This is a genomic window from Pseudoalteromonas sp. TAP-3C, from assembly GCF_059888565.1.
On record NZ_JCBFEM010000002.1, the window covers coordinates 230,685 to 346,027 of the forward strand.

Sequence of the window (115,343 nt, forward strand, 5' to 3'; positions counted from 1 at the left end):
AAAATATGGCGTTTGTGGGGAGCAAATAGATTCAATTTCCCTTACGCCTTATTTCATTATATGGATGCTTTTAAACGTGTTATTTGGGCAAATGCTTAATAAACCCAATATACATGTGGGATTTAAATATTTACTTTTTCTTTGTGCGTTCCCACTGAGTCCGTTAGTACTATTAATGAATTTAGTTGGAATAATGGTATCTCGCATTTATAAAAATCATTCAAATACGACAGCAAATAAACCCCAACCTAACTATGATTGCACAGAACCAGTTAATGAAAAGTCGAGCGTTAATTCGATAATAATTGGTGAGTACACTTTTGACAGCATGCAGCAAACTTTAATTAAAGAAGATAGTCACTTCACATTAGAGCCTAAATGCATGCAGGTACTAAGCTATTTAGTTGAACAACAACCAAGAATAGTTAGTCTTGAAGAGTTACATAATAATGTATGGGAGAATCAAATAGTAACCGACACCGCAGTTAGGCGAGTTATTAGCAAACTACGTGTAGCCCTTAATGATGACGATACAAAAAACCCAAAATATATAAAATCTGTAATGAAGCGAGGATATCAGCTAATAGCCGAAGTTAAATCACAACCTATTGAATAATATTGATTTATAAAAGTTATAACCAAGGCAATACCGTGGTTATAACTTTGTAATAACTAGTTAACGGCTTTGTTATCGTTATTTTTTGCGAAACGTTTTAATTTGTTTAAGCGCTATAGAGCGACCCATAAAATTAAATAATTAAGGAAAAAATATGAAACACTTACTGCCACTAACACTATTATTAATTACCACATTAATTACCCTTAGCCTCATAGGTAAAGCGCAATGTATAGAAATAGGTAACGCATCTGTTGCTAGTATTTCATTCGGCACGTGTGATTTATCAAGCGCTAAAACAACGCTTTCACCACTCTTTACTATTTTTTGGTTAGCAGTGAATATGCTTTTTGCAATTATACTACCTAAACCCTCTATTGCTAAAAAATACAAAATTGCTTTGTTTATTTGCAGTTTACCGCTTAGCGTATTTGTGTACTTAATTGCTTATGCCTCTATTAACCTAACAAACACGACTAAACCGATTAAATAAAACCTAAGCAGGTGAGTAAGCACTACTTGCTCACCCTTTCAATACTAAAATTTGCAGCTAACTAATCCCTACCCGCTTTTGCTTCGTAGAAATACTGACTTTAAAAACCAAGGCATAAAATGAAAAAACGTATTTTATATTGTCTGCAAAATGACTTGCGTATTGATGACAATTCCATACTCAATGATTTATCACAACAACAATGTGAACTCGATCTTGTTTTTGTTATTAATCCTGCTTGGTTTAAAAGCAATAACTACCAGCAAAAACCCTATGGCATACACAAGCAGCGCTTTTTAATGCAAAGTCTTTATCAACTGCAACAATCTGTTTTAGGGCTTGGCCAAACCTTGCATATTTTAGAAGGCGATCCGGTAAAGGTATTAACACAGCGTATTAATGAGCTTGGCATTGATGAAGTGGTTTATAGCGAGCAAATAGGCGTATATGAACTGCGTCAAATTACCGCACTTAAAACAAAATGCGCCACTGTGGTATTTAAATCAGTGATGCAAGATACCTTATATCAACAGCAGCAATTACCATTTGAGCTTACACATTTACCTACCGGCTTTACCCCGTTTAGAAAAAAAATTGAAGGTGCAGACATAAGCATATCATCAGGCTCATTTACAGCGCCTAGGTTACCACACCCTATTGTGCTATGTGCAAAACAGCCCATAGAAGAGCCTCTTGTAGGTAGTTCATTATTTCCCGGCGGCCATAAAGCCGCGCTTAAGCATTGCCAACAATATTTTTCATCTTCTTTACCAAGCAGCTACAAAATCACCCGTAATGAGCTGGATGGTTTTGATAACTCAACAAAATTCAGTAGCTGGCTGGCTTTTGGCTGTATTAGCGCCAAGCAAATTTTTTGTGCAGTAGATACTTATGAAGCACAGCATGGGGAAAATGAATCAACCTACTGGATAAAGTTTGAATTATTATGGCGTGAATATTTTAAATGGCATGCAATTAATGTGAAGCACCAGCTTTTTACTTTTAAAGGTAAAAAACAAAGCTCACCACTTACAACCTTTAGTCCAAATCGATTTGCAAAATGGTGCCAAGGCAGTACCCCATTTCCGCTAGTTAACGCGATTATGAAAGAGCTTAACGCAACGGGCTTTATCACTAACCGTTCACGACAAATTGTAGCCAGTTGTTTGGTAAACGAACTGCAACTAGACTGGCGCTATGGCGCAGCTTACTTTGAACAACAGCTTATCGATTACGATGTAGCCTCAAACTGGGGCAATTGGCAGTACATAGCAGGTGTTGGGGTCGACCCCAGAGGTGGCCGCCATTTTAATTTGGCAAAACAGACCCAACAATACGACCCACATGGTGAATATATTGCCAAATGGCAAGGAAATGATCAGTGCGATGCGCAACTAGACAACTTAGACGCCGCCGATTGGCCCATTTAAGCTGCAATGGGCCTATTGAACTATGCGAATAATCTACAGTTTATTTGTACTTGCTCATAAAATTATCCACTTGCGATAACTGGGCTAAATACTCACGCTTAGCCTCTTTGTTTTGTTCTAGTTTGTCTAAGTCGCCGATTAACGTGATTAATTGATTGTGTGAATAGCTCTATGTTGTTCGAAACTCATTTTGCGCGCCTACACCACTGAGGCGCTTTTTTTCTTCCATACGCTGGCTATCTTCGTTTTTTTCAAGCCAAATATCGTTAATAAGACGGATATTACTCTCACTGGTGGTTGTTTCCTTTAATGCCTTTTTTAACTCGTATTGAGATGTTTCGGGATTAAATTGATAAACCTTTTTATCTATATCTATGTCATGAGCCTGATCAAGCGCAACTAATTCGTTATCTTTTACAGCAGTACCAATAGTATAACCTTCTTGTTTGTCATAATAATCGGGGGGGATGTCTGAGCGATTGCCTTCTTCATAATTAAAACGCGTACTCGCGACTTTATTTTGTGTCACCCCCGTTAAACCTGCTGACTTTTGCTGCTCTGTATTTTGGCTCAGCTTTGTGGTGCTTGTCGCTATGTAATCACCTTGGTCCATTGCAAAAGAAAATTTTGCATCAAAGTCTGCTAACTTAGAAATACCGTCACCTAAGGTATTTTTCTCGTGGCTAGCTAGCCCTTGGTAACGAGGGTCTTTGGTGATCATATTATCGACTAAATCAGCCACCAGCTCACGTCCGTTAGTAAATTGTTGTGTAGCAATTGACTCAATTTGGCTATAGCGCTCAGCAGCTGATGACATACTACTAAACGCATTTTTAAATACAGCCAGCCCTTGTTTCATCACTTCATCGCTTTTGTGACCAAACGCCGAACGCGTACTTTTTTCAGAACTATTGAGGCGACTATCTTCTAAACTTTTATCTAAGGCGTTTATGTATTGCTGCATTTGAGTTTTATCTTGTCCGCCAATAGTTGACATATCAAGTGAAAAATCAATGTTGTTTTGACCGCTCAACGATTCAAATTCAAGCATTTGCTGCTGAGATTCAGCGTCGAGGTTATAACTAATACTCAGTTCATTTTCTGTTGATAACGTTGTTTCTTGGCCGCCGCTACCGTTGCCATCAGACGTCGAAAAATACAGATCAAAACCCGAAAGCTGTTTGTGATCAAAGTCGCTTAAAAAGTCTAAGTTTAAATCCATTTGATTTGCTGGCACATAGCGACTGTAAGCGCTTTGCTTGGCTTTAAAAAATTCATCCGCCATTTCGCCTACACCCGAGAGCACTTGCGATAATGCTTGATGTTCAAGCTCAGATAAGTCGCCATCCACTTCGTAACTTACACTAAAGTCATCTGTGGTTTCACCCGTTTTCTCATCGTAGCCTTGCGCAGAATGAAAGGCGATATTAATAACATCACCTTCTTTGGTTTTTATCGAAAGCTCAAATGCATAGTTATCATCATCTTCATACTTTTCGCGATTAAAACTTTCCATAAAAGGATTTAGCGAGCGCTCAACACGCTGCTGACTGGATGCTAAAAACGTTTTTTGATTAAACCCAAGCTGGCCCAAGCTTGATAAAATATCACTGGTATTGGCATAAGCGCCTCGGATATTTTTTACCGAGCTATTTAAGCGAGCAATTAACTGATCGCTTCGTTCATTTTTTAATAACCCCTCTTGTTGAGAGCTTATCACTGTTCGCAGGGCTAGTTCTTCACTAGAGAGCTTATAATTTGAAGCGCTGGGCGCATTAGAAATCGTAAATAAAGAAGAAAGTTGCTGATTAAGTATGTCATCGACTTGTTGGTCACTAAACTGACTGAGCATGTCATCACTAATTTTTGCGTTGTTTGGTGCTAAATTAGCATTTGCTTGTAAGCCGGTAGACAAACTTGTTTGACTTGAATTATTGACTGAATGGGCAAGCAAAGCACTTAAATGGGTATAGTTGCCAAGTATTTTATTAACCATGATTATCCTTAATCTTCAACCTCGTTAAATAGCATGTCGGCTATCTGGGTAAAAACTTTAATTATTTTTTATTATTCAAGTATAAAATATTTGCTAATAAAAAACGTAGTTTAAAAATAATTAACATGTTTTGGCAAGTAATGACTTAAGTATATCAGGTACAAATTTTCGTTGAGCAGTAATGGCGTAAAAGTGTTCAAACGCATCAGGTAAGCGCTGGTACTCAACCAATATACCTTGCTCTATCTCATCTTTTACTACAACTGATGGCAGTACCGATAGTGCACCGCTGTCTCGTGCGAGTAGTCGCAGCATTGCCATATCGTCAGCCTCCGCTTTTATTTTTGGCTGATATTGCCAACGCGCGCACAGCGCGTTAAACGAATCTCTAATGGCGGAAGTTTTACTCGGTAATACCCACTGAGCATTAATGTAACCTTCTGGAAATTGCTCTGGTATTTTTTTATTCGCAGGGCCTACAATCGCTAATGGTTGACGCGATACTAACTGACTCTGCCAAAGCTGATCATAGTGCTCAAGTCCAATGGGTTTATTGGTTAAAACTAAGTCTAATTCATGCTCAGCTAAGCCATTTAACAGGCCATCCATACGCCCTGCAATAAGCGAAAATCGTACTTCGTCACTACTCATTAAAGGATTAATAAATTGCTCGATAAAATTTCGAGAGAGTGTATTTAGCACCCCAATTGATAAATGCTGGGTTTGGGAAATCACCCCTTTATGAATAAAAGAAGATAGCTCCTCGCCCTTAGTAAATATATCGTTGGCATAAACAAGTACGCGCTTACCCATATCGGTGAGTGCTAGGGTACGTCCTTTACGAGCAAATAACTCAATATTAATAGTGTGTTCTAATTGCTTTATTTGTGTAGACAATGCTGACTGCGATAAGTGGAGCTCTTTAGCGGCTTGGGTTAAATTACCAATGCGCGCCACAGACCAAAAATAATACAAATGATGATAATTTAAACGACTCACTACTATTCTCTTTTATAGAACGTTTACATACATTATATCTATTTTTATTTAGTTATCTAGTTTGTCATACTCAGTCAACTATAAAAGGAGCACTGGATGAACGAGTATATTATTTCGTTGTTAATATTAATAATGCCGTTAACCACATTATTAGCAGCGTGGCGAATAGGTTGTCAGTCTGTAGCCTCTAATGGCAGTGGCTTATTTTACCTTGTACTATTTAATACCTTTATATTTATCAGTGTTATTGCATTTAAATACGCTTTTGAACTACGCACGCTAGAACTTATATCTTTGTCTGTTACACGCAGTATTATGTTGGGATTAATTTTATTTTTAACCTGGGTACTACTGCGATTTTGCAAAAACTATATGCACGGTGAGCCACGAGTAAACTACTTTTGGCGCTGGCTATTATTTACCATCACCGCGGTTATGATTGTAGTAATAAGTAATCACTTGGTGCTTTTTTGGCTGGGCTGGGTGGCCATTAGTTTAGCACTGCATAAACTCTTAATGTTTTATCCTAGGCGTCCTCGTGCTGTGCTTGCCGCGCACAAAAAATTTATTGTTGCTCGAGTAGCTGAAAGTTTTTTACTTGTTGCGTTTATTATTCTTTCACTCACACACGAGAGCTTATTGATCAGTGATATAACCGCTTTTTACAGCTTAACAACTGCCCCCCTTAGTATTGCACAACAACTCGCCGCTTTTTTCATTGCTATTGCAGCGTTAATTAAATGCGCGCAACTGCCTGTGCATGGTTGGCTAATTAAGGTAGTTGAGGTGCCCACGCCTGTGAGTGCTTTACTGCATGCAGGAGTGATTAACTTAGGTGGTTTTTTATTAATATTATTTGCGCCTTTATTTATTCAGGCAGATTTTGCCAAATGGTTAATCTTGATTGTGGCCGGTTTAACTACTGTGATCAGTGCGTTAATTATGACCACACGGGTAAGCCTTAAAGTCAGACTCGCTTGGTCTACCAGTGCACAAATGGGGTTAATGCTTTTAGAGTGTGCGTTAGGTTTATTTGAATTGGCATTGCTTCATTTAGTCATGCATTCCACCTACAAAGCATTTGCATTTTTAAACTCTGGTAATGGTGTAAATGACGATTTAATTCGCCGCCACGTTCCAAAACAACCCATTACGTGCTTTGCTTGGTTAAGCAGTGGGTTAATTTCCATCATTTTAATAACCGCAGCTTGGTATATCAGTGGCTACCAAGGAGCGCTGAGCGTGTGGCTGCTTTTAGCCTTTGCGATAACTATTTTACTCGCCAATCAGCATGGTTTACAAAACCTACACACTTTCAGTAAAAAGCTCGCAGTTGCGTTGTTTGTTGTTGTAAGTTATGTGGTTGCTAAACATATATTTGCTTGGGCACTGCCTGCTAGTCAATGGCGAGCAGCCGCATTTAGTATTGCCGATATTTGGGTGATTGGTTTAATTTTAATTTTAATGACCACAAGCTACCTTCTACGTTATCAAAGTCAGCTGCCTTGGATTAAATCGCTCTCTACCTTATTATTTGCAGGTTTATATTTAGATGAATGGTTTACCCGCTTAACACTAAAAATATGGCCTGTTAATTTACCGAATAATGGTCACACATATTTTAAAAATCATGCTACGGAGATCACGGCTAAAGGGGAAAAATCATGAACCAAGCAAATACAACGACTAAATTAGGTGACGTTGAAAACGAGATTATCAATAAAGTATGCCATTATATAGCGCCTAGCTGGCCTTTAGATCAGATGATTGCAGTTAACCCCTTTTGGGAAATGCGCCATATGCCTATTGAAGATGTGAGCGCGCGCACTGATACTTTATGCAATGCCAATATGCTAATGTCTAAACGTTTTTATCAGCAAAAATACGACGACGGTATTATTACCGATAACCACCTAGCCGATGCCGCAAAGCTACTCAATAGTGACTTTAGCCAAGAACAACTCCTAAAAACGCTACAAATGGATGTCCCCTTAATTGATTGGCATAATATTGCTGACTTACTCGATCAGCAACGAGATAAACATAAAATGGCGTGGCATGATGAAATTATCCATCAACTCAGTCAGTTTTGTGCGGCGCATTATCAGCAGCAAGGCCCCATGTTGCATAGCAATGATACATCGACTCAATCTGACTTATACCGTCATTGGCTAACAATAATACAAGCAGATAAAGGCATCAGCATAGTGATGGATGAAAAGCATTTAAATAGCTTTTTTAAACAACTCCCTTCTTCGGCAGACGAACTTATTGCACTGACACTTTCAACTCTCGATATTGACGCTAGCAACCTAGAGTTATATGCGCATTCACTCCTACTAGATATAAATGGCTGGGCATCTTGGCTGGCTTATTTACGTTGGCAAGGACAACTTTATAATTCACCGCATGATGATATGAAACAACTATTGGCAATGCGTATGGCGTGGGATTTAGTTATTTGGCAATATTTACAGCAGCATGACCAAGGCGCATTTGAGCAATTACAAAGCCAATGGCAACAAGAAAAATCACTGGTGATTGAACGCCTGCAAGCCCACAAACTCGTTCAAAAGCCCTTATGGGTGTGGGCAAAAGCACTGGAGCTAAACTATCAATATGCCCTTAATCATAAGTTACAAACAGCGAAGAAAAAGCCAGCTGAAAATACTAAGCTACAAGCCGTTTTTTGTATTGATGTACGCTCAGAGGTAATACGCCGAGCACTCGAATCGCAAAGTGATACAATAGAGACTTTTGGTTTTGCTGGTTTTTTTGGCCTACCGCTAGAGTATCAAGAAAATGGCAGTGCAATTACTTACCCACAACTACCAGGGCTACTCAAACCCGTTATACATGCTACACAAACACACAAAGATGTCGCACTTGAAGCATCACGTCAAAATAGTGCTACATGGCAAAGCTGGTCAAAATCAGCCCCCTCATCGTTTTCTATGGTTGAGTCGGCAGGCTGGCTGTATGCATTTAAATTAATAAAAAATACCTTTTTAGCTAAAAGTGATGTAAAAAAATGCGCGCCAACCGACTGGCAGTTAACACAAAACCAACAACAGCTTAGTATAAAAGACAAAGCCGATTTAGCTCAAAAAGTGCTTAATATCTTAGGAATAAAAGAATTTGCAGCGCAAGTGATGTTGGTAGGCCACGCCAGCCACACAACGAATAACTTACATAACGCGGGTCTAAATTGCGGAGCCTGTGGCGGGCAAAGTGGCGAAGTCAATGTGCGAGTGCTGGCAAGCTTACTAAACGATGAACACGTTCGCCAAGCGCTTAAAACGCGCGGACTAACACTGGCAGAAAATACACAATTTATTGCCGCTATTCACAATACCACCACAGATGTTTTCACTACCTTTGATATTGACCTTGATGATAATGTAAAAAAATGGCTAAGTGCAGCTACACAACTCGCTCAGCAAGAGCGTTTAGTCAATATTGACCCACAATTAATCAATAAATCGGCTAATGAAATTAACCGCGCTTATCACCAACGTGCTCAAGATTGGTCGCAAGCGCGCCCAGAATGGGGACTTGCTAACAACGCCGCTTTTATTGTTGCGCCGCGCGCATGGACTCGTAATATTAACTTACAAGGTCGTTGTTTTTTACATGATTATGAATGGCAAAACGATAATGATTTTACAATACTAGAGCTGATCATGACCGCCCCCATGATAGTCACCCAGTGGATAAACAGCCAATATAATGCCTCAGTGACCGACAATCATAAGTACGGCAGTGGTAATAAAATACTTCACAATGCCGTTGGCGGTAATATTGGGGTATTTGAAGGTAATGGCGGCGACTTACGGATTGGCTTATCCATGCAGTCGCTGCACAATGGTGAAAAATGGATGCACGAGCCGCTTCGCCTAAACGTTTATATTAGTGCGCCGCAATCGGCAATAGTCGCAATTTATAACAAACACACTATGGTAAAAGAGCTAATTGATAACCATTGGCTTACATTAATACGCTGGGGTGATGATAATACCTTGGAGCGCTTTGAAAATGGGCACTTCTCAGCTATTTCTACCGCTAATGAGTGCGTATAAGCTATGCCGCAAATAGTTATTGCCACTAAACATAAAAAAGCGCCTTTAATAGCCAGTGCTTTAAAGCCACTGGGTTATGAGGTGCTAACTACCGATTTGTTTGATACCGACACCTTGGGGATGTTTAGTGACGAAGTGCAACGTCGTTGCTCAGCTAAAGAAGCAGCCCTTATCAAAGCAAAGCATGCCTGTCAGCTTACAGGCGGGCAATTTGGGCTGGGCAGTGAAGGCAGTTTTGGTGGTGGGCCGTATCCAGGGTTAATGAACTGGGACGAAGAAGTTATTTGTTTTTATAATAACCACAATAACAGTACTATTTATGGATACGCTGGCGGGCCATTTTCGCCCAGCAGCGTCAATATTAACAACCAAACCAGTGTTGAATCAATCACTGCTGCTTGCCAAAGTTACAAAAAACAGCATTGGATACTCAGTGATACTCACACACTTTATAAAGGGCTAAGTTTTAAAGCGCTTATTACTTTATATACAGAAAAAGCACCAAGCGCCGGTATAATTACGCCTGATTTAAGAGCCATGTATAGCCCACAGCGCCAGGTTATTATTCGCCGTGCTGCGGATGACCTTGCAAGGCGATTAGCTTCAACCTGCCCTCAATGCCAATACCCTAATTTTGTTGCTAAAAGAAGCACACAGGGCTTGCCCTGTGTGCTTTGTTATATGCCAACTCAACAAATGAAGTCAACCACTTCAGTGTGTGATAGTTGCGGCTATAGCCATATTGAAGAAAATCAAAAACACGTTGCGGATGCCACGTATTGCCAGTTTTGTAATCCTTAAGAGTTATTATGAAAACACCACAACCTACCCAATTATTAAACACTGAAGAGCGTATTAGCCAAGCTGTCACACTACTAAAAGCGGGTGAATGCGTCGCTTTACCGACAGAAACCGTGTATGGCCTTGCGGCTGATGCCAGTAATAGTGATGCGGTGGCAAAAATATTTGCCGCGAAAGGTCGGCCAACCAATCATCCGTTAATTGTGCATATTCCTGTTCAGTCGCATCTGCAACACTGGGCAAAAAATGTAAATGAGGCAGCCATTACACTTGCAAAAGCATTTTGGCCAGGCCCACTCACCCTTATTTTAAACGCAAAAGATAATTTAAATAGCCCTGTTACTGGCGGCTTACCCACCATTGGCCTGCGCGTCCCAGCGCATCCGCAGTTTTTAGCGGTATTAAAGCAATTAAATACGGGGCTTGCAGCGCCTTCGGCTAATCGCTACAAAAAATTAAGCCCCATAAATGCAGCCCATGTTATGCGCGATTTAAACGGCCGAATTAGTGCGGTACTAGAAGGTGGACAATGTGATGTGGGCATTGAATCAACCATTGTTGATGCCACAACCGATCAGTTACGTATTTTACGCCCAGGGCCAATTAGTGCTGCAAACATTTTGCAAAAAACCGGCTTACATGTCACAACACCACTTTCACACAATGAAGCGGTGCCAGATAATGTGAAAGCGCATTACCAGCCACATGCTCCTGCAACACTGATTAATAGCGCCGATTTACCGAGTGTTTTAGCTAAGGCTGATGCGTTACGAGTGCATTATTTAATTCATTCAAATGAAGCAGAGCAACTATTATTGGCTAACAAGGTTTTACCTCAACACGTTATTAGGTTAGCTTCATGCCCTGTTGAGTATGCTAAAAATATGTATAAAACCCTGCACCTTATTGATGAGGCCGCACCGGCAATAATTTACATCGAAAGGCCGCCGGTTGACCATGGGTGGGCTGGTGTAAACGATAGACTCAGTCGCGCAACCACAGCATTCTCAGGATAAGTTAATTAACCGTTAGGTATTTAATAACTGATTCAGCGGCCACTGGTTTGTAAAAATAATACCCCTGAAAACGCTCACAACCAATTTCAACTAACTTGTCAAATTGCGCCTGATCTTCCACGCCCTCAGCGATAACATTTAAGTTATGGCTTAGGGCAATAGCAATAATACTTTGCACCATACTTTGTGATTTATCGTCAATTAAAATATCATCAACAAAGCTTTTATCTATTTTAAGTTCATCAATTGGCAAATTCCGCAATAAGCTTAACGACGAGTAGCCTGTCCCAAAATCATCCATAGAAAAACGAATGCCCTGTGCTTTTAAGCGCATAATGGTGTTAACCACATTATCTAAGTTATCCATAAACAAAGATTCGGTAATTTCTAACATGATATGCTGTGGTGCAACACCATATCGTTGCAACTTATTGAGTAAAGTAGGGATAAAGGCATTGCTTTGAAACTGCATAACCGAAATATTTATTGCCAACTCTAATGGCTGGATGCTGTATTTTTGCATTTTTGCAAATTCACTAATGGCGCGCTCAAGCACAAAGTCGCCAATTTTAAAGATTAAATCGCTTTGCTCAGCAATGGTTATAAACTCATCAGGGGAGACCATTCCTAACTCGTCGTCTTTAAAGCGAATCAAAGCTTCCACTGCAAGAATGTTACCTTGTTGATCCACTTGGCACTGATACACCATAAATAATGTCTGCTCTGCTAACGCCCCCGTCAAACGCTCTTCTATTTTTACACGCCGTAAATAGGCAAGCTCAATATCCGATTGATAATAGCACAGCCAATTTCCAGTATCTTTAGCCCATTGATTTGCTAAATGCGCACTGCGCACTAAGTCGCTTTTTGTGCGCCCATGTTCAGGGAAGTGGGCAATACCCACAGTGATATTTAAGGGTCGATCAGGGTGATTTTTTTCGTAATGCTCAACGACAGACCTAAATGCCTTGTCAAAAAAATACTGTTCATGCTGATATTTTTTAGAGGGAGCTATAATACAAAATTCATTACCACTGTTTCTAAAAATCAAAAATGGGGCTGTAAAAGTAACCTGCAATGATTTTGCAAACGCTTTAATTGCTTTGTCGCCGTATTCCATACCAAAGCGGTTATTCATAGAGCGAAGATTAGTAATATTAACAATGGCTAAGCTAAAAAAGGGACGTTTATTTTCTTCAAAACTATCACGTAATGCTTTGCGATTTGGCAGCTTAGTTAAATCATCATGCCTTGAGAGATAATATAATTCTTGAACACGTTTTTGCTCCGCACGATTAATAAGTCTAAAGCCTAAAAATAACGCAATAGAGCTAAAAAAATATGTTAAAACATAAATACACAGCGTTAAATAAAAACGTTCTTTGATTAGTTGCTCAGCGACAAGCGATATCGTCCAAAGCTGATAACGATTATTAAATTTTGCTGAAATAATATAGGGTTTTTCTTGGACATTAATAAGGGTACTAAACACTTCCTCAGAAAGCTGTAGTTGTTGTTTTGTTTTACCTATTTTTTCTAATAACATTTCATCTGACAAACCAAATAATTGCTGGGCTTGAATGTTGGTATATCGTGCAATATCGGCCCCTGTTTTTGCGCTGTATTGGATGTAACCATCAGGTTCTCTGATAAGCATAATGTAATCATCAGCTGAACTTTGTAAAATATTTAAATACTTTTTTCCTTTGGAAACAGCCAAGCCCGAGGTCATCACGGCGATAACTTCCCCTTTTTCATCTCTTAGCGCTTTTCGAATAGGAATTATCCATTCTTGCAATGTTTGGTTGAAATAAGTTCTACCCAACGCCATTTTATTTTCAGCTAAAGTGCGAACAAAGTTTTCCTGTGTTCGAGTGTTTTGCTTAAGATTAACAAAACTCGATGGGTCTAAATTCGAACTTAAGTAAAGTACCCGCCCCTGTGTGTCGTAGAGCACAAACCCCGTTGAAACGAGATTATCTAGCAAAATATTATTAAGCGTTTTTATTGTCGATATAGTCTCAAGTGAGTTATTGTTGATAACAATATCTCGGCCAATTAAATCAAGCATCAGCTCTTTGTTTCTCAGCGAACTATTAAGCGCCTGTGCAGAAAGCGAGACATTATTTTCAGAGTAGGTAACGTATTCTTTTGTTATACTTTTCCATTCGTAAGCAAGTAACACGCTTAGCAGAATTAAGCCGCCAGCCAGTAAAAAACCAAATAGTGTCCATAAATTATTTTTTATTAATGCCATCTGATCCCCATAAAACCGTCATAACATGTTCAAATACATGTGTCTGATCTCCTTTAAGCACTTTATGGCGAGCTCACCTTTTAATCAATCTATTTTTGCATCAAATTCAAGAAAAAACAGCAGTATCACGTATTATTAACCTTTTCAATATTATTAAAATGCGCCAATTAAACCGTAATGTAAGCACTTAATTTTAGTAAACAAACAGCTTAGCTTTATAACCACTAAAAAATACAATAGATAGCATTTATTTAGTCATAATATTGCAATAATAATCAATGATAATAGTAGCATTATTAATCAAAAATAGTTTTATAAGGCACCCATGAGCGACCCCCTAGTGCAACTAAGCTTTGCACTTGTGCCATTTGAAGATCCTATGTCTGCGGCCATGAGCCATTGCATGGAATTTGAAACACTATCGCAACATGCTAATGCTCAGCATCAAATCACCTTGCAATGTGTTTTACCTGAAGCTGCTCATGAAGATGATGTTATTTCGTTAAGTGCAACTGAGCCTTATTCACGTACTGCTCAATACTTCACAGAAAAAAGCCTGAGTGTGTATGATTTAGAACAAGGGCGAGTTAACCTTACTTTAAGTAAAATAGTGCACAGCCATAACTTTGTTATGCAAATGATTTTACATGGAAAGCATGGTACGTTAAAAAATAGCTTGCAGTTTGATATGTATATTAATCAATTTGGCAGTGGGTATAGTAAACCAATGACTTATATTCCCCCCCTAAACCACAGCGAATGCGCCAGTATTTTTACAATATAGGCACCGCTTTGCTCTCACTTTTTTAGCTGCTGTTAATGCAAATAGCTTAATCAGCAAAGCTCACTTTACCCATGGTTATATTTAAAACACCCTTTTCGTTATTTAAACACTGGTGCTGCCCTGCTAAACATTCATTTGCCAAAATAGCAAACAGTACCGCCTCTTTTGCATCAGGGTTTACACCTAAATCATCGGTATTTTTGAACCGTTGAATATGCGGGCATAATCTCAATAACTGCTCCATTAACAATGGATTATGGATACCTCCCCCACTGGCATAAACCACACAGTCCTGAGCATGCTCAGCACAGTTATTTAGTGCATCAGCAATCGTGGTGGCAGAAAGCGCATTTAATGTGGCTAACACATCTCCATGGCATAAACTTTGGGTTGCTGAGCAACGTTGCGCGGCTTGTAAAAAAGCTAAGTTAAATACTTCAGGCCCCGTAGTTTTAGGCAGTGGTAATTTAAAAAATGCATTGTCACTGAGCGCTGTAAGCAGCTTTGCATTCACTTTACCCGCTTTAGCAAGTTGTGCGCCTTTATCATAATGCAGCCCTTTAAAATAATGCTGTACGTAAGCATCCATCATGGTATTGCCTGGGCCAATGTCAGAGCTAAATATGGCTGCAGTGTCGCCGTTTTTTGGTAAAAACGTTAAATTAGCAATGCCCCCCATGTTAAGCAAAATACGGTTTTCATTTGCGCTGGCAAAAAACAAATAGTCGCCATACACCGCCAGTGGTGCACCCTCACCGCCTGCTGCAATATGCTTTTGTCTAAAATCACCAATCGTGGTAATGCCTGTAGTAACCGCTATTTGGTCGCTGTCGCCAATTTGTAGCGTGCCATTTTTAAAATCGTGGTGGTTATGTTGTGATTGCGGACAGTGATAAATGGTTTGCCCGTGGCTGGCTATTACATCAATATCCGCTGGGTCTATTTGCCACTGTGCTAAGCATTGATTAACCATAGTACCATGGAGTTTACCTACCCACGGATGTAACAAGGTCAGCACTTCTAAATCACACTGGCGTGTAGCAAATACCTGCTTTATTTTTGTTTTATACTCGTCGTTATATTCAACGGTAGTAAAATTTAATACCTCGATTTGTGTATTTAAGCCCGCTCCGGTTATTTTACACAAAGCCACATCTAAACCATCTAAAGAGGTGCCACTCATTAAGCCAATAATTAAACGGCTGGGCTTTTGAGCGCTGTTATAAAGGGCGGCAATGTGTGGGTGCATAGTTTTCCGAAATAATTAGTCGAATAACTGAGTTTCTTTTTCCCAAGACTCAGGAAAGCCCATTGAAGCTTTAAACTTCAAAGCAATAGGGTATTTATCAAATAAAGCTTTAATTAACGGTCCCATTTTTTCAGAGTAACCTAAACCGCTGTAAATTATTTGCATAGAGACTATTGTTGTATATAGACGATTTAATTGGTCTTCTTCTCTTTTACCAGGAGCAGGTACTGTTCTAACTAATTCTACATCCTTATTTAATAAACGCTTTATACCTGTAGGTGCGTTTAAGTTACGATTAAATAGGCGATTATGATGACCGCAATGATTTCTTACTTCTCTGATAGAAGCAAGCCAAGATCTTAAGGATACAAATTTTTGGATATTAAAGTTTTTTTTAGTAAAGCGATCCAGTTTAAGAGTTTGTATATTTTTTTCAGAAATATTTTCTAGTAATTTTACAACATTTCCAAATGTCATTATTTCTATAGCTACCCATGCAGGAGGAAGATCTCGATAAAATGGGCAATATTCATTGTAATACTTCTCTCTATAATGCTTAGCAAACTCTTCTTTAGAATCTTTAAAACTATCTCTAACTCGTGAAACTGTTTTGACCTGATCACCATTTTGACTGAATAATGACGAATCGAGATACCAGAAAGGATTTTCGGTTTCTGAAGTAACCCACTGATCAAAAGATGAACGCACCCCGACCTCTATTTTTTCAATGATCTTAAATAACGTACTTCGTAATTCACAATCAAATTGATATAGATCATGACTTTTTTCAAAAGATGCACCTTTGTAATAAAGTTTTTTTTCATTATCTTTAAATGGAATTAGGTATGCTTTAAAGCGATAATAACTATAGCGCTGTATAGCTTTTTCAGCCTCGTTATGATTAGAAATTTGCAAGCCTTGCTCTTTGAGCATCTCACAAAGATCTTTACTTTTTTTATATGGTTTGAGATAGGGAGTAAGTTTAGCTGCCATAATCCATTCTTACAGGCAAAAAAAAGCTCCCACTCTTATGAACTTAAGTAAAAACTTAAATTCTGGAGGAAGCCGTTGTTAAGTTAATAATAACGCAATTGACGGCATTGTCAATACGGTTAAGCTATATGAAGTGAGTTACCTATGAAAAAATATCAGCTCTTAGTTTTTTAATCATTTAAGGCTGACGAATCCCCACAAAATAAAAATTAATGGTAGACTCTCATGATTATTTGTGATCAAATTTTTTCACTATAAAAAAACTCACTCATAATCATGAAAGCCACCGAAATATTACACAAAGATATTGCCATTGCCTACCCTGAAATTCATAAAACACGTTTAAATACAGTCTTTACGTTTGTTAACTCAGGCTTGCGTGATCAGCGCGTTACTGTCACTTACCTAGGCCGAGGATTAAAATCATTTTCTAATACCGATAAAAAACATGATATTAAACGCGCAGACCGTTTGATTGGTAATGCTAACCTGCATCAAGAACGTCTTTGTTTCTATGAGCATATGACCGAATGCTTAGTAGGCCAGCAACAACACCCACTTATTATCGTTGACTGGTCACCTATTAATGGCGGCGAAATATTTCAAGTGCTCAGGGCAAGCATACCAATGGGGGGAAGAGCGTTAACGCTCTATGAAAAAGTGTATCCTGAAAGCGAATTAAATACCGAAGCGGCTCATCAACACTTACTCGATAGCTTGGCACAGTGTTTACCTGCAGATTGTCAGCCTATTATTTTATCTGATGCTATTTTTAGAACGCCATGGTTTAAAGCCATAGAAGATAAAGGCTGGTATTGGCTTGGGCGCGTCAGAGGCAATGTGACCTTATCTAGCGACCTTGAGACATGGCGAAATTGTAAATCATGGTTTGAGCAAGCAACAGGTAAACCACACCTTCTGACACAGATTTACTACGGAAAAACAGTTCGTTTCGCGTGCCAAGGTGTTTTGTTTAGAGGGAAAAACAAGGGACGTAAAAAAATCAAAAAACGGGGTGGGCAATCTCAATGTACAACGGTTAAATACCAACAACAAAAGGCCAAAGAGCCTTGGCTACTTGTGTTTAATTTACCTACACAATTTACAGATAAGCCTCAACGGATTGTGACTTTATATAAACAACGTATGCAAATAGAAGAAAGTTTCAGAGACACTAAGAATGCAAAACTTGGCATTAGTTTAGCCTTTGCAAATTCAAGAAGCGCAGAAAGGTTTGATAATTTATTGCTCATAGCGGCGTTAATGTTGTTTGTCTTATGGTGCATAGGGTACACCGTGTCGGCACAACAAGGGGATGCGGCATTACAAGCGAATACAGAGAAAAAACGACGAGTATTGTCCTATATTTATCTTGGCAAAGAAGTGGTTGATGATCCTAGGTATGAGCCTGATGGGCAGTTCATTATTTATGTGTATAGCCAGTTGTCACTTCTGACTATACAAATTGATAATTTAGGCTAAATTCGTGGGGATCTCTCAGCATTTAAGGTTTATATCATTGCTAATGCGGGCTCAATGAAGGCGTTGCTTAAAAGTGGCTTTAATACCGAGGCTATTTTAAAACAAGCAATTTATAAAAATGGCCACTATTTTGATAACCATATATTTAGCACTGACGAATCCCCACAAAATAAAAATTAATGGTAGACTCTCATGATTATTTGTGATCAAATTTTTTCACTATAAAAAAACTCACTCATAATCATGAAAGCCACCGAAATATTACACAAAGATATTGCCATTGCCTACCCTGAAATTCATAAAACACGTTTAAATACAGTCTTTACGTTTGTTAACTCAGGCTTGCGTGATCAGCGCGTTACTGTCACTTACCTAGGCCGAGGATTAAAATCATTTTCTAATACCGATAAAAAACATGATATTAAACGCGCAGACCGTTTGATTGGTAATGCTAACCTGCATCAAGAACGTCTTTGTTTCTATGAGCATATGACCGAATGCTTAGTAGGCCAGCAACAACACCCACTTATTATCGTTGACTGGTCACCTATTAATGGCGGCGAAATATTTCAAGTGCTCAGGGCAAGCATACCAATGGGGGGAAGAGCGTTAACGCTCTATGAAAAAGTGTATCCTGAAAGCGAATTAAATACCGAAGCGGCTCATCAACACTTACTCGATAGCTTGGCACAGTGTTTACCTGCAGATTGTCAGCCTATTATTTTATCTGATGCTATTTTTAGAACGCCATGGTTTAAAGCCATAGAAGATAAAGGCTGGTATTGGCTTGGGCGCGTCAGAGGCAATGTGACCTTATCTAGCGACCTTGAGACATGGCGAAATTGTAAATCATGGTTTGAGCAAGCAACAGGTAAACCACACCTTCTGACACAGATTTACTACGGAAAAACAGTTCGTTTCGCGTGCCAAGGTGTTTTGTTTAGAGGGAAAAACAAGGGACGTAAAAAAATCAAAAAACGGGGTGGGCAATCTCAATGTACAACGGTTAAATACCAACAACAAAAGGCCAAAGAGCCTTGGCTACTTGTGTTTAATTTACCTACACAATTTACAGATAAGCCTCAACGGATTGTGACTTTATATAAACAACGTATGCAAATAGAAGAAAGTTTCAGAGACACTAAGAATGCAAAACTTGGCATTAGTTTAGCCTTTGCAAATTCAAGAAGCGCAGAAAGGTTTGATAATTTATTGCTCATAGCGGCGTTAATGTTGTTTGTCTTATGGTGCATAGGGTACACCGTGTCGGCACAACAAGGGGATGCGGCATTACAAGCGAATACAGAGAAAAAACGACGAGTATTGTCCTATATTTATCTTGGCAAAGAAGTGGTTGATGATCCTAGGTATGAGCCTGATGGGCAGTTCATTATTTATGTGTATAGCCAGTTGTCACTTCTGACTATACAAATTGATAATTTAGGCTAAATTCGTGGGGATCTCTCAGTATTTAGCATGCTAAAAACAGAGTAATTATTCTAATTAAATGTTGGCAAAGGTTGAATTAATCCCCTCTCGCCCAAAGCTCGTGTATCAAGGTACAAATTTTATCTGCCTATCCGCGCATTATTGTTGAGCCGTGTATTGTTTTAAAGCTTAAACATTCGGTAATAGGGAGATTTTTCACTTTATTTTGGAGATTTTTATGTCTACAACTAGCCGCCAATTTACGTTAGCCTCGCGCCCGCAGGGCGCCCCTACCAATGCAAACTTTGAACTTAAAAACGTAGAGCTGCCACCATTAAAAGAGGGCGAAGTACTGCTGCGTACAATTTACTTATCACTAGACCCTTACATGCGTGGCCGCATGAGCGATGCTAAATCGTATGCCGATCCTGTAGAAATTGGTGATGTTATGGTTGGTGCAACGGTGTGCCAAGTAGAAGATTCCAAAAACGATCAATTTAGCCAAGGTGAATGGGTGCTGGCTTACACAGGTTGGCAAGACTACGCTATTTCTAATGGTGAAGGATTAATGTCATGAGGAAAAGAGCCGAAAAATCCGTCGTATGCGCTAGGAATTATGGGAATGCCTGGCTTTACCGCTTACATGGGGCTATTAGACATAGGCGAACCCAAAGCGGGTGAAACCGTGGTCGTTGCAGCTGCAACGGGCCCTGTCGGTGCAACGGTTGGGCAAATAGCTAAAATTAAAGGTTGTAAAGTAGTCGGTGTTGCCGGTGGCAGCGAAAAATGTGCTCATGCCGTTGAAAAGCTCGGCTTTGATGCCTGTATTGATCACAAAGCCGATGATTTTGCCGAGCAATTCGAAAAAGCATGTGAGCAAGGCATTGATGTTTATTATGAAAATGTGGGCGGAAAAGTGTTTGACGCCGTATTACCTCTTCTAAATACTTCAGCCCGTGTGCCTGTGTGTGGCTTAGTATCGCAATATAATGCCACCAGCCTGCCTCAGGGCCCTGATCGTATGGGCATGCTCATGGGGCAGTTACTAACTAAGCGCATCAAAATGCAAGGTTTTATTATTTTTGATGATTACGGCCACCGCTATGACGAATTTGCCCAAGCCATGCAACAATGGCTACAACAAGGAAAAATTCAATACCGTGAGCACGTGGTAGAAGGCATAGAAAACACCATCAGTGCGTTCAACGATATGATCAGCGGTAAAAACTTTGGTAAAACCGTGGTTAAAGTTAATAACCCACTTTAAAAATAACAATGCTGCATTAACTAATAAGGCAGCCTAATAAGGAAGATGATGATTAAACTACACCATTTAAATAAATCTCGCTCTAAACGTATTATTTGGTTATTAGAGGAACTTGAAGTCGATTACGACATTGTTGCTTATCAGCGAAATACAGACACCTTTTTAGCCCCTGATGAACTCAAACATGTGCATCCATTAGGTAAATCACCCGTTATAGAAGATGGTAACTTAGTGATTGCTGAGTCAGGGGCAATTACTGATTACCTGATCACTAAATATGGTAAGGGTAAATTTGCACCTGCGGCCGGTACTGCCGAATTTGTAGACTACCAGCAATGGCTGCATTTTGCAGAGAGCTCAGCTATATTACCGCTTTTACTCAAAATGTTTGTGCAAAAAGATGGCGCTAAAACGCAGTTTTTAGAAGGCTACGCAGACGCAGAAACCGCTAAAGTAATGAGCTATTTTAACAATCGCCTTGAAGGTAAACGTTATTTAGTAGGCGATACCTTAACCGGTGCCGATTTTATGATGTCGTTCATTGTAGAAATTGTTAAAAATGCGGGCCAACTTGCACACTTTAAAAACCTAGTAAAATACGATGAGCAGTTACAAAGCCACGAGAAGTTTCATACTGCCAACGAACTTGAAGCTAAATACGACTAAGTGCATGGTCGCTTTGATTGTGGGTACACAATCAAAGCGACAACCCTAGCTACTCAGGTCTATCTAAATAAATTTGTTTAAAGGCATTAAAATTTGCCTCAAAAAGCGCCACTAAGGTTGGGTCAAAATGATTACCTGCACCTTTAATTATCTCCGCTTTTGCCTCATCCATACTCCAAGGCTCTTTATAACAGCGTCGGCAACACAAGGCGTCAAATACATCGGCAATCGCAGTGATGCGTCCCTCTAAACTAATGTCTTGTTGATTTTTAGCGTGAGGATACCCAGTGCCATCCCAACGCTCATGATGGTCAATGGCAATATTTGCAGCCATATCAATCACCGGATTGTCAGTCCCTTTAAGAATTTCCCACCCCTTGGTGGTATGTTGCTTCATAATTTCCCATTCCTCAGGATTTAATTTAGCTGGCTTATTTAAAATTAAGTCCGGCGTACCAACTTTCCCCACATCGTGTAATTGCGCAGCAAGACTAATTTTATCGCAATATGTTGGGGTTTGATTATGCAACTGTGCTAGCAATTTAGCATACAATCCAACCCTAATAACATGTGAGCCAGTTTCTTTAGAGCGCGACTCCATAGCCCCTCCCATCAAAGAAATAGCCAGTTGTTGAGTTTCTTCAATTGAGTCAGCCAATAATAAACTTTCAAATGTCAGAACAACATTACCTAAAAAAAGATCAACTAATTGTTTAGCTTCTTTTTTTATTGGTTGTAATGATTGAAACGCGAGTATTGAGTCAAGGCCTTTTTGTGAATGATGAAAGTAGACATAATGATCTTTTATAATAAAGTTTTGCTTAGTCTGTTTGGCATGCAAAAAAAACTCTCGATGTTTTTTAGGAATACTATCAATGCCGCTTCCGCTAAAAAGATGAACCCCAGAAACCGCCCCTTCAATCATTTGTAGCTTTTCATCTAATTGGCAAATGCCAAATACCTCAGGCGCATCAATATATAAATTAGCAGAACTCATATTTAGTACTAATTTGAGTTCTTCCATAACAACTGATGTAAACTCTATTAAGTCACCAATTTGATTGATAGCAGAAATTGCCTTTATCAGTCGCTTTAAATTATAACGATGGGTTTGTAGCATACAAATATCACGATATGCGCGTAAAGATGTATAAAAAATCAGCTCAAGATCATGGCGATGCAACTGGCTCTTTGCTTTGTAACCATCTATGTCATAATCGCGAATAACACTGCGCTCAGGTGCAACTCCTGGCTGGCCTGTACGTAAAATAATTCGACTATACACATTTTGTAAATCTTGACGTATATAGCGAGCAAGCTCTAGCCCTGCATGTTCCGTTTCCATAACTACGTCAAGTAAAATCAATGCGAAACGCTCAGAGCCTTGTAATATCTCTTTAGCCTCAGCCGCACTATAAACACTGATTAATTCAACTGGGCGTTGTTCAAATTCAAAACGATTCATCGCAAGCTGAGTCACTTGGTGTACAGAGTCGTCGTCGTCAACAATTAAAATTTTCCAAGGCTTAGCATGGCTGTTGCTAAGCGTATTATCTGAAACTACATCATCTTGTAACCACTCCATAAACACACCTGCTATAAATTATTTTGTAACGTTAGAGGAAATTGAATAAAAAAGTAAACACCTGCCGTTTCTTTTCGCTTCACTAAAATTTGCCCTTTTAAACGATGCACCACTAAATTATAAACGATATTCATTCCCAAGCCGCTGCCGCCACCCGATCTATTCGTGGTGTAAAATGGATCAAACACTTTTTTTTCAACCTCATCCATCATTCCTTCACCATTATCTTTGTAATGAATACTGACATAATCTGAGTACGCTATATCAACATTTATCTGCCCTTTTTCGCTGCCATTTTTAAAACCATGAATAATTGAATTCATTACTAAATTAGTAAAAATTTGTGCCAAAGCACCTGGATCAGAAAACACTTCAGGCTCTGCATCGATTGTTGTAATTTTAATATCAATATCAGTGGTTTTAACTGTATGGTACAAACTTTTAAGTACCTCATTAAAATAACGGCTAATGTATAAACTACGAAGCTCTTCTGTGGTTTGATCAACCGCGACGCGTTTAAAGCTACTAATTAAATCAGCAGCACGCTGCATATTTTTAAGCAAAATATCGCAACTTAAATCAACTTCACTAATAAACTCACTAAACTGGGTTTTACTCAACGTGCCTGCAGCAATTTTATTTTTAGTTTCAATTAATATTTCTCTTAAATGAGACGTCGCTGTAACACAGACACCCAAAGGCGTATTCACCTCATGCGCCACACCACTGACTAAACTTCCCAGTGATGACATTTTCTCTGCTTCAACAAGCTCTTGCTGCATACGCCGTAGCTCTGTTGTTTGCTCAAGTAAAGCGTGTTCAGCCTCATAACGTTTACTCGACATTAAATTAATAGAATCACTTAAACTGTCATAAGGGCCGCGTTTAGCAACTGTTTGAGAAAAATCGCCAGCGGCAATTGACGAGCAAACATAATCAATATTTTTACTTGCCTCAATCAAACGCTCAAAGCTTTTAAACATAATGCCTAGCTCATCTTTTTGATTCATGTATTTTTTAACATCAATAGATGAATCGCCATTTGCTAGCTGTTCTACAGAATTAATTGCTAGATAAATGCGTTTAGTTGCTTGGTTAATAAAGTACCAAAAAAGTAAAAAAACCAATAATGAACTTACAAAAGCTGCGGCTAATAATGGTCTAAATTGTGCTTGAATTGGTCCAATAACATCACTTTGGGCACGGCGGACAATAACAGTCCAATTACCGCTGGCCACTTTTGCTTTACCGTAATAGTAGATGCCCAAATCAAAAGGGTCGTTAGCCGATATTATTTCTCTTGCCTGTTTTTGTGACTTTAACTGCTTGGCTAAATTAGCATAATCAGTCTCTAAAATTGCTTTCGTTTTTAAGTTTACATTATTCAATGTCGTTGCTATCACATTGTCACCATGACTGAGTAACAGCACGTCGATTTTTAATTGTTGCTTTATTACTTGTAAAAATGCCGTTATATCAGCCAATGCTCTATCTACAGTGGCTACACCAACAAACTCACCATTAATAATAATTGGCGAGCTTTGTTCAACCATCATTCTTCCTTCGTAAATATAAGGCTCAGTGATCATGGTGCTGGTATTGCCATCGCGTAAAAACTGCTGACGCACTCCCTCATAATACGAGCTTGATTCCATATCGACTAATGGCTCAAGTAACAAACGGTCAGGATCATTAAAGTCACGATACCAATAAGGTAAAAAACGACCTGTTTGGTCAACATAAGCACCTGCTTTTAATGGAGCAATATGACTATAAACACTGTCTTGCTTATCAGCATTGGGCTCGTAACCAAAAGAAGCACCCACAAATGAAGGATTCATTTTAAGTACAGCACGAACAAAATTAATACTCGCTTCTCTGTTACCAAATAAGCCATTTTGTTGTGCTAAAGCCATGGTTTCGGTAGTACGCACAGCTAACTGTGTTTCTTCATTAACTTTTGCAGCGATGGTATCGGCCGTTTGGCTCAAATTGAGCTTTGCTTGCATAACAGCTTGGTTCAAGCTGGTGGTATACCAATAGCTCAAAATACCCACAATAATGAGCATAACGGGCAATGCCAAGTAAAGTAACATTTTGCCTTGCAAAGAGTGTATAAGTGATAGACGCATAATTAAGCTTTAACTGGCAAAGCCATGACCTTTAAAATTTTAAGAGGAATTTAAAAATTAGACCACAATAAGAAGATAAGCAAATGAATCAAGTAAAGAATTAACCGTTATTTTACATTTTATTATGGAGAATTTGAGCATAAAATCTGCCCGTGTAAAAAATGAAAGCAGCGCTATCGCAGGTTACAATAAACACAAATAAAAACTAAATTCCTGCCAATTCTCGCTCGGTAACACACTCGTCTGACGCCATTTCAAACTCACGACATACTAATGGGCGATTTTCGTAAATAGAGCACATTAGGGTATTACGATCGAGTGCCTCGCACCAGCCATCGGCTGCGCGCTTCATGACTTCACTGCCCCATTTATCGTATTCAATAAAATTAAATGGTACGCCCGTGTCGGTCACTATGCGCACTTCTAATTGGCAGCAACACGCTTGGCAATTAGCACAGGTTACAGGCTCGAGCGCTGAATTTACATTTTTAACGGGGATAACGGTATGAGGCATAGCGGCTTACTTTTTTAAATAAGCCACTAGGATACAGGAACTACGACCAATTGCACTGAATTAACGCTCAAGTAATGTCGCTTTTATTTCACTGTAGCGCTGCTGCTCACACAAACCAAAACCGCTTAATTGGCGCACTTTATTGCGGGCAAATAACGGCACACTCATTCCCGCTAAAAACCGGCATTGGGTTTCAATACCCACATTGTGAACACTTTTAGTTGCCATATGTGCTAAAAACTCATCGACTTTTTGATAGATAAGCGCCTCTTCAATTTTAGCCGGGATAATTGAATATTCGAGCTTAACCGCATGCCCACGGCACACACTACAATGCCCACATTGCTGGGGGGCATTGGCATCATCAAAGTAACGGGCTAAGTTATAGCTTAAGCAAGATTGCAGCTCAAAAAAGCGCACTAAAGCGGCAATACGTTTGATCTCTGCTTGCTCTTTATCGGTAAAATAATCGTGTAACTGCTGGGCAAGTGCGGGGTTATTAATCACCTCGCTATGCACTTTATACACTTGGGTAATACGTTTAGTTTCAAGGGTGATAAGTTTTTTTTCAGCCAAATAATCAAGCGCGGCTACCACACGCTTACGGTCAACCTGTACAGCTTGCGTTAGGGAGTCAAAATTAAGTGTACCCCATATTTTTTTAAAGTCGGTATGACTAAATATGTGCGTTAAAAAAGCTTGGCGCTGCTCATCAAAGTGGCTAAGCAATTGGTTTTTATCTACCAAGAACTTGTATTTAAAATCGGCATAGTAGGCATACTGCGGGGTTATTGCGCCTTGCATTTCAAGCTGTACCAGCAAGGTTTTAAGGGCAAGCTGGCGAATGTTACTTTCGCTCGATAAGCTATATTCTTGCATTTCCCATTGCTGCTGGGCTTGGCGAATATCGTTAATAACGTGCTCAATACCGCTGAGCTCTGGGGTATCGCCATAAACAAAGTTTTCAACCGTGTTTAAGCCATCTAAATTAGCCAAAGTATAGCAGTTTGATGGGTTGCCATCACGCCCAGCACGGCCAATTTCTTGGCTGTAGTTTTCAATCGATTTTGGTAAATCGTAATGAATCACAAAGCGTATGTCTGATTTATCAACCCCCATGCCAAAGGCAATGGTAGCGACCACTACATTTATTTTTCCCGCCATAAAATCATCTTGAATTTGCCCGCGTAGGCTATCTTCAAGTCCTGCATGATACGCCAGTGCGTGCAGGCCCTGCGCGCTGAGCATATTCGCCACTTGCTCAGCACTTTGCTGCAGCGTGACATACACAATACCGGGGCCGGTTTGCGCACGGACAATATTAGTAAGCTCAGCGTTTTTATCGGCAGTCTTAACACTCAGCACATTTAAATCTAAATTAGCGCGATAAAACCCCGTTTGTACTATGCAATGGGGCTCAATAGCAAAGCGCTCAGCCATATCGCGTTTTACTTTTTTAGTGGCGGTGGCGGTTAATAATAATACCAATGGAATATTGAGCTCTTCTCGATAACGAGGCAGTTTTAAGTAATCGGGTCTAAAATTATGGCCCCATTCAGAAATACAATGCGCTTCGTCAACGACCAACATAGACAGCGTTATTTGGCTAATAAACTCTCTAAAACGTTCGTTTTTAAAGCGCTCAACCGACACCATCAGTATTTTTATTTTGCCGCTTCGCACATCGTTCATTACGGTGCTGCTTTGCATTTGATCTTGGCTTGAGTCGAGACTTGCCGCATAAATACCTTTGCTGTTTAAAAAGCTAATTTGATCTTTCATCAAGGCAAGTAATGGCGACACCACTAAGGTTAAATGCGGTAAATGTAACGCAGTGAGTTGATAGCACAACGATTTACCTGAACCTGTAGGAAATATCGCCAGTGACGATTGACCATTTAACAGCTGCTCTATAGTTTGCTGCTGACCGGCTCTAAATTGATTAAAACCAAAATGTTGATCCAAAGACTGTATTAGCGAGGCGCTCATAATATTTCCCTTTACTCATGTTCCCCAATAAAGGAAATCATAGTTTAAAATGCAATGTTTGTCATAGTAACTTTTTTTTGCTTTATTTTCTTCTAGGGTCTGTTGACCTTTGCGGATTACAATTTGTTCAAACTAGGGGCGATTTAATCGCGGCGCGAGGTTTGTAACCTAGTGGGCTAAGTAAAAACCGAGCAACAAAGAGTTAATCGCCCCTAGGCCGAACCCGAAGGGCAGCGCCTGTTTGGCATTGATGCTGCGTTATCGCCTATTTATGGGGAATAACCACACTACATAGGCTCTGCCTTGCCTAAATACCAAACAGACTGCTGCAAATTTAACCTTGAAAGGTCAACAGACCCTAGTTTTTCCCTTAATTTTACTGACAAATTGTGGAAAAAGGCGCATTATAATTGCGTTGCTTGAAAAGGTATTTTGAACATTTTTGTTCTGCTTAATACCTAAGTGCCCCATACGTTTCATCACCATAAGAGCATTTAGGTATAATTCTTTTAAGGGCATAGTCATGGATATAACCATACCAAAAATTGTCATCATAGGCGGTGGCGCTGGCGGGCTGGAACTCGCAACTCAGCTAGGGCATAAACTAGGAAAGAAAAAACACGCAACTATATTACTCATTGATAAAAATCGCACTCACATATGGAAACCGTTACTGCACGAAGTGGCAACGGGTTCTATAGATGCCGATTTAGATGGGGTTGTGTATTCGGCTCATGCAGCTAAACATCACTATAACTTTCAACTTGGTACTTTTTGCAACCTCGATAACAACCATAAAACCATCACTTTAAGCCCCTTAAATGATGAGTTAGGACATCAAATTTTACCTGAGCGAATAGTTCGTTATGATCACCTCGTTATTGCCATTGGCAGTGTCAGTAACGACTTTAATACGCCAGGCATTAAAGAACACTGTTTTTACCTGGACTCAAACCAACAAGCTGAGCGTTTTCAACACGCCCTATTAGATAACTTCACCCGCCTTCATCAAGATGATAACCCACAGCACTCATTAAATATTGCCATTGTTGGTGGCGGTGCTACCGGTGTTGAGCTTTCAGCTGAACTTTATCATGTTTCTGATTTACTCAAAATATACGGGTTAACTAATATGTCGGCTAAACGCCTGCATATACACTTAATTGAAGCAGGTCCTAGAATTTTACCCGCGCTATCTGAGCGAATTGCCAGTTCAGCCAAGCGTGAATTATTAAAGTTAGGCGTCACTGTGCGTGAAAACACGCAGGTTAAACAAGCAACCGAACACGGCTTTATTACAAGCGGTGACGAGCATATAAACGCGGATATTATGGTGTGGGCGGCGGGTGTAAAAGCACCCGATTTTATTAAAGCGCTAGGTATTTTTGAGCTGACGCGTAACAACCAAATAAAAGTGAATGATTACTTACAAAGTAACCTTGACCCACAAATATATGTGCTTGGTGATTGCTGCGCCTTTACCCAAGATGACGGTACGCAAGTACCACCACGCGCACAATCGGCACACCAAATGGCACAATGCGTTGAAAAGAATTTAATTGCTACACTACGCCAGCAACCTCTTAAAAAGTTTGAATATAACGATCATGGCTCACTGGTAAATTTATCGCGTTACAGCACCGTAGGCAGCTTAATGGGTAACTTAACCAGTAATAGTTTTTTTATTGAAGGTAAAATTGCCCGCTTTATGTATATTTCATTGTATCGTATGCATCAGCGCGCCATTCATGGCAGTGCTAAAACATTTGCTTTGTGGATCAGCGAAAAAGTGCTGCGCGTTGTACGTCCTAAAATGAAACTGCACTAAATATATCAGTTGCGGTAATAAATTAGATTTAACAAATATTTATTACCGCCGTCTTTAATTTTTCATAATTCCCGTGTAAATTTATACAAACCACAGACGGAATTTAGCAATGACCTTTAAAACGCTTATTTTTAATTTTGATGGTACAGGCAGTGAACCCCGAGACGCAGACCAATTTAGTACAGAACATTATAAAGAAGACGCCAGTATTTCTAATATTTTAAAATTACACTTACTCGTTGGCGGTAAACTAGATGACTCCCCCATTACCCCCTTTTCACAGCAATTAAGTTTTTATTATCAAGGAATAGGTACCAAAGGCAGTCGTTTAAAGCGAATTTTAAATCAAGCACTTGCTCCACGCTCAGACGATGTAGCCAGCATTTTAAACCACGCTATTAACGATTTTAAACAGCATTATCAAACCGGTGATACTGTGTTACTCACTGGTTTTAGCCGAGGCGCTGCATTGGCTCGGCGCTTTGCTAAATGCTTAGAGCCATTGATTAACGAAAATCTGTATTTATGTGTATTTGACACCGTCGCCTCAATTGGCTTGTCAAAGGTGAATAAAGCCACCCGCGGCGCAGAGCATGTTATTTTTGAAAATCACACCATTGCCAGTAATGTCACTGAGGCGCTGCACTGTGTTGCCCTAGATGAAAAGCGTCGCGCCTTTGAACCGACCTTAATGAACCAGCAAGCTAACATTACCGAACTATGGTTTGCAGGAGCCCATTCTGATGTGGGAGGAGGGTATTATCGCGATGGACTTGCTGATATTTGCCTGCGTTATGCTACTGAATGGCTGATTGCCCAACCGTTGTCGATTTCATTGTTAACCAGTCACGACATAGACTACGAAAGCCTACTACCACAAAGTAATTTGGTTGCCCAAGACGATGTCACCATTATTCCCGATCCGCTGGCGCTGAGTCATCAGCAAAATTACTTTTGGTTAAATCCATTTTTTAAACTCGTTGATAGGCAGTGCTGCGTACTTGTTAACGATGAAATAAGCCACAACCCCCCGTTAATACATCACAGTGTTGCACAGCGAATTAATAAACTCACCAGTTACCGTCCCGAATCGTTAAAAAACGTACACTATAAAATGATTTACAGCGACGACAGTACGCTAAATTTTATGGGGATCAGCGCGCATATTATGCTCGCCAATCAAAATATGAGTTTACTGAGGGTTAATCAAAGCCAAGATGTCATGGTGTACGCCAGTGAAGTCTATAACGCCACAGGTTTAATGCTTGCTCAAGGTGCAACCTATCGCTTCACCCCTTATCCTAATCAATATTGGTATGACGATGGTGTAAAGTGCCCTCCTTCTGGCTGGCATCGCGATAATGTGCAACTCGGCGTCAAAGAAATCCCCATGGCATTGCTTGAGCCATTTAGGCGTTTAGCGACCGCCCAGTGGTTTAGTTTAATTGGCACAATTGGTCAAACCGATGAGCATGCGTTTGAAATTGCTGAGGGGGTTAAAATAACTATTAAAAAATCAGGAGAGTTTTGTTCATTTGCCAATGATTTAAATCGTTTTTATGGCGCCAATGCAGGAAGGATAAAATTAAAGGTAACGCGATTAAGCTGATAAGCAGCCCTTATAATCAGTGCACTTTATACTGCAAAGTGCACTGAGCTTGGGATAGCTGGTGGACGTTATTGTTTTTTCATTTTATGGCCTTTTACGGCATAAAATAAGATAAATAGATAACAAGGTAATAACACCGAGTAGCCTGTTTGTAACGAGGTAAAGCCACTCAATAGGCCCCATAGCACCGGGCCAAATGCACCACCCGCGATACCCATGACTAACAGTGCAGAGCCTGTGCTGGTTAGTTTACCCAGTCCTGATAATGCCAGTGGGAATACAGCAGGCCAAACAATGGCATTTGCTAAGCCTAAAAAGGCAATTAACAGTAAAGCATCGGGTAAATTAGCGCCCCCTAAAGGCACCAATAACGCATTGGCAATAACAAACGACTGCGCATCAAGCAGTAAAATACATAATGTAATAACAATCCCTAATACAGCCGAGGCGGTTAAAGCGGCCTGCTGAGAAATAAATTTAGGGATAAGTAAAATACCTAAAATATAACCAAATACCATAAACATCATAGTGTATGAGGTCATCACCCCGTAATTTTCAATACCCAGTGATAACGCAAAGGTACCAATAGTATCGCCGGCAATAACCTCAACCGCGACATACAAAAATATCGCAATAGCGCCTAACACTAAATTAGGATGTGACATGGTTTCGCGTATTTCACCTTTATCATTGACGGTTTCAACTTCATCGCTAATTAGCTCCGGCAGTGGCGACTTTTTAACCGCAAAAGCTAATAAACCAATAAATATAGCCATGCCTAAGTAAGGTAAAATAAGACCATTTGCCATATCGTCAACTTGCGCTTGGCTCAGCTCAGTGCCCACGGTGCCTGTAAAGTTACTTAAAATTAAGGCGGTAAATACCATAGGGGAGATAACCCCCGCCCCTTTATTTAAAATACCCATAATACTAATGCGCACAGCCGCCGACTCTTCTGGCCCTAAACGCACCACATACGGATTAACAGCCGTTTGCAATAAAGTTTGTCCTGTCCCCATCACTAACTGGGCTAACAAAAATAAAGGAAAAAACTGTGACATAGCGGCAGGAATAAACAGTAGACCCGCTAACATCATACAGCCCATACCCAATGCCATACCGTTTTTATAGCCGACTTTTTTAATTAACACAGCCGAGGGCAGTGCAGTAAAGGTAACGGCAATATAAAAGGAAAATAAAATTAACGATCCTTGAAATGGGGTTAACTGTAAAATTTGACTTAAGTACGGCATTAACGAGCCATTAAGCCAAGTAGCAAAGCCCAGTATAAAAAATAATACTGCAACAATGGCCATTGGCACCACGCTACTGTTTTTGGACGTATCCATAACATTGGTTGTCATGTTATTTTCCTTTAATTATATTTATTATGTTGTTAACAAACCAAAGCGCCGCCAATCCAGGTACTAATGACTTGTTGTTGTGTGTTTAATTGTACAAAATCTGCTGGACTACCCAGTATTAATCGCCCGTGTGTGGCGGGCAACTGTAAATACTGCGCAGGGTATAAACTTCCCATATTAAGCGCTTGCGCTAATGGCTGCTTTAAATGGGTTACTGTATTTCTGACTGCCGTTGCCATATCAAGCGCAGAGCCTGCCAGCTCACCGGTGGTAGAGGTGAGTTTGCCATTGTCTAAGCTGACAGTACGGTCAAAAAAAGCAAATTGAGTGTCATTGGTACCCACAGGTGGCATAGCATCAGTGACTAAAAACACCCGCCCCATTGGCTTTGCTTTTAAGGCAAGCTGGCATGCACCATAGTCAACATGGTGCCCATCAACAATTAAGCCGCAATAGGTGTCATCGTTTAATAAGGCACAGCCGACAACACCCGGCTCGCGGCCCTGCAAGGGTGACATGGCATTATATAAATGCGTAAATCCGGTTGCGCCGGCATCAACCGCGCGCTGAGCTTGAGCAAAGCTTGCATTGGTATGACCTAAACAAACGTGTATGCCTAAATCGCACATTTTTGTAATATCACTTGGTAAAACATTTTCGGGCGCAACCGTTACCACCACTTTACCTAAATCTTGACGAGACAATACCTGCCATTCTTGATCAGAAATAGGGCGAATAAAATCAGCGCTATGCGCCCCTTTTTTTGCCACTGATAAATGCGGGCCTTCAAAGTGAATGCCAATAATTCCGGGGGTTTTTTGGGCTATCGCTTGGGCTATTACGTTGGCCGCTTGGTGCATCACTTCAACGGTATCGGTAATTAAGGTTGGCAGCATCGCAGTTGTACCGTACTTGGCATGCGCCAGCAGTATTTGTTTAACCCCATCAACACTGCTAGTACGATTAAATAATACCCCCCCACCCCCATTCACTTGTAAGTCAATAAAGCCCGGCGCAACTAACCCCGTTAGGTGCTCATCTGCCTGTTGCACGTTATCATCTATTGCCGTAATAACGCCCGCATCAATGCTTAACACTTTATCTTTTACAAACTGCTCGCCATCGAATAGCTCTGCTACGTGAATACGTTTTACTGACATTTATAATGTCCTTGTTACTTTTTTAAGCCCCTTTGGCTCATCCGGATTAAAGCCACGGCTTATCGCCACTTTTGCCACATCAAGATAAAAACGCTGCAATACTAAAAATGGCGCTAATCGAGGGTGTACCTTAATACCGTTTTGATTGAGGCTGATGACGTGTGCACCGCGCTTTGTGACCTCATCAATCTGCTGCTGGTGTGACGCTTTAGTTTCATCATCAATTGAGCAATCTAAAATCACTAAGCCTTGCTCAACCAAGGTCACCGGCCCATGTAAAAATTCCGCACTACTGAATGACTCAGCATGTATAGCACAGACTTCTTTAAGCTTTAGCGCCATTTCTTTTGAAATAGAAAACCCTAAACCACGCGCCAGTACCACCATGTTGTTAATGTTTGCAAACTCAGCAGGTTGTAGCTGAGTTGGCGAATCTATCATTTCACCTAACGCGGCTGGCAGCTCTTTAAGCCCTTGTAATAATGACTCATTTTGCGTCCAATTAGCAACAATATGTACCAGTGCCGATAACGTGGCTAAGTAACTTTTTGTTGCCGCCACCGACATTTCATCACCGGCTTTAAGGGGAACAAAATCATCGACTATGTCTTGCAGTGGCGACGCTTCATCGTTAACCAACGCAATACAATAAGCGCCCGCCTCTTTCGCCATTTTTGCTTGGGCAAGTATATCTGGGCTACGTCCCGATTGAGAAATAACAATCACCACAGCACCTTTAAGTTTAAGTGTTTTACCATATACACTCGCCACTGAAGGTGCGGCTGAACTGACCGGCACACCGGCTTCAATTTCAATTAAATACTTACCAAAAACGCCAGCATGATCTGACGAGCCACGGCCAATCATCATCACTACTTTAGGGTTCATATCGCGAAGCGTTTGCCCAATTTTTTCCACTAAAGGTTGGTTGGCAATAATTTGCTTTTCGATAATATTAGGCGTTTGCGCCGCTTCTTTTTCCATTAGTGTGTTAAACATCATAACTCCTGGTTACTGTAATTAACGTGCTGTTGTTTAGCGTAAAGAACGGATCCCATTTCTGGTGATGATAATGGGGCTGATAAACTAGTTTGAATGTCGAAATCTAACCATGTTGTCATCACCGCTGATAAGCCACCAATAAACGAAAGCCGTGGTGGATTTTTATCTAATAATTGTCGTGCAATGTCGCTTAAATAAGCGCCTGCTTCTTTTAAAATAGCAATCGCTTTGGCATCGTTGACCTCTGCAGCTTGAAAAACACAGCCAGCGAGCTGCGCAAAGAATGCCGCTGGTTTATTCGCGATCACCTCAACCAGCTGCATTGCATCACGCACGTCTAAATACTTCATGACCAAATCAGTCAGTGCACCCCTTGGGATTAATTTATCTAGACTCAATAACACCTGCTGACAAGCAGTGAAGCCTATCCATGCACCGCTGCCTTTATCGCCATGAGGAAAACCATGTCCACCAATCATAAATGTGTGACCATTTACATATGAAAACCCGCATGAGCCAGTCCCTGCAATCATCACTGCACCATCGCTACCTTGATGAGCGCCCATACAAGCAATTAATAAATCGGTCGTTAAATGCATGGTTTTAAATGGGTGTTGCCACTGGGTCATTTTATTTAACAAACTAGGTAAGTTAACTCCAGCCAAACCAACACCTGCTATTAGTGCAGACAAAGGCGTATCTTTGAGCCCTGCATCTTTGAGTGCTAAACGTGCTGATTGCTCGATGGAGTGAGTTGCTTGGCTAAAGCCATGCAATGGGTTACCTGGGCCCGCCACACCGGCACCAACTATTTCATTACAGCCATTGACGATAATTGCTTTACATTTAGTGCCGCCGCCATCGATCCCCACAAAGAGTTGATTGTTATTAATATTGTTGGTGATCATTTTTTCCTCTTAATTTGTTCGACCGTTTTGCAAAACACTGAAAATAAAACCGGACTGCCATACTGTATGAAACTTATACTAGCATAAATGACAGCGTTGTCATTAATTTTATTTACAAATAAATAACTTCTTTCTTCTTAACAAAGCGCACCTTAATGGTGCGTTACTTTGAGCTTTCGGCTAACACGACTCCCTGATGGCGTTTTAGAACGAACCCACACATCGTGTGTTACTTTAACGGGTTGTTTATAGGTTTGCCAATCTGCGCTTGCTTGTTTGTATTCAATTACCAAACCAGGGTAGGCAATATTAGCGTACAACATGCTGTTCTCAATTTTAGCGCCCGCATTGGCAAGCCGATAATGCACATCCGCTATTTCTAACTTAGCAAACTCTTTTAGTCCCATAGTGGCTGCAAAAACTTGCCATTGTAAATCGCGCTGCTGCTTTAATGCAGGGCTAAAGCGATTTGTTTGTTGGCTGTAAACAAAGCCGTTGTGATCATAAGGCACCGCCCAGTCCGCTTTATGCCATGCGCGTTGTGCCAACGACAATAACCGTGGGAAGAGCTTATATTCAGCCATATTGTTGGTGCGGGTATTTTCGCTCCACAACTGCCCTTGAACACCTACAAAGCGTTTATCTTTTGCCAAAGGCGCTGACACTAGCTTGCCTTGTTCATCACGCTTTAACGTATCATCGGCCACATAAGGATTGTCTTCTCTATCGAGCCAAAATTCAGCATGAATCGGTAAGTTATCAGGCATAAACTGAAATATTTTTTCAGTATTTATATGCCTTGAAGCCCAGTAATAGCCATGCTCCTGTGGGTCTGCCTCATAAGGGAAATCAAAATACAGCACATCGGGGGGTGAGAGCACTACTTGCCAACCTCTATTAGCAAATTCATGGGCACGTTGATGGCCATTCCACATTAATAAATCCCAGCTATTACCTTGCACAACATCAGGCATATTCTCTGGGTTAGTGTGCGATAAGCCATCGCTCCAGGCGGCGGTTTCAATGTTCATATCAGCCAACATATTAGCAATACGCTCAATAAAATAGCTGCCCAGCTGGCTCGCGTCGGTAATTTTTAACTTGTTGTGTTTAATAAAATCGTCACAAGCCGGTGAATCAACCCAGGCTCCGGCGGTTTCATCAGCGCCTATGTGATAACGCGTTAACGGATGCTGCGCATCACTGTGTATCCCTTTTACCTGCTCCATTACTTCACGAATAAACGCATAGGAGGAGTCTAAACACACGTTAATGGTGTTATCGTTATAATGTTGCACCGACGAATACACAGTGGTATCAAGCGGATCATAAAGTAAAAACTGCTCGGCTTTTTGTTTATCACCTTGCTTTATGTATTTATTATAACGCGCTTGCATGGCTTTAATTGCAGCACGAGAATGCCCAGGCATATCAAGCGATGGGATCACTTGAATGTGACGCGCACTCGCCGCTTTAAGTATTTCTTGATAATCTGCCACCGAATAATAGCCGTTTGCTGCACTTGAAGTATCAAGCCCCGCACCGAGTTGAGGCATTAAACACTGTTGCTCTGCGGGATCAAAACAACGTTTTGCCCCTACATCTGTCAGTTCAGGCAATGATGGAATTTCTAAACGCCAGCCTTCATCATCACCTAAGTGTAAATGTAGCTTATTGAGTTTGTAGGCCGCCATTTGATCAAGCAGCTTTAAAATAAAGTCTTTATCGCGAAAATTTCGTGCTACATCAACTAACACTCCCCTAAACTGATAATGCGGGGCATCAATCACTTCTCCTACCGGTAAAGTATTGCTGTTTAGCTGATATAAACTCGCTAAACTTTGCAAAGCATAAAAAATGCCCGTTTCGTCAGCGGCATCAATTACAATCTCATCAGCTTTAATTGCTAATTTATAGCTGCCATCAAACTCATCTTTTTTATGTGTGGTATTGAGCGTGACTTTAATTGCCGTTGCATCATCGCTTAAATTAATACCGAGTAATGCCAACCTTTGTGTTGCGGCCGATAAACGTGTTTTATCTATGCCTGTATAATTAATACTAAGCCCTTGGCTTATATCTAGCGTTTGTGTTTGACTAAATTCGCTAAAACCTGGGGTCGGAATAATTTGTTGAGCAATCACATTGCTCATTTTATTTTGCGACGTTAAATACGCTGAAAAGTCATACTTTTCATTGCGTTCAAATAAACGTTCAGCTGTTAGCCACTGGGTTTTATCATTCGCGGTGCGTTTAAATTGGCGAGTGTAATCGGTATAAGGCTCTACATGAGGTAATACTTCTAAGCCCGTCTCTGAGTCAATGCTAGCTTTTGTGCTTTCAATCACTTTCGCAGTGTCATTATTGTTAACGACGATATAGTTGGGAATTGCATCGCTTTGCGATAGTGACCAAAAATGGGCATAAAAAGTGATGGTTTTTGTTTCACCCGCTTTAAAGCCAGTAAATCCGTCTTTAAGCTCAATGACATGAATATCGCCATTAACATGCTTAATAGTAAATTCATCACTCACTGCCATTTGAATGGGCGTAATTTGGCTAAAGTAAATTTTCCATTGATCAACATTAATTGCTGAGCTCGCGGTTAAATGTAAGTTCGCTTTAAAACAGTGACCGTTTTCAATATCTGGATCGCACTGCGATGATGGACGGTTATCAACTTGCTGGTATTTTATTTGTAGCGTTTTGGCAAGAAACTCAACCGCATTATCGCTCGCAGGACTTAGCTGAACCGATACTGCCTTTTGTTCATGTGTATTGCCCTGACATGCACTTAAACCCAGTGCTAAACAACACGCTGTCAGTAATGATTTAATCTCCATACGCTACTTTCCTCTATTTTTATTGACTTAGTAACTCAAGCACTTATTTCAAAAATATGACAACGCTGTCATTAATTTATTAATGTATCTTTTTTTAACTTTTATAGCTACATAAAACGGCAAAAACATACAAAAAATTTACATGCATGCGTATAATTCGCTCTTAAATAACGGTATTTAAATTAAAGCTGAAAAGTTTTCTCTACCATTTTTAAAAAAAGGCGTATAAATTAACTACCAATAATGATTGATGTCGTTACAATTTAGCCGGCAAATAATCAAACTCGAGTACAGTTGACTATTTTTGCAGTGAATGTTAGCCGATAAATTAGCCCCTAAAATGATATTTAAAGGTTTATTAAGCCTATGAGAACAACAATAAACGACGTAGCAAAAGATGCTGGGGTATCAATAAAAACGGTATCACGAGTAATAAATAATGAAACGTCGGTACGTGACAACACCCGTGAAAAAGTAATGGCGTCGGTAGAGAAATTAAATTTTCAACCTAACTTAGCTGCAAGAAGCCTAGCTGGAACAAAAGCTTACAGCATAGCTTACATTTACGACAACCCTAATGCCTACTACATCATAGACATGCAAAACGGTATTTTGAATGCGTGTAAAAAACAGGGCTTTGAGTTACTTATTCACCCATGTGATGCCAAAGAGGCAAATATCATTGATGAAATAACCAGCATGATACAACGTACCCGTATTGCTGGTATTTTACTCACCCCGCCATTTTCTGAGATGCCTGATTTTGTTGAAAAACTAACTCAGTTAAATATTAAAGTAGTGCGTATTTTATCAGGGCACAATGCACCCGATACATTAACGCCTTGCATTATGATTGATGATAATCTCGCCTCTAAATCGATTACCGAACATCTCATTAATAACGGCCATACCCGCATTGGCTTTTTAGCCGGTGGCAGCGAGCATAACTCGACCAAAGAACGTTTAGAAGGCTACAAAGCAGCGTTAACCCAACATGCCATAGCAATAGAGCCGAGTTTAATTATTGATGGCGAGTACTCGTTTGAATCTGGGGTTGAGGGCGCTAAAACACTGATCAATCAAAAAAATAGACCAACCGCTATTGTCTCATGTAATGATGAAATAGCGGCAGGCGCTTTATTTGCTGCAAGATTAATGAACATTGATATACCCAGTGAGCTTTCAATTACAGGCTTTGAGGATAGCCCATTCTCACGCCAAACATGGCCAAAACTCACCACCGCCCATCAACCTAATAATAAAATAGCTGACGATGCAGCCAGCTTGTTAATAGCGCAAATTCGCAACGGTAGCGATCGCGACATAATTAAACTTTACACCCCTGAACTGATTGTCAGAGACTCTACAGCAGCGCCTCTTCAAGCTGAATAATTAAATATTCAAAGCCGCGCGCTGCAAGAAAATCTTCCAGCGCTTGTTGGTATCAAAAACGGCCTGATTTTTGAATATATCTTCTGTATTACTGAGTTTATTAACAAACATTAACCCTCATTTATGGCTGTCTTTAAATCTGCTTCAGCATCAGCCAGCATAGCAAATTCTTCATCTGCACTTTTAGCCACTAAATGTTTAGCACTAAAGCCAAAGTAATACGCAGCACCCACTGCAAATAACACCATAGTGTATAAAAACGCGCGGGGATCAAATGCATACACACCGGTTAACGCCACAATCGATAAACACAATGCAATACCTGAGGTAACCACACCGCCCGGGGTTTTATAAGGACGAGGTAAATCTGGCTGCTTAAAGCGCAATAAAATATGACTTAACGCCATCAGTGCATACGATATTGTTGCGCCCACCACGGCCATCGCTAACATCAAATCCCCTTCTCCACTGAGTGACGCTAAAAAGCCAAATACAGCGGGTACAATCAACGCGCGTGCGGGCACTTTACGCACTGTAGTGATTGATAACGCTCGTGGTAAATATCCTGCACGTGACAGCGCAAATACCAAACGGCTATAACCATAAATAATAGAGAAAAACGATGCCACCAGCCCTGCTAATCCGAGTATATTTACCACCGTTGCTAAACTGCTATTACCTGTTGCATTTAGGGCATCGACTAAAGGTACGGCACTGGCGCCCATTGCCGTTGCACCGGCTGCGCCAGGGACTAATACCACAACTAATAACGCGGTAAACAATAAAAACACCATAGCGCCAATAATCCCTTTAGGTACATCTTTAGCGGGATCTTTTGCCTCTTCTGCGGCTAAAGGCACGCCTTCAACTGCCAAAAACAACCACATAGCAAAGGGTAATGCCGCCCATACCCCATACCAACCTAAAGGTAAAAATTCATTTGCACCAGCGGCATCGGTAACGGTAACATCAAATAAATTTGTAATTTCAAAATTAGTGATTAATACCACGGCTGTGGCAACAATAGCCAATACCGCCAAACCACTAATTATCATCATTACTTTTAGCGCTTCACCCACACCCGCTAAATGAATACCTACAAACACCAAATAAAACAGCGCATAAACCCATGGGCCGTTAAACCCCGTTAATGCCTCTACCGCAGAGCCAATAAAAATAACAATGGCAGCCGGTGCTAACGCATATTCGATTAATACCGCAAGCCCCGTTAAATAACCACCGCTTGGCCCCATTGCTTGGCGAGCAAAGCTATAGCCTCCCCCTGCAGCAGGAATAGCGGCTGACATTTCAGCCAGCGATAACACTAAGCTTAAATACATAATGGCCATTAATACTGCCGCTATCGCGAAGCCACCCCAGCCTGCTTCTGCAATACCAAAGTTCCACCCTGCAAAATCACCCGAAATAACATACGATACCCCTAACCCCGCCAGCAGTAACCAACCTGCAGTGCCACTTTTAAGCTGCCTTTTTGCTAAATACTCTGAATTATTAGTAGCCATAACGCCCTCTTTGTCGATATTTGTCTAATTACCGTTTATTCTGCATTTAAAAAATGACGGCTCGATTGTTGATGTTCAATCACATCATCCTGTGTCCGGTCTTTTAAGTTCACTCCTGTTAGTTTTAATTTTTTTGCTTCACGTAATAAATAAACCGCACGCCTTGCGGCCTCACTATAGGACAAGCCAGCAGGGCGAATATTTGAAATACAATTGCGACAGGCATCATTAAGGCCTGTTTTAGGTGCCCAGGTTAAATACAAACCAAGGCTATCAGGGGAGCTAAGCCCAGGGCGTTCACCTATTAACACCATAGCGACTTGCGCATTTAAAAGCTCACCAATATCATCCCCAATTGCCACCCGACCTTGTTCAACCACACTAAAAGGCGCAATATTTAACCCACTGTTTTCACCTAGCTGGGTTAGTAATTCATTGATAAAAGGATACGCATTTTTTTGTACCGCCAGCGACGATAAACCATCAACGATCACAATGGCTAAATCGTATTTTGCTGTGGTGTTTTGCTGCCCAGAAATAAAATTAATGAGGGTTTGTCGGCCATTTTCATCTAACTTACGGCCTAAATCGGGACGCTGTAAATACATCACTCGGTCAACAGCTTGACTATGTAAAAGCAAAGGTTCATCGATCTGCTTCAAAGCGCTCAGTTTGCTAAGCTGCTCGGTTAATGCATTTATATCGAGCGGAAAGTTCACCGCATCACGCGCTTGTGCATGAGATAGTTGAAATGCCAGCATTTCAGAGGTGGGTAAACTAATGCCGGCTCGGCCAAGGCCAATTCGCGCATCGGTAAAACGGCGTAAATCGCGCCATGGGTTATGTACTACGTTGCCATTATTTTTATGTTTATTATCGCTGTTATTTGTAACAGACGTTGCTTTAGATCTTGATTTCATACTCAACCTCCTTTTATCGCATTAACGGGTTTAGCAAAAGCGGCAGGGAGGCTTTTCGATAAAATAAAATCATCACTGGTTTTCATAATATTCATTTTATTTAGCCATATTGCAAACTCAGGCGCAGGACGAGAGCCCAGCACTCGGCGCACATATAAAGCATCATGAAATGAGGTGGTTTGGTAATTAAGCATAATGTCATCAGAGCCTGGAATGCCCATAATAAACGAGCAACCAGCTACACCAAGTAGCGTAAGTAAGTTATCCATATCGTTTTGGTCAGCCTCGGCATGATTGGTATAACACACGTCGCAGCCCATCGGAATGCCCAATAGCTTGGCACAAAAATGATCTTCAAGCCCTGCGCGAGTAATTTCTTTACCATCAAATAAATACTCCGGACCAATAAAGCCCACCACAGTATTAACCAATAAAGGATTAAATTTTCGTGCTACGGCGTACGCACGGGTTTCGCAGGTTTGTTGATCAAGCCCATGATGCGCATTAGCCGAAAGCGAGCTGCCCTGCCCCGTTTCAAAATACATCACATTACTGCCAACTGTTCCGCGCTTTAAGCTCAGTGCGGCATCTTGTGCCTCGGCTAAGGTATTTAAATTAAAACCAAAACTTGAGTTGGTGGCCTCAGTCCCTCCTATAGACTGAAACACTAAGTCAACCGGCGCACCTGCTTCTATGCATTCAATCGTGTTAGTCACATGGGTAAGGACGCAGCTTTGAGTAGGAATTTCATATTTTTGAATTACCTCATCCATTAATGTCATTAGCTTAATCGCCTGCGCTACGTTGTCGGTTGCAGGGTTTATGCCTATAACCGCATCACCATTACCGTAAAGCAGCCCATCTAAAATACTAGCAGCAATACCGTTAATATCATCCGTAGGGTGATTAGGTTGTAAACGCGTTGATAAGTGGCCGGGTAAGCCTAGGGTGTTTCTAAACGCGCTGGTTACATGGCATTTTTTAGCAATTAAAATAAGATCTTGATTACGCATTATTTTGCTTACAGCCGCAGCCATTTCAGGGGTTATGGCTTGCCTAACACTTGCCAACACAGCAGGGGTTGCATAATCACTTAATAACCAATTACGAAAATCCCCCACGGTTAAATGAGCAATCGCTGTAAATGCATTAGCATCGTGCTCATCCATAATTAAGCGGGTTATTTCATCTTCTTCATAAGCAATTAGCGCCTCATTTAAAAACGTTTTAAGCGGAATATCTGCCAATGTCATTTGCGCCACGGCTCGCTCTTGTGCCGAGCCTGCAATCACCCCTGCAAGGCGATCTCCCGAACGCGCAGGCGTTGCTTTTGCCATCACTTCAGCCAAGTTTTTAAAATTGTACACCTGCGTGCCTAATGTATATCGATACCTTTGCCCCATTATTTACTCCATATAGCTACTTGGTATAGGTTTTGCTGCATCACTATTTATAAATCAATTGTATATAGCTTCAAGACAGCTTAATTCGTACCAAGCACATATCGAATTTTGGCAAATTATTACTTTTTAAATGACTTCAATTAGTTAACTTTAAAAACTAGTGCTAAATTTAATTAAAAAACAACAATAATAAAAATGAGTGTTCCCGTTATGGCGCAGTTAAATAACTTTATCGCACCGCAAAAAAGCAAAGTGCAAACACAAGATATAGACCAGCAAGCCCACAATTTAACGCAGTGGCAGCAAAAGTATGATCAAACCAGTGAAGGCGATTTTTATGGTTGTATTGAAGGGATAGATTTTAAAAATATTCATGTATTTAAAGAATACACACAGCGTGCGCTACGCCAGCAATGCAACATTACCCCAGATTCACTTTGGCTTGGCATACCCGCGCAAAACCAGCCGAGTAAAATTAACGGACTAAATGTGGCGAATAATCAATTTATGTGCCGCACCAGCCAAACAGAGTTTGAACTTGTTACCCCTGAGCAATTTAATATTTATGGTTTAGTATTTAATTGGCAATCAATCGCACATATAGCGCAGCTACAAGGGGTGTGTTTAAACGATATTACGGCTAAAGGCGCTGAGCGCATAAGCGTAAATGAGCCACACTTACAAAGTGCTCGAAAAATCATAAACGCCATTGTTAGTGGTAGCGCATTTGGGCTAACAGCAGCGTTACAGCAAGATATGCTTAATATGCTCGCGTTACATTTATTGCAAAAGCAACAGACTAAGCAACGTGTTGCACCTAGTTATAAACATCGAAAAGCGGTGGTTGATAAAGTTAAAGAGTATGTAAATGCACACCCACAAAGCACAGTAACCATTACCCAGCTATGTGAGCTCACTTTTGTGAGCAGGCGCACGCTACAATACAGTTTTGAAAGTATTTTAGGGATTAATCCGCTGCGGTTTTTACGTTTAACGCGGTTAAATAATGTAAGAAGGGAGCTAAAGCTAGCAACGCAAAATAAGCCAATTTCTGTGATTGCAGCCAATTGGGGGTTTTGGCATGCAGGGCAATTTACTAAAGATTACACTCAACTATTTGGTGAAAACCCCTCGCAAACACTTACCAGCCACACATCTTACCTCGCAAATTCTAAATCGATAATACATGGATAACTAGGATACGGGTATCGGGTTACGGGCTTCGGGCTTCGGGTTACGGGCTTCGGGCTGCGAGGGGCAAGGTTCTAGGTTTTAGGGAAGTAGCTAGGCGCTAGGTTGTGTTCGCTGCTCGTAACTCGAAGCCCGCTGCCTTCTCATTTTCTTCTCATTCGCTGCACTTCAAAGCAATATTGACGCGCTAAAGCACGCCCTACAGATGTGCAGGTTTCAGGCGCTAGGTTGTGTTCGCTGCTCGTGACTCGAAACCCGTAGCTCGATGCTCAACGCCCGCCTTATTTCAGCAAACACTTAGCCAACTCGCAACAAAAGCCCTATTTGATCGGGGCTATTTAAGCCGCGATTAAATAGGACGCTTGTCCTGCGTGCTTGTTGCTGCGTTTAAACGAACCTTTGCCTTTTTTAGCTTTAACCACTTGCGGTTTAAATACTTTAGAGGTGACCAGTGCGGCCAATGCGTTGTGTTTTATCACCCCGCGCCCAGTGTCTACTGCGGATTTGTTAGCCGCTTTTGCTTTGCATTTTTTAGTCATTTATTTTTTCCTATTAATTAAATTCAAAAGGATACTATCCTGCTGTGCTATTGGTGGCGATTGTATGCTTTATTTTCAAGCATGCAATCATTTTTAATGTTCTTTTTAATATATTTTTGCCATATCGAGTAGGGTGAGGCTTTTGCCTCATCCCTCTCACAGAACCGTACGTACGGACCTCGTATACGGCTCCTGTATTCTTCTATCCCTTCGGCTTATTTACTAAACGCCGATTGAGCAAGCCATCCTGTACTTACTTTTTCCATTGAATATAAACCTAGCTCTTCAAACCATTGGTTTGGCATTGCTACACTCGATAATGGACTTAGGGAGTTTCGCCATGAGTTCATTTTTATAAACTTAAATGGCGGCTTTTTCCCTAATTGTTTTAGTCGTTTATGCAATCTCGCTGGATTTTTCCACAACCTTAACTGAATGGCCCTTAATCGGCGTCTTAACCACCCCGCCAGCTGAGTTAATGCTCGTTTACAATTGGCTATACTGAAATAATTTACAAAACCACGCACCACTGGGTTTAGTCTTTTTATTATTTCAACTAAGTTCATGCCGCTATTTCGTTTTGTTAATCGTTTAACTTTTTGTTTGAAGCCTTTGAGTTTTGACCCTTGGATCCGTGTCCAATTACATCCTATCTCCACTCCCAAAAATTTTACCCCTTCACTGCTATGCGCTATGTGGGTTTTCTTTTGGTTGACTGTTAACTTCAAGTCTTTCTCCAGTATCTGAGTTGCTACAGTGAGTGCATGTTTCGCTGCTTTTTCTGTGCAGCATAAGATCAAAATGTCGTCGGCGTACCTCACTATTCTGTGATTTCGCTTTTTCATTTCTTGATCGAACGCATCTAGGTAGATATTCGCCAACAATGGACTGATAACCCCTCCTTGTGGACTCCCTACCTCACTCGCTTCCCAGTGATTGCCTATCATTACCCCACTTTTTAAAAACTGATTGAGCAGCTTTAAAATGCTACCGTCTGTCACTTTGCGTTTGACGCTGCTAATAATTAAATCGTGATCTAACAGGTCAAAGCACTTCGACAGATCCATATCAACCACCCACTCACGCTGATATTTACGAATAAATACCGTGGCTTTGCTGATGGCATCATGGCAGCTTCGTTTCGGCCTGTACCCATAACTTGATGGGTGAAAGTCGATGTCGAAGATCGGTTGGAGAATGTTCAATAGCGCTTGTTGTACTATGCGATCGCGAACTGTTGGAATGCCCAGCAATCTCACGCCGCCATCGTCTTTCGGTATTTCTATCCGTTTGACCGGCTGCGCGCGATACTGCTTGCTTTGCAGTTCTCGTTGCAGTTGTTTCAAGTTTTCTTCTAAATTCAAGGCGAACGCGGCTATGGACTGCCCATCTATTCCGGCGGCTCCTTTTGCTGCTTTCACTTTTTTGAATCCCTTGTACAGGTTATTAATATCTAATAATTGCCCATACAAGCTGTAGTAAACTGTCATCAATTGCCTTTGCTTGCGGTATGTCTGTCGTTTCACATTGATGTATAGTGGTGTCCTTCATGATGACATTAGGTGTGCTAGCCCAGTGGCAATCTGCCTAAGTGGTCAATCATTACTCCCGTGCTCGGCCTTTAATTCTCAGCGTCCACATTCCTGCTTAGCCGTCATCTCTTGCCTATTTCCGTCGAAATACATGTGAGCCTATACGTCGATATTCCTGATTTTCATACTCTTAAAGCTGACGAATCCCCACAAAATAAAAATTAATGGTAGACTCTCATGATTATTTGTGATCAAATTTTTTCACTATAAAAAAACTCACTCATAATCATGAAAGCCACCGAAATATTACACAAAGATATTGCCATTGCCTACCCTGAAATTCATAAAACACGTTTAAATACAGTCTTTACGTTTGTTAACTCAGGCTTGCGTGACCAGCGCGTTACTGTCACTTACCTAGGCCGCGGATTAAAATCATTTTCTAATACCGATAAAAAACATGATATTAAACGCGCAGACCGTTTGATTGGTAATGCTAACCTGCATCAAGAACGTCTTTGTTTCTATGAACATATGACCGAATGCTTAGTAGGCCAGCAACAACACCCACTTATTATCGTTGACTGGTCACCTATTAATGGCGGCGAAATATTTCAAGTGCTCAGGGCAAGCATACCAATGGGGGGAAGAGCGTTAACGCTCTATGAAAAAGTGTATCCTGAAAGCGAATTAAATACCGAAGCGGCTCATCAACACTTACTCGATAGCTTGGCACAGTGTTTACCTGCAGATTGTCAGCCTATTATTTTATCTGATGCTATTTTTAGAACGCCATGGTTTAAAGCCATAGAAGATAAAGGCTGGTATTGGCTTGGGCGCGTCAGAGGCAATGTGACCTTATCTAGCGACCTTGAGACATGGCGAAATTGTAAATCATGGTTTGAGCAAGCAACAGGTAAACCACACCTTCTGACACAGATTTACTACGGAAAAACAGTTCGTTTCGCGTGCCAAGGTGTTTTGTTTAGAGGGAAAAACAAGGGACGTAAAAAAATCAAAAAACGGGGTGGGCAATCTCAATGTACAACGGTTAAATACCAACAACAAAAGGCCAAAGAGCCTTGGCTACTTGTGTTTAATTTACCTACACAATTTACAGATAAGCCTCAACGGATTGTGACTTTATATAAACAACGTATGCAAATAGAAGAAAGTTTCAGAGACACTAAGAATGCAAAACTTGGCATTAGTTTAGCCTTTGCAAATTCAAGAAGCGCAGAAAGGTTTGATAATTTATTGCTCATAGCGGCGTTAATGTTGTTTGTCTTATGGTGCATAGGGTACACCGTGTCGGCACAACAAGGGGATGCGGCATTACAAGCGAATACAGAGAAAAAACGACGAGTATTGTCCTATATTTATCTTGGCAAAGAAGTGGTTGATGATCCTAGGTATGAGCCTGATGGGCAGTTCATTATTTATGTGTATAGCCAGTTGTCACTTCTGACTATACAAATTGATAATTTAGGCTAAATTCGTGGGGATCTCTCAGCTCTTAAAGAATACTTCCCCCCTTCGCAATCAATTAAAACTTTTGATTTAAATTGACCCTATCAGACACGCTGCTGATAGTCGGCTTGGTTTTGCCCTCCACACCATTACTGGCTTTCATCGGCCTAGCCTTACTCACTACTACGGGTTCATCTGCCACCTCACACCGACGTTAAACCTTGGGTTTCCCCTTGAGTTTAGGCCACTTATTTACACTAAGTTTAGATGCCAGGCTTCCCCAGTTACTGTGCTGGCTCCCTGTTAACAATCCCACCCTCAAACACAGTATAGGTCTGACTGAGTATCGGGCTTTGCGCTATTTTGCACGCTTACCCACCTACACTGCCGAAACAGGTTCACTTGCGTTGTGTACTGTTAACTTCCTATCGCTTCCTTCAGACCCTGCCGTTGGCCAGCAACGCCCTTACGATTCGGATTATCTTCCCCTCAGTCGGGGTGATTCAGATTTCTTTCAACCTGACGGGTTTGCCAGCTTCGCTGGGCAAACAAAAAAGCGCCGTTATAACGACGCCTTTGCTGGTTTAGTCTAAAAAAATTAAAAACTAAAGCTGATTTTTGCATAGTAACTGCGGCCATCAAAACCGTAGGGTACAGCACGTAACGGGTATTTAAACGCCCCATTTGAAATAGCGTTTAATACTTCATCATCACCTAATTCATCCGGTGTTTCATCAAAGATATTGTCTGCACCCACTGATAAGGCAAACATATCGTTAATTTGATAACTTACATTTAAATCCACTAATACGGCTGACTCTACCGTACTGGTTGCTTTAAATGAGCCATCTGTTGCCAGTTCAATATGGTCATTACCAAAGTACTTCACATCGGTTTCGCCAAAATAATTAAAGCGGATCATTGAGCTATACGCGTCACGCTCATAATCAAACGTTAGCGTGGCACGCTCGCCCGGCTGACCATCCGTTAAAAAGCTGCTTTGAATATCATCAAGTGCCACACTTTCAGGAATACCCGGTGCTGCATTAACACTGTCAATTTTAGTCTCGTTTAAGTTACCCGCAAACGTTGCAGAGAAATTACCGTCATATAAATCGGTACGATATGAGGCAATAATGTCGACGCCTTGCGTGGTTGAGTTAACCGAGTTTGAAAAATAATTCGCTTGCACTGCGCCCGTTGCTTGTAAAGCGGCAACCGCCTCAGGGCTAAAGGCCACATCGTCGGCTGATAATAAACTGCCAAGCGTGATACGGTCTTCAATTTCTACACGGTAAAAATCCACCGTTAACGATAAATCACTGGTGACATCGTAAACAAAGCCCGCACTGTAGTTAGTTGATGTTTCTAGCTTTAAATTATTAACGCCTAATGCGGAAGGAAACGCAGAGCCCGTTGTCGCGGTAAACGACTGACTTAACGACCCATCAGAGCCTAAATTTGTTGTAAACGCTGTATAGCCACTTTGCTGGAGTGATGGCGCTCTAAAGCCCGTTGATAACGCACCGCGTACCGCAAAGTCATCATTGAATTCATAACGCGTAGCTACTTTACCGATTATGTCGTCACCCGCATTAGAGAAATCTTCATAGCGAAGTGCGCCGCTAATATTCCAGGCATCGGTCACCATAGTTTCTGCTTCTACGTAAACCGCATAACTGTCGCGGTCGCTTTTGTTTGATGCTTCTGGGCGAAGGCCGTTATAGGCCTGAAAGCCACATTGTGCAAATTGACTCGGATCGTTCACTGATGGGTATGACGTATCAGTATTGGCAGTTCCACACGCGTATGACGCCTCCTCACCGGGTACAATTTCATAATTTTCTTTACGGTATTCAGCACCAATTGACACGTACACAGGCTCACTACGGCCAATATCAACAATCCCGTTCACATCTACGTTGATTGTAGTTTGATCAAACCGAAAGCCACCCGAATACCCCTCTGTTGGCCCTGCATTAGCTGCAATATCGGCATCGCTCGCGCCCGGATTATTAAATAAATACTCCGCAGCATAAGAGGCGTTTAAAGTATTGCGTGAGGTAAAGTCGTATTGGTTTTCACCATATACCGCCGATACATCGTAATTCCAATCAGGGTTTAAATCGCCTTTAAAACCGATTGCAATAGAGATATCTTGTGCCTCATTGTCTATTTGCGGTAAAAAACCATCGCTATAAACTTGAATCACGTTTTTAGACGCTTCATTAAAGTTACGGTAAAAGCCGTTACCAAGTGCGGTACGCTCAGAGTAACCACCAAATGAGTAAAGCTCGCCCTCGCCCATTGGCAATGCCATGTTGTAAAATACAGAAGTAAATTCACTCTCAGCGTTACCTTGCCCCCAACGTACTTCATCCGATAAAGTCCCTGGTGGTACAGTTAGTGAACCGCCAGTATCTCGCTCTGCTCGGTTAGTTTTGTCTGCATCGCGATACTCAAGCGATAAATTAATAAAACCACCTTCATTACCTAGCTCAAAACCACGATTTAAACCCGCAGAAATTGTTTCCCCATCGCCCTCGCCCGTTTCACTGTATTGCACATAACCTGTGGTTAAATCTGTTGAGTTATTAAGTGATAAGTTGATAACCCCAGCAATCGCATCTGAGCCATATTGCGCCGCGGCACCATCGCGTAACACCTCAACCCCTTTTAAAGCAATAAGCGGTATTGCATTCATATCAGTACCCGCAGAGCCACCGCCCACGGTACTGGTTAAACCAAAAATAGATTGATTATGACGGCGCTTACCGTTTACTAAAACCAGCGTTTGGTCTGGTTGTAAGCCGCGTAATGTAGCAGGGCGAAATAAATCGGAACCGTCAGAAACCTGTGTACGCGAAAAGTTAAACGAAGGCGCTGTTGCTTGAAGGCTTTGACCAAGCTCAGTAAAACCACCTTTGTTTAAATCATCTGCGTCAATTAAGTCAATCGGTGATGACGATTCGGTTGCTGTGCGATTAGAAACTCGCGACCCTAACACAGATATTTGTTCGATATTTTTTTGCGCTTTAGCGGGTGCTTCTTGGGCACTGACCATACTTGGGGCACTAAAGGCAAAAGCAACTGCGACAGCCAATGTGTTTAAACGATATGTAGACATAATGAGGACCCTGTTTTTGTGTGTTCTTATAATTAATGAAGGCATTTACTTGCAAGCCTTTGAAAACATCCTAGCAACATATACAAACAAAAAGAAACAAAAAAATTGATAAAATAAGCATAAGAATGCAAAAAACGTTAAAAATAGAAAAATAACACCCCTAAGCGCTCAAAATACAACCAAACCAGCATTTTAATATCAAAACCCGCCAAGTTAACACAATGTTAATTATAACGTTTAATTTATAATAATTAAAAAAAAGTAACTTGTATGTTTTTTGCTCGCAACTGGTTGTATAACGTACTTCTAAAGACGTTTTATTAGACTAAAGTAGATAATATACAAAAATACCGAGAAGAATATAAAGAGGTGGTTATTGTAGTGCTGGCCATTTTTCAGCTCTATTTTATGCACTGCTCAATCACAATAGCTAAGCCACCTAAATAAATCAGTTGTTTACAGTCAAAGCTTAGACTAAGTTAAGTCGTATAACTAACTATCTTATTGGTAAAAAAATGACGGACATTGATAAATTAGAGCAATTAAATCAACAGCCGCCCAGCATATTATGCTTAGATGATGATGCCAATGTACTTAAATCTTTAACTCGCTTATTACGCCAACATAAATTTGATATTAGTGTTTCAATCACAGGGCAAGATGCGCTTGATAAAATGCATAAAAAACAATTTGATGTGGTAATAAGTGGCATGCGAATGCCACAAATGAATGGCGCTGAATTTTTAAAAAAAGCAAGAAAACTCGCCCCCGATAGCCAACGTATTTTATTAACAGGTTATTCTGATTTCGAATCAACTGTCAGCGCAGTTAATGAAGGAGGTATTCATGCCTATGTGCAAAAACCTTGGCAAAATGATCACTTAATTAGCGTTATAAAATCAGCGGTCGAAAAATTTAGATTAAAAAAACAAAATGAAATTTTACAAGCGCATGTCAGCCTGCAAAACCTACAATTAAAAGAACTCAATAGCAATTTAGAACAATTAGTCAATAAGCGCACAACACAAATAAGGACGGTCCTAAAAAAGCTTGAGGTAGCGAACGAAAATGAAAAGCGAGAGCATCAGTCCACCGTTGAACTGCTCTATAATTTTGTTAATGCTAACCCTTATCTCGATGGTAAACGAGCAGCAAATATAGCGGGTACGTGCACTCAAATAGCGCGTTATCTGAATATATCTCAAAAAAGTATTACCCAAGCCCCTATCGCAGGATATTTAGCTCAAATAGGATTACTGGCCATGGATCCTGAGCTTTACAATAAACCGATTAACAAGCTTAGCGTGGCTCAACGCAAAACGTTCTACACACACCCTAGTATTTCGCAATTAATGTTAATGCCCGCGACTCATTTAAGTGACGTATCTGATGCAATTTATCACCAATTTGAACATCATAATGGTAATGGTGTCCCTAAAGGACTGGCTGGTGACGATATACCTATTGGCGCTATGGTACTCAATGTTGCTCGTGACTATTGGGGAAATTATGAGCAGAGTGAGCCTTTACTTACTACAAAAAAGCGTCACGAATTTGCACTCAATAATATTAAACCCCACAGTGGTAGTTTATATCATCCAAAAATTGTCAAAGCACTAGAAGCAAGCCATGCTGAGCTGATTGCCTCTGATAATTCAATTGGCTCAATAAAAATTATTAGTGCTCAAGAACTTAAAGAAAATATGACATTGGCAAATTCTCTGCACAGCCATTCAGGTATTATACTTTTGCCCAAAGGACATATTTTTAACACCAAATCAATTTTTAAACTACAACAGCTCGAAGCCAAAAAACCGACGCCGTTTAGAATTATGGTTAAAACAGCTAAATGATTGATCTAAACTATTCTTTTTTCCGTTACAATACGCTTATACTAATTAATTACTTTGCTTGAAGGAGCACAATGTGTCGCGATTTTCTGCTGTTACCGACAATCCCCATGACGGGCGTTTTAATCAAAAAACGGGCATATTACTGACCAACTTAGGCAGCCCTGATGCCCCTACTGCAAGCGCCTTGCGCATTTACTTACGTGAATTTTTATCTGATCCGCGCATTGTAGAGATACCGCGCATTATATGGATGATTATTCTGCATGGCATTATTTTACGCATTCGCCCAAAACGCTCAGCTAAATTATATAAAAGCATTTGGACCGAAAATGGCTCACCACTTACTCATATTACCCGCCAGCAAAGCCTAAAATTAAACGCGTTGTTAAAGCAACATGGTTATACCAACACCGAAGTGGTTATGGCTATGCGTTATGGTAACCCTTCAATAGAAGCGGGCCTTGAAGAACTCAGAGATAAAGGCCTAACCCGAATTATTGTACTGCCGCTTTACCCTCAGTACTCAAGTCCAACAACGGGCTCAACGTTTGATGCAGTAGCAAATGTACTAAAAAAATGGCGTTGGGTGCCCGAACTTCATTTTGTAAACGGTTATCACAAAAACCCAGCCTATCTAGAATCACTGGCTAACAGTATTAGCGAAGATATAGAAAAACACGGGATGCCACAAAAAATGGTATTTTCGTATCATGGTATGCCAAAACAATTTTTAGATAACGGTGACCCATACCACTGTCTATGCCAGCAAACTACGCGTTTAGTAGTTGAAAAACTGGGTTTAGACAAAGATAAAGTAATTACTACATTTCAAAGCCGTTTTGGTAAAGCCGAGTGGCTTAAGCCATACACCGACGCCACGTTAGAGAGCTTACCAAGTGAAGGGATTAAGGACGTGGCTATTATTAGCCCTGCATTTAGCGCCGACTGTTTAGAAACGCTTGAAGAATTAGAAGGTGAAAACCGAGAAATTTTTGAAGAAGCCGGCGGTGAAAAATACCGTTATATTGCAGCATTAAACGACCGTGACGACCACATAAATGCCATGTTTGATTTATTAAAGCCAATGCTATAAAAACGCAAAGAGCAGCGGTCAGGTTTTAGCGATCAGCAAGAGATAAGCCAAGTGCGGTCGTTGCTTGTAGGCGAGAGTTTACCTCGCGCCTTAGCATCACTGCTCTGACAGCTGACGGCTTATAACTAAAAACTGCGCTTAGCGCTTACGCGTCACCATCCATGTTATCCCGCCTACAATTATTCCCCAGCATGCTGAGCCTAGCGACCCATAAGGTCAAACTAGAGGCGTTAAAAAAATTTAATTAATTTTACGCATCAAAACTGATGCAATTTTAAAAACAACAACGTACCTAAAAAAACGCCACAGGGTGCGTCATTACTACAAAAAAAACATTATATTAAATCAACAATGCATACCTAAAAAGGGTAAAACAAATACTTACAATGAGTTATAAAAACACCAATACCACTTTATAATTACAATTTAAATTTGATCTAATTCTTTTTTTAAGATAAAACTTAACAATTACTTCACTAATTATCCTAAAAGAGAAACGGATGAAACGCTATATTGTATTAATCATCGCTATTCCTTTATCTGTATTTGCGATTTACGCCTTACTAACTAGCCAATCAAAAACAAGCGAGCCTTCAGCACCCATCGCTATTGATATCGTCCCTATTGATTCTGAGTTTGTTAAAAAAACACGCGCTCCATCGCCAATTGATATGAGCCGCGATCCTATTTCATCAAAACCCATTAACGATGAAGCTGTTGAGCAATCACACTCATATGACGCAATTAATAAACCTTCAATAAAGGCCAAAGACATACTTAAAGCGGCAAAAGTTCTCCCGACCGATTTACAAAATGAAGCCTACATAGAATTTGACTTAGCTGCACTTAAAACCCTTAAAGCGGGTGACAATTTTGATCTTGCCATACCACAAACAGCAGAAACCTACAGCGCCGAAATAACCAAGGTTACCCATGCCAGTAATGGCGATAAAAGTATTATCGGTCAAGTTATTGGTGTTGATGGTGCCATGCATTCCACCATATTAACGGTTGGCAATGATGCGGTTTATGGTCAATTTACAGCCCCAAGTGGTAATTATGTATTTGAAAGTAAAGGCCAATATGGTTGGATAGCCGCTAAACGCGATTTATACAAAACACATATAGAGCATCAAATTGGCGAACCCGCGCCCAAAAACACTGATGACATAGACCCATTTGCACCAAAAATTGAAAATCCCCGCTCTTCTAAATGATCCCTGCAGCGCAGGTACCACTACCCAGCAGTAAAATCGTAATCGTAAAAAAGGAAGGAAATACAACAATGAAAAAAGTAATTTCAACAGCCGCTATGGCGGCCACACTCTGTGCCGCAAGCACAGTATCAGCAGAGACTATCGATATTGGTATTTTATATACCGATCAATCTGCAGCCGCTACCAGTAATATCAATACTAAGATTAATCAGCTTATTGCGTTTAGTAATCAGGTATATAGCCAAAATGGCGTAGATATAACCCTTCGATTAGTAGGCACTCAAAACTTAGGTAACTATGCTGTTACGCCTTCAGAAGAGTGGTTGAATGCCGTTACCAATAGTAGTTATGTAAATGGCCTACGTGACAATTGGAAAGCCGACATGGTTGCCGTACTAGGGACAGGCCAAAGTGCCGGCAGTGGTTTAATTTCATGTGGGCTAGCATGGGTTGGTCAAGGTTCCAATGGTAATTTATACAGCTCTATGAACAGCCGTATGTATTCAATTACGGCTGTTGATTGTGGAGCAACCACCTTTGTACACGAACTAGGGCATAATCAAGGTTTAGCTCACTCACGTAAGCAAGGCGATACATCTGGCGGCGTTTACGTTGATGGTATGGGGCACGGCGTACAAAATGAGTTTGCCAGTATTATGGCCTACCCATTTGTATTTGGTAGTGCGACGCAGTATGACTATTTTTCAAACCCAAATTGGCGTGTCAACGGCATCCCTTTTGGTGTGACCAACCAGTCATATGCTATTCGTACCGTTACCGACACAAAAACCAGTATCGCTAATTTTAAATAACAACACTAATCGCGACCTTTAGGTCGCTTTTTATTAGTTGTAACTGCCACCGCTGAAATTTATACTAATCGCAATTATTAGCGACTTTAAATATTGATTTATGCCACTAACCACTTTGCCTGACACCACAACTGACGAACAACAAAAACAACTTTGCGTGTTACTTGCACTGATAATCAGTAGTGCTTCACACGGCTATAATAATTCAACTAAGCAAATCAGCCAACGTCTTTATAGTCACATTAAAAATGGCTATTCATTTTCTCAAACACAAGTGAGCCAATACACTAAACAACTCGAAACCGAAGATCTTATCTGGAAATTGCCGTATGGAAATAACTTTCGTATCTCAATAAACGCCTTTGCGCTTGGTATTGTTAACGTCTCTAAGCAGCCTAATTTACTACAAGCATTTATTACAGAAGCAGCACAAAGCTGTTATTACTACGATAGTTATTGTGATTTTTTACAGGTGTTATTTAACTACATGCACCGAGAGCAAAATGGTAAACCTCAATTGCTCGGTGATTTATCACAGGCAATTGATTTTCAATTTATTAATTTACTCGCACAGTCGAAATATAGCAGCCAAGTGTGGCACTGTTTGCCCACACAATGGCAACAACTGTGTTTAGAAAACTTTATTCGCGGGCAGTTTTTTAACCTCAGTGAAGATCCAGCTTGGCCTACACTCGTCAGTCAGTCAAGCTTGGCACTTAACACACGCATTTATCTTAATGAAAATCTAGCCGTATTATTGCAAGATAATAACTTTGCGCAATTGCTTGATGACAAACGCGATCGTGTTTTAGCCACCTTTTTTGAGGCAAATACCAATGCCGTAGGGGGTGGGTTTATTGATGTTGCATTGCGACAGTATAAAAGTGCGTTAACTGCCTACAGAAAAAAATTTGGTAAAGGCATTTACCCGAGTGAACTTTCCGGGTTACTTTATACACTCTGCTTGTATATCAGCGGCAGTCCCGCTGATATAAAACAGCTCAACACCTGCAGTAAATGGTACAAAAGAAATCTCGGCCAGTTAAGTCATGCCAGCCAAGCCATTGATTACCTGCTTGAGGATGATTTAGCAAGCTATCAATATCATCGCTTAACCAGTAGCCTACATTATTTGCTTAATAATCCAAATGCATTAGCACCGTTATTTTGTTTATTGTTAGCTATTATTAAAAACGCCACTGATGAGCAAGTGAACAAGCTAAGAGGTGAAACAAAGCTATTAACGCAACTTAAAACCGCCGTTAGCCAGCAACAACACTGGTTAGCAGTGCAATGTATGCACCTTGCTAATTGGCTTAGTGATGATACCGCCTTACCTAACGCAGGGTTGCTACAGCACTTTCCCCGCGTGCCACAATGGCAACGTTGGCTGGATGAAATTAGCCAAATAGACACCCCCACTGCCCAGCAACGAGTTATTTGGCAATTGGATGTGACTCATCTAGATGTACCAATTATTCAAGCTAAACTGCAGCAGCTCAACGCCAAAGGCGAGTGGACTAAAGGCCGTAAAGTAAACGCCCATGAACTTGCTTATAGCCAATACGAAGACGTGTTAACAAGTGCTGATCGTCACTTAATACAGGTGCTCAATAGCCATGCTGGATTTGGCTACAATGAGATACACGCAACCGCAGCGGTATTGCAAGCGCTGATCGGATTTAAAGGGCTTGAAGATCAAAACGCCCAGCCACTGAGCCTCATTAAAGGCGAATTTATTATTGAAATTGCACAAGACAGAAATGATTGCTATCGCCTTGTGATGCAACCGAGTATTAGCGGTGTTAATAATGATTTTATACTGGTATACAATCACGCACACTGTTATCAAGTTTTCACCATTAATGATAAACAACTCAAGCTACAACAATTACTTGAACAGCAACCCAATAACCTCACTGAAGAAAGATTACCGCAACTCAATGCCGCTTTACAAGTACTGGCCAACGAACACCATATTAGTAGCCAACGTACCGAGTTTGCTCATATTAACAACGTACGCCAAGGTTTATGTGAATTTGCCGCTGTGCTCGCCCTTACCCAATTAGGTATCAACATTAATTTTTATGTCATGCCAAATGGCGTCGATGGCCCCTGGGTTGAACCCGGTATGGGTGCTTTAACACTCACACATACTGAGAATGAGCAAACCGACAGTATTGTTATTAAACGTGATTTAAAAGCAGAGCAAAAAGCGTTTAAAAAATTACTAAAAAATATGGCCGGATTATTTGCTGATCGACAATCACCGCAACATAATAAAATTCAACAGCAGTTTTATTTACCTGAAGATATCAGCCAAGCAATAGAGCTCCTTGAAACAGCACAGCAACAGCAGTCCTTAGTACTAAGCTGGGATGAGAGCAGCCAAGGCATGAAGGTCGCCAGTAGCAAACACCTGTCGCTTAACTTAAATGACGATAATGACTGGTTAAGTGTTAGTGGCAACATCTCACTGCCCAGCGGCCAAGTATACGAGTTACAAACGTTACTCAAAGCCCCTCGACGCGGCAGTATTTTAGAGTTTTCAGAAGGCAATTCACTGTTATTGGATCAGCGTTTAACTAACTTGCTAAATCGTTTAGAAGGTATGCAACACCTTGATAAACACAGCCCAACCGATGAGCTAAGAATTGCCAACGCCCGTGCCCTACCGTTACACAAAACGATTGCTGATTTAGAAGATGTCACCTTTGGTGAAAGTTGGCAAACTCGCTTAGCTAAGTTTGAGCAAACAATAGAGCCCACTTTACCGCTGCATTTAGTCAATGTACTGCGTGATTACCAAATGGTCGGCGTTAACTGGTTAATGCAACTGGCTAACTGGGGACTCAATGCCTGTTTAGCCGATGACATGGGACTGGGCAAAACACTGCAAACCTTAACCGTGCTGCAAATGCGCGCTAGTTTAGGCGCCAGCTTAGTCGTTGCACCAAAGTCAGTGTGCCATAACTGGCAAGTCGAATCTGAGCGGTTTGCACCAACTTTGAATGTGAAAATTATTGAAAACGCCACTGCGTGCAGTGATATTCTCGCCACGGCAGGCGCACACGATTTAGTCGTACTCAGCTACGGCTTATTACCATTAATAGGTGATCAACTGGCGCAATTTTCTTTTGCTAATATTGTCTTTGACGAAGCACAAGCCATTAAAAACCCCTTAAGTTTACGCGCAAAAGCCGCGTTTGCACTCAATGGTCAATTTAAAGTCGCGCTGTCTGGCACACCGATTGAAAACCACTTAGGTGAACTGTGGAGTTTATTTAATTTTTTAATGCCAGGTTTTTTACACACACTACCGGTATTTAAGAAACGCTTTGGTAATGCCGATAAAAACCAACAACAAGCCGATACCCTAAAAACCCTAATTGCACCGTTTATCCTGCGTCGTACTAAGCAAACGGTATTGACTGAATTACCTGAAAAAACCGAGATAAACTTAACCTTTGCGCTAAGCGATAAAGAACAAGCACTGTACGAGGCAACGCGTTTAAATGCCCTAGAACAAGCAAATCAAGAAGACAGCCAGTACATCACTATTTTAGCGTCACTCACTAAATTACGCCGCGCCTGTATTGCCCCACAGTTATTACTAGCGAACAGTAAATTGCCATCGAGTAAACTCGACACCGCACAAGCGATTATTGAAGAATTACTAGAAAACAACCACCAAGCGCTAATTTTCAGCCAATTTGTTGATGTACTAAAACTACTTGAAAAACGTTTGCAAAAACGCGGTATCGATTATTGTTATCTCGATGGCAGCATGAGCGCTAACAAACGCAAACAACAAGTTGATAAATTTCAAGCAGGCACTGCCCCTTTGTTTTTAATTAGCCTAAAAGCCGGCGGTACTGGGCTTAACTTAACCGCAGCCGATTATGTGCTGCATCTCGATCCGTGGTGGAACCCTGCGGTTGAGCAACAAGCATCAGATCGTGCTCACCGCTTAGGGCAAACTCGCCCCGTCACTGTGTACAGGTTAATTGCACAAAACACCATTGAAGAAAAAATCCTGCAACTGCATGAACATAAACAAGCACTCGCAGATAAAGTATTAGCAGGCAGTGGTGATGCAGGGCAAATGTCTAAAGATCAATTGCTGGCGCTATTGAGTAACAGTGAAATGTAATGTAACGCGACCTGTTTATTTTTTGAGGTTAGCTTTGAATTTAGCTTTACAGCAGCGTGTTTGTTTTTAGACAATTAAACTGCTGTAAATTCAACCTCGAAAGATAAACAAACCTAACTAATTAATTATTTTCTGTTTTATTGCAGGGAGTAAAGTTTTGCCATCGCTATCAACTTTACTCATAAGCTTGAGTCTCATTACCTTGGCAAGCACAGGGTAAATATCTAAACTATTAACATGCTCAATACTCATCCCTTGCTTAAACGCAGGCCCCGTTGCTATAAATGTAGCTGCCATATCATCGGTGTACGCATAGCCATGCGTGCCTAAATAATGCGCTTTTTCTGTATCGGTAAATACCGCAGGCGCCGTTGTTTGTACTACAATATCGCTCACTCGACTGCCTTTATTAAAGTGATAGCTGGCAAGCTGTGCGTCAGTCAGTACCGCAAAACGGCCTTTTGCTGATTGCTGTAAACGCGCTTTATAGGCAGCAACATCGGCATTTTCAACATCATTTTTAGCGTAAATAAGCAAACGAGAACCTACATTTTTAACTATAAAGTGTTCATCTTTTGGCAAGTCATTCACAATAATACTTTGCTCGGGATCAACCATCGCCATACCGTGATCAGAGACGATCACTAAATTTATATCTTGCTCTAACTTACTTAAACGGGTTTTCAACTGCCCCATCAAACTATCTAATTGCTTAACCGCATCACGCGTTTGCTCTGCATCAGGCCCATATTTATGCCCCATACTATCCACTAACGAAAAATAACCGGCAACAAAACGGGGCCGCTGCGCCTTAGGTAAACTTAGCCATTGTACAATTTGGTCTATACGGTCTTGGTAATCACCTTGTTTAGAATAATGATAATAGTAATCAGGTGTCATACCATTAAAGCGCGCATCCGACTCAGGCCAAAAATACACCGCCGATTTAAGCCCATGCATTTTGACTAAATTCCACAATGGCGTGCCACTTAACCAGGTACTGTCGTTAAGTCCCTTACCCATGCTATAGCACTGATTATTGCGCGCTTTATCACAAAATTTATTGTCAACAATGCCATGGTTGACGGGTAATAAACCGGTAATGATAGAAAGATGATTAGGAAACGTTTTTGTTGGGTACACAGGCTGCATTTTTTGCGCCCTTACACCTTGCTCACCCATGGCCTTTAAATTGGGGGCACCGTGTTTTTCAATATAATCCCAGCGCAAGCCATCAATAGAGATCATAACAACCGTTTGCTCTTTAGCGGCATTTGCACTATTTACCACTAATAACAAACACCAACATAGTGCCTTTGTAATCCACAACTTCATTTTGAATACCTACTTGATGACTATTGATTTTAAAAAATAATTTTAAAGTAAGTTGTTACTTTATGATACAAACTGATAAATTAAATAAAATATTTACTAGGGATTGCCATGATCGACTTCAGCAGCAAAATAACCCCCGCACGCATGCAGCGCACCACCGCTAATTTACAAATGGCGCTTGAAAGCGATCGTGGCCGAATTATTAACAGTGCAGCTATTCGTCGCCTACAACAAAAAACCCAAGTGTTTCCACTGGAGCGAAACGCGGCTGTGCGCTCACGCCTGACTCATTCATTAGAAGTACAGCAGGTTGGCCGCTTTATTGTGCAGCGCATTTTTGCCAGTTTAAATTATCAACAACAAAAAGAATATGGTTTATCCGGCCTTGAGCGCCCATTAGAAACCCTCGTTGAAATGGCCTGCCTAATGCACGACATTGGTAATCCGCCATTTGGTCACTTTGGCGAAGCGGCTATTAATAATTGGTTTAATGCTAATTTAGCCAGCATTACGCCGGAGCGCTGCCAAACAACAAACAGCAGTATAGGGGTTATTTTTAAACACTTAGCGCACGATATTTGCAGCTTTGAAGGTAATGCCCAAGGTATACGCATTATTCATTCATTACTAAACCTCAATTTAACTTATAGCCAAAGTGCAGCCATTTTAAAATACACTCGTCCAGCAAGCCTCGCTAAGCAAGATATTCCACAAAATAAAAACTACCTGATGAAAAAAGTAGGGTATTACTACAGCGAAAAGAGTTTCGTAGAAGCACTGCAAACAGAGCTGAAAATAGAGCCCTATTGCCGCCACCCTGCCAGTTATATTATGGAAGCGGCCGATGATATTTCTTACTGCCTTGCCGATATAGAAGATGCGGTAGAAAAAGACATACTCACTACGCAGCAATTATGTGAACAACTTAAAAAACACTATCAAAAAGCATTGATTAACCTCACTCTTGATGACACCCAACACCACAGTTTTGTTGATGACGCTATAAACTACGCCATTGAACGCGCCCAAGCACAACCGGTTAATTTTAATAGTGAGTTTTTTATATATTTGCGGGTTTCCTTGCTGCATCCATTAGTAAACCATGCAGCCAAACGCTTTATACAAAATATAGAACCCATTTATCATGGCGATTTTAACCACGCATTATTAGAAGATCGCAGCTACCTGCATGCAGCAACCCAAGCGCTAAAACACGTCGCGCTTGAGCATGTGTTTTCTCACAAAGAAGTAGAAAAACTCGAACTGCAAGGTTATCGTATTATTAATGGATTACTTGAGTGTTATAAACCCTTACTACAATTAAGCAGTGACGACTTTAAACGCGCCCTGCATGGCGATAATCGTTTACTCATAGAATCACGACTGGTTAAAAAGCTCTCTAAAAAACATTTAAGTAGCTATCAGCATGCCATTAGTGCCATGCAAGAAGAGCCCGACCACTTTGCCGCTTATGAGTTTTATTATCGCTGTAGACTTATTCAGGACTACATAAGTGGAATGACCGACCAATTTGCTTACGACGAATACCGTAGCCTAATGGTCATTGATTGATTTTTTCATACTAGGTTAAGCCCTAGATAATTTTTTAGTTTGCGCTTAATATTAGCCAATTGATGCTTTACCGCTGTTGAGTTTTATGAAACTGTTACTGAGTTGCTTGCTTTTTTGTTTTTCTTTGTTTTATAGCGCAAGCAGTGCTGCCTATAACGAAGCAATGTGTATTCTTATAAAACAAGAAATGCAGCAATACAATAATAACAAAGCCAGCCGACTATACCGAAATGCAGCCCGCGACTTTGAGAAAAACTGTCGCAAACCGTCACCTGTGCGTACTCAAACCAAAGTAGTGACGAAAGAAAAACCCATCATTAATGAAACACCGACTAAACAGGCAAAACCACTTGCTATTGAGACTCACGCAGCAGCAGAGCATAGTACCCCTTCACTTGACCCTATAAAAAACTCACGTAGTAAAAATGACAACGCGTTGGAAAAACCCCAATCCGATACCGTTTTATCATCGGATACGCCTTCTATACACAATCAAAATACCGCAGCTCAACAAGTAAAACCGATACAAAATAATACAAAACAAGCGATTGATACGCAAAAAACGGATGTACAAAAAACCATTGTTGCACCAACGCAAACGCCAGCCCCCATCAGCGTCAATACAGCAGAAAAAACACAGGCATTCGCTCTATCAGCGCCTAAATCAAGCGTTAGGTCACTCGTTTTACCTAGTATAGTGTTACTGTTGGTCGTGTTAATTACGCTTGTGGTACTACTGCGTTTACGCCATGTAAAAAATAACAAACAGCCATCGCAAACCGCCTTTTCAACGCTGAACACCGTTACAGAAACGTCAACAATACAACCGAGCATAGCAACAAATAATATTAAACAAAACACTACGTCAGCGGGCAAAAGTGAGCCGACCGCAACCGACCAAACCGTTACAGTTAAAGCAAAACCTGAACTCAACACCGCGGAATTTGAAGCCGCAGCTAAAGCGACCTTAGCACGTATTAAAAATGCAGCTGACTTTGCAGAGCCACAAGTAAGGGAGTTTGATCCACAAGCCAAACAAACTAAAAAACAGCGTAAACCTATTAATCAACCAACCGAACAAGCAATGTCGAGCAAAAAAGCAATACCCGTTGCAAATTCACAGGAGGAAACGCCCCCCATTGTATCGCAACCATCAAAAGCACCACCGCATTCATCTAAAGCGCCATATTCTTCATTAGATACAACAGCTGAACACGAATTTAAAGAGCCCGAAATACGCACCTTTGACCCTGATGCACCACTGCCAACAAATAAAAAAACGCGCCACACCCAGTCAGTAACAGTAACGCCGACAATGCCAAACAACGCCGATAATCAAAAGGGTATCAGCAATCCATTTGCCAACTTATCCCTTGATGAAAGCTGGGATCCCAATTCCCCCGAAAAACCCAAAGTAGAACAAAAGCAACGCGCACCAAAATCTCAAGCACTCATAGAGGCCGAAGAACGCGCAAAAAAAATGCAAACCAAGGAATAACTTACACACATGAATGTTATGTTATCAGCTAAATTAAGACACTTTATTTGTATCGCATCTTTATTGCTGATGGCTTTATTAACTCATCACATTTATGCCATTGAAGTAACTCAACCTACCAATAAAGACACAAACCTAACCACTACTTTAAATATTAGTACTGGCGAGTGGCCGCCTTTTTTAAGCCAATCACTGCCTCACCAAGGCGTAGTTGCACACTTGATCAGCGATATATTTGCACAACTTAATATTAGCGTTAATTTTACCTTTTTACCTTGGCCACGCGCTTACCATGACACGATTAATGGTAAGTATGGAGCCAGCGCAATATGGATGTTTGAACAACAACGCACCCATGACTATTTGTATAGCGAGCCGGTGCTAAACGAACGTTTTGTATTTTTTTATCAAAAGCAGCGCCCCTTTAACTGGCAAAAACTCAGTGATTTAAAAGGCTTATTACTCGGTGGTGGGCTTGCATACAGTTACGGCAAAGAGTTTGATAAAGCAGCAGATGAGGGCTTGTTTGATATGTCGCGGGTAAGTACAACCGAGCAAAATTTTCAGCGCCTCGCTATCGGCCGCATTGATGCTTTTGCCGAAGAGCAAAGCGTAGGCTATTACACCTTGGCCAGTAAATTACCCGAGCTGTTTGATTCTATTACTCATCATCCAAAGCCATTATTAATCAATCAAAGCTTTTTATTATTCCCAAAAAACAACGTAAACAGCGAAAAATTACAGACCCTTTTTAACCAAGAACTATTAAAGTTTAAACAGACAGGACGCTACCAGCAGTATTTTGAAAATTTAACACAAGGGCGTTACCAGCCACCTCAGCACACGCTTCAATTGCCAAAATAATTGCCTTATTGTGTGAGTTAGCGAATTTAAAAAGCGACTTCAAAAGACGGGTCGCGCGCATCGAGCTATGGGCTGCGGGCAAACATCCTATCCCTACTTTTACCACCTGTAGGTCGTCATTTATGGCGACAATAAGCTTCTTTAAAGCACAACGCCTCTTTGCTTTCTTTGTGCATAATTTACTAAAATTCATGTGAACATCAAACTGGTAGCAGCGGATTCATCCCGCGTTTTTGTGTTTAATAACCTAGAACTAACGCGATGTAAAATCGCTGCTACAAAAGACGTTTATTACTAAAACAATTTTTTCACCACAGAGGGCACCGAGGCGCTTTGCTACACCGAGAAGAAAAAGCTACGAGTATCGGGCTACGAGTATCGGGCTACGAGTATCGAGCGAAGAGCTTGCGCAATCCTAGCACCTAGTCACTTCCCTAAAACCTAGCGCCTTTTGTCACGTAGGTGTGCGGCTCGTTGGCATTTAAATTATAGGAGAGATATTTTGGCTATAATTACACATTAAGAGCGTATCACCTTAGTAACTTTGACCCGGTACACGTTAACTGATTAAATACTGGTAACACTAATTCGCAGTGAGTCACTTTTTATATGAATTTAGGCAGGAACGATCCGTGCCCATGTAACAGCGGAAAAAAATATAAGCGCTGCTGCATGGATAACATCTCAAAACAACATGCAGACGTATTTGATGACATAGCTCAAACATTGACGATGCACCCTCATTTAGGCCTTGAAGAGCTAGAGCTTATCACTCAACATAAAGTTACTGATATCAACAACAATCTACAAGATGATTTTTGCGGTTTATCAGCCAATCAAATGGATAATTGGCTTCGGGCTCCGTTCAATCAATTAACGAGGGTAACAATAAATACACCGACTAAACTAACAGCAAGTCCTGTTATGCGCTACTTAGCGTTAATACTTGATGAAGCAATGCAGCAAGGCGGATCATTTAAAGCCACAGCCAAAGGTAATTTACCCGCAAAACTAGCTAAGCAAGCCAGCGAATTACTACCTGAGTTTGCCGTATCTGAGTATGAAAAGCATGTCAGTATTAGTGAATTTTCAGGGAGTAACGAAGACAAAATTAACGCCTTGCATTACACCCGAATTTTGGCAGATATTACTGGCATTATTTATTTTAAAAGCGGCCGTTTTCATGTTAAAAAAACAGCCCAAAAACAGTATCAATCACAGGGAATTAAAGCCTTTTTTTTACCCATGCTTGAAGCGGCCACCACACACTATAACTGGGGCTATTTTGATAACTTTGAGAGCAATGTTGATCTGCGTATTTTTTGGGTATATATGCTATGGCGATTACAAAAGCATGGCTCAGTTGAGCAGTTAATTGAAGAAGTTATTACTGCATTTCCTGCACTACTAAATGAAATACCTGCAACTCAGTATACAGAGCCAAGCAAGATGTTGGGTACTCTGATCGAATCTCGTTTTATTAAACGTTTTTTAGAATTTTGGGGATTTATCAGCGTTAACCCTAAGCGATTTTCAGATGGCAAGCCCATTAAAATACAAACAAATATACAACCGTTATTAACACACACCTTTGCATTTGGGATGTAAACACCCATTCGCCTCACATAGTGAGGCGAATAATACGTTTAATTGCCTCATTTAAACGTTAGCGAATTTGAAAAGCCACCTCAAAAGACGGGTCGCGCGCACCGAGCTGCGGGTTTCGAGCGACCGGTTTCGAGCAACGGGCATCGAGCTATGGGTACATACTAGTTCCTACAACCTAGCGCCTTTAACCTTTAACCTAGCACCTTTTATCACCGTAGGCGTTAAGCTTGCTGACGCGAAAAGCGCAGCTTTTAATATCTAAGCCCGATCCCCGCAACTCGTTGCTCGATGCTTTTATTAATACATGTCGCGTTGGCGACGGCAACCAAGGGGCTATTTGTCTTCAAATAATCTCTGCTGCAAGTAATTCATCCCTGAAGCTGGGTTCCTGTCAGCCTCCACTTCCTCGTGTTGCGAGGAGCAATCTATTTCCTCTCCACTGAAATACACACGATAAGTTAAACTTGCTCAATCGCGACTAATTTATTTACTTCTACCGGTCTTACTAACGCCGTTTCATAAAATGCAAAAACCTCTTTAACGTACGGCTGTGAATAATGCGCATTCAGAGCTTCTTGCGACGTAAATTGTTCGACTAAAAACAAGCATGTATGCTCACTATTGGTGTATAGCTCAAATCGAATACAGCCAACCTCAGTCTGTGTAGGCTTTAAAATTTGCTGTAAACGCCCTTTACAGTCATCAAATAATGAAGCTTGAGGTGTTATTTTTGCCACTATATTGATCATCTTTAATCCTTATTAATTAATTTAATAACCACAGAACGAATCGGCGGCGCTACAGTAAAGGCCACTAAAAAAGCCGCAGGCCAAGCATTAATAAATGCAGTTAGCCAACTTTGCACAAATGTGTCACTTAAACCTAAATTAACGTAGGTCACCCATGCAGATAGTAAAAACGACATCATGAACGAAAATGCCAATGTAAAAATAAAATGAATTTTCATATTTCCTCCTTGGCGTTACTATATTCAAAAGCTTGGGGCTTCCATACTCACAAAAATGCAAACTAAGATTGAGAAACAGAAATGCTTGATGATATCCACTTATTTATTGAGGTAGCACGGCGGAAAAGTATGAGCCAAACTGCAAAAGATTTAGGCTTAAATTTATCGACTCTATCGCGACGTATTCAAGCACTTGAAACCAAATTAACAGAGCCATTATTGCAACGTACAGCAAGAGGGATAGTGCTAACAGCAAAGGGGGAGCAGCTTTATACATCACTCGCAGATTCAGTGTTAGCGCTTAATAATCAAATAACCGCCCTTAATTGTGCCAGCAGTAGTAACAATACCTTTTATTTATTATGCCCACAGAACATCATTGCAGATCTGCTCATGCCTGCGCTAAATACATTTATAAAAGATAATCCTTCGCTAAATTTTCACATATCACCGAGTAATGCCAATAGTCAGCTGAGCCAGCAACGCTTTGATCTCGCTATTCGCATTGGCCAACAACAAGACTCAAGTTATTATCAAAAACGCTTAGGAGCCATTGCAGTTAAGTTGGTCAGTAAAAAAAATGCACCACAAACTCGCCTGATTTTACCTTACACACAAACACAACTACCAACAGGCATGCAGAACAAACTAACAGAGCAGTATAGCGACATAAGTTATTGCTTTGATATAACAATAGCCAGAAAAATGGTTGAAGAAGGTAATGGGGTTGGTTTATTACCTATGAGTGAAATTAACTGCATTACTGACAAACAGGCTTTTGACTATATTGAATTGCAGCCTGCTTTTGCAAACCGGCCTATTTATGCCCTATGGCATAACACACGCCAGCCAAGCAGAAATGCAAGTCAGTTAATTGCTTTAATACAAAACATAATTGAGCAAACGCCATGCTTACAGGGAGATATTGTTAAATTAGGTTAAAGGGTTATTTATGCTGTAGACGGGAATTTACTGACGCGAAAAGCGCCGCTTTTAATACTCGACGCTCGACGCCTTTTAGCAAAACTGTTCAAAAATATTCCTGATATTCTTGTTGGTCATTCGTCACCTCTCGGCGCTCTGAGCATTAGTGTGTAGTGATTATGAAAATACAGTACTTTTCAAATTTGACGGTTAAAGCTTGATATCATTTAAAACATCTTTGCAAAATGATTTAAATACATCAAATGCTTCTTGCCACACCAATTTATGACTACCGTAAATCATTGGAACAACATATTCATTAAAGCGCGTTTCATAGAGTGAATTAGTTTGTAACACGTTTAAAGCAAACTTAAGTTCAATAATCGGTTCTGCCATAAATTCTAAATGCTGATTACCGTAACGGGTAATATCTTCCGCGATGACTTTTTGCACTAAAGGTACTACATCTTGAACATCCGCCAACCCAGCGTGTTGAATATAATACGTATCATAAATATGGCGAATTAGCGCAGGATCATCGTCTCTTTTATTATCACGTGCAAAGCTCGCTGTCCGCCTAAGCATAGACACTAACTTTTCAGCTTGTGTACCCTTAATCCGACATTCCGCAACGCTTTCAGGAATAAATTTCTTGATAGATACTGCCCATGCAATCAATGATTGTCCTGTTCCTCTGCTCTATATTCAATACTAATTCCTGTGTTTCACTTAGCGTTAACACATGAATACCCTGGAAACAGAAAAATACCCATCGCGCTGTTGGGTTTTGACAGGGCTTGTATTTTAAGTTGGGAAAATGAGCTTCCTGCGCTTTTAACTCAGCCCTCATTTTATGCTCCAGTGCGGCGTAAACCATTAAACAGCACGTCATTATCATTAACAGTGCCTCTATCCGCTCTGGTTTTTTCAAGTAAAGTGATGAGGTTAAAAAGTCAGGGCTCTTTAAAAATCGAAATCCTTTCTCAACACTTTGTTGGGATTTGTATAAACTGAGCATTTTTTCCATCGACAGCGAATCGCGTAAATCATTCGTCGCCAGTATAAACATGCCTTTGTCTTGTAACCTCGTTTTTCTCGCTGCTAGTGTCCAATAAACTGTGCCTGTAATTTGATATTCAATACTATCGGGTTGTTGCATTAGCTTTGGACGACCACTGCGTTTAAATACGCCCTGCTCAATGATTTCATGCGCATATACTTCACTGTCAGGATGCCCTTTTTGCCACGTTTTTAATGCTTGCTCTGCATCTAAACGACACGCAAATTTTTGTTTGTTTAATTTCTTAAAGGATTTTAGCGTTTCATTGCTTTCTTTTTCCATCCGCTTAGTGAGCGTATGTTGCTCTCTATTTTTGGCTTGCTCACTTTTGAGCAATAACCAACGCTGCTTGACTTCTCCATATTCTGATGTCAACCAAGCGCCGCTATAGCCATTGTCCATCTGCTCGAAATCGAGTGTATGTTGTGCCTTGATGGCTTCTTTAACCTGTTTTAATTTTTGTGGCGCACGGGAAATAAAAAGCTGCGCTTGTTCGTGAAGTGATTGGATCGTTTCTGCGGTATAAAGCGCTGCATCGCCAATAAAGTAACGGCTATTCTGTGCCGCTTTGAGACTGCTTATATGCTGTTTTACAATCTGTTTAAAGCCTTCGCTATCATTGCTATTACCGCTGGCTGCTTGCATATAAATAGGGATCCCCGCTCTGTTTTCTGTGATCAAATTCAATATAACTTGATTTAACTCAGGGCGGTGATCTCGACTATAGCCTTTGACAAGTTTGATCGCTTGGCTATCAATATCATCCTCATACTTACCATCAACATGAATACTGGTTGAGTCTAAATTGATACCTTCACAAGGAAGGTTTAAGTGCTTTACAACGTGGGCTGATAAGGTTTGATAAATACCGGAAACACCGGCGTCATACAGTTTATCAAGGCAACGACCTAATGCATCATCATTAATGTACTCAGCTTTTATCCCTTCTCCAATAAGGCGCTCAACGGGGCGCTCTTTAAAGTATTGCGGATACATATGCAGAGTGCGGCCAACAAAACCAAGCCCATTTAAAATCATGGCTTCAACAAGTTGACCATAAGAAATCAACTTATCAGGGCTTTGCTCAGGGAGTGATTGATCAATTAACTTAGCAATACCAAGTTCTTTGTTCATACCTGCAACTAAACCTAAATGATCAAGACTTTTTGTTGAATAAGACGCCATAAATTTTACACCACTTAAAGATAAGTAATAGATCAAAAATGGAGATCGTCGTCAAGCTTTTTTATTAATTTTTTTGGGTGCGGAAAGACGGCTTAATACTAGAAAAATCCATCAGCGGCACTTCTGGTGCCTGTTGAGTTACCTCGTTCACTAAAGAAGATATATTGCGGCTTTGTACATTATCAAAAAGTAACGTTTCAATAAGCTCTAATTTATCGTAAGCATGGGGCTTTTGAATGGGCTTGAGGATAGCGAATATCAATTTGTTGATATCGATATTCATCAAAAACAGTTGGAGTATTTTCTATAGAAAAATAATCATGTGAATTAATTGCAGCAATTAATTGTAAGTGGAGCGCTTTTCTAGCCTTTCTTCTTTTAGTTTTAGACGTGTTAGCAGTTAAATCTTTGGGAATGATTTTTATATCAACATCTTCAGACATCCTATAAGTTTTAATGCCTGACTTTGTTAATGCTGTACCACCTGAAAAAACTAAAAAATGCGTATCAAAAGATAACTCACAAAGTAGCTTAAGTAATGCAACTACATAGTAATCTTTTTCAACAATGGCAGGGTTACCCATACCAAGAGCATCCGCTACATCTAAAAATAAATCGCTATCAACTCGCATTGATAGCGCTATTATTTACAACAATTTTACGCTTAAATCGACTATTGGTCATTATTTTAAACGAAGCGGGAACTTGTAAACTTTCACCATTAAGACTGCGTTGTGTAAATTCATCAAACTGATACTCAACGCCCAGTTTTTCAATAGCTTCTAAAATGACTCCATCTGCACCCGCAGGTGATGCTGGCATTAACTTACCAGTAATGCGATTTTCTCGCGCTTTAGTATAAAGCCCATAGCCAATGCGTAACAACTGGCCACTATCAACTAGCTTTTTTAAAACACGGCCAACTTGGTCGTAACCTGCAATATCAGCAAAATCAGCGCGCTCAAAAACATAACGCTTAGAGCGATTTATTCTTGTGGTTACTTTACTTGCTATTGTCATATTAATTACTCTCGTTGCTTAGATAAAATATAGCAAACATACGACATCTAAACAATGCAAACATACGACACTTAATTGATGTAATCACATCATCTTGATGGTATTAAACACCAGTGACCCGCTTTGCCTGTGATTATTTTAAAACCCAATTTCGGCTTCGTGTAACGAGCTGCGTACAGCGAGCTGGTGCAAGCATCCTAGCACCGAGGTGCGACCTACATAGAAAAGACAAAAAAAGCCATAGGTTACGTATTAATCGCCCCTAATACCTTTTACGACCCTAGCGCCTTTACCATCGAAACTTAAATATACGCCTTCATCTTCGGTAACTGTATCACTTGTTTGTTTAACTCTTCTGCCGCAGTTTTAATAACATTAATACATAAATCAATATGCGCTAATTCAGTTGTAGACAAGTTATTTTCAATAGTAGTCGCTTTGGCCCTATTTATTGCCGCTAATACTGACTGAATTGTTTGGCTCATCAGTAGCTGCATACGCGCAACAGAAATATCAAACTCATCAGCAAAATCAGCTAACATATAGGCTGTTATTTCATTGCTAAAGTTACCCGCGCCTTGTGAATTATAGTCACCTAGCGACATTGCATAGTGCCTTGAAATAGCTGGCTTTGCCCCACCTTTTGCACAATCAATGCCCGTTTGTTCAATAATCGCTTCTATGTTTACCAAATCGTAAAACGGTGTGAGCTCTAAGCCATGTTTACCAACAAAAAAACTAATGTTTTTACCGTGAGCATCATAATTACGCACTAAAATATTAAATGTCATCCAACGAATAAGTTGCGCCTGATACGCTTGCAGATTCGCTGTTTCAATATTAAATAGCTTAGGAAAAGACACCCCATCTCGAATATAAATACCGTCACCTTCATCACCGTGCTGACGCTCGTATTTATAAGAAGGAGGTAAATTAGTCGCTTGGCAACCATCAATAACATGGCGACGTAGAACGCAGTTTTGCTCTTTAACAACACGCCTGTCAAAGCGATCGATAACAAAGGCCCGCATTTCACCATAGCTACGCAATTCAACATCAGGCACGTCAAGTCCTGCACCTTTTGCCAATAACATAGTAAATAGTTCGTTCACTGCGATGCAAGGCGCAGCGCCCGTTTCAAACTTAAAGATTTTATTAGAGCATAACTCGCCTTCACCAAACCCGAGTTTGCCATCTATTTCGAGTAGGTTAAGTTTATCTTGAACTCCAGCAACAGAAAGCCTCGTTCGCCCATCCCACAGTGTAATAGGCTCGCCAGCTTGCTTAAAACGGTTCAGCTTTTGACTTAACTCATCTTTAGTTACTTCACGAAAGGATGTTCGCTTTGTTGTACTTTTACTTGCTCTAAACGACAAAGCACCTGAGGTCTCCTCGCCAATCACTTTAATTAAACCGAACGTATTATTTTTAGAAATGGTCGTACTGCTAATAATTTCTTCAAGGCCTTTCCCTTCAGGTAATAAATTTTGCAAATAATTACGTACTGCACGAGAGTCAAAATCGCCATTGAGTGGCAAGTGTGGTGAAACTGCAAACCCCTCACTTATCCATTTAGGCTCATAAGTAAATGAAATCTCATTTTCAGAGCCTATTGCCAGCGTTATCTCGGCCACCTTTTGCGATTGACCGATAAACACATCTAAACTGCTTGTTTTAGTACCACTGTTCATCGCTCACCCCATCATCGCTATGAGCTAAATCATCACTAATAAGGCTAAACGACAACCCTAAGTATTCCATCACTTTCAGTACATTATGCAGCTGCACAGTAACATCGGCTTTTTCTATTTTTATCAAGGTAGGCTTTGAAATATTTAATGCTTGTGATACATCAACTAAAGTAAGCTTCATACCTGTACGTTTTGCAGTAATCGCTTTAGCCAGCTGCATAGGCGAAAACGGTTTAGAGAGATCAGGCATTTCAGTGCTTTTAACCACCCTACCTAAGGTTTTTTTTACTGGCGTATCATTCATGATTAGTCAACTATAGTTTACTTATATAATTGATTTTAGAATTTAAAGCCCGAAAGTCAACACTGATTTACTTTTAGTTTTAAAAAGCAAATCTGTTTTATATAAGTAAATTTTATTTTACTTATAGAGCATAACAACAAGTGTAATCTTCAAAAGTAAACTAAAAGCCACTTATGGATTTAAAGTTGAATAACTGCCTGTGTAGTTATCCGAGGTAAAGTTGGTGAGTGAGTTATTTATTTTTAGACTAAAACTTGAGTTATAAGACCAATTCACACAAAGAGAAGATAATGAGGGTAAATGAGAATAGCAAGAAAAAAGCTGCGGGTTTCGAGCAACATGCATCGAGCTATGGGTACATACTAGTCCCTACAACCTAGCGCCTTTTATCACCGTAGTCGTTAAGCTTGCTGACGCAAAAAGCGCTAAGCCCGATCCCCGCAACTCGACGCTCAATGCTCGATGCTTTTATTGATATATGTCGCGTTGGCGACGGCAACCAAGGGGCGTACGATTTTCACAGTTGACTCTGCTGCAAGTAATTCATCCCTGAAGCTGGGTTCCTGTCAGCATCCATGCTTCCACTTCCTCGCGCTGCGAAACTTCGGTTATAAAAATCGTCCTGTTTTTTACCCTCCGGGCCAGCAAAGCTGTTCAAAAATATTCCTGATATTTTTGTTGGTCATTCGTCACCTCGGCGCCCCGAGCATTTTGCACTTTCCTCAAAGCCACAATTGATATGAACGTAACCGCCGTGTATTCGCCCAACTTGCACATCCATGTACGCTCCCCAGTTCGGGTATCCATACCCTCTCGTTCAAAACTGCGTTTTTCACCCAAGTGCCTGTCACGGCTTTGATTGCATCCATGCAATCAATTACTCATCAATTGAGTCTTTTCGGGTGTGATCACGGGGGATTTAACTCAGCACTCGCCTGCAAATTTGTTGTTATTAAAAGCGTTATGTATATTAAGTTATCTTAACTGTTTGAGTAATTTTAATGGCTAATCAAGATAAAAAAGGTAAATGGCTTTCGAGTAAAAAAGCTATGAAGCATTTAAAAGTATCTGGTTGTGAGTTAATGCACCGCCGCGAACGTGGTAAGCTTAAGTTTGAAAAGCGCGGTCGCGCTTATTTTTATTATATTGTAGTTAGTAATAAGACTACGCTTAACTTTTAATATGTAACCTCATTCGAGATTTTTGCCAGATTGCTGGCGGCAACCAAGGAGCGGATACCGCCGTCCGCCCTTGGAACCCCACGGCGCCCCGAGGATCACATTGCTTCCTCAATTTAAATTAATGATATGTACGTAAATGCTGTGTATTCGCCGTCCATGGCGAAGTCACAGCTTAACGCGCATCCATGCGCTGTTATTACTCATCATTAATTTAATTTCGGGTGTGATCACGGGGAAATATTCTTAACAGTAGCCTTTAAGCAAAGTTTGTCGATGCACTATGAGTTATGTATATTAAAGTGTTTCTAAATAACAGCCACAGTATTTTAAGGATAAAGAATGAATTCATTTGCTAAAATAGAAGAAGTTTTTGATTTAAATTATTCGGATGACATAGATGAAATTAAGTCTATATTTAATCAATATATTGAAATTTTCTCACATCTTCATACACAACCTGATCTTCTCATCGATGATGATTTTAGAATCATTAATCAGTTTCTAAACAAAATTTCTAGCAATCCCCCTGTGTCAGGATAGTTGTCGCCTCTAATTTTTAGTAGAGGTAGAGAAAATGAGACGTCGATTTACACAAGAATTTAAAGTTCAAGCGGTTGAAAAAGCATTATCTCAATGTGATGATGTTCGTCTAGAAGATATTGCAGATGATTTAGGTGTCGGTTATTCAACGTTACAACGTTGGATAGCACTTGCAAAAAAACATCAACTTGAAACACATCAGACGGGTAGCCAAATGACAACAGAAAAACGGCCACAAGATTGGAGTTTAAAAGAAAGACTCAGCGCGATTATTGACTGTGGCCATTTAGATGACACAGCTATTAATGAATATTGTCGTAGTAAAGGGCTTTATCCGCATCATATCAAGCAGTGGAAGCAGGACTTTGCTCAAGAGCCTAAAACGACACTCGCTAAATCAGACAGTAAACAGTTAAAGCAAGAAATAAAGCAGTTGCAAAAAGAACTTAATCGTAAAGACAAGGCGTTAGCTGAAACAGCAGCACTACTCGTTCTTAAAAAAAAAGTGGATGCTATTTGGGGTTTCAACGAGGACGATTAACGACGACAACAGAGCGACATGAATTAATAAAGCTCATTACTGAAGCGCAAAAATCAGGGGCAAGACTGAAGCAAGCATGCGAGTTGCTGGGCTTAACAGCTAGAACAGTGCAGCGTTGGGTGGCAGAGGATGAAATGGTCGATAAACGAACATGTACAACAAAGCAGTCGCCAAATAAACTCACAGAGCTTGAGCGACAGCGAATTATCTCTATTGTTAATTCGGTTGAGTATGGGCATTTACCGCCGAGTAAAATAGTGCCCAAGTTGCTTGATAATGGCGTATGGATAGCATCTGAGAGTTCATTTTATCGGGTTATGAAACGTCACCATTTATTAACGCACAGGGAAAAAGTGAAGCCAAATAGGCAGGTAAAAAGGCCAAAGGCACTCACTGCAACCGGTGCGAACGAAGTTTATACATGGGATATTACGTATTTACCAACAACGGTTAAAGGCGAGTTTTTATACTTGTATTTAGTGATGGATATTTTTAGTCGAAAAATTGTGGGGTGGCAGGTTCACGATACACAGTTAAGTGAACTAGCAGCTGATTTGATGACAGACATTTGTGATAGAGAGCAAATAAAACCAGAGCAAGTCACGTTACATTCGGATAATGGCAGCCCAATGAAAGGCGCTACATTATTGGCTACGTTACAAGAGCTAGGCATAGTACCGTCGTTTAGTCGTCCCTCAGTGAGTAATGATAATCCTTACTCTGAGTCGTTATTTAAAACGTTGAAATATTGCACAGAGTACCCAGAAAAACCATTTATAGACCTAAGTGCAGCAAGACAATGGGTGGCAGAGTTTGTAGATTGGTACAATAATGAGCATTTGCACAGTGGTATAAAATTTGTCACACCAAACCAGCGTCACTTAGGGTTAGATAAAGAAATATTGGCTAAGCGTCAGCAGGTAAACGATGCTGCTAAATTGAATAACCCAGGTCGTTGGTCAGGAAAATCACGCGATTGGTCAATGATTAAGGAAGTAAATTTAAATCCTGAGAAAAAAGAAGAGATGCGGGCGGCATAAAATTTAACTCGAGGCGACAACTAACTTGAAAAACTCCGGGGGTAATACTTAACGCACGTAATTTTTCTGTGTCTATAACTTCGTTAGCTTCGAGCTCAAATGCTTCTTTTAGCACAGCTTGCATTGTTGGAAAGTGCTCTTCGAGCGTTTTTAATAATTGTTTAAAGCCACTGGCACTTAGAGAGTCAAACTCTTTTTCTGTTGCACCAGATAACGATGTTAATATTAGCCCAATGCGTTCATCTAACGTTGTGCCTAATTTCTCTGTATCAATTTCTAAGTCTTGAATTAGCTGCTTTAATCTTTCTTTACGTTGGTTTTGATTATCTTCGACGTTATGAATGTCATCTGATAATAATTTGGCTGCACCTATACCTGAATGAATAATTGTTTGAATTTTATCAGTGCGACTTATGCCTCTGATTTTTCGACCATGTGCTTTAAGTGCATTTGAAAGCTCTGCATCGGTGCAAGTTCTTAATATTCTAAGCACATATTTATCAGCAAGGTCTTTTCCTTGAATTTCATTCAGTAAGGTAACTATTTCATCAGGAATAAATACTTCTTGGCGCTTTTTACTGATAAATATCAATCCTATATCCCTTAGGCTATTCAAGGCATCTAGCACACCATTTTTAGGAATAACATCAACTAAATGCTCGACAGCGGCGCATTCATCAGTCGTAAGGTTTAGCTCATCTGCAAGCACATTAAGAATACTGCGTTCATCGTCGGTAACTTTGGCATCACGGTTGTTCTTTTCATCATTAAAATATGCTTCTTTCATACAAGCGTGATAAATCTTTAACGCACGATTTCTTTCAGAAAGCCCCTCAACTGCTCCCAGTGAAATACACTCATTTAGTTCTTTAGAAAGCTTGGATAATTCAGCCCACTCTTTTTCATAAAGCGACTCAATCCAGCTAATTCTTGCAACACCATTACCGTCGCGGCTTAATATATTCACCAGTAAGTTAAGCTGTGCTGTACTCATTAAAATCTGTTCTTTTACAGAAACTTTGAAGAACTCGCGGACAGTATTAAATAGTTGAGTTATTTCGCTACCAGATGCATTTTTGATTTGGCCGTCGATATTATCGATTGTTTTAGCTAGCGTTTTATTATTTTTAGCGGCATCAGAGCAAAGACGATCGAGGCATGAAATAAATTTTGATTTCTCTACTTGGTTTACAATTGATAGAACTTGATTGAGCTTCATTGCAGAATCCTTTCTTATTATGTGGTTATTAACCTATCAGTTAATTTTGATTTTTGCAACAATTGTTCAGCGCGCATTAATCTTTATGCTTAGCGCTTCTAAAATCTATGCAAGTATTGGGGATTGTAATTGTCGTTTTACCATCATAGATAGAGTGATAAAGCGTAGAGCTTTTGATGTTAAAAAAAGGCCCCGAGAAAGATTTTGAAACAGAATCACACTTTATTTTTATATTACTTTTTACTGAACTTTTATCATTTTTCATTAGCTCGATTTGTTTATCTGCGTAAGCAAGTAAATCTTCAGCATCAAATTTAGCTACTAAAGCTGCTGGAATAATAGAAACAATTAAAAAAACAAATAAAGAATAAGCTATAACAAGAATATTGATCCCACAACGTTGAATTTTATTAGGTTTGTTAATCTCTATGGGCTTTATCAGGTCTTTCTCTGTGTAAGGTTTAACGTGCTTATTTGTACTGTTAAAGCTACTAAATTTTAATTTAGACCAATTGATAAATTTATCATTAATGAAGATAGCTATTACACCAAGACATATGCATAAAAGTATGGAAACCAAAAAGGGTTGTTGTAGGTACATTGTCATTGTATTTAATAGTACTTGTTCGAAGTTGATAGGATAATAATCAGTATCAACATGTAGCTGCTCTAAATATTCAGAATAATAAACAGTTCCTTGAATATAAAAGAAAACTGTTAACAGCCAAATATATTTTTGTAAAACATCTAACGTAGTTTTTACTATCTCTGATATCTTCATTTCCATTTCCTAATTAGTCACAGTCAACCAACTGGTCTCAACTTTTCGAAAGCATGTCTAGAAGTTAAAATACCTACTTTTGCATGAGCAAGCTCAGTACTTACAATTAATAAAAATTGCATTTTTAACTTAACAAACGCGAGGTAAACTCCCGCCTACGCCACGACCTACAAATTTAAAAGCTGCGCTTTTCGCGCGAGCAAGCTCTGCGCCTACAATCACATTAAAATTACACAACCACTTGTTTAAACCGTGCGAACGTTCGCATGCTTTCATCGGCAATCATTACTTCGTAATCGGGGTTTTGAGCGATTAGCTCGTATTGCCCATTAGGTAATTTATTCACTTTGCGCAGTAAGTACTGCCCTTCCCCGCCTATATCATCTCGCTCTATCGCCACTATTTGGCCGCGTAGCGATCCTGCTTTATCAGGAGTTATAAGCTCAAGTAGCAGTAAATCACCATCAAGTATTGGGTGCTTACCGCCATTCATTGAGTTACCTGATGCATGCGCTAAAAAATGCACTTGCGGGTCGAGCTTGCCTGCGCCAAGTGTTGCGTCGATTAATTCCATGTCGCTTTCATCCCCTGTTTTAAAATGCCCACAGGCAATTTTTATATTGGGGAAGTACGGCAGCTTTAATGCGTTATCTTGCTCTTTTTTTACATCATCAAGCTGTTTGAATTCTAACTGAGCCACATTATCAGCTTGTTGCTCTATATTGTTTTGTTCACTTGTTGCTACGTTTACTTTTAGCCGTTGGCTGTATTTAGCTAAGCTGTATTCAATCAGCTCTAACACGGCGTTGTTTAATAATTCGAGTTTATCTGCGGGTACGTCAAACGTGGCTTTTACTGTGTCGTTTTCTAGCGTAAACCACTGCGTGCCATCTTTATTTTTATTGGTGTAAGCTTTGATTGGGTTTTTACGCCAGTAGCTTTGCCACGTTTGTGAATCAGCGGCAGCTTGCTGCTCTTTGGCTGATAAATCGTGTTGTTTTAAATTTGGATGACGCGCTAATACTTTAGCACTCATAGCTGCAAGTTCTGCAACTGTTGGGGGAATAGCAAAACCATTTAATGCCACATAAGCTTCAAGCAAGATAGCTTTAAAGCATTTGGTCATACTGGTTGTTTGTATGCCCTTATGTAAAAAGTCATAGAACGGCGCTAGTTGCTCAGCACCTTGTTGTGCTTCATCATCAATGTTGTGTGTTTTAGCAATTAGCTCAAACCAACTAGTGTAATTGCTGTTTACCTTTTTTATATCACCATAGTGGTAGTAAAACTCACTTAAGGTAGGTAAATGCCCGAGTTGCTCAGCAAGTTGTGTTATATCTTCAAAGGCGGTGGTGCGCTGCGCCTTAGCAAGTTGTTGCCAAAAGTCGGTGACTTTTAAATCAATATTTATAAAGCAACCGTCAGCAAGATTTGGCTTTTTAAGCTTTTTAACTACACCACTTGGCGTAGTTTCATGCAGTAGCGCATAAGGCTTATTTAAAAAGCTATGATGGTTACCGATAAAGTCGAGCACCACTAAATGGGTTTTACCTTCTAGCGTACGCAAGCCACGCCCTAATTGCTGTAAAAACAGAATTTTAGAATCACTTGGGCGCAGCATTAATATGGTATCGATGCTGGGCAAGTCAGTCCCTTCATTAAACAGATCAACGGTAAATAGTACTTCAACTTGGCGCTGCTCTAATTGTTTAAGCGCCTCATTTCTGCGTACTTTTGATTGACTGTGAACTGACAGCGCTTTTACACCCGCTTTATTAAACGCATCAGCCATGTAATCGGCATGTTTGGTGGAAATACAAAAGCCTAGCGTACGCTGTTGTTTATATTGCTGCCACTGTGCAAGCGCATGATCGGCACGTTTTTGTGTCACAAATTTGTTCTCTAGTGCTGCGGGATCAAATCGACCATTGCGCCATGGAATGGCCTGGTAGTTTACGTTTTCGTCCCAAATACCATAGTAATGAAACGGCACTAACGTCTTTTGATCTATCCCTTGCGTTAAGTTTCGCTCAAACACTAAGTTGTTGTCACACAATCCTAAAATATCGGCTTGGTCGGTGCGCTCTGGCGTGGCGGTTAAACCCAGTAAAAACGGTGGTTCAAAATAGTTTAATAGCTGGCGATAAACACGGGCGCTGGCATGATGAAACTCGTCAACAATGATGTAGTCGAACGCCGTTGGCGCAAATTGTTTTAAATGATTACTACGGCCAATGGTTTGAATAGAGGCAAATATACAGTCGGCGTTTTTGTCACGGTGTTTACCGTTATAAAATCCCGTTGAAAGCGGCAGTAGTTCAGCAAAAGTTCGCTGTGCTTGTACAAGTATTTCTTCACGATGCGCAACGAATAATACCCGTTTAGCTTTAAATTGTTTAACATCAAACGCGCTTAACCATGTTTTACCCATGCCTGTTGCTAACACTACTAAGCCACGTTTAAAGCCTTCAGTGCGAGTTTGCGCTAAAGCATTGAGCACTTCAATTTGAGCTGGCCTTGGTGTTTTAGCTTCGCTTTGCTCAATAATTTGTTCCGCTGTATCGGTATGGTTTACCGCTACAAACTGCTGTACTTTTCGCCTAGCAATGTAGTTATTAATCCATTCATGGCTTAAATGGGTGACAAACTCATGGTTGAAAATATGATTAAAAGCATTGCGAATACTCAAGAATTGCTGCGCTGCTTGGCTTGTTTTTGGCTGCATGTAATCATGTCTAAAATTCCACTCATGACCTTTAGTCAATGCGCTGGCGCTAATGTTACTGGAGCCGATGAATGCACAACCAGCCGTAATTTCGTTGGTGTCGTTTGTTTTGACAAAAATATACGACTTCATGTGAAAGCTTTGGTTGCTTTTTGTCTGGTAAATACGCACATCGGCACCACGATCAACTAATACCATTAGCTCTCTGAGCGCATTAGGATGAGTAATATCAAGGTAATCGGAGGTTAACAGCTTTAATGTTGCGCCACTTTGTAAAGCTTCATTGAGTGGGTCAAATAACAAAGCCAAGCCACTGGGTTGGATAAATGACACTGTGATTTCAATCTCTGTGGCATTATTTATTGCATGCACAAGATTGGGTAATAGCGGATCATCGGCACCCGTAATAAGCTGCTGCTTATTACTTTGCAATTGGTGCTGTTCGTTAAAACTATTCATTTATTAATTCGCTGCGCGTTAATTATCGCATTAAGCCACACTTCGCTTTCACGCTCTGGTCGTTGGTCGACCGTTTGCCATTGTTTTATTATTTTAAGCTCGGTGTGCTGAGTAATGAGCGCGGTTAATCCGTCTTCATTTAAATCGGTAAATTCGCGGCCATTGTGTATACGCTCTTGCGTGCCGTATTTAAACGACACATACAAAACCCCGTTGGGTTTTAGCGCATTTTGTAGCTTTAAAAATACCTGAGGGAGTTCGTTCTTAGGCACGTGAAGTAAACTGGCGCAGCACCAAATGCCGTCGTATTTATTTGTACAATTAAGCTGCTGAAAGGTTTTAACCTCTACAGCTTGTTGTAAGTAATTACTGGCTAACTTTGCAAGCTCGGAGCTTGCGTCAAACGCGCTAACAGTAAAACCTTGCTGTTTAAAGTACATGGCATCGCGGGCGCTACCGCAGCCAGCATCTAAAATATGACCGTGGTTAGGAATAAGCGGTAAAAACTCAGCGTAAAGCGCCGACATATCAACATTAAGCGTTGAGTCGCTAAAGCTTTGTGCGTTTTGATTGTAGTAACTGAGTGTTTTAGTCGGCACTTAATTTACCGCTCCGTGGTTTATGAATAATACTTAACTACTAACTTGTTAAGCTTTGATTAAGTTTAATCCTAATCTAACATGAAAATGTATTAAAAACATAGAATTTTCTGATTAGTACCAAGTACATAGCTGCTAGTTAGAAAAAATTAAGAATTTAGTCTTGGTTATATTTTATTTAACGAAGGTGCTAGGGTTTAGGGTTTAGGGTTTAGGGTTTAGGGTTTAGGGTTTAGGGTTTAGGGTTTAGGGTTTAGGGTTTAGGGTTTAGGGTTTAGGGTTTAGGGTTTAGGGTTTAGGGTTTAGGGTTTAGGTTCTAGGTATTAGGTTTTAGGTTTTAGGTTTTAGGTTTTAGGTTTTAGGTTTTAGGTATTAGGTTCTAGTCTTTAGGAAAGTGATTAGGTGCTAGGTTTATTTTGAAGCCCGTAGCTCGAAACCCGAAACCCGCTGCGTTTTAACGCAATATTGACGCGCTAAAGCACGACCTACTGGTGATCTAGGTTTTAGGTGTCGTCAGCAGCACGCGATTTTTAACTTTTGACAGGACGCGGGGTGAACCCGCTGCTACGCGATTTAATGTGCATTTTTAGCCCTTCACCTTTAACCTTACCCATTTTAATTACTTTAACTCGCTAATTCGGCTATCGCTTTTTGGCTAAACGCGTGCATGGTCACATAATGTTGTTTTTTAATAATCGTTTTCACAATTTCTTGGTCTATATTCAAATAATCATGCACAAGGGCATTACGTAAACCAATTATTTTACGCCATGAAAGCAATTCGTTGTCTGATAAAGCCCCAAGTTGCGTTAGTTCGCTAAATGTTTGATAAGCGTTACTGCTGGTACTGTTTTTATATTTTTTAAGCCAATGCTTTGCCAAACCAATACACACTTCTGTCATTAACTGTAACAAGCGCTCTGCTGCACGATAGTCTCTACTATTAAGTTGATCTATTTGGCTTAATTCGTCGAGTTCTTGCATATATTCGTCGATATGCCGTGTTACTTCACTAATATAAAGTGATATTCCTGTATCAGTCATGCTTACTCGCTATCATCTCAAATTCAAATTGGCTGTAAATTCGTTGCTGCTCTTTCATCGCTCTAAGGCTATTTTTTCCTAAAATGGCCTGCCCGTATTCTACTACATTGAATGCAAGGTAACTGGGGATTAAATTTATATCAACAATTGAAATAAGCTGCTCGTTTAGGCTAAGCGCATTACTGATTTCAAGCTCGAGTTCTTTGGGTCTGAGTCGTTTATCAAACGCGCTAAGGTTAAAATTTTTAAAAGCGATAGCAAGATCTATATCACTATGCGGTTGCGCTGTACCTTTGGCATGAGAGCCATATAACCAAACCACCTCAATGTCGCTATTTTGCTGCAAGTAATTAACTATCTGTTGAAAAATATCATTGCCCACAATACAAAACCATTAATAAAAAGCTAGCACAATCATAACTTATCTGTTTTATAGTGAACACTAAAACCTGACGAATCCCCACAAAATAAAAATTAATGGTAGACTCTCATGATTATTTGTGATCAAATTTTTTCACTATAAAAAAACTCACTCATAATCATGAAAGCCACCGAAATATTACACAAAGATATTGCCATTGCCTACCCTGAAATTCATAAAACACGTTTAAATACAGTCTTTACGTTTGTTAACTCAGGCTTGCGTGACCAGCGCGTTACTGTCACTTACCTAGGCCGCGGATTAAAATCATTTTCTAATACCGATAAAAAACATGATATTAAACGCGCAGACCGTTTGATTGGTAATGCTAACCTGCATCAAGAACGTCTTTGTTTCTATGAACATATGACCGAATGCTTAGTAGGCCAGCAACAACACCCACTTATTATCGTTGACTGGTCACCTATTAATGGCGGCGAAATATTTCAAGTGCTCAGGGCAAGCATACCAATGGGGGGAAGAGCGTTAACGCTCTATGAAAAAGTGTATCCTGAAAGCGAATTAAATACCGAAGCGGCTCATCAACACTTACTCGATAGCTTGGCACAGTGTTTACCTGCAGATTGTCAGCCTATTATTTTATCTGATGCTATTTTTAGAACGCCATGGTTTAAAGCCATAGAAGATAAAGGCTGGTATTGGCTTGGGCGCGTCAGAGGCAATGTGACCTTATCTAGCGACCTTGAGACATGGCGAAATTGTAAATCATGGTTTGAGCAAGCAACAGATAAACCACACCTTCTGACACAGATTTACTACGGAAAAACAGTTCGTTTCGCGTGCCAAGGTGTTTTGTTTAGAGGGAAAAACAAGGGACGTAAAAAAATCAAAAAACGGGGTGGGCAATCTCAATGTACAACGGTTAAATACCAACAACAAAAGGCCAAAGAGCCTTGGCTACTTGTGTTTAATTTACCTACACAATTTACAGATAAGCCTCAACGGATTGTGACTTTATATAAACAACGTATGCAAATAGAAGAAAGTTTCAGAGACACTAAGAATGCAAAACTTGGCATTAGTTTAGCCTTTGCAAATTCAAGAAGCGCAGAAAGGTTTGATAATTTATTGCTCATAGCGGCGTTAATGTTGTTTGTCTTATGGTGCATAGGGTACACCGTGTCGGCACAACAAGGGGATGCGGCATTACAAGCGAATACAGAGAAAAAACGACGAGTATTGTCCTATATTTATCTTGGCAAAGAAGTGGTTGATGATCCTAGGTATGAGCCTGATGGGCAGTTCATTATTTATGTGTATAGCCAGTTGTCACTTCTGACTATACAAATTGATAATTTAGGCTAAATTCGTGGGGATCTCTCAGCACTAAAACCGATAATTCACTTTTATTTATACAAAATGGTTTTAAGTGATTTATTCACAAAAAGACCATGAGGTGCTAGGTTCTAGGAAAGTGACTAGGTACTAGGTTTGTGTCTTAGCCCGTCGTCCGTTACTCGAAGCACGAGCATTTCGAGCTCTTCTCATTTACCCTCATTGTCTGCTCTTTGTGCAACTGGTTTTAAGTAATTTATTCACCACAGAGGTTAAGAGGCGCTGCGCTTTAGAGAAAAAACACCAAGGCTTTATGTAGGTCGTGCTTTAGCGCGTCAATTTTCAACATTAGACATTGTCGCCATAAATGACGACCTACAAAGAAATGTTCCGCAGCACACCGCTTTTGTCTGCTCATTTACCCTCATTGTCTGCTCTTTGTGCAAAAAAGGTTCTAGGTGCTAGGATGTGCCAGCGGTCCGCTATTTTTAACCTTTGACAGGACGCGGGGTGAACCCGCTGCTACGCGATTTAATGTGCATTCCTAACCCGCGTACTGGTTTTTTAACCCTTCACCTTTAACCCTTCCCCCTTAACCCTTCACCCTTAACCTTTTTTCATTTACTTTTTTCTTAGCCAAAACAAGCTGCCTTCGGTGGCTATCCAGGCTTGTTTGCCAAGTGAGTTTAAATAAATGCCTACCTCTTCTTTGCTACCTGGGCTGTAAAACTCAATTTGGTCACTTTTTAGTTTTTCTTGCCCGGTGAGTATTTTTATAAAATGCTTATTAAGCTGTTTAAGCTGCTTTTTGTATTGCTTAGCTTGGCTAGAATCACCATTTTTATGAAACTCACTCAAGGCGCGACTAGCTGTGGCATGGAGTTCTTCGCTGTCAAAGTCGGCCAAAAACGCATCCAGCTTTTGCCATTGGCCTTTGATTACATAGCAGTTCATTAACCAATGGCGATTCGCTTGGTTGTCCATGGGGTTTAGTTGCAACAGTGCTTCCAGCTCGTCTATGGCAAGCTGTATATTGCCTTGTAATGCGTTAATTTGTGCACGATGCGCTCGTAACATCATATAAGGGCGTGTTTCGTGGATAAGCCAAAAGTGGCCTTGGTTTTGTGCTATGTATTGCTCTGTTATAATGCCCTCAAACAGTTCAAGTAACGCTTCTATCGGTTCAAACGCGCTGGAGGTAAAGTCGCTAAGGATTGCTTCCATTAAATGATCAATCACTTCGTCGTCGAGCATTTTAGCAGCATCAAAATCATCGTTGCGATGTTCACCTGCAAACTCTTCTAAAAATTGTTCGTTAAACGCGGCTTCGTCTTCATCGCTCCAGCTTGTGTCTTCAATAAAACGAATGTTGTAAAGTACGTCGGCTACAAAGTAAGTGTAATTTTTTTTAAATGCTTGCGCTAAGCCTTGGTTGTCGGCAAATTTTTTCACTGCAGCTTGTTCAGCGCTAAACGCACTAAGTACCTCATTCAAACTTGCTAGCACCTCTTTTTGATGTTTTTCTAGGCTGCGTTTGTCAATAAACTTCAGTGCCTGTAATGCCCCTTTACAGTAATTTGGTAAAGGCATATTTGCTTTAAGTGAGTCGCGATAATCGCTTTTCGATAAGCTGCATTTAGTGGGCATTTTAAGGTCTTCGGTCATCACTTTATGCATGCTGATGTTATAACTTGCCATCAAGCTTTCAAGGTATTGTAACTCAGCGTCTGTCGTAAAATTAATTTCACCTAATAGGTCTGGCTGCCATTGGCTGGGCATTATTACGTCGGGCAGTAAGCCTAACCCTAAAAAGTAGCCCTGAATAAAATAGTAATCGGGCTGTTTTGTACTTAGTTTACTGAGTTTTATCACTTCGCTGCGAATTTTAGCTGACGACATAAGTTATACCTTTACTGATTCATTTACTTTTAGTGTACCTATAGATTGAATTAGCAACAATACTCTTTTTTTAGTCATACATGCCAGCTCAACAACCCTTTGGTTTCTATCGCCAATGCAATTGTTTAACACCAACCCTGCTAATTTATTAACTGCTTTAGGGTTAAAATGATACTATTTTGCACCTTTCACTTATGGGTCACTATAGTGTGCTATGTTTATCCATAAGATCGTTACTCAGCTTTTTCTAGTATGAATATACTGTTGACTAGTGTTGCTATGTTTAAGTACCGAGGTGTTACTGACAATGAATGTTAAGTTTAGGTGGTTATTAGCTGTACTTTTAACGCTTTGCCTAGGCGTGCCTAGCAGTGGTTGGGCGTCGAGCGATATTAAAAAAATTGTACTGGCTACCGACACCATTGACGGGCTGGTAGAAAAAGACGGCTCTGGCCTTTACGTTGATATGCTCACTAAAATTTTTGCTGCGCAATCGATTGAACTTAATATTATGATTGTGCCTCACTCTCGTGCCTATCGATGGACGGCCAATGGCAATGCTGATGCCATGTTAAGCGCAAGGCAAAATGAAGTGGAAGGCTTGTACTTTCCGGTATGGCATTACGATATAACTTTTGTGTCGGCAATGTTTAAAAAAGATCGGTTTAAAGATTGGCAAGGCGAGTATTCGTTACAAAACAGATCGGTGGGTACGCTAAGGGGCGCTAATTACAATAATTATTTGTATGTGCCGATAGATTTGCAGCAGGTTACCCAGCGAATTGAAGGCGTTAAAATGCTCAAGCTCGACAGGCTTGATTTCTTTTTAGATAACCGTAAAGCGCTACAGCAAACCCTGATTGCTAATGCCGCTGAGCTTTCAAAAATGAATTTTGACCCGCAACAGTACCAAATCGAAAACATTGTGCCTATAAAACAATACATTGCCTTTACCGATAACGCTAAAGGCCGTGAATTAGCACAAATTTTTGACGCCGGATTTGCAAAATTACTTGCCAGCGGTGAGTTAGAGGCATTATTTGTTGCTTACGACTACCTGCCTTTTCCCTTTCCACAAAATCTAGACTAGAGTAGTAATTACATGTTGTTGTGGTTGAGTTTTTTATGAGCGTTGTATTTACTTTAGTTATAAGCTTAATGTTGGCTTTTCAATGCATTGCACAAAGTGCCCTGCCCCACTCTAAAATAGAAAGCCAATCAAACACACCGCAACAAACCACTACCCAGCTCAATGTGCTCGCGGTTGACTTAGGCACCCTTATTAGCAAACCTTTGATTCAACGAGGCTTAGAGTTTGAACAACAGACCGGTATTAAAGTTAATGTCACCAAAGTGCCTTTTGGCCAGTTATATAACGAAATAAACAAGGATTTAAGCTCGTCAACCAGCCAATACGATATTATTGCCTACGCCTCACTCTGGATGGTGGATTTTGCGGAAAATAATTATTTAGCGCGTTTAGATAATTACATAGCCTCCGACTCTTTAATTGAATGGAATGATGTATCGCGTTTTTTTAGAGACTTTAGCTCTAAATATAACGGCCAAATTTACTCGATTCCGCTCGATGGTGATATACATTTACTCTATTACCGCCTCGATATTTTAGAAAAGTATGGTTTGGCTCCACCTAGAACCTGGGATGATTACCTTGCTATTGCTAAACAATTAAATGGTGTTGATATGAATGGGGATGGCAAGGGCGATTTTGGCTCGTGCATTTCTAAAAAAGCCAATGAGCAATCGTATTGGTCTTTGCTTTCGATTGCGGGCAGTTTTTTGCAAAGCAAAGGCACTTCTCAAGGCATATTTTTTAATACTAAAACCATGGCGCCATTAGTGAATAACGATGCCTTTAAAAAAGCCTTAAAAATTTATAAAAAAACCACTGAATTTGGCTCTGCTGATGAACTTAACTTTGATACCAATGATGTAAGGTATGCGTTTATAAGCGGGCGCTGCGCTCTTGCCATTGAATGGGGCGACATTGGTACTATGGCCGTGTTACCTGAATCTAAAGTAAAAAATAAAATAGGGGTGAGTATATTGCCCGGAGCTACTGAGGTATTAAACCGCAAAACAGGCCAGCTTGAACGTTGCAATGCTAACTTATGTCCGTTTGCCATTGGCGATATTAACTATGCCCCTTATGCAGCTTTTGGTGGTTGGGTAGGCTCAATTAATAATGCCAGCTCAAAACATAAAAAAAACCTTGCTTATAACTACTTGTCATATGTTACTCAGCCTTTGCAATCGAATGAAGATGTAACCATAGGTGCCACCGGTATGAATCCGTATCGTACCTCTCAATTGATTAACCACAAAAACTGGCTTAAACAAGGCATGAGTGAAAGTACGCTGCATTATTACTTGGGCTCTATTTCTAAAACCGTTAATAACGCCAATATTATTCTTGATTTGAGAGTTTTTGAAAACAACCGCTATTTTAGAGACATACTCGACACTGAAGTAGCTAAATACCTAAGGCACACCCAGTCTATTGACCAAACCGTGATTAATATAGAGCAAGGTTGGAATAAACTAACCGATGAAATTGGCCGCGACAAACAACTAAAAGCTTATAGAGCGTCGTTAGGCTTAGTCCCGATCCCCTAAAACGAACGGTAGTGTTATTTTAGGTATTGGCTATGCAATATCAAGCCTATGTCAAATACGGTTGCAAAATCCGTGAACAACAAGGGCTACTTTCCTATATTTGACGCTATTAAATAAAACATAGTTAGCCAACACTCCTGCTTTAGTGAATGTAAAACAGGCTAAATCTGCAGCTTGGTTTATAATTACAATAATATGACCTAGAGTAATAAAATGCTAAAAATCGCTTTTGTTGTATTACTAATGAGTAATTTTACTGCCTTTGCTTGTACTAAAACGCTTAACGTAGGTACCAATGAGCGCAATTGGCCGCCTTATGTAGTGGCTATTAACGGCACACTTACTGGCATTGAAATTGACGTGTTAAACACTGTTTTTAAAAACTCATCGTTTTGTTTAAAGTTTGTATTACTGCCAACGTCTGCTCGCGCATTTGAAGAACTAAAAGCAGGCCGTATTGATATACTATTTGCTGCCAGTAAAACCTTGAACAGAGCTGAATATGCCTACTTTAGTGATACGTATCGTGATGAAGTAATGCGTCTTTATAAATACACCGAATCGCCTGATGTAAATAGCCTAAACGATATTTTTTATAGAGATTTAACCCTCGCTATTGGCCGTGGTGGTTATTATGGCCCTGCGTTTGAGCAGTTTAAACAAAACCACCCCGCTCACGTTATTATGATGCCCACAGCCGATAAACGCTTTGCTATGCTAAATAAAAACCGGGTTGATTACGCTATTGAAGATGAACTTGCAGCGCAGTATTTTATAAACAAGTATTTAAATGTAAAGCCGGTTACTAACATGGCAGAAATTCATAAAAGCTCTATTCATTTAATGTTGAGCAAAAAAACCATCAGCCAAATAGAATTACAAACAATTAATCAGTTAATTGGACAAAATAAAACCGCTATACACGCCATATACAAACCACAAAACTAGATTCTTTTACCTTTCATCTTGTCGCGTGGATCTGTATAATTCGCGGCCTATAATTTACTCTATTGCTTGTTTATTTATGCGGCGCATTGCTGCTGTTTAACCCTGCCATTTAATTTCTAGGATTACTTTTTTTGATCTCCACCGCAAATATTACGATGCAGTTTGGCGCAGAGCCGTTGTTTGAAAACATTTCAGCTAAATTTGGTAACGGTAATCGTTACGGTTTAATTGGCGCTAACGGCTGTGGCAAGTCGACTTTTATGAAAATTTTAAGCGGGGCGCTAACGCCGAGTGCGGGTAATGTGTCGATTACGCCGGGGCTAAAATTAGGTAACCTAAGCCAAGATCAGTTTGCATTTGAGCAATACAGTGTAGTAGATGCGGTGATTATGGGCGACGTTGAGCTTTGGAAAGTAAAACAAGAGCGCGACCGCATTTATTCTCTGCCAGAAATGAGTGAAGCAGACGGCATGAAAGTAGCCGAGCTTGAAAGTGTATTTGCCGAAATGGACGGTTACACAGCCGAAAGCCGCGCAGAAGAAATACTGCTTGATGCCGGTATTGATAAAGAATTTCATTATGGTTTAATGGCAAACGTAGCACCGGGCTGGAAATTACGTGTGCTTTTAGCGCAGGCGCTTTTTGCTAACCCTGATATTTTGCTACTTGATGAGCCAACCAATAACTTAGATATTCATACTATTACCTGGCTTGCCAATGAGCTTAACCAACGTAAATGCACCATGATCATTATTTCCCATGACCGTCACTTTTTAAACTCGGTATGCACCCACATGGCCGACATTGATTACGGTGAGCTACGTATTTACCCAGGTAACTACGAAAAGTACCTTGAAGCGTCAGGCTTACAACGCGAACAGTTACTTGCTGAAAACGCAAAAAAGAGCGCTGAAATAGACGAATTGCAAGACTTTGTTAACCGATTTGGCGCTAACGCCTCTAAAGCTAAACAGGCGAGTTCGCGCGCTAAAAAAATGGATAAAATTAAGCTTGATGAAGTTAAATCGTCAAGCCGTATGAGCCCGTCACTGAGCTTTGATGAGGGCAAAAAAATGTATCGCCAAGCGCTTGAGCTAACCAAGCTAGGCCATGGTTTTGATGGCGAAATGTTGTTTACCGGTGGCAATTTACTGCTCGAAGCCGGCGCTAAGCTTGTGGTAATTGGCGAAAACGGAGTAGGTAAAACCACACTTTTACGCTGTTTGGTTAACGAGCTTAAAAGCTTGGAAGGTGAAGTTAAGTGGTCTGAAAATGCCACCTTTGGCTATTGCCCACAAGACAGCACAAAAGATTTTGATAACGATTTAACGCTGTTTGATTGGATGTCGCAATGGCGTACTGCTAAGCATAACGATTTAATGGTGCGTGGCATGCTAGGTCGCTTATTATTTACCGCAGACGATGCCAATAAAAAAGCCCGAAATTGTTCAGGTGGTGAAAAAAACCGTTTATTGTTTGGTAAATTAATGATGCAAGACGTGAACGTACTGATAATGGATGAGCCAACAAACCACATGGATATGGAAGCCATTGAAGCGCTTAACAATGCGCTAAAAGACTTTCAAGGTACGCTTATATTTGTAAGCCATGACCGTGAATTTGTCTCGTCACTGGCTACCCGTATCATTGATATAAAAGACAAGCAAGTGATTGACTTTCAAGGTACATTTGACGAGTACCTAGCAAGCTGCGAAGAAAATAAAGTAGCTTAGGTTAAAGGTTAAAGGTTAAAGGTTAAAGGTTAAAGGTTAAAGGTTAAAAAACAGCCTAAACTATTTAAAGGCGGTGCTTATTCAAGCGCCGCTTTTTTGTGCCTGGGGTTCGGGGTTCGGGGTTCGGGGTTCGGCAGAATTGTGTTTGGTATTCATTAAAACCGTCTTTCCGCACCCAAAAAAATTAATAAAAAAGCTTGACGACGATCTCCATTTTTGATCTATTACTTATCTTTAAGTGGTGTAAAATTTATGGCGTCTTATTCAACAAAAAGTCTTGATCATTTAGGTTTAGTTGCAGGTATGAACAAAGAACTTGGTATTGCTAAGTTAATTGATCAATCACTCCCTGAGCAAAGCCCTGATAAGTTGATTTCTTATGGTCAACTTGTTGAAGCCATGATTTTAAATGGGCTTGGTTTTGTTGGCCGCACTCTGCATATGTATCCGCAATACTTTAAAGAGCGCCCCGTTGAGCGCCTTATTGGAGAAGGGATAAAAGCTGAGTACATTAATGATGATGCATTAGGTCGTTGCCTTGATAAACTGTATGACGCCGGTGTTTCCGGTATTTATCAAACCTTATCAGCCCACGTTGTAAAGCACTTAAACCTTCCTTGTGAAGGTATCAATTTAGACTCAACCAGTATTCATGTTGATGGTAAGTATGAGGATGATATTGATAGCCAAGCGATCAAACTTGTCAAAGGCTATAGTCGAGATCACCGCCCTGAGTTAAATCAAGTTATATTGAATTTGATCACAGAAAACAGAGCGGGGATCCCTATTTATATGCAAGCAGCCAGCGGTAATAGCAATGATAGCGAAGGCTTTAAACAGATTGTAAAACAGCATATAAGCAGTCTCAAAGCGGCACAGAATAGCCGTTACTTTATTGGCGATGCAGCGCTTTATACCGCAGAAACGATCCAATCACTTCACGAACAAGCGCAGCTTTTTATTTCCCGTGCGCCACAAAAATTAAAACAGGTTAAAGAAGCCATCAAGGCACAACATACACTCGATTTCGAGCAGATGGACAATGGGTATAGCGGCGCTTGGTTGACATCAGAATATGGAGAAGTCAAGCAGCGTTGGTTATTGCTCAAAAGTGAGCAAGCCAAAAATAGAGAGCAACATACGCTCACTAAGCGGATGGAAAAAGAAAGCAATGAAACGCTAAAATCCTTTAAGAAATTAAACAAACAAAAATTTGCGTGTCGTTTAGATGCAGAGCAAGCATTAAAAACGTGGCAAAAAGGGCATCCTGACAGTGAAGTATATGCGCATGAAATCATTGAGCAGGGCGTATTTAAACGCAGTGGTCGTCCAAAGCTAATGCAACAACCCGATAGTATTGAATATCAAATTACAGGCACAGTTTATTGGACACTAGCAGCGAGAAAAACGAGGTTACAAGACAAAGGCATGTTTATACTGGCGACGAATGATTTACGCGATTCGCTGTCGATGGAAAAAATGCTCAGTTTATACAAATCCCAACAAAGTGTTGAGAAAGGATTTCGATTTTTAAAGAGCCCTGACTTTTTAACCTCATCACTTTACTTGAAAAAACCAGAGCGGATAGAGGCACTGTTAATGATAATGACGTGCTGTTTAATGGTTTACGCCGCACTGGAGCATAAAATGAGGGCTGAGTTAAAAGCGCAGGAAGCTCATTTTCCCAACTTAAAATACAAGCCCTGTCAAAACCCAACAGCGCGATGGGTATTTTTCTGTTTCCAGGGTATTCATGTGTTAACGCTAAGTGAAACACAGGAATTAGTATTGAATATAGAGCAGAGGAACAGGACAATCATTGATTGCATGGGCAGTATCTATCAAGAAATTTATTCCTGAAAGCGTTGCGGAATGTCGGTTAAAACGCAATTGGTAATTTATTAATGGGGCAAAGAAAGACTATATTTTTTGTTTGCTCATTTACTCCTCATTTTCTTCTCTGTGGTTAAACAAGAAATTAGATTTTAGATTAAAATGCGCGAGGTAAACTCCCGCCTACGGGTATGATTAACATCCAAATTTACTGTAGGCGGGGCTTTATGCCGCGCAAGGTCGTTATTCAAAAAGAGGTTATGAGACGCTGCGCTGAAAGAGGAAATAAAAAAGCCAACTACTATCCTGTAGCAGCGATTTTATATCGCGTTAGAGTTAAACCTAAATATGTATTTACCACCGAGAACACAGAGTTCACAGAGAAATACTTAAAAAATACCGTTCCACCTCTGTGCAGCGCAAAGCGCCTCGGGAACCTCTGTGGTGCAAAATTTTTATAGCAGTAAACGCCCTTCGTATCAGCGATTTTATATCGCGTCAGACCTAGGTTATTAAACACAAAAACGCGGGGTGAACCCGCTGCTACATGGTGGTTATTCTTGGTAGCAGCGATTTCACATCGCGTATTACAGGCTCTATTCTACCCGCGCCTCGCAGCCCGTTGCCCGCAGCTCGTAACCTTTAACCTTTAACCTTTAACCTTTAACCTTTAAATAATATAAAAAAAGGAGCATTGCTGCTCCTTTTTAAATTTTACTTAGGTTTATTTAATATCAAACCGGTCGGCGTTTATTACTTTTACCCATGCGGCGGCAAAGTCATGTACAAAACGGGTTTGATTATCGTCTTGCGCATAAAACTCCGCTAAGGCTCGCAACATTGAATTTGAACCAAACACTAAATCAACCCGGGTCGCTGTGTATTTTGTTTTACCGCTTGCACGGTCAACTATGTTGTACTCGCCTTTAGCTGCAGGCTCCCAGCGGTTGTTCATGTCGGTTAAATTAACAAAAAAGTCGTTACTGAGTACACCTACTTTATCGGTAAATACACCATGAGATGTGCCTGAATGGTTAGTACCTAAAACACGCATACCGCCCATAAGTACAGTCATTTCTGGTGCAGTTAGCCCCATTAGCTGACTTCGCTCTAAAAATAGCTCTTCTGCTGAAACGGCGTAGTCTTTTTTCAACCAATTTCTAAAGCCATCGTGAATCGGCTCAAGTACATCAAACGATTCTGCGTCAGTCATGTCGTCGCTTGCATCACCACGCCCAGGCGTAAACGGGACGGTTATATCAACCCCTGCTTTTTTAGCTGCATGCTCTACCGCTGCTGTGCCACCAAGTACAATTAAATCAGCCATACTTACAGGCTTAGTTAAACCTGCTTGAAGCTTTTCAAGTGCGCTTAGTACGTTAGCTAATCGCTCGGGCTCATTGCCTTGCCAGTTATTTTGCGGGGCTAAGCGAATACGGGCGCCATTTGCACCACCACGATGATCAGAGCCTCTGTAAGTGCGCGCGCTATCCCATGCGGTATTAATTAAGTCGGTTTCGTTAACGCCACAATTAAGTATCTTTGCTTTTAAATCGGTTATTTCTGCATCACTGAGGGTGTAGTCAACCGCAGGAATTGGATCTTGCCAAATTAAATCTTCACTAGGTATATCGGTGCCTAAGTAACGTGATTTAGGGCCTAGGTCGCGGTGCGTAAGTTTAAACCACGCGCGGGCAAATACGTCAGTGAAGTAGTCAAAGTCGTTATTAAAACGCTCAATAATTTTACGGTACGCGGGGTCGAGCTTCATTGCCATATCGGCATCGGTCATTATCGGGTTTAAACGAATAGACGGATCTTCTACATCAACGGGTTTATCTTCTTCTTTAATATTAATTGGCTCCCACTGATGAGCACCAGCGGGGCTTTTTGTAAGCTCCCACTCATAATTAAGGAGTAAGTAGCAATAGCCGTTGTCCCATTTAGTTGGGTTAGTTGTCCATGCCCCTTCAATACCTGAAGTCATGGTATCGCGGCCAATGCCACGGGTTTTGTGGTTATTCCAACCAAGCCCTTGCTCGAATATATCGGCCGCCTCAGGCTCTGGCCCTAGGTTTTCTTCTTTGCCATTACCATGGGTTTTACCTACCGTATGACCCCCTACAGTAAGCGCGGCAGTTTCTTCGTCATTCATTGCCATACGCGCAAAGGTTTCACGCACCTGCTCGGCGGTTTTAAGCGGATCGGGCTTGCCGTTAACGCCCTCAGGATTAACATAAATTAAGCCCATTTGTACCGCGGCTAATGGATTTTCCATGGTATCGGGTTTATCAACATGGGTATAACGTTCGTCACTGGGCGCAAGCCACTCTTTTTCAGCGCCCCAGTAAACGTCTTTTTCTGGGTGCCATATATCTTCACGGCCGCCTGCAAAACCAAATGTTTTTAATCCCATTGATTCATACGCCATGTTACCGGCTAAAATAATTAAGTCGGCCCATGAAAGCTTGTTGCCATATTTTTTCTTAATTGGCCAAAGTAAACGCCGCGCTTTATCAAGATTAGCATTGTCAGGCCACGAGTTAAGCGGTGCAAAGCGCTGATTACCGGTACCGCCCCCTCCGCGACCATCAGCTAAACGATAAGAACCGGCAGAATGCCACGCCAAACGGATCATAAGGCCGCCATAATGACCCCAATCAGCTGGCCACCAAGGCTGGCTTTGTGTCATTAGGTTTTTTAAGTCGGTTTTAAGTGCTTCTAAGTCAATAGAGTTAAATGCATCGGCATAATTAAAGTCGTTATCGTAAGGGCTGCTTTTGCTATCGTGCTGATGAAGAATGTCTAAGTTAAGTGAGTTTGGCCACCAATCTGTATTGGTGTTTTCTGTTGTTGTATTACTACCATGCATAACCGGGCATTGACCCGTTTTATGATTTTCCATGTTGAGCTCCTTTTAGATATACATAAAAACACTCATTAATACTTTTTATTAATTGCCAACTAGCAGCGTTTTTACAATTGTGTCATTTATTTTATGACATGTGCGATCTGTTGTTTTATAAATATACGTGCAGCCGCAGCAATACGCTAGCGTAAAATCATGCTTTAAAACGATTGCAATCATTTATAAATACGATGGCCTCACAGCATGCAAAGACAAAAGTAAGATAATTTAAACTTTCTATAAAAAGGATGATCGTAATTAAAAATAGCCACGTAATATAATGTGAAGGGTTTGAAAGTGACTTAATTTATTTAAGTGCACAGTGGAATACCCCCCTTCGCCATGAAATTATAGTTATGAAAGGTGTATAATTTACTTATGCACCTTTATTTCTTACTAATTTTAGCGAGTTGAATTTAGTTAAGTATGAATTCAGCTGTGCAAACACATACTCGTTTTTACATCCTGTTGTTCCCTCGACACCGTTAAGTAGTTTTTAGCCAGCTCGCCTTGAGCTGGTTTTTTTTAAAGGCTAGTACCAATTATTTACGCATGTTAAAGTAATGGATTAATTAGTTTTTGATTAGGCATACTAATGCGTCTGTATTTATTATTTATCACTTGTGTGACTCTTTTCTCTGGTTTTTCATCAGCTCAGCAAGAAAGTACACAAACGCTTACTGAGCAGCAGCAACAACAAGTGATTGAGCAACTTGAAGAACCTATGTTTAAACCTTTCATAGAGCGCTACGTGCTCGATGAGTTAAAATCGGTTAGACAAGATCAACAAAAACTCCGTGAAGATGTAACCAAACAGGTGACCCATGCTCAGTTAGATACGGCTGACCGAGCAATAACTTACACCACTGATACTATAAATAACGTATTTTTTATTATTACTGCTACCGCTTCTATTTTAGTTTTGGTGGGTTGGAACTCGCTTCGCGACGTAAAAAATAAAGTTGAAGATATTGTAAATACTCGCGTAAGCGTGATCACTGATGAATACGAGGAACGTTTAAAGATTTTAGAAGAAAAATTACGTGTTCGCTCTGAGGAAATTATAAGTAATCAAGAACGTATATCTACCACCAATGAGGTTCATTCATTGTGGATGCGTGCGAACCTTGAAAGTGATGTTGCCAATAAGATTGAAATTTTTGATGAAATATTACAGCGAAAGCCAGAAGATGTTGAAGCAATTGCATACAAGGCAGATGCTCTATTAGAATTAAATAACACCGAAGAAGCCATTGTACTTTGTAACTTAGCCATTGAAATAGATAGTGACTATGGTTATGCCTACTGGCAGCGCGCATGTGCCTATGCGTTAACACACAAACATGCCGATGCATTGGCGGATATAAAAATGGCGCTTGAGTACTCACCTAACTTACGTAACGAGTTGCTTCACGAAAGTGCATTTGCAAGCCTGCATAATAACGACAGCTTTAATGCCATTGTTTCAAGTGACTAGGCCCTAGCGTTTAAAATACAAATCTATTGATTTAGTGAGCAGCTCGTCGAGCTGCTCTTCAAAATCGTCTATATTTATATCAAAAAGATTTAAGTACGCCTTAGCTTGTACCAAAGACAAGTTACGGTTTTTAACGCTATATTGTCGCTCATCTTTTTGTTTATCGTAGCGGGGTAAAAATAATAGCTGGGCATAATAAGGCGATTTAATATGCTTGTTTGCAAAGCGACAAAAGTCTTCAATATGACTTGCGCCCGCAGGGCCTAAACAGCCAGGCTCTACACGATACATTACTCTGATTTTTTTCTCGTCACTTAGCTGCATAATTTATAATTACCTAAAAAATAAGACTCGAACTATTTTACCATCTTTAATTTGATAGCTTGAAATAAGCTCTGAACGTTTATCTATCACGTTTGCATCAGTTGAGCAGGTTTCTGACAACTCATGGTCTATAACAATATCACCATGCACAATACGCTTGATTGGCGATGCGTGAAGACACTTGAGTTTTTTAAACATAATGCCATACCGTGCGATTAATTTTTCTTTACCTTTAAATAATAGCTCATTCGGGAAAATATAAAACTCAACATCTTCATCGTACATACGAATAAATTCTTCAATGTTGCGCGCGTTGTATGCTTTTATTAATTGCTCTACTACTGCCAGCGATTCGCGAGACTGTTTAGCTTTAACTTGTTGCCTTGCAGTCAGTGCGTCTTTTGCTTGAGTAATCGCTTGCTCTGCCTGAACGATGGCGATGGCTTTATCAACTTTATTTTTTGGCTGTTGGGCTGGTTTAGTTGATTCGCTACCTAATACTTTGGCGTCATTTATTGTGCTTTCATCAATCAGTGGTTTTTTTTGTTCTTGAGTAGACACTGTAAGTGTATCAAGTTTGCCTTCTGCTGCATGAGTGTTTTGTAAATTGCCCGTTTTTTCAGGCACCGTAATTGGCTCTTTAGAAGGCGTTTGCTCAGGCTCGTTAAACGGCGCCGATAGCGCTACAGCCTGAGTATTAAATGCCATAGTAACGAGTAAACATGCAAAAATAAAAAATGAAGATTTCATGGTTTTCCTAATACAAGTACAAAATGCAATTAACCCGCAACATACCAAATTTTATTCTTTTGAGATAGTTATTACATAGCCAAATCAGCTAAAACTGTTCATTTTAAAAGTAAGTTTTATAATTTAAACATTAGCATTAAGTTATAAATACTTACAGAGAAATAAATGAGGAGGCAGCGGGCTTCGAGTGACGAGCTGCGAGGAGCGAGTAAATGCAAATGCCTATAAATACGCGATATAAAATCGCTGCAACGAAAGACGACATTTATTGCTAAAAACAATTTTTCACCACAGAGGTTCCCGAGGGGCTTTGCGCTGCACAGAGGTGGATTGGTATTTTTTAAGCTTTTCTCTGTGAACTCTGTGTTCTCGGTGGTAAATATTTATTTTTAATTAATAACCTTGCGCGGCATAAAGCCCCGCCTACATTAAATCCAGATGTTAATCATCTATTACTGAGAGGTACAAGACGGGGTTTACCTTGCGCATTTTATCTGACGTCTGAAATCTGATTCCTTGTTTGAACACAGAGAAGTGAGTGAGAAGGCAGCGAGCTTCGGGTGACGAGCTGCGAGCTTGTGCTAAAACCTTTAACCTTTGACCTTTAACCTAGAACCTGAAACCTAGGAACCCAAAGCCCTTGGCTCGCAACCCGCAGCTCGTTCCAGGCATAAAAAAAGCCGCATAAAATGCGGCTTTGGGGGTTTAGTCTCACTTCACTTTGGGCGTGTCTCCAAAACTTAGTGAATACGTTACCAAGGAACTGTTGTATTTAACCTAAACGGTTAATTAAATTGACTCTAGGGCAATTTTAACCATTTCATTGAACGTAGTTTGACGCTCATCTGCAGGGGTTGCTTCACCGGTGATCACGTGATCACTTACGGTAAATAATGCCATGGCTTTTGCACCGTATTCTGCTGCTACGCCATATAAGCCGGCTGTTTCCATATCAACAGCCAATACACCGAGTTTATCTAGGTCTTTGTAAAAGGTGTCATCGGCTTGATAAAACGTATCGGTAGTAAATACGTTACCTACTTTTGCGTCAATACCTAGCTCTTTCGCCGCATTGACGCCGTTTAAAAGCAATTCAAAATTAGCAATAGCGGCAAAGTCAGTACCACGTACACGAGCACGATTTACGTTTGAATCTGTACTTGCACCTTGTGCAAAAATTACGTCACGAATTTTAATATCGCTACCAATACCGCCACAGGTACCAATACGAATAATATTTTTAACACCAAAACTGACAATAAGCTCACGCGCATAAATCGACATTGAAGGAATGCCCATACCAGAACCCATAATGCTCACTGGCTTGCCTTTGTAAGTTCCAGTAAAGCCGTACATATTACGTACGCCGGTTACTTGTACCACATCATCTAAAAAGTTTTCAGCAATATATTGTGCGCGTAGCGGATCGCCTGGCATTAATACTGTTTGCGCAAAATCACCTACGTTTGCACTGATATGCGGAGTACTCATCGATTGTTTTCCTTTTATTTGGCTAATTGTTTGGCTAAAAGCCTTATTACTTTAAAAATAACGAGCGTATTTTTAAGTTATTTAACTGTATTTAGCTTATCAATAAAGCCATCACCATATTCTAACGCTTTTAAATTAAACCATTGGGCAAGCGTTTGCCCTATATCAGCAAAACTATTACGCTCACCCAGCGGGGTATTTTTCATCCCTGGCTGATAAGCGATAACCGGCACATATTCACGGGTGTGCTCAGACCCTGGAAATGTGGGGTCACAACCATGATCGGCGGTGATCATTAATAAATCATCAGGCTGTAGTTGCCCTAAAATAGTCGGTAAGTAATCGTCAAACTCTTTGAGCGCTTTAGCATAGCCTACAGGGTTACGGCGATGGCCAAACTTTTCATCAAAATCAACTAAATTGGTAAAAATCAAACTACGTTCAGGGGCGCTTGCCATTACTTCACTGGTTTTTTCTAGCAAGTTCATTAACCCTGGCGCTTTGTGCTTTTGGGTAATGCCTTGGTGCGCATAAATATCTGAAATTTTACCAATACTGATAACTTTACCACCGTCTTTTGCAAGTACGTCAAGCAATGTTGGCGATGGCGGTAATACTGAATAATCACGACGATTACCTGTTCTGGCATAGTCTTGATTATTAGAACCCAAAAATGGCCGCGCAATCACTCGCCCTATGTTCATTTCATCAAGCAGCGCCCGTGCGATTTCGCAAACTTGATAAAGTTTCTCTAGGCCGAATGATTCTTCATGCGCGGCTATTTGAAACACACTGTCAGCTGAGGTATAACAGATTGGCTTACCTGTTTTTACGTGCTCTTCACCTAGCTGCTCTAAAATAGTGGTTCCCGATGCATGGCAATTGCCTAATATGCCCGGTATACCTGTACGAGCAATAAACTCGTCTACAAACGCTTGTGGAAAACTTGGTTGTGTTTTTGGGAAGTAACCCCAGTCAAATAACACCGGCACACCTGCCATTTCCCAATGCCCCGATGGCGTGTCTTTACCGCTAGAAAGTTCTTTTGCGTAACCCCACGCACCTTGTGGTTCATTTCGGTCAGCGATTAAACAGGGCTCTTTACCAGCCGCTTCACATGCATCCACTAACCCTAATTTTGAAAGGTTAGGAAGCGAAAGCTTACTGCCAGTCTCGTCATAATATGCTTTGAGTAAATGTGCGAATGTATTAGCACCCACATCACCGAATTTATCTGCATCGGGTGCTGCGCCAATTCCTAAGCTATCCGCCATTAATATAATTGCTCTTGCCATTGTGACCTCACATCTATTCTAGGTGGCTACTTTATCTGCTCTTCGATTTTTCCGTACAGGACATAAGTCCTGTTTCATAAAAGCTAAACATTATAAATTTGCGTTCTTGAGCGAAGCAAAAGAGATTAATCGTGTCTTTTTTGCTATTGTGATCTACCAACAATGTATCCTTCTGTGTGGGTGAGAACTTTAGTGACACGAACTATTATAGCTATTGCAGGCGCATCGGCGTCGGGCAAATCTCTATTTAGCCAAACTATTTATAATGAATTGGTAAATGAGCTTGAACCAGGCGCTATCGCCATTATTGAAGAAGACGCTTATTACAAAGATCAATCGCATTTACCGATGGCACATCGTACGCAAACAAATTATGACCATCCTGATGCGTTTGAACACGAGTTGATGCTTGAGCATTTAACACAACTTCGTAATGGCCACTCAGTTGAAGTACCAACATATGATTATGCCCAACATACACGTAGTGATAAAACACGTCGTGTAGCCTCGGCTAAAATACTCATTGTAGAAGGTATTTTATTACTAAGCGATAAAGCGCTTAATAAAGAATTTGATATCAAAGTGTTTATAGATACACCGCTGGATATTTGTTTAATGCGCCGAATGCAACGCGACATGGAACAAAGAGGCAGAACATTACAATCTGTTGTTGAACAATATCAAGCAACTGTTAGACCGATGTTTTATCAATTTATTGAGCCTTCAAAGCATAACGCTGATTTAGTTGTGACTCGAGGCGGTATGAATCGCGTTGCGATTGATATTATAAAAAGTAAAATAAAATACATTTTACAAGAATAACAACGGGAAACATGTGTATGACAACATTTATGAGCTTAGTAGGCATGATAGTGCTACTAAGCATCGCTTTTGCGGCCTCCACTAACCGCAAAGCAATAAAGTTAAGAACCGTAGGCATCGCATTTTTAATGCAAGTGATGATCGGCGGATTTGTATTGTTTTTTGAAGCAGGTAAAAATGTATTAGCGAGTATGTCTCGTGCGGTTTCATCAGTGATTGGTTTTGCCAATGATGGAATTAGTTTTTTATTTGGCCCATTAGCATCGCAAGATACACTTGGGTTTATTTTTGCAATTCAAGTATTGCCAGTGATTGTATTTTTCTCAGCGCTTGTGGCTGTGTTGTATCATCTTGGCATTATGGATTGGATTATTAAAATTTTAGGCGGTGGTTTACAAAAATTATTGAAAACTTCGCGCACTGAGTCACTTTCAGCCACAGCTAATATATTTGTTGGCCAAACTGAAGCGCCTTTGATTGTTAAACCGTTTATTGCAACTATGACCAAGTCAGAGTTATTTGCAGTTATGGTGGGTGGCTTGGCCACTGTTGCAGGCTCTGTTATGGCCGGTTATGTGATTATTGGCGTAGATCTTAAATACTTAATTGCAGCCAGCTTTATGGCGGCGCCTGGTGGTTTCTTAATGGCAAAAATGATTGTGCCAGAGACAGAAACGCCTAAAGATGATTTAGCAGATATAGACTTAGGCGACGACAAACCGGTTAATGTTATTGATGCCGCAGCTTCAGGCGCGGCAAATGGTATGCATTTAGCACTTAATGTAGGTGCGATGTTACTTGCGTTCGTTGCGTTAATAGCGTTATTAAACGGTTTATTAGGCGGTATTGGTGGGTTATTTGATCACCCAACACTAACGCTACAAGAGATTTTAGGTTATGTATTTGCCCCGGTTGCATGGTTACTCGGTGTACCATGGAATGAGGCAATTTTAGCCGGCAGTTTTATTGGTCAAAAGTTAGTGGTAAATGAATTTGTTGCTTACTTAGACTTTATAAATTATCGCGATACGTTAAGTGCGCATACACAAGCTATTGTTACTTTTGCCTTGTGTGGCTTTGCTAACTTATCATCGATAGCCATTTTACTAGGTGGATTAGGCGGTATGGCGCCTAGTCGGCGAAAGGATATCGCACGCTTAGGGCTCAGAGCAGTGTTAGCAGGATCTATGGCTAACCTTATGAGCGCAGCAATTGCTGGGTTTTTCCTCTCGCTAGCTTAGAAACTTAATGAGACGATCCCTCTGTTGCAAAACAATAGGATAGCGCTTTAAGGGGTTAAAGTACTATCTGACTTGAACGATACTTCACCAAGGGCCGCAAGGCCCTTTTATCGTTTTTATAGCCTTTATTTTTAAGCCCTTAATCTCTTACATAACGTTTAATGTAAGGTTCAAACCCTGTTTCTGTTTTAAGGCGTTCAAGCGCTAGATTAAAGCGTTTTATTAGCCTAGGTGAAGTGGCTTTATTAAAACCAATATAATTACCTTTAAGCTCATTAACATGTATTGGCTCTAGTCGAACTAAGTCATCTTTAGAAAAACCAAATGGTTGGATCTGATGCTCAATGGTGAAATCTGAACTAATAATTAAATCGATACGTTTTTTAAAAAAAAGCCCTATAAATGATTCTTTATCACTAAATAATAGTAGGTTTTTACCCGCAACAAATCCCAATTTTTTCACCAGCATTTCGTAAATGTCACCCCGAACTATACCTAACGAGTAATTTTTGGCTTGTGAAATATCATCCATAACAAGGTGTTCATTGCTTTTTAATTTAAAAAAATAAGTTTGATTTGATACCAATGGACCTACCCACTCAAACAATGGCGCACGCTCATCCGTTTTTGCAATAGAGACAATAGCCGCATTAGGTTTTTTTTGTACCAAATTATAGGCACGTTTCCAAGGGAATATTAAAAATTCACACTCTAATGCTGCAAGTGCACACGTGTCTTTAACAATATCAAGGTTAATACCTGCAAGCTGGCCCGAGTCGTTTTGAAAGCTATAGGGAGCAAAGCTTTCAGTGTAAATAGTCAGTTTATGCTCGTTAGCTTTTATACTTTGACTAAAAAACAAGCTAAGAGCGAATACTATAAATTTAAAAATAACCTCACCCTCTTTTACGTTAATTATCAACATTACATTAGGAAGAGTATAGAGACTATTTATTTTTATAGCTTAATTTTTATTAAAAGAATCGTATTAATTTGATAGATAGCATACAAATTGGTGCCAATTATGATGCTTCTCAAATTTTAGGCACAAAAAAAGCGCCTTAAGCGCTTTTTTTATTTTACTTAAAAAGTAAAATTATACAGCTGTGATGTTATCAGCTTGAGGACCTTTTTGACCTTGTGAAAGAGTGAACTCTACACGTTGGCCTTCAGCTAAAGTTTTAAAACCTTCGCTTTTAATTGCTGAGAAGTGTGCGAATACGTCTGGGCCATTTTCTTGCTCGATGAAACCAAAACCTTTAGACTCGTTAAACCACTTAACTGTACCTGATACGATGTTAGACATAGTATTATTCCTGATATAAAAATTAAATTTTGCCCTAGTGGGCGGTGTAGCAAAAAATGAGATGGTACTTAAAAACTTCAGGACGGTACTACAAGTATTACTTATACAACAACGAAATGGAGATTTAAAAATTATCATACTTTCTTTCTAGCTGAGCTCTACTATATAGAGTTACAGAAACATGTCAACCCTTAATACGTTAATTAATAAAATAACTTAAGCGACTCGCTTTATAAATTAAGTGTTTGTTTAAATAGCTTAAAATTCAAACTCTAGTGCCATTCTAAAGCTATGATTTTTCTCTGATTGGCTGATTTCTGTAATGAATCCTGCTTCCCACTTTAATTGTTTTTGCCCATCAAAGCGATACAAACCAATAAACCCTGGACCAATGCCCACAAAGTCTTCGCCAAGATAAACCTCAACAGCGGGCTGAAAAGCAGACAGATATCGGTAGCGATATTGCGCTCTAAATTCACTTTCCCACTCGTTTTGTATATCTTGCCCCCACTCGTACACTAAAAATGCATTCATGGTGAGGCTTGCACGACCAAACTCTTTTTCAATCACAAAACCGGTGGTTGCTTCGTATGCGTCGGCATCATGCTGTTTTTCAAGTTCAAATAACGCACCCCAATCGGCCCATAACTTGCCCTGCTCTATAAGTTGCCACCTAAGCTCTAACTCATACGCTTGTAAGCCAAAATCACCATTATCATCGCGCTCACCTACAATATAGCCTTCCAATGCCATGGTGTCGTTAATTGCGCCACCTAAGCCAATACGTTGCGCTAAAATATTACCACTATCGGTTTGATGTGACACAAGGCGCCACTCTAACTCACGCTCAAACGGCAATACGTAAGGGTGATATACTTTATCAACCACCATGCCGTCGGCGTGCGCGTGTGGCGGTATTAATAAACAAAAACCAATTAATACAGCACCTGTAAATAGGTTTATTGCTTTCATGATTGTTCCTTAGTTATTGATTTAGGAATAAAATAACAAATTAATAAAAATACCACGCTACTGAGCGCATAACTTAAAACACTGGTTAAATTAGGTGTAGCCTCATAACCGATAAGCGCTCGCAATACCCGTCCAAACTCTGAGTTTTCAGTTAAAATAGCACGTAAGTCCCATACAGTTGCCGCTGTTGCTATCAAATCAATTTGGCTCGCCAAATCAAGTGCAACAACCAGTTTTGCTGCGCTATTTAATGCAAGCAATACCAACAAAGGGGTAAGCCCAAAACGTTGCTTAATTGCACTTAATAAAAAATACAACAACACGCTAAAACTACTGCATATCCCCAAGCCTAAAAAAGTGCCAATAAATAAGCTTTGTGCTGCTTCGTTGTTTTGCCAAAAACCAATCAAGTAAATAATGTAATGACTTAAATAAAGCGTCATTACGCTGATAATAGCAATCATAAAAGCAAGCGCTGATTGTTTAATGGCGAAGCAAAGCGCACTAATAAATACTAAAATACACAAACCAATTTGGGTATACTCTAAGCCTTGATAGTCAAACAAGGGACTAATTAACGACGCACTTTTTACAAATATAAACGAAAGCCCGATACCTAAAACAAGGCACCCCAGCAACTTTAGTAAACTTTGCTTGGCAATCACTTGCAGTAAGACAAGTAAAATGGCGACGGGTAATAACTGATTTAGGCTCATCACTAGGCTAGTTATTAACATTGGGGCGCTCCTTGTCAGTCGCTATTACAGCACCACGGGCCGTATTGGGCGAAAACTCGCCAAAAAATTCATAGCGCCCAGGAGTTAATGGCCCAATATAAATAACGCTTTTGCGATTAGGGTAAAGCACCTTCTCTCGGTTGAGATCGAAACTGTCGAACTCTTCTGGGGTACTATCTTGATTTTCAATTAATAAGCGTATCTTTTTATTAGCCGGCACCACGATTTCTGCGGGATAAAACAAATGATCTTTAAGTACAATAAGATAATCTTTACTAGAGGCGTTAAATGATAAAAGGATGCAACAATATAAATAAAGATGAATAAGTCGTTTAATCACATTTAGCTCCTGCAAAAACCACCTGTACCTTTAAGCCGCCCAGATCGCTGTCAGTTAAATTAATTTCAGCACTATAAATAGCAATAATATGCTGCACTATTGCCATACCTAAGCCCGCACCTTGTTCACCCGAAGGATGTTGGTCACCACCAACGCGATAAAAACGATTAAATACTCGTTGTTTTTGCTCATCCGTCATACCTGGGCCACTGTCTTCTATTTGCCAAATACGCTGCCTGTGCATCTGCTTTAGGGTTATTTTTATTTGTCCGTTTGCAGGTGCGTACTTTATAGCATTACTAAGTAGGTTTAAAATCAAGGTCATTAAGGTAAATTCATCACCGTTAATAGTAAAATCATCTCCCTCAAGGCTAATAGTGTGATTTTTCGCCTCTATTTTTTCATACAATTGGCTAACCACTTCTTGCGTTATCGCCAATAATGACTGTTCCTTAAACTGCTTTTGCCACTGCTCTGGCTGAGTGCGCCCTAATATCAACATTTGCTCTACTATATTAGTGAGCCTATTAATACCTTGCGTCATGGCTTGTAATTCTTGGTTATCGCCCTGTTGAGCGGCCAAATTATGCACATTTATTTTTAAACTACTCAAAGGAGTACGTAATTCATGTGCTGCATCGGAGGCAAAAAATCGCTCGCGTAAATAAGCTGTTTCTACGCGTTTAAATAAATCGTTTAAGCGGCTGATCACCGGTTTTATTTCTTCATCGGTCACCTGCCAATTAATAGCTGTAAAGTCATTTGCTTGGCGCAGAGCTAATTGTTTTGATAAACGAGTTAATGGTGCCAATGCATATTTAACAAAAAAACTAATAAACAACGCCAATAAAGGAACTGCCCATAACATGGGTAACATGGCTGACAAAATTACCGCCTCAGCAAGCTCAAACCGCTTAGCAATCGGCTCTGCAACAATCACGGTGCGTAAAGAAGTGGCAAAAACGAATATCCGCATTCGCTGCCCAGCAATATTAAGCGTTTGAAAGCCCGCTTGATATTGGCTTAAATCAAGATTTAATTCGTCAGAGCCACTAAGTAGCTCGCCACTTTGCCAAATTTGATACAGTAACTGCGTACTTTCCTGCATTGTTGGCGCCATAGCGTTTATAGATAACGGTTGTTGCATCAAAACACCAGCCATCACCTCTAGCTCACTATCGAGTAATTGCTCACCATGGCTCATGCTTTTTTGATAGCCTTTGACTAAAGCCAAAAAGCAGGTTAGTACCATCATTGACAGTAAAATAAGCGTTAAGCGCTTACGAATTGACACGCTTTCCCACCACATAACCAATACCACGGAGAGTTTTAATAAAATCGCTGGGGAATTTTTTTCGTAGGTGATGAATATGCACCTCAATGGTGTTAGAGCCCACCTCTTCACCCCATTGATAGAGTTTATTTTCTAACTGCTGCTTAGATTGCACGCGACCTTGGTTTTCCAGTAGCGCTTTTAGCAGCATGTACTCTTTTCGCGGCAGAGAAAGTAGCTCATCGTTGAGTGTGACAGTGTGCGCTGACGTATCCATAGTAACGTCACCACAGTGTAATAAACTCGACTGCGCTTGATTTACACGTCGACTCGCAACGCGCAAACGAGCAAATAATTCGGCGGGTTCAAATGGTTTAGCTAAATAATCATCAGCCCCCATATCAAGCCCTTGCACTTTGTCATCTATGCTACTGCGCGCAGTAAGTATAACCACGGGGATCACTTTTTTTTGCGCTTTTATGTGCTTTAAAATTTGCGAACCATCATCATCTGGCAAACCAAGATCGAGTATCACCATTTCTATTTCGCCACTGCCTAAGCATTGCAGCGCATACTTAACCGTTGCGCTGTGTTCTACACTATAGCCTTCTTGGCGCAATGAACGACAAAGTCCTTGCGCCACAAGATGATCATCTTCAACTAATAATAAATGCATTATGTGTTTTGTTATCTCTTTAGTTTTTTATCAACTTTAGCTAATAATTGGCTAATTGCTTGCTGACGATATTTGTCCGCTTTAGCGCGAGTATCACGAATACCGGCCGCTTGTGCAACTAACAAATGAGCTTTGGCTTGCTTATATTTATGTTCGTCATATAAAAACTCACCATACAAGTAATTAGTATCAATGCCTTTTTGATTAAACGCGAGCGCTTGCTTAAAAAACTTATCGGCGGTGTCATCATTACCAAAGCCAATTGGCCAACCTGGTACTTTACTGTATAAGGTTGCAAGGCTGGCATACGCTGAGCCACCTAAAGCACTGCCATCAATTTTCAGGGCTTGCTCTAATGACGCCTTTGCATCTTTGGCATAACCCAACGCTCCTAAGCCGCCTTTTGCACCTGCAAAACTTGCCAATACAATGCCATTCCACGTATAGCTATTTGCTGAATTAGGGTAGTTTCTAATAAACAGAGCACTTTGCTCACTCAATTGAGTAAACGCTTTGATTTGTGCATCATCTCTAAGCTCATAATTAGCGACCGCCCACAGCTGTTGAATAGCGAGTAAATCGCTTTGTTCGTCTGCAAATACCGGCGCTGAAAACACACTAACAATGCTTAAATAAGCCGCTAAAGTAAATTTTTTCATAATAGATCCTCTATTCTTTATTAACCTAAAAAACGCTTTATTTTAGGAAGTTGTTTAGCAATTGCGTTATCCACAACACGTGGGAAAACGCCATTGATACGTGCAAAAAGTTTTTCAGGAAAACCAATAAATCGTCTGGTTTTATTTGAGTTTAATAACGCAACTAACTCATCAGCCACCAACTGCGGGGAGTCCATTTGATTACCAAGCTCTTTGTTCATTGCTCGGGTTTGTGCATCATTAATGTCAGTATCGGTTGCTCTAGGTGCTAAATAAGTAACTCTAACGCCAGTGTCTGAAAGCTCTCGTGATAACGCTTCACTAAAACCACGCAAACCAAATTTACTAGCGCAATAAAGTGTTTGATATGGATAACCTATGCTGCCAAAAGATGAACCTACATTAACTATGGTCCCTTTACTGACTTGCAACTGCTCTAAAAACAGCTGGCACAGTTTCATAGGGACGGCTAAATTAGTGTTTAATACAGTATCAATTTGCTCACTACTACAACGACTTAAGCTTTGCATAACATTAATACCGGCATTGTTTATAAGTAATTTAGCACCGCCCAATTTTTTGGCGTTAATGGCTAATGCCAGCATGTTTTCTGCAACGGTTAAATCTCCCACAAAAGTCATACTACCTGGGCACTGGCTACTGAGCGCATTTAGCGCATCGCCATTACGCCCTACTAATAGTAATTGCCAACCCTGTGCGTGCAGTGTTTTGGCAATGGCTTGGCCAATTCCCCCTGTGGCTCCCGTTAACACACACAAGCCGGTATTCATGCGTGTTGGCCTTGTGCTGATGCTTTAAAAAACGGCTCGTCATCTAAAGCGCGAAAAATATCACCGTACAAACGATAAAAACATTTTGCGCCATGTAAAATAGCCTGCTGATCGGCCTCATTAGTCATTTTGTTCATTAAGTTTTCAAAAAACTTTACGTGCTCTATATCAAGCGCACCATGAGAGGTTAAATAACTAAATGCTTTTTTAGGTAGCCCCACCGCATTAGCAATATTTGAAGCTGCGCCATCGGCCAATGCAATGGAAGTTCCTTCAAGTACATGCACCATGCCAAAAAAGCTTAACGGGTTTTTACGAGCAATACTGTCATAGGCATACGAGACCATCATTTCGGTAGCAAATTGTGGCTGACTATGGCGCACGCTGTCTTTATCAAAACCACACGCGGCAATATCGTTAAGCACCCATTCTTGATGGCCAATTTCCTCTTTAATGTATTCGGCGACGGCTTCACGTAACCATTCTTGTTCGTCGGTTAAACGCGCCCCTAAGGACATCATTAATGGCACTGTGTGTTTTACATGATGATAAGCTTGCGCTAAAAATGACGCATATTCTTCAAGCGATGCTTGGCCTTTAAAAACCCGCTGTATAATTGGCGCAGCTAATAAGTACTCACGCTCGTTTTGAGTGTGTGCTTTTAATGTATTAAAAAAATCAGTCATGGCTCATTTCTCCAAGTCGGTAAAATTGTTCAAAAATAGGGTTAAATTGCTGGCTAATAGCTTGGCGCTTAGGGCGATTATTGGTCGTTAGTAACCCTTGCTGAACACTTAAAGGCTCGGCTAATCGATGCCACTTTTTAACTTGTGCATAATCGGGTAACTGTTGATTTATAAATTTCAAATGCTCACTGAGCTGTTGATCACTCAATTCAGAAATTGCATAAATAAACGCGGTTAAAAAAGGTTTGCCCTCACCAAAAACAACAGCGTGTATAATCGCGCTTTGGCTCAATATTAATGACTCAGGCCATTCAGCACTGACATTACGGCCCATGCTGGTAATAATCAGGTTTTTAACTCGCCCTTTTATAAAAAGTTTATTGGCATGTTGGGTTACTAAATCGCCCGTGGCATACCAGGCATTTGGGTTATGCGGTGCCTGATTTAAATACCCTAAAAATAGCTCACCCTTTACAGGGCAAACGGGTAAAAAACATACAAGTACTTTTTGATCATTTGACCGATCCTAATGATCGTGGTTTATAATAGTCTTTGCCTGTACAAAACATGAAAGAAACGACTATCAGCCAAGCTTTTAATCAACTAACCGATCCAAGAAACTCTGCCAGTGTCCGCCATCCACTTATTAATATTCTGAGTATCGCTATTTGCGCTATTATCAGCGGTTGCAATAATTTTAACGAGATAGAAGAATACGGAAAGTCAAAAGTAAAGTGGTTACGGAAATTTTTAGACCTGAAAAATGGTATTCCTAGTCATGACACTTTTAATGACGTACTCAATCGCCTCAACCCAACTGAATTTAATAGCGCATTTACCAAATGGGTCACTGAAATAAGTAAGAATAAAGAAGGAGTGATTGCTCTGGATGGTAAAGTAATGCGCCGTACATTAGATAAAGCCTCAGGTATGCCCGCAACTCATTTAGTCCTGACGAATCCCCACAAAATAAAAATTAATGGTAGACTCTCATGATTATTTGTGATCAAATTTTTTCACTATAAAAAAACTCACTCATAATCATGAAAGCCACCGAAATATTACACAAAGATATTGCCATTGCCTACCCTGAAATTCATAAAACACGTTTAAATACAGTCTTTACGTTTGTTAACTCAGGCTTGCGTGACCAGCGCGTTACTGTCACTTACCTAGGCCGCGGATTAAAATCATTTTCTAATACCGATAAAAAACATGATATTAAACGCGCAGACCGTTTGATTGGTAATGCTAACCTGCATCAAGAACGTCTTTGTTTCTATGAACATATGACCGAATGCTTAGTAGGCCAGCAACAACACCCACTTATTATCGTTGACTGGTCACCTATTAATGGCGGCGAAATATTTCAAGTGCTCAGGGCAAGCATACCAATGGGGGGAAGAGCGTTAACGCTCTATGAAAAAGTGTATCCTGAAAGCGAATTAAATACCGAAGCGGCTCATCAACACTTACTCGATAGCTTGGCACAGTGTTTACCTGCAGATTGTCAGCCTATTATTTTATCTGATGCTATTTTTAGAACGCCATGGTTTAAAGCCATAGAAGATAAAGGCTGGTATTGGCTTGGGCGCGTCAGAGGCAATGTGACCTTATCTAGCGACCTTGAGACATGGCGAAATTGTAAATCATGGTTTGAGCAAGCAACAGATAAACCACACCTTCTGACACAGATTTACTACGGAAAAACAGTTCGTTTCGCGTGCCAAGGTGTTTTGTTTAGAGGGAAAAACAAGGGACGTAAAAAAATCAAAAAACGGGGTGGGCAATCTCAATGTACAACGGTTAAATACCAACAACAAAAGGCCAAAGAGCCTTGGCTACTTGTGTTTAATTTACCTACACAATTTACAGATAAGCCTCAACGGATTGTGACTTTATATAAACAACGTATGCAAATAGAAGAAAGTTTCAGAGACACTAAGAATGCAAAAC

The 115,343-nt window shown here is 40.4% G+C and carries 89 protein-coding genes and 5 pseudogenes (2 of these 94 cut by a window edge); 42 read left to right on the forward strand and 52 right to left on the reverse strand.

The window, feature by feature from the left end; genetic code table 11:
* The 3 genes from AC6H44_RS16975 to AC6H44_RS16985 form a co-directional block, all read left to right on the forward strand.
* Nucleotides 1-616, forward strand: partial view of a winged helix-turn-helix domain-containing protein gene (locus tag AC6H44_RS16975; RefSeq protein WP_500739036.1) — the 3' portion only. The gene continues 92 nt to the left of window position 1, outside the view; 616 of the gene's 708 nt are visible here — the last part of the coding sequence; its start codon lies off the left edge, out of view; it ends in the stop codon at nucleotides 614-616.
* Between the two features lie 154 nt (nucleotides 617-770).
* A complete protein-coding gene (locus AC6H44_RS16980; RefSeq protein ID WP_500739037.1) occupies nucleotides 771-1,109 on the forward strand; it encodes a transcriptional regulator in 339 nt (112 codons plus the stop codon).
* A gap of 119 nt (nucleotides 1,110-1,228) precedes the next feature.
* Complete coding sequence (locus AC6H44_RS16985) at nucleotides 1,229-2,539, forward strand: DASH family cryptochrome (RefSeq protein ID WP_500739038.1); 1,311 nt, start codon at nucleotides 1,229-1,231, stop codon at nucleotides 2,537-2,539.
* Between the two features lie 40 nt (nucleotides 2,540-2,579).
* Here AC6H44_RS16985 and AC6H44_RS16990 read toward each other — a convergent pair.
* Nucleotides 2,580-4,535, reverse strand: a pseudogene (locus tag AC6H44_RS16990) (hypothetical protein).
* A 120-nt stretch (nucleotides 4,536-4,655) separates the two neighbouring features.
* Nucleotides 4,656-5,534, reverse strand: coding sequence for a LysR family transcriptional regulator (locus AC6H44_RS16995; protein WP_500739039.1), 879 nt, complete (start codon nucleotides 5,532-5,534; stop codon nucleotides 4,656-4,658).
* A gap of 96 nt (nucleotides 5,535-5,630) precedes the next feature.
* Between AC6H44_RS16995 and AC6H44_RS17000 the strand changes: the two genes are divergently transcribed.
* From AC6H44_RS17000 to AC6H44_RS17015, 4 genes are read left to right on the forward strand one after another with little or no spacing between them, the layout of a single operon-like run.
* Nucleotides 5,631-7,202 carry an NADH-quinone oxidoreductase subunit L gene (locus AC6H44_RS17000; protein ID WP_500739041.1) on the forward strand — a complete coding sequence of 524 codons (1,572 nt, stop codon included), beginning with the start codon at nucleotides 5,631-5,633 and terminating at the stop codon, nucleotides 7,200-7,202.
* The gene (locus tag AC6H44_RS17005; protein WP_500739042.1) at nucleotides 7,199-9,613 is read left to right on the forward strand and encodes a DUF2309 domain-containing protein; all 2,415 of its coding nucleotides are present in this window, start codon (nucleotides 7,199-7,201) and stop codon (nucleotides 9,611-9,613) included. Before AC6H44_RS17000 ends, AC6H44_RS17005 begins: the two co-directional genes overlap by 4 nt.
* A gap of 3 nt (nucleotides 9,614-9,616) precedes the next feature.
* Nucleotides 9,617-10,414 (forward strand): DUF6671 family protein, encoded by a 798-nt coding sequence (locus AC6H44_RS17010; protein ID WP_500739044.1) that lies wholly within the window; start codon nucleotides 9,617-9,619, stop codon nucleotides 10,412-10,414.
* An 8-nt stretch (nucleotides 10,415-10,422) separates the two neighbouring features.
* Nucleotides 10,423-11,430 carry an L-threonylcarbamoyladenylate synthase gene (locus AC6H44_RS17015; protein ID WP_500739046.1) on the forward strand — a complete coding sequence of 336 codons (1,008 nt, stop codon included), beginning with the start codon at nucleotides 10,423-10,425 and terminating at the stop codon, nucleotides 11,428-11,430.
* Nucleotide 11,431: 1 nt separating this feature from the next.
* Here AC6H44_RS17015 and AC6H44_RS17020 read toward each other — a convergent pair whose 3' ends face one another.
* Entirely contained in the window at nucleotides 11,432-13,687 is a 2,256-nt protein-coding gene (locus tag AC6H44_RS17020) for a bifunctional diguanylate cyclase/phosphodiesterase (protein ID WP_500739047.1), read from the reverse strand.
* A 325-nt stretch (nucleotides 13,688-14,012) separates the two neighbouring features.
* On the opposite strand from AC6H44_RS17020, the pseudogene AC6H44_RS17025 reads away from it, so the two are divergent.
* Nucleotides 14,013-14,497 (forward strand): annotated as a pseudogene (locus tag AC6H44_RS17025) (hypothetical protein).
* Between the two features lie 20 nt (nucleotides 14,498-14,517).
* Here the strand turns inward: AC6H44_RS17025 and AC6H44_RS17030 are convergent.
* Nucleotides 14,518-15,720, reverse strand: a complete 1,203-nt coding sequence (locus tag AC6H44_RS17030; protein WP_500739048.1) for an anhydro-N-acetylmuramic acid kinase — start codon at nucleotides 15,718-15,720, stop codon at nucleotides 14,518-14,520.
* A gap of 15 nt (nucleotides 15,721-15,735) precedes the next feature.
* On the reverse strand, nucleotides 15,736-16,713 hold the full coding sequence (locus AC6H44_RS17035) for an Abi family protein (protein WP_500739050.1): 978 nt from the start codon (nucleotides 16,711-16,713) through the stop codon (nucleotides 15,736-15,738).
* Between the two features lie 276 nt (nucleotides 16,714-16,989).
* On the opposite strand from AC6H44_RS17035, the gene AC6H44_RS17040 reads away from it, so the two are divergent.
* The 5 genes and pseudogenes from AC6H44_RS17040 (at nucleotide 16,990) to AC6H44_RS17060 (ending at nucleotide 21,556) form a co-directional block, all read left to right on the forward strand.
* Nucleotides 16,990-18,195, forward strand: a complete 1,206-nt coding sequence (locus AC6H44_RS17040; protein ID WP_500736204.1) for an IS4 family transposase — start codon at nucleotides 16,990-16,992, stop codon at nucleotides 18,193-18,195.
* A 42-nt stretch (nucleotides 18,196-18,237) separates the two neighbouring features.
* Nucleotides 18,238-18,375, forward strand: a pseudogene (locus tag AC6H44_RS17045) (hypothetical protein); the annotation flags it as partial.
* A gap of 63 nt (nucleotides 18,376-18,438) precedes the next feature.
* The gene (locus tag AC6H44_RS17050) at nucleotides 18,439-19,644 is read left to right on the forward strand and encodes an IS4 family transposase (protein WP_500736204.1); all 1,206 of its coding nucleotides are present in this window, start codon (nucleotides 18,439-18,441) and stop codon (nucleotides 19,642-19,644) included.
* Nucleotides 19,645-19,861: 217 nt separating this feature from the next.
* A pseudogene (gene curA, locus AC6H44_RS17055) lies at nucleotides 19,862-20,890 on the forward strand (NADPH-dependent curcumin/dihydrocurcumin reductase).
* A 48-nt stretch (nucleotides 20,891-20,938) separates the two neighbouring features.
* On the forward strand, nucleotides 20,939-21,556 hold the full coding sequence (locus AC6H44_RS17060; RefSeq protein ID WP_500739136.1) for a glutathione S-transferase family protein: 618 nt from the start codon (nucleotides 20,939-20,941) through the stop codon (nucleotides 21,554-21,556).
* A gap of 49 nt (nucleotides 21,557-21,605) precedes the next feature.
* Here the strand turns inward: AC6H44_RS17060 and AC6H44_RS17065 are convergent, their stop codons facing one another.
* The 4 genes from AC6H44_RS17065 to AC6H44_RS17080 form a co-directional block, all read right to left on the reverse strand.
* Nucleotides 21,606-23,141, reverse strand: coding sequence for an HD domain-containing phosphohydrolase (locus AC6H44_RS17065; protein WP_500739051.1), 1,536 nt, complete (start codon nucleotides 23,139-23,141; stop codon nucleotides 21,606-21,608).
* A gap of 11 nt (nucleotides 23,142-23,152) precedes the next feature.
* Complete coding sequence (locus AC6H44_RS17070; protein ID WP_500739052.1) at nucleotides 23,153-25,273, reverse strand: sensor histidine kinase; 2,121 nt, start codon at nucleotides 25,271-25,273, stop codon at nucleotides 23,153-23,155.
* 205 nt (nucleotides 25,274-25,478) lie between these two features.
* A complete protein-coding gene (locus tag AC6H44_RS17075; protein ID WP_500739053.1) occupies nucleotides 25,479-25,787 on the reverse strand; it encodes a YkgJ family cysteine cluster protein in 309 nt (102 codons plus the stop codon).
* A 60-nt stretch (nucleotides 25,788-25,847) separates the two neighbouring features.
* Nucleotides 25,848-27,776 carry a RecQ family ATP-dependent DNA helicase gene (locus AC6H44_RS17080; RefSeq protein ID WP_500739054.1) on the reverse strand — a complete coding sequence of 643 codons (1,929 nt, stop codon included), beginning with the start codon at nucleotides 27,774-27,776 and terminating at the stop codon, nucleotides 25,848-25,850.
* 523 nt (nucleotides 27,777-28,299) lie between these two features.
* Here AC6H44_RS17080 and AC6H44_RS17085 point away from each other — a divergent pair.
* Nucleotides 28,300-29,604, forward strand: coding sequence for an NAD(P)/FAD-dependent oxidoreductase (locus AC6H44_RS17085; protein ID WP_500739055.1), 1,305 nt, complete (start codon nucleotides 28,300-28,302; stop codon nucleotides 29,602-29,604).
* Nucleotides 29,605-29,713: 109 nt separating this feature from the next.
* Nucleotides 29,714-31,213: a phospholipase effector Tle1 domain-containing protein gene (locus AC6H44_RS17090; protein WP_500739057.1), complete on the forward strand. Its 1,500-nt coding sequence runs from the start codon at nucleotides 29,714-29,716 to the stop codon at nucleotides 31,211-31,213.
* Between the two features lie 68 nt (nucleotides 31,214-31,281).
* Here the strand turns inward: AC6H44_RS17090 and nagP are convergent, their stop codons facing one another.
* From nagP to AC6H44_RS17115, 5 genes are all read right to left on the reverse strand, one after another.
* Nucleotides 31,282-32,577 carry an N-acetylglucosamine MFS transporter NagP gene (gene nagP / locus AC6H44_RS17095; protein WP_500739058.1) on the reverse strand — a complete coding sequence of 432 codons (1,296 nt, stop codon included), beginning with the start codon at nucleotides 32,575-32,577 and terminating at the stop codon, nucleotides 31,282-31,284.
* A gap of 32 nt (nucleotides 32,578-32,609) precedes the next feature.
* Nucleotides 32,610-33,737 (reverse strand): N-acetylglucosamine-6-phosphate deacetylase, encoded by a 1,128-nt coding sequence (gene nagA / locus AC6H44_RS17100; RefSeq protein ID WP_500739060.1) that lies wholly within the window; start codon nucleotides 33,735-33,737, stop codon nucleotides 32,610-32,612.
* On the reverse strand, nucleotides 33,738-34,736 hold the full coding sequence (nagB-II, locus tag AC6H44_RS17105) for a glucosamine-6-phosphate deaminase NagB-II (RefSeq protein WP_500739062.1): 999 nt from the start codon (nucleotides 34,734-34,736) through the stop codon (nucleotides 33,738-33,740).
* Nucleotides 34,736-35,647, reverse strand: a complete 912-nt coding sequence (nagK, locus tag AC6H44_RS17110) for an N-acetylglucosamine kinase (RefSeq protein WP_500739063.1) — start codon at nucleotides 35,645-35,647, stop codon at nucleotides 34,736-34,738. The genes nagB-II and nagK overlap by 1 nt, the downstream gene beginning before the upstream one ends.
* Before the next feature lie 152 nt (nucleotides 35,648-35,799).
* A complete protein-coding gene (locus tag AC6H44_RS17115) occupies nucleotides 35,800-38,490 on the reverse strand; it encodes a beta-N-acetylhexosaminidase (protein ID WP_500739064.1) in 2,691 nt (896 codons plus the stop codon).
* A gap of 366 nt (nucleotides 38,491-38,856) precedes the next feature.
* On the opposite strand from AC6H44_RS17115, the gene AC6H44_RS17120 reads away from it, so the two are divergent.
* Nucleotides 38,857-39,882: a LacI family DNA-binding transcriptional regulator gene (locus AC6H44_RS17120; RefSeq protein WP_500739066.1), complete on the forward strand. Its 1,026-nt coding sequence runs from the start codon at nucleotides 38,857-38,859 to the stop codon at nucleotides 39,880-39,882.
* Between the two features lie 110 nt (nucleotides 39,883-39,992).
* Here the strand turns inward: AC6H44_RS17120 and eat are convergent, their stop codons facing one another.
* The 3 genes from eat to AC6H44_RS17135 are packed head-to-tail and all read right to left on the reverse strand — an operon-like array spanning nucleotide 39,993 to nucleotide 43,728.
* On the reverse strand, nucleotides 39,993-41,405 hold the full coding sequence (gene eat / locus AC6H44_RS17125; RefSeq protein ID WP_500739068.1) for an ethanolamine permease: 1,413 nt from the start codon (nucleotides 41,403-41,405) through the stop codon (nucleotides 39,993-39,995).
* Nucleotides 41,406-41,440: 35 nt separating this feature from the next.
* On the reverse strand, nucleotides 41,441-42,325 hold the full coding sequence (gene eutC, locus AC6H44_RS17130; RefSeq protein WP_500739069.1) for an ethanolamine ammonia-lyase subunit EutC: 885 nt from the start codon (nucleotides 42,323-42,325) through the stop codon (nucleotides 41,441-41,443).
* 2 nt (nucleotides 42,326-42,327) lie between these two features.
* Nucleotides 42,328-43,728 carry an ethanolamine ammonia-lyase subunit EutB gene (locus AC6H44_RS17135; protein WP_500739071.1) on the reverse strand — a complete coding sequence of 467 codons (1,401 nt, stop codon included), beginning with the start codon at nucleotides 43,726-43,728 and terminating at the stop codon, nucleotides 42,328-42,330.
* 210 nt (nucleotides 43,729-43,938) lie between these two features.
* Here AC6H44_RS17135 and AC6H44_RS17140 point away from each other — a divergent pair, with 210 nt between their 5' ends.
* A complete protein-coding gene (locus tag AC6H44_RS17140) occupies nucleotides 43,939-44,922 on the forward strand; it encodes a helix-turn-helix domain-containing protein (protein ID WP_500739137.1) in 984 nt (327 codons plus the stop codon).
* Nucleotides 44,923-45,257: 335 nt separating this feature from the next.
* On the opposite strand, the gene AC6H44_RS17145 is transcribed toward AC6H44_RS17140, so the two are convergent.
* Together AC6H44_RS17145 and ltrA are read right to left on the reverse strand one after the other, a co-directional pair.
* On the reverse strand, nucleotides 45,258-45,458 hold the full coding sequence (locus AC6H44_RS17145) for a ribosome alternative rescue factor ArfA (RefSeq protein WP_500739073.1): 201 nt from the start codon (nucleotides 45,456-45,458) through the stop codon (nucleotides 45,258-45,260).
* Nucleotides 45,459-45,673: 215 nt separating this feature from the next.
* The gene (gene ltrA, locus AC6H44_RS17150) at nucleotides 45,674-46,948 is read right to left on the reverse strand and encodes a group II intron reverse transcriptase/maturase (RefSeq protein WP_500734985.1); all 1,275 of its coding nucleotides are present in this window, start codon (nucleotides 46,946-46,948) and stop codon (nucleotides 45,674-45,676) included.
* 330 nt (nucleotides 46,949-47,278) lie between these two features.
* Between ltrA and AC6H44_RS17155 the strand changes: the two genes are divergently transcribed.
* On the forward strand, nucleotides 47,279-48,484 hold the full coding sequence (locus AC6H44_RS17155) for an IS4 family transposase (protein WP_500736204.1): 1,206 nt from the start codon (nucleotides 47,279-47,281) through the stop codon (nucleotides 48,482-48,484).
* Nucleotides 48,485-49,058: 574 nt separating this feature from the next.
* Here AC6H44_RS17155 and AC6H44_RS17160 read toward each other — a convergent pair.
* The gene (locus tag AC6H44_RS17160) at nucleotides 49,059-51,587 is read right to left on the reverse strand and encodes a TonB-dependent receptor plug domain-containing protein (protein ID WP_500739075.1); all 2,529 of its coding nucleotides are present in this window, start codon (nucleotides 51,585-51,587) and stop codon (nucleotides 49,059-49,061) included.
* A 515-nt stretch (nucleotides 51,588-52,102) separates the two neighbouring features.
* Here AC6H44_RS17160 and nosR point away from each other — a divergent pair.
* The 5 genes from nosR to AC6H44_RS17185 all read left to right on the forward strand — a co-directional run bounded on the left by nosR (nucleotide 52,103) and on the right by AC6H44_RS17185 (nucleotide 60,715).
* Complete coding sequence (gene nosR / locus AC6H44_RS17165; RefSeq protein ID WP_500739076.1) at nucleotides 52,103-53,440, forward strand: response regulator c-di-GMP phosphodiesterase, NosR family; 1,338 nt, start codon at nucleotides 52,103-52,105, stop codon at nucleotides 53,438-53,440.
* 73 nt (nucleotides 53,441-53,513) lie between these two features.
* Nucleotides 53,514-54,533, forward strand: a complete 1,020-nt coding sequence (gene hemH, locus AC6H44_RS17170) for a ferrochelatase (RefSeq protein ID WP_500739077.1) — start codon at nucleotides 53,514-53,516, stop codon at nucleotides 54,531-54,533.
* 500 nt (nucleotides 54,534-55,033) lie between these two features.
* Nucleotides 55,034-55,750: a protease inhibitor BamI-like protein gene (locus AC6H44_RS17175; RefSeq protein WP_500739079.1), complete on the forward strand. Its 717-nt coding sequence runs from the start codon at nucleotides 55,034-55,036 to the stop codon at nucleotides 55,748-55,750.
* Nucleotides 55,751-55,818: 68 nt separating this feature from the next.
* Entirely contained in the window at nucleotides 55,819-56,562 is a 744-nt protein-coding gene (locus AC6H44_RS17180) for a zinc-dependent metalloprotease family protein (protein ID WP_500739080.1), read from the forward strand.
* Between the two features lie 100 nt (nucleotides 56,563-56,662).
* Complete coding sequence (locus tag AC6H44_RS17185; protein ID WP_500739082.1) at nucleotides 56,663-60,715, forward strand: DEAD/DEAH box helicase; 4,053 nt, start codon at nucleotides 56,663-56,665, stop codon at nucleotides 60,713-60,715.
* Nucleotides 60,716-60,832: 117 nt separating this feature from the next.
* Here AC6H44_RS17185 and AC6H44_RS17190 read toward each other — a convergent pair whose 3' ends face one another.
* Nucleotides 60,833-62,050: an alkaline phosphatase family protein gene (locus tag AC6H44_RS17190; RefSeq protein ID WP_500739084.1), complete on the reverse strand. Its 1,218-nt coding sequence runs from the start codon at nucleotides 62,048-62,050 to the stop codon at nucleotides 60,833-60,835.
* Between the two features lie 108 nt (nucleotides 62,051-62,158).
* Here AC6H44_RS17190 and dgt point away from each other — a divergent pair, with 108 nt between their 5' ends.
* The 4 genes from dgt (at nucleotide 62,159) to AC6H44_RS17210 (ending at nucleotide 67,592) form a co-directional block, all read left to right on the forward strand.
* The gene (dgt, locus tag AC6H44_RS17195; protein WP_500739086.1) at nucleotides 62,159-63,622 is read left to right on the forward strand and encodes a dGTPase; all 1,464 of its coding nucleotides are present in this window, start codon (nucleotides 62,159-62,161) and stop codon (nucleotides 63,620-63,622) included.
* A gap of 85 nt (nucleotides 63,623-63,707) precedes the next feature.
* Nucleotides 63,708-65,120 carry a hypothetical protein gene (locus AC6H44_RS17200; RefSeq protein WP_500739087.1) on the forward strand — a complete coding sequence of 471 codons (1,413 nt, stop codon included), beginning with the start codon at nucleotides 63,708-63,710 and terminating at the stop codon, nucleotides 65,118-65,120.
* A gap of 9 nt (nucleotides 65,121-65,129) precedes the next feature.
* Entirely contained in the window at nucleotides 65,130-65,984 is an 855-nt protein-coding gene (locus AC6H44_RS17205) for a substrate-binding periplasmic protein (RefSeq protein ID WP_500739089.1), read from the forward strand.
* Between the two features lie 609 nt (nucleotides 65,985-66,593).
* On the forward strand, nucleotides 66,594-67,592 hold the full coding sequence (locus AC6H44_RS17210) for a YecA family protein (protein ID WP_500739090.1): 999 nt from the start codon (nucleotides 66,594-66,596) through the stop codon (nucleotides 67,590-67,592).
* A 458-nt stretch (nucleotides 67,593-68,050) separates the two neighbouring features.
* On the opposite strand, the gene AC6H44_RS17215 is transcribed toward AC6H44_RS17210, so the two are convergent.
* Both AC6H44_RS17215 and AC6H44_RS17220 read right to left on the reverse strand, forming a co-directional pair.
* Nucleotides 68,051-68,341 carry a putative quinol monooxygenase gene (locus AC6H44_RS17215; RefSeq protein WP_500739091.1) on the reverse strand — a complete coding sequence of 97 codons (291 nt, stop codon included), beginning with the start codon at nucleotides 68,339-68,341 and terminating at the stop codon, nucleotides 68,051-68,053.
* Nucleotides 68,342-68,343: 2 nt separating this feature from the next.
* A complete protein-coding gene (locus AC6H44_RS17220; RefSeq protein WP_500739093.1) occupies nucleotides 68,344-68,559 on the reverse strand; it encodes a DUF2798 domain-containing protein in 216 nt (71 codons plus the stop codon).
* Nucleotides 68,560-68,688: 129 nt separating this feature from the next.
* Here AC6H44_RS17220 and AC6H44_RS17225 point away from each other — a divergent pair, with 129 nt between their 5' ends.
* Nucleotides 68,689-69,501 carry a LysR family transcriptional regulator gene (locus AC6H44_RS17225; protein ID WP_500739094.1) on the forward strand — a complete coding sequence of 271 codons (813 nt, stop codon included), beginning with the start codon at nucleotides 68,689-68,691 and terminating at the stop codon, nucleotides 69,499-69,501.
* A gap of 192 nt (nucleotides 69,502-69,693) precedes the next feature.
* Here AC6H44_RS17225 and AC6H44_RS17230 read toward each other — a convergent pair whose 3' ends face one another.
* From AC6H44_RS17230 to AC6H44_RS17255, 6 genes are all read right to left on the reverse strand, one after another.
* Entirely contained in the window at nucleotides 69,694-70,161 is a 468-nt protein-coding gene (locus AC6H44_RS17230) for a hypothetical protein (protein ID WP_500739095.1), read from the reverse strand.
* On the reverse strand, nucleotides 70,121-71,728 hold the full coding sequence (locus AC6H44_RS17235) for an IS1634 family transposase (protein ID WP_500739096.1): 1,608 nt from the start codon (nucleotides 71,726-71,728) through the stop codon (nucleotides 70,121-70,123). Before AC6H44_RS17235 ends, AC6H44_RS17230 begins: the two co-directional genes overlap by 41 nt.
* Nucleotides 71,729-71,940: 212 nt before the next feature.
* Nucleotides 71,941-72,360, reverse strand: coding sequence for a nucleotidyl transferase AbiEii/AbiGii toxin family protein (locus AC6H44_RS17240; RefSeq protein ID WP_500739097.1), 420 nt, complete (start codon nucleotides 72,358-72,360; stop codon nucleotides 71,941-71,943).
* Nucleotides 72,350-72,748, reverse strand: coding sequence for a DUF6088 family protein (locus AC6H44_RS17245; RefSeq protein ID WP_008113525.1), 399 nt, complete (start codon nucleotides 72,746-72,748; stop codon nucleotides 72,350-72,352). The genes AC6H44_RS17240 and AC6H44_RS17245 overlap by 11 nt, the downstream gene beginning before the upstream one ends.
* Before the next feature lie 302 nt (nucleotides 72,749-73,050).
* A complete protein-coding gene (locus AC6H44_RS17250; RefSeq protein ID WP_500739098.1) occupies nucleotides 73,051-74,439 on the reverse strand; it encodes a HipA domain-containing protein in 1,389 nt (462 codons plus the stop codon).
* Nucleotides 74,423-74,743 carry a helix-turn-helix domain-containing protein gene (locus AC6H44_RS17255; RefSeq protein WP_500739099.1) on the reverse strand — a complete coding sequence of 107 codons (321 nt, stop codon included), beginning with the start codon at nucleotides 74,741-74,743 and terminating at the stop codon, nucleotides 74,423-74,425. Before AC6H44_RS17255 ends, AC6H44_RS17250 begins: the two co-directional genes overlap by 17 nt.
* 1,001 nt (nucleotides 74,744-75,744) lie before the next feature.
* On the opposite strand from AC6H44_RS17255, the gene AC6H44_RS17260 reads away from it, so the two are divergent.
* From AC6H44_RS17260 to AC6H44_RS17270, 3 genes are all read left to right on the forward strand, one after another.
* Entirely contained in the window at nucleotides 75,745-75,924 is a 180-nt protein-coding gene (locus AC6H44_RS17260) for a hypothetical protein (RefSeq protein ID WP_500739101.1), read from the forward strand.
* A gap of 339 nt (nucleotides 75,925-76,263) precedes the next feature.
* A complete protein-coding gene (locus AC6H44_RS17265) occupies nucleotides 76,264-76,464 on the forward strand; it encodes a hypothetical protein (RefSeq protein ID WP_500739102.1) in 201 nt (66 codons plus the stop codon).
* Nucleotides 76,465-76,498: 34 nt separating this feature from the next.
* Nucleotides 76,499-78,045, forward strand: a protein-coding gene (locus AC6H44_RS17270) for an IS3 family transposase (RefSeq protein WP_500739103.1) whose coding sequence is annotated in 2 segments (ribosomal slippage) — nucleotides 76,499-76,961 and nucleotides 76,961-78,045 — 1,548 coding nt in all. Because the reading frame shifts where the segments join, the coding sequence is not laid out codon by codon here.
* Here the strand turns inward: AC6H44_RS17270 and AC6H44_RS17275 are convergent.
* The 6 genes from AC6H44_RS17275 to mntA all read right to left on the reverse strand — a co-directional run bounded on the left by AC6H44_RS17275 (nucleotide 77,993) and on the right by mntA (nucleotide 85,254).
* On the reverse strand, nucleotides 77,993-79,264 hold the full coding sequence (locus AC6H44_RS17275) for a hypothetical protein (RefSeq protein WP_500739105.1): 1,272 nt from the start codon (nucleotides 79,262-79,264) through the stop codon (nucleotides 77,993-77,995). The two genes, AC6H44_RS17270 and AC6H44_RS17275, sit on opposite strands and share 53 nt — an antisense overlap.
* A 76-nt stretch (nucleotides 79,265-79,340) precedes the next feature.
* Complete coding sequence (locus tag AC6H44_RS17280; protein WP_500739106.1) at nucleotides 79,341-80,045, reverse strand: hypothetical protein; 705 nt, start codon at nucleotides 80,043-80,045, stop codon at nucleotides 79,341-79,343.
* 229 nt (nucleotides 80,046-80,274) lie between these two features.
* Nucleotides 80,275-83,229, reverse strand: a complete 2,955-nt coding sequence (locus tag AC6H44_RS17285) for a DEAD/DEAH box helicase family protein (RefSeq protein ID WP_500739108.1) — start codon at nucleotides 83,227-83,229, stop codon at nucleotides 80,275-80,277.
* Nucleotides 83,226-83,828: a class I SAM-dependent methyltransferase gene (locus AC6H44_RS17290; protein WP_500739109.1), complete on the reverse strand. Its 603-nt coding sequence runs from the start codon at nucleotides 83,826-83,828 to the stop codon at nucleotides 83,226-83,228. Before AC6H44_RS17290 ends, AC6H44_RS17285 begins: the two co-directional genes overlap by 4 nt.
* 624 nt (nucleotides 83,829-84,452) lie before the next feature.
* On the reverse strand, nucleotides 84,453-84,872 hold the full coding sequence (gene hepT / locus AC6H44_RS17295; protein WP_500739111.1) for a type VII toxin-antitoxin system HepT family RNase toxin: 420 nt from the start codon (nucleotides 84,870-84,872) through the stop codon (nucleotides 84,453-84,455).
* Entirely contained in the window at nucleotides 84,865-85,254 is a 390-nt protein-coding gene (mntA, locus tag AC6H44_RS17300; RefSeq protein WP_500739113.1) for a type VII toxin-antitoxin system MntA family adenylyltransferase antitoxin, read from the reverse strand. The genes hepT and mntA overlap by 8 nt, the downstream gene beginning before the upstream one ends.
* A 159-nt stretch (nucleotides 85,255-85,413) precedes the next feature.
* On the opposite strand from mntA, the gene AC6H44_RS17305 reads away from it, so the two are divergent.
* Entirely contained in the window at nucleotides 85,414-86,619 is a 1,206-nt protein-coding gene (locus AC6H44_RS17305; RefSeq protein WP_500735106.1) for an IS4 family transposase, read from the forward strand.
* A 591-nt stretch (nucleotides 86,620-87,210) separates the two neighbouring features.
* Here AC6H44_RS17305 and AC6H44_RS17310 read toward each other — a convergent pair.
* Nucleotides 87,211-88,488 carry a tetratricopeptide repeat protein gene (locus AC6H44_RS17310; RefSeq protein WP_500739114.1) on the reverse strand — a complete coding sequence of 426 codons (1,278 nt, stop codon included), beginning with the start codon at nucleotides 88,486-88,488 and terminating at the stop codon, nucleotides 87,211-87,213.
* Between the two features lie 307 nt (nucleotides 88,489-88,795).
* On the opposite strand from AC6H44_RS17310, the gene AC6H44_RS17315 reads away from it, so the two are divergent.
* From AC6H44_RS17315 to AC6H44_RS17335, 5 genes are all read left to right on the forward strand, one after another.
* Nucleotides 88,796-89,578, forward strand: a complete 783-nt coding sequence (locus AC6H44_RS17315) for a substrate-binding periplasmic protein (protein ID WP_500739116.1) — start codon at nucleotides 88,796-88,798, stop codon at nucleotides 89,576-89,578.
* Nucleotides 89,579-89,613: 35 nt separating this feature from the next.
* Nucleotides 89,614-91,125, forward strand: coding sequence for an ABC transporter substrate-binding protein (locus tag AC6H44_RS17320; protein ID WP_500739118.1), 1,512 nt, complete (start codon nucleotides 89,614-89,616; stop codon nucleotides 91,123-91,125).
* 213 nt (nucleotides 91,126-91,338) lie between these two features.
* A complete protein-coding gene (locus tag AC6H44_RS17325; RefSeq protein WP_500739120.1) occupies nucleotides 91,339-92,073 on the forward strand; it encodes a substrate-binding periplasmic protein in 735 nt (244 codons plus the stop codon).
* 131 nt (nucleotides 92,074-92,204) lie between these two features.
* On the forward strand, nucleotides 92,205-93,806 hold the full coding sequence (locus AC6H44_RS17330; RefSeq protein WP_500739121.1) for an ABC-F family ATPase: 1,602 nt from the start codon (nucleotides 92,205-92,207) through the stop codon (nucleotides 93,804-93,806).
* A gap of 252 nt (nucleotides 93,807-94,058) precedes the next feature.
* The gene (locus AC6H44_RS17335) at nucleotides 94,059-95,666 is read left to right on the forward strand and encodes an IS1634 family transposase (RefSeq protein WP_500739096.1); all 1,608 of its coding nucleotides are present in this window, start codon (nucleotides 94,059-94,061) and stop codon (nucleotides 95,664-95,666) included.
* Nucleotides 95,667-96,363: 697 nt separating this feature from the next.
* Here AC6H44_RS17335 and katG read toward each other — a convergent pair.
* Nucleotides 96,364-98,544: a catalase/peroxidase HPI gene (gene katG / locus AC6H44_RS17340; RefSeq protein ID WP_500739123.1), complete on the reverse strand. Its 2,181-nt coding sequence runs from the start codon at nucleotides 98,542-98,544 to the stop codon at nucleotides 96,364-96,366.
* A gap of 598 nt (nucleotides 98,545-99,142) precedes the next feature.
* On the opposite strand from katG, the gene AC6H44_RS17345 reads away from it, so the two are divergent.
* Nucleotides 99,143-100,024 carry a tetratricopeptide repeat protein gene (locus AC6H44_RS17345; RefSeq protein ID WP_500739124.1) on the forward strand — a complete coding sequence of 294 codons (882 nt, stop codon included), beginning with the start codon at nucleotides 99,143-99,145 and terminating at the stop codon, nucleotides 100,022-100,024.
* A 3-nt stretch (nucleotides 100,025-100,027) separates the two neighbouring features.
* Here AC6H44_RS17345 and AC6H44_RS17350 read toward each other — a convergent pair whose 3' ends face one another.
* The 4 genes from AC6H44_RS17350 to AC6H44_RS17365 form a co-directional block, all read right to left on the reverse strand.
* The gene (locus tag AC6H44_RS17350) at nucleotides 100,028-100,348 is read right to left on the reverse strand and encodes a hypothetical protein (RefSeq protein ID WP_500739125.1); all 321 of its coding nucleotides are present in this window, start codon (nucleotides 100,346-100,348) and stop codon (nucleotides 100,028-100,030) included.
* A 9-nt stretch (nucleotides 100,349-100,357) separates the two neighbouring features.
* Nucleotides 100,358-101,098, reverse strand: coding sequence for a nuclear transport factor 2 family protein (locus tag AC6H44_RS17355; protein ID WP_500739126.1), 741 nt, complete (start codon nucleotides 101,096-101,098; stop codon nucleotides 100,358-100,360).
* A gap of 789 nt (nucleotides 101,099-101,887) precedes the next feature.
* A complete protein-coding gene (gene deoD / locus AC6H44_RS17360) occupies nucleotides 101,888-102,589 on the reverse strand; it encodes a purine-nucleoside phosphorylase (RefSeq protein ID WP_500739128.1) in 702 nt (233 codons plus the stop codon).
* 77 nt (nucleotides 102,590-102,666) lie between these two features.
* Nucleotides 102,667-103,884, reverse strand: coding sequence for a phosphopentomutase (locus AC6H44_RS17365; RefSeq protein WP_500739130.1), 1,218 nt, complete (start codon nucleotides 103,882-103,884; stop codon nucleotides 102,667-102,669).
* Nucleotides 103,885-104,076: 192 nt separating this feature from the next.
* On the opposite strand from AC6H44_RS17365, the gene udk reads away from it, so the two are divergent.
* Nucleotides 104,077-104,706, forward strand: a complete 630-nt coding sequence (gene udk / locus AC6H44_RS17370) for a uridine kinase (protein WP_008110733.1) — start codon at nucleotides 104,077-104,079, stop codon at nucleotides 104,704-104,706.
* A gap of 17 nt (nucleotides 104,707-104,723) precedes the next feature.
* Complete coding sequence (locus AC6H44_RS17375) at nucleotides 104,724-105,947, forward strand: NupC/NupG family nucleoside CNT transporter (RefSeq protein ID WP_500739132.1); 1,224 nt, start codon at nucleotides 104,724-104,726, stop codon at nucleotides 105,945-105,947.
* Nucleotides 105,948-106,086: 139 nt separating this feature from the next.
* Here the strand turns inward: AC6H44_RS17375 and AC6H44_RS17380 are convergent, their stop codons facing one another.
* The 11 genes and pseudogenes from AC6H44_RS17380 to AC6H44_RS17430 form a co-directional block, all read right to left on the reverse strand.
* Complete coding sequence (locus AC6H44_RS17380; protein ID WP_500739134.1) at nucleotides 106,087-106,872, reverse strand: substrate-binding periplasmic protein; 786 nt, start codon at nucleotides 106,870-106,872, stop codon at nucleotides 106,087-106,089.
* 171 nt (nucleotides 106,873-107,043) lie between these two features.
* Nucleotides 107,044-107,253 carry a cold-shock protein gene (locus AC6H44_RS17385; RefSeq protein ID WP_002959120.1) on the reverse strand — a complete coding sequence of 70 codons (210 nt, stop codon included), beginning with the start codon at nucleotides 107,251-107,253 and terminating at the stop codon, nucleotides 107,044-107,046.
* A 258-nt stretch (nucleotides 107,254-107,511) separates the two neighbouring features.
* Nucleotides 107,512-108,225, reverse strand: a complete 714-nt coding sequence (locus tag AC6H44_RS17390) for a hypothetical protein (protein ID WP_500738462.1) — start codon at nucleotides 108,223-108,225, stop codon at nucleotides 107,512-107,514.
* Nucleotides 108,222-108,962 (reverse strand): FTR1 family protein, encoded by a 741-nt coding sequence (locus tag AC6H44_RS17395; protein ID WP_500738464.1) that lies wholly within the window; start codon nucleotides 108,960-108,962, stop codon nucleotides 108,222-108,224. The genes AC6H44_RS17390 and AC6H44_RS17395 overlap by 4 nt, the downstream gene beginning before the upstream one ends.
* Entirely contained in the window at nucleotides 108,949-109,302 is a 354-nt protein-coding gene (locus AC6H44_RS17400; RefSeq protein WP_500738465.1) for a cupredoxin domain-containing protein, read from the reverse strand. The genes AC6H44_RS17395 and AC6H44_RS17400 overlap by 14 nt, the downstream gene beginning before the upstream one ends.
* Nucleotides 109,295-110,611, reverse strand: coding sequence for an ATP-binding protein (locus AC6H44_RS17405; protein ID WP_500738467.1), 1,317 nt, complete (start codon nucleotides 110,609-110,611; stop codon nucleotides 109,295-109,297). The genes AC6H44_RS17400 and AC6H44_RS17405 overlap by 8 nt, the downstream gene beginning before the upstream one ends.
* Nucleotides 110,583-111,251, reverse strand: coding sequence for a response regulator (locus tag AC6H44_RS17410; protein ID WP_500738468.1), 669 nt, complete (start codon nucleotides 111,249-111,251; stop codon nucleotides 110,583-110,585). The genes AC6H44_RS17405 and AC6H44_RS17410 overlap by 29 nt, the downstream gene beginning before the upstream one ends.
* Before the next feature lie 11 nt (nucleotides 111,252-111,262).
* Nucleotides 111,263-111,910: a hypothetical protein gene (locus tag AC6H44_RS17415; RefSeq protein ID WP_500738470.1), complete on the reverse strand. Its 648-nt coding sequence runs from the start codon at nucleotides 111,908-111,910 to the stop codon at nucleotides 111,263-111,265.
* Between the two features lie 20 nt (nucleotides 111,911-111,930).
* Nucleotides 111,931-112,701 carry an SDR family oxidoreductase gene (locus tag AC6H44_RS17420; protein ID WP_500738472.1) on the reverse strand — a complete coding sequence of 257 codons (771 nt, stop codon included), beginning with the start codon at nucleotides 112,699-112,701 and terminating at the stop codon, nucleotides 111,931-111,933.
* Entirely contained in the window at nucleotides 112,698-113,387 is a 690-nt protein-coding gene (locus AC6H44_RS17425; RefSeq protein WP_500738473.1) for an iron-containing redox enzyme family protein, read from the reverse strand. Before AC6H44_RS17425 ends, AC6H44_RS17420 begins: the two co-directional genes overlap by 4 nt.
* A pseudogene (locus AC6H44_RS17430) lies at nucleotides 113,380-113,862 on the reverse strand (AMP-binding protein); the annotation flags it as partial. The pseudogene AC6H44_RS17430 and the gene AC6H44_RS17425, both read right to left, overlap by 8 nt.
* A 92-nt stretch (nucleotides 113,863-113,954) precedes the next feature.
* Here AC6H44_RS17430 and AC6H44_RS17435 point away from each other — a divergent pair.
* Entirely contained in the window at nucleotides 113,955-114,383 is a 429-nt protein-coding gene (locus AC6H44_RS17435) for an ISAs1 family transposase (RefSeq protein WP_500738474.1), read from the forward strand.
* A 47-nt stretch (nucleotides 114,384-114,430) separates the two neighbouring features.
* Nucleotides 114,431-115,343 carry the 5' portion of an IS4 family transposase gene (locus AC6H44_RS17440; protein WP_500735106.1) on the forward strand. The gene runs 293 nt beyond the window's last position, so the window shows 913 of its 1,206 coding nt (coding positions 1-913); the start codon lies at nucleotides 114,431-114,433; the stop codon falls past the right edge of the window.

What these genes read in the sequence shown, in the direction of transcription:
- AC6H44_RS16980 (WP_500739037.1), top strand. Translation starts at nt 771, where the DNA reads ATGAAACACTTACTGCCACTAACACTATTATTAATTACCACATTAATT.
- AC6H44_RS16985 (WP_500739038.1), top strand. Translation starts at nt 1,229, where the DNA reads ATGAAAAAACGTATTTTATATTGTCTGCAAAATGACTTGCGTATTGAT.
- AC6H44_RS17000 (WP_500739041.1), top strand. Translation starts at nt 5,631, where the DNA reads ATGAACGAGTATATTATTTCGTTGTTAATATTAATAATGCCGTTAACC.
- AC6H44_RS17005 (WP_500739042.1), top strand. Translation starts at nt 7,199, where the DNA reads ATGAACCAAGCAAATACAACGACTAAATTAGGTGACGTTGAAAACGAG.
- AC6H44_RS17010 (WP_500739044.1), top strand. Translation starts at nt 9,617, where the DNA reads ATGCCGCAAATAGTTATTGCCACTAAACATAAAAAAGCGCCTTTAATA.
- AC6H44_RS17015 (WP_500739046.1), top strand. Translation starts at nt 10,423, where the DNA reads ATGAAAACACCACAACCTACCCAATTATTAAACACTGAAGAGCGTATT.
- AC6H44_RS17020 (WP_500739047.1), bottom strand. Translation starts at nt 13,687, where the DNA reads ATGGCATTAATAAAAAATAATTTATGGACACTATTTGGTTTTTTACTG.
- AC6H44_RS17030 (WP_500739048.1), bottom strand. Translation starts at nt 15,720, where the DNA reads ATGCACCCACACATTGCCGCCCTTTATAACAGCGCTCAAAAGCCCAGC.
- AC6H44_RS17035 (WP_500739050.1), bottom strand. Translation starts at nt 16,713, where the DNA reads ATGGCAGCTAAACTTACTCCCTATCTCAAACCATATAAAAAAAGTAAA.
- AC6H44_RS17040 (WP_500736204.1), top strand. Translation starts at nt 16,990, where the DNA reads ATGAAAGCCACCGAAATATTACACAAAGATATTGCCATTGCCTACCCT.
- AC6H44_RS17050 (WP_500736204.1), top strand. Translation starts at nt 18,439, where the DNA reads ATGAAAGCCACCGAAATATTACACAAAGATATTGCCATTGCCTACCCT.
- AC6H44_RS17060 (WP_500739136.1), top strand. Translation starts at nt 20,939, where the DNA reads ATGATTAAACTACACCATTTAAATAAATCTCGCTCTAAACGTATTATT.
- AC6H44_RS17065 (WP_500739051.1), bottom strand. Translation starts at nt 23,141, where the DNA reads ATGGAGTGGTTACAAGATGATGTAGTTTCAGATAATACGCTTAGCAAC.
- AC6H44_RS17070 (WP_500739052.1), bottom strand. Translation starts at nt 25,273, where the DNA reads ATGCGTCTATCACTTATACACTCTTTGCAAGGCAAAATGTTACTTTAC.
- AC6H44_RS17075 (WP_500739053.1), bottom strand. Translation starts at nt 25,787, where the DNA reads ATGCCTCATACCGTTATCCCCGTTAAAAATGTAAATTCAGCGCTCGAG.
- AC6H44_RS17080 (WP_500739054.1), bottom strand. Translation starts at nt 27,776, where the DNA reads ATGAGCGCCTCGCTAATACAGTCTTTGGATCAACATTTTGGTTTTAAT.
- AC6H44_RS17085 (WP_500739055.1), top strand. Translation starts at nt 28,300, where the DNA reads ATGGATATAACCATACCAAAAATTGTCATCATAGGCGGTGGCGCTGGC.
- AC6H44_RS17090 (WP_500739057.1), top strand. Translation starts at nt 29,714, where the DNA reads ATGACCTTTAAAACGCTTATTTTTAATTTTGATGGTACAGGCAGTGAA.
- nagP (WP_500739058.1), bottom strand. Translation starts at nt 32,577, where the DNA reads ATGACAACCAATGTTATGGATACGTCCAAAAACAGTAGCGTGGTGCCA.
- nagA (WP_500739060.1), bottom strand. Translation starts at nt 33,737, where the DNA reads ATGTCAGTAAAACGTATTCACGTAGCAGAGCTATTCGATGGCGAGCAG.
- nagB-II (WP_500739062.1), bottom strand. Translation starts at nt 34,736, where the DNA reads ATGTTTAACACACTAATGGAAAAAGAAGCGGCGCAAACGCCTAATATT.
- nagK (WP_500739063.1), bottom strand. Translation starts at nt 35,647, where the DNA reads ATGATCACCAACAATATTAATAACAATCAACTCTTTGTGGGGATCGAT.
- AC6H44_RS17115 (WP_500739064.1), bottom strand. Translation starts at nt 38,490, where the DNA reads ATGGAGATTAAATCATTACTGACAGCGTGTTGTTTAGCACTGGGTTTA.
- AC6H44_RS17120 (WP_500739066.1), top strand. Translation starts at nt 38,857, where the DNA reads ATGAGAACAACAATAAACGACGTAGCAAAAGATGCTGGGGTATCAATA.
- eat (WP_500739068.1), bottom strand. Translation starts at nt 41,405, where the DNA reads ATGGCTACTAATAATTCAGAGTATTTAGCAAAAAGGCAGCTTAAAAGT.
- eutC (WP_500739069.1), bottom strand. Translation starts at nt 42,325, where the DNA reads ATGAAATCAAGATCTAAAGCAACGTCTGTTACAAATAACAGCGATAAT.
- AC6H44_RS17135 (WP_500739071.1), bottom strand. Translation starts at nt 43,728, where the DNA reads ATGGGGCAAAGGTATCGATATACATTAGGCACGCAGGTGTACAATTTT.
- AC6H44_RS17140 (WP_500739137.1), top strand. Translation starts at nt 43,939, where the DNA reads ATGGCGCAGTTAAATAACTTTATCGCACCGCAAAAAAGCAAAGTGCAA.
- AC6H44_RS17145 (WP_500739073.1), bottom strand. Translation starts at nt 45,458, where the DNA reads ATGACTAAAAAATGCAAAGCAAAAGCGGCTAACAAATCCGCAGTAGAC.
- ltrA (WP_500734985.1), bottom strand. Translation starts at nt 46,948, where the DNA reads ATGACAGTTTACTACAGCTTGTATGGGCAATTATTAGATATTAATAAC.
- AC6H44_RS17155 (WP_500736204.1), top strand. Translation starts at nt 47,279, where the DNA reads ATGAAAGCCACCGAAATATTACACAAAGATATTGCCATTGCCTACCCT.
- AC6H44_RS17160 (WP_500739075.1), bottom strand. Translation starts at nt 51,587, where the DNA reads ATGTCTACATATCGTTTAAACACATTGGCTGTCGCAGTTGCTTTTGCC.
- nosR (WP_500739076.1), top strand. Translation starts at nt 52,103, where the DNA reads ATGACGGACATTGATAAATTAGAGCAATTAAATCAACAGCCGCCCAGC.
- AC6H44_RS17175 (WP_500739079.1), top strand. Translation starts at nt 55,034, where the DNA reads ATGAAACGCTATATTGTATTAATCATCGCTATTCCTTTATCTGTATTT.
- AC6H44_RS17180 (WP_500739080.1), top strand. Translation starts at nt 55,819, where the DNA reads ATGAAAAAAGTAATTTCAACAGCCGCTATGGCGGCCACACTCTGTGCC.
- AC6H44_RS17185 (WP_500739082.1), top strand. Translation starts at nt 56,663, where the DNA reads ATGCCACTAACCACTTTGCCTGACACCACAACTGACGAACAACAAAAA.
- AC6H44_RS17190 (WP_500739084.1), bottom strand. Translation starts at nt 62,050, where the DNA reads ATGAAGTTGTGGATTACAAAGGCACTATGTTGGTGTTTGTTATTAGTG.
- dgt (WP_500739086.1), top strand. Translation starts at nt 62,159, where the DNA reads ATGATCGACTTCAGCAGCAAAATAACCCCCGCACGCATGCAGCGCACC.
- AC6H44_RS17200 (WP_500739087.1), top strand. Translation starts at nt 63,708, where the DNA reads ATGAAACTGTTACTGAGTTGCTTGCTTTTTTGTTTTTCTTTGTTTTAT.
- AC6H44_RS17205 (WP_500739089.1), top strand. Translation starts at nt 65,130, where the DNA reads ATGAATGTTATGTTATCAGCTAAATTAAGACACTTTATTTGTATCGCA.
- AC6H44_RS17210 (WP_500739090.1), top strand. Translation starts at nt 66,594, where the DNA reads ATGAATTTAGGCAGGAACGATCCGTGCCCATGTAACAGCGGAAAAAAA.
- AC6H44_RS17215 (WP_500739091.1), bottom strand. Translation starts at nt 68,341, where the DNA reads ATGATCAATATAGTGGCAAAAATAACACCTCAAGCTTCATTATTTGAT.
- AC6H44_RS17220 (WP_500739093.1), bottom strand. Translation starts at nt 68,559, where the DNA reads ATGAAAATTCATTTTATTTTTACATTGGCATTTTCGTTCATGATGTCG.
- AC6H44_RS17225 (WP_500739094.1), top strand. Translation starts at nt 68,689, where the DNA reads ATGAGCCAAACTGCAAAAGATTTAGGCTTAAATTTATCGACTCTATCG.
- AC6H44_RS17235 (WP_500739096.1), bottom strand. Translation starts at nt 71,728, where the DNA reads ATGGCGTCTTATTCAACAAAAAGTCTTGATCATTTAGGTTTAGTTGCA.
- AC6H44_RS17240 (WP_500739097.1), bottom strand. Translation starts at nt 72,360, where the DNA reads ATGCGAGTTGATAGCGATTTATTTTTAGATGTAGCGGATGCTCTTGGT.
- AC6H44_RS17245 (WP_008113525.1), bottom strand. Translation starts at nt 72,748, where the DNA reads ATGACAATAGCAAGTAAAGTAACCACAAGAATAAATCGCTCTAAGCGT.
- AC6H44_RS17250 (WP_500739098.1), bottom strand. Translation starts at nt 74,439, where the DNA reads ATGAACAGTGGTACTAAAACAAGCAGTTTAGATGTGTTTATCGGTCAA.
- AC6H44_RS17255 (WP_500739099.1), bottom strand. Translation starts at nt 74,743, where the DNA reads ATGAATGATACGCCAGTAAAAAAAACCTTAGGTAGGGTGGTTAAAAGC.
- AC6H44_RS17260 (WP_500739101.1), top strand. Translation starts at nt 75,745, where the DNA reads ATGGCTAATCAAGATAAAAAAGGTAAATGGCTTTCGAGTAAAAAAGCT.
- AC6H44_RS17265 (WP_500739102.1), top strand. Translation starts at nt 76,264, where the DNA reads ATGAATTCATTTGCTAAAATAGAAGAAGTTTTTGATTTAAATTATTCG.
- AC6H44_RS17275 (WP_500739105.1), bottom strand. Translation starts at nt 79,264, where the DNA reads ATGAAGCTCAATCAAGTTCTATCAATTGTAAACCAAGTAGAGAAATCA.
- AC6H44_RS17280 (WP_500739106.1), bottom strand. Translation starts at nt 80,045, where the DNA reads ATGAAGATATCAGAGATAGTAAAAACTACGTTAGATGTTTTACAAAAA.
- AC6H44_RS17285 (WP_500739108.1), bottom strand. Translation starts at nt 83,229, where the DNA reads ATGAATAGTTTTAACGAACAGCACCAATTGCAAAGTAATAAGCAGCAG.
- hepT (WP_500739111.1), bottom strand. Translation starts at nt 84,872, where the DNA reads ATGACTGATACAGGAATATCACTTTATATTAGTGAAGTAACACGGCAT.
- AC6H44_RS17305 (WP_500735106.1), top strand. Translation starts at nt 85,414, where the DNA reads ATGAAAGCCACCGAAATATTACACAAAGATATTGCCATTGCCTACCCT.
- AC6H44_RS17310 (WP_500739114.1), bottom strand. Translation starts at nt 88,488, where the DNA reads ATGTCGTCAGCTAAAATTCGCAGCGAAGTGATAAAACTCAGTAAACTA.
- AC6H44_RS17315 (WP_500739116.1), top strand. Translation starts at nt 88,796, where the DNA reads ATGAATGTTAAGTTTAGGTGGTTATTAGCTGTACTTTTAACGCTTTGC.
- AC6H44_RS17320 (WP_500739118.1), top strand. Translation starts at nt 89,614, where the DNA reads ATGAGCGTTGTATTTACTTTAGTTATAAGCTTAATGTTGGCTTTTCAA.
- AC6H44_RS17325 (WP_500739120.1), top strand. Translation starts at nt 91,339, where the DNA reads ATGCTAAAAATCGCTTTTGTTGTATTACTAATGAGTAATTTTACTGCC.
- AC6H44_RS17335 (WP_500739096.1), top strand. Translation starts at nt 94,059, where the DNA reads ATGGCGTCTTATTCAACAAAAAGTCTTGATCATTTAGGTTTAGTTGCA.
- katG (WP_500739123.1), bottom strand. Translation starts at nt 98,544, where the DNA reads ATGGAAAATCATAAAACGGGTCAATGCCCGGTTATGCATGGTAGTAAT.
- AC6H44_RS17345 (WP_500739124.1), top strand. Translation starts at nt 99,143, where the DNA reads ATGCGTCTGTATTTATTATTTATCACTTGTGTGACTCTTTTCTCTGGT.
- AC6H44_RS17350 (WP_500739125.1), bottom strand. Translation starts at nt 100,348, where the DNA reads ATGCAGCTAAGTGACGAGAAAAAAATCAGAGTAATGTATCGTGTAGAG.
- AC6H44_RS17355 (WP_500739126.1), bottom strand. Translation starts at nt 101,098, where the DNA reads ATGAAATCTTCATTTTTTATTTTTGCATGTTTACTCGTTACTATGGCA.
- deoD (WP_500739128.1), bottom strand. Translation starts at nt 102,589, where the DNA reads ATGAGTACTCCGCATATCAGTGCAAACGTAGGTGATTTTGCGCAAACA.
- AC6H44_RS17365 (WP_500739130.1), bottom strand. Translation starts at nt 103,884, where the DNA reads ATGGCAAGAGCAATTATATTAATGGCGGATAGCTTAGGAATTGGCGCA.
- AC6H44_RS17375 (WP_500739132.1), top strand. Translation starts at nt 104,724, where the DNA reads ATGACAACATTTATGAGCTTAGTAGGCATGATAGTGCTACTAAGCATC.
- AC6H44_RS17380 (WP_500739134.1), bottom strand. Translation starts at nt 106,872, where the DNA reads ATGTTGATAATTAACGTAAAAGAGGGTGAGGTTATTTTTAAATTTATA.
- AC6H44_RS17385 (WP_002959120.1), bottom strand. Translation starts at nt 107,253, where the DNA reads ATGTCTAACATCGTATCAGGTACAGTTAAGTGGTTTAACGAGTCTAAA.
- AC6H44_RS17390 (WP_500738462.1), bottom strand. Translation starts at nt 108,225, where the DNA reads ATGAAAGCAATAAACCTATTTACAGGTGCTGTATTAATTGGTTTTTGT.
- AC6H44_RS17395 (WP_500738464.1), bottom strand. Translation starts at nt 108,962, where the DNA reads ATGTTAATAACTAGCCTAGTGATGAGCCTAAATCAGTTATTACCCGTC.
- AC6H44_RS17405 (WP_500738467.1), bottom strand. Translation starts at nt 110,611, where the DNA reads ATGTGGTGGGAAAGCGTGTCAATTCGTAAGCGCTTAACGCTTATTTTA.
- AC6H44_RS17410 (WP_500738468.1), bottom strand. Translation starts at nt 111,251, where the DNA reads ATGCATTTATTATTAGTTGAAGATGATCATCTTGTGGCGCAAGGACTT.
- AC6H44_RS17415 (WP_500738470.1), bottom strand. Translation starts at nt 111,910, where the DNA reads ATGAAAAAATTTACTTTAGCGGCTTATTTAAGCATTGTTAGTGTGTTT.
- AC6H44_RS17420 (WP_500738472.1), bottom strand. Translation starts at nt 112,701, where the DNA reads ATGAATACCGGCTTGTGTGTGTTAACGGGAGCCACAGGGGGAATTGGC.
- AC6H44_RS17425 (WP_500738473.1), bottom strand. Translation starts at nt 113,387, where the DNA reads ATGACTGATTTTTTTAATACATTAAAAGCACACACTCAAAACGAGCGT.
- AC6H44_RS17435 (WP_500738474.1), top strand. Translation starts at nt 113,955, where the DNA reads ATGAAAGAAACGACTATCAGCCAAGCTTTTAATCAACTAACCGATCCA.